Source organism: Aliiglaciecola sp. CAU 1673 (genome assembly GCF_029223185.1).
Lineage (GTDB): Bacteria > Pseudomonadota > Gammaproteobacteria > Enterobacterales > Alteromonadaceae > Bowmanella.
On sequence record NZ_JARHUG010000010.1, the window covers coordinates 1 to 115,343 of the forward strand.

Genomic DNA, 115,343 nt, shown 5'->3' on the forward strand with positions numbered 1-115,343 from the left:
CGCAGGGCTTCTGCTTTAAACTCTTCGCCGTGGCGTTTACGGGATCTGGATTCTTTTGTCATGCTTCACCTCGATTGCGATTCTATCGCTTAACGAGGTGTCCAGTCTTGTTGGTATGGATCAAACTCTAACTGTTAGGTTGGTCAATTTGTTTTCTTAAGCCGGGACTCTTGGCTTAGCAGCCAGATTAACCGCTAAACAAAATTGATTCGTTTGATAAGAACATTTCGAAGAGAGCGTCATATACTTCATACCCCCCATGTATGTGACTATTGGCTTCATCAAGGTATCTAGAACTTTGGAAGTCACTGCTTAGGCTATCCAAAACATCTCGAAGTGAATTTGATGCGTACCTATCCAACCAGTAAAGCTCTAAAACCCTCTTGTGGTTATCATTCACAGAATCAAAGATTGTTGCTAGTTCATGCCCCTTACCTTGTAATTTTGGCCTACAGACATGCTGACTTGATCTACAAGATTGTATTCGCTTCCCATCAACAATTTCTTCCTCGATATCAAAATCACGAATCTTATAGCTCCCAGCGAGAGCTTTTAGAGCCAGTTCTAATGCCAATGAAGCATTTGTAATACTCACTGCAAATGAAGCTCTATTTAGTTTCAATAACTTATATCCTTCCATAAAGTTTTTTGCATGCTGAAATGTAGGGTATGAAAATGGTATTTCAGACTCTCTCGTTGATCCTGTCATTCAACACCTTTAATCTCTTCAAAATGATCTGTCACAGGATAAGCCCATATTCTTCAAAGTCCACCGACTGAATAATCCGGTTAAGATCTTCAATAGCAAAGGATGAATCTTAGACCCCTGAGGTGATTTCACTGTCTGAATGTCCCAGAAGAGCTTTAACCAAAGGGTTTCCTTGCAACTTCAGCTTGTTATACAGATAGTCAACAAAAGTGTGTCTGAACGAGTGAAATGACTTCTTGTCACTGTCAGCAAGTACCCTGTTCTTGATGTTGCTGAACCAACGTGAAGGCGTATGCGAGTATCTTTCATTTAATAGCTTGAGGTTAGGAAAAACCATACTGTTTGGCGCTGGTGCTGTTCTGTTTACATACTCAATGAAACCCAAGGACAAAAGCTTTTCATGTATCGGACAATATGTTTCAACAACTAGGTGGTTCACTTAAACTGGATGACAACGGCAGCAAAAGTACCGCTAGAGGCGCATAGGTTTTGCGATGTTTCGCTAGTTCAGTCCGGAAAGCCGATTTAGAGCAAGATCGCAATAATCAATAAAATTGATAACTCAGAAAGTTGGATTGTCGTCGCCCGGGGCTGGGTGAAAGCGGCATCTTTAGCAGCGAGAGCTGCGCGCCGATTGAACGGGGAAAATCTGCGATTTTTCCCTGGAATAGTCCGGCGAGCTAAGTCATAGCAAAAACCACCAGCTTCCAACAAGAGATAAGCTGTGAAGGTTGGATATTCGCCGCCCGGGGCTGGGTGAAGGCGACATCATTAGCAGCGCTAGCTGCGCGTCGGCTGAACGGTGAAAATCTGCGATTTTCGCCTGGAATAGTCCGGCGAGCATCACTTAGCACTTAAATGACAGAAAAGCTGTTTGCTTAATGAAGATATTCGAACAAATGGTGCCCGGGGCCGGACTTGAACCGGCACGGCGTTACCGCCGAGGGATTTTAAATCCCTTGTGTCTACCAATTTCACCACCCGGGCATCGGGGGCTTGTTACTGACATGGTCAGCAACTGACTCGAAAATCTCAGTCAGCTCAACGATGGAAAGTAAGAACGACCGAATAACGAGACAAGAAAAGTGGAGGCGGGTCCCGGAGTCGAACCGAGGTCCACGGATTTGCAATCCGCTGCATAGCCAGTCTGCCAACCCGCCTGGGAAAAATTTGGAGCGGGAAACGAGACTCGAACTCGCGACCCCAACCTTGGCAAGGTTGTGCTCTACCAACTGAGCTATTCCCGCTTAAAACAAGGTTTCCCTTGAATACATTCCCCTATTCTTTTTGCCCTGAGGCATATTTTTTTGGGGTCTAACCTGGCTTTATCGCCTCGGCTAAATGTGAGGCTGAATTCTACCGACACCGCCTTTGCTGTCAACCACAAAAATGGTATTTGCCGCGCGATTGCTGGATTTTTGACACAACCGCCTTATTTTTGAACGCCAATCGTTCCCGTCGAGATGATCAGCCCTTCAAAAAACGCCAGGCTGCCTTGAGATAAATCACCATGGACCACACCGACAACACCGTCGCAATCAGCAGCAGTATCTTACCCAGACTCACCCAATACAGGGGAAAGCCCATAAATTCTTCCAACCCTGACAGCAGACCAATTAACGCCAGCATTTGCGCCGTGGTTTTGGCTTTACCAATAAAAGACACATTGACCGTATCCCGATGACCTGAACTTGCCATCCATTCACGTAGCGCCGAGACAAAGATTTCCCGCCCCAGCAAAATGATAGACGGCAAAGTGATCCATAGATCATTGTAGGTGTGGGTGATCATCAATAACGCTGCCCCCACAATCAACTTATCAGCAACAGGATCTAAGAACGCACCAAAAGGCGTAGTCTGTCCCAGCCTTCTGGCCAGGTAGCCGTCAAACCAATCGGTAATGGCCGCTAACCAAAAAACGAAGGCGGCCGCTTCATGGGCCCAGCGCCAGTTAAGAAAATAAATCACCACAAACACCGGGATGGCGAGTACACGCACCAAAGTCAGGATATTGGGAATAGTCCACATAGTACTTCTCGTTGATTGGACGACGGGTCGCGTAGTCATATTTTTCGCCAGTTAGACATGCCGCAAGTGATCATAAATACTTTGCGCCAATTCCTGGCTGATGCCGGGCACCTTTGCCAATTCGTCAACACTGGCATTAAGCACCTCTTGCAAACCACCCAGATATTTCAGCAAGCTTTGCCTGCGCTTGGCCCCGACACCCGGGATAGATTCCAATCGGGACTTGGTTTTGGCCTTTTGGCGCTGACTGCGATGACCGGTAATGGCAAATCGGTGAGCTTCATCGCGGATATGCTGAATAAGATGCAAGGCAGCGCTGTCTGCATCCAGCGGAATAGTAGCATGATTACCGGCCAAAATAAGGGTTTCTAATCCGGGTTTACGGCTAGTCCCCTTAGCCACACCGATCAGCATGGGTATTTTAGCGTGCTCCCAGTTTTCAAAGCAGGCTTCGGCCTGTGCAAGCTGTCCCTTGCCACCATCGATAAACAGAATATCAGGGATTTTGCTTTCATCGGAGACCTGCCGATAGCGGCGCTTGAGCGCCTGGGCCATGGCGGCATAGTCATCCCCAGGGGTAATGCCTTCGATGTTGTAACGCCGATAGTCACTCTTAAAAGGCCCTTCGCGGTTAAATACTACGCAAGACGCTACTGTCTGCTGGCCAGAAGTATGGCTGATATCGAAGCACTCCATACGCTGGATCGGATTATCCAATTCCAACACCTGCTCCAGTTCCAAAAAGCGATTGAAAATGGATTTCTGGTTACTTTGCATAGATTCCAACGCATTTTCCGCATTGGTATTGGCCAGATGCAGATACCGGCGTTTTTCTTCGCGGCTACCCTGGAAAAACTTAATCTTGTTGCCGGCCTGCTTAGACAATAGCGCTTCAATGGCGCCGCCCTCTTCCAATGCCATGGGCAATACGATTTGTTTGGGGATAGAGCGTTCGCCCGAGAGATAGAACTGCAGCAGGAAAGATTGAAACACTTCCTGATGACTGGCATCAGCCGGTACTTTGGGGAAATAACTTTTGCTTCCTAACAGCTTACCATCGCGGATAAAAAAGCCCTGAATACTGGCAATCCCGTTACGATAAGCAAAACCAAATACATCCATTTCCTGCTCATCACCACTGACCCATTGCTGCTCCTGCACTTTACGCAAGGTCGCGATTTGGTCTCGATAGCGTGCCGCTGCCTCAAAGCGAAGATCCTGACTGGCGGCTTCCATTTTCTGCACCAGAGCTTCAATCACTTCCGCATTTTTGCCCTTAAGGAACAGTCGTGCCAGCTGCACTTGCTGTTGGTACTCTTCATCGCTGACTAAACCGCTTACGCAGGGACCAGCACAACGCTTTAACTGATATTGCAAGCAAGGTCGGGTACGCGCCCGGTAATAGCTGTCTTCACATTGGCGTATAGGAAAGAGCTTTTGCATGCTGCGCAGACTTTCACGCACTGCCCAGGCGCTGGGATACGGCCCAAAATATTCGCCTTTGAGCTTGCGTCCACCGCGATGGATAGTCAGTCTCGGATGTTTATGATCGGTCAGCAGAATATAGGGATAGGACTTATCGTCACGCAACAGCACGTTATAACGGGGCCGGTACTTCTTGATGTAGTTATTTTCAAGAATAAAGGCCTCGGTTTCTGTATGCGTCAGGGTGACATCCATGTTGGCTATTTGCCGCACCAATGATTGGGTTTTAATGCTATCCACCTGAGAGCGAAAATAGCTGGATACCCGCTTTTTCAGGTTTTTGGCTTTGCCAACATAGATTACCTCTCCTTCGGCGTTATACATGCGATATACGCCGGGAGAGTCACTCAAGTTCTTAAGAAACGCCCTGTGGTCAAAGTCGGGCGTGGATCCCTGATTCATCAAAGCTGGTCTGGACTGATTATCTTATGGCGAAGTGCCAGATGGGTGAGTTCAACATCGCCGGTTACCCCCAGTTTTTCAAACATCCGGTAGCGATAGGTGTTCACGGTTTTGGCGCTGATATTCAGCTGAATGGCAATGTCTGGCACTTTGGAACCACGGGTCAGCATCATCATGATTTGCATTTCCCGCTCAGACAAATGCTTAAAGGGATCGACACCGCCGGCATCCAATTTACCCAAGGCTATCTGTTGGGCCACATCGGGGGCAATATACTTCTGACCAGCATGCACCTGCAAAATGGCTTTGACCATTTCTTTAGGTTCAGCATCTTTGGTCACAAAACCCCAGGCGCCCACTTGCATGACCTTGGCAGGGATGGGGTTCTCTTTATACATGGATAGAAAGATGACTTTCGCATCGGGATCATGGCGCAAAATCTTACGGGTGGCTTCCAGGCCGCCCATTCCCGGCATGTTCATATCCATTAAAACAATATCGAGATCATGACTGCGGCATATTTTTATCGCTTGCTCGCCACTATTCGCTTCCGCGACCACGTCAAACGCCTTCTCGCTATCGAGAATAAGGCGAATTCCGGTGCGTACCAGATCATGGTCATCGACCAACAATATTTTTATCAAAGGGTAGCTCCCATGTACTTCTTATATTTTTGTGAGCTTGTTCATGGCAACACGCCAGTGTAATTGGCAACAGTTACCATCTATCTACCAACGCCACTTGTTCAACGTTAGCGAAAAAGATGTGAACTTAAGCGATTCCAGCCTTTGATCACATCTTGCCGTCCCTGACCGGCAATTCTGGCCTGACATCCACTGACAGTACAGTGGATCAGCCAACGATCTTCACAACCTTCTACAGCCAATGGCTGTGATGGCAGCCCACCACAGCGGCATTTTTGCAGTGCAGGTGGACTCGAGTTCTTTTGTACTGACATCAGCCACCTTCTACCTGCAGATTAATAGCATAAAAGGCCGTCCACACGCCATGCCTGGCATTGCGAAAAAGGGTTTCCATTTCAGCGTCATATACAAGTTGTTTATCTCACCCTTGCTGCTTGGCCCAGCGCACCAGTTTACTCTCAAGCACAGGCATCGGCATGGCACCGTCTATCAGTACTTGTGTATGGAACTGGCGAATATCAAACCTTTCACCCTGCATGGCTTTTAGTTTCTCACGCATTTGACGAATAGCCCGCTCCCCCACTTTGTAGGCCAGAGCCTGGCCAGGAATGGCAATATAACGCTCCACCTCAGCTTCAATATCTGATGCGGCCATAGAAGAGTTCTCTGCCATAAAAGTCATGGCCTGCTCTCTGGTCCAGCCCTTAGCATGAATACCGGTGTCCACCACCAGGCGCATGGCGCGCAATTGCTCATCGGAGAGACGCCCGTACCACATCATGGGGTCAGTAAACAGGCCAAGATCTTTGCCCAGGCTTTCCGCATACAGCGCCCAACCTTCGGCAAACACGGTGTAGCCGTTAAACTTGCGATACTGTGGTAATCCCTCAACCTCCTGCTGAATGGCAATCTGGAAATGATGACCTGGCGCGGCTTCATGAATACTTAGTGTCTCTAAAAGATACTTTGGCTGGGCCTTAAGATCATAGGTATTGATATAAAAGATCCCCGGGCGTGAACCGTCTGGCGCAGGTGCCTGATAGCTGGCACCGGCAGACGAAGCGGCACGGAATGGTTCAACGGCACGCACTTCATAGTCTGCTTTGGGCCTTATTTCAAACAAGGTGTCCAAGCGCGCATTGATCTTCTCCTTTACCGCCTGATAAGCATCGATAACCGCTTCCTCTGACTGGAAAAAATAGGCGTCATCGGTGCGAAGATGCTCAAAGAAGGCTGGCAAATCCCCCTGGAAGCCTACTTTTTCTTTTACCGCTTCCATCTCTTTACGGATCCGCGCTACTTCTTGCAAACCATATTGATGGATTTCTTCTGCACTCAGGGGCAAGGTGGTATGGGTGGCAATCATATGCTCATACCAGGCCGTGCCGTCCGGCAGTGCTGACAGGCCCACGCTGTCTCTTGCAGCGGTAAGGTAACGGCTTTGTACGAAATCCAACAGCCGCTGATAACAAGGGACGATCTGCTCCATGATCATCTTTTCATAATCTTGTTCTAGCCTGGCTTTTTGTTCTGCAGTCAGGCTGTCATTATCCTGAAGCATTCTGACCGGGCCGTAGAATACACTCTTTTCCGCCGTATCGACGATATGCGCCTGCAATTGCGGGATCACTTTAAGCACAATGCTTTTAGGCAACACCACACCTTTCTCCATACCCTCTTGCATGGCGGTAATAGTGCTGTCCATATATTCCACAAAGCCTTTGGTTCGGCTGATGAAATTCAGATAATCCTGCTCTGTCTGAAAAGGTTGTGCACTGCCGCCAGAGCCCAACATAGGGTAAAAATTGTGCACACCCCACATCTGATTGTAGGGCTGTAAGTGTCCCGGGAAGCGATGACCGGCAATGGCTAGCTCTCTGTCCCGCTTGAAGATGTCATAGGTGAGCCGGTCCTGCCCTTGCAACGAATTGGCATCGATCTCCCCGATTCTGGCCAGATAACCTTGATGAAAGGCCAGATCTTCTTTCAGGCTCTTGTCGCTGATGGGATCATCAAATTTATCATCAAAGCTGTGTACCCCCACAAAGGTCGCATAAACTGGGCTTCTGGACAGGCTTTCCTGAAAAAATGCATTGACCAGGCTCTGCAAGCGTTGCGATTCATTTTGCCCACTGTCTTGCGTCGGCGCAGTAACGGATGCCCCGGCACCTTGTCCGGCTTCTGTCGTTACCTGCTCACTCTCCTGACATGCACTTAATACAAGAGCAATGGTCGTCGCCAGCACCAGTCTTTTCATTTCAGTATCCTGTTTATGACATCAATCGAGCCACATTCAAGCATATTTGCCCCCTTCTCCACCAGAGAAGGCGCAAAATTTCCAACGCGCTATGATGCTGGTTGCCGACAGCACTTGTGCGCTAGAATGGGAGCATCAGATTGCTATGTATAAGTCCATGAAAAAGCACATTTATATCGCTTACACCGGTGGCACCATCGGTATGCGCCCATCCAGCAAAGGCTATGTTTGTGTACCCGGCTTCTTATCGAAAACCCTGGCCGGTATGCCTGAGTTCCACCGCGACGAAATGCCCCAGTTCACCATCCATGAGTATGATCAGTTAATGGATTCTTCCGATATGTCGCCTTTGGACTGGCAACAAATTGCGGACGACATTCAGGCCAACTATGAAAACTACGATGGCTTTATTATTCTGCATGGCACCGACACCATGGCCTATACCGCTTCAGCACTGTCTTTTATGCTGGAGAACCTGTCAAAGCCAGTGATTGTTACCGGCTCGCAGATCCCGCTCGCAGAAATTCGCAGCGACGGCCAGATCAACCTGCTAAATGCCCTCTATCTGGCCGCCAATTACCCGGTGCACGAAGTCTGTTTATTTTTTAATAATCAGCTTCTGCGAGGTAACCGTAGCCGTAAGATCCATGCCGATGGTTTCAATGCCTTTGCCTCCCCCAATTTTCCGCCGCTGATGGAAGCGGGGATCAATATCGATGTTATCGAAGGACAGGTAAAACCCATTGTGCAACAGCCATTGAAGGTAAGCCCGGTCACTGCCCAACCGATTGGAGTGGTCACCTTGTATCCTGGGATCAGCGCCGAAGTGATTCGAAACACCCTGCAACAACCGGTAAAAGCGTTGATTTTGCTAAGTTATGGGGTCGGCAATGCCCCCCAGGATCCGGCCTTACTGAGTCAACTTGAGCAAGCCAACAAACAGGGCATTGTGGTTTTAAACTGCACCCAATGCTTACGTGGTAAGGTCAATATGGCCGGCTATGCCACCGGCAATGCATTGGCACAGGTCGGCGTGGTATCGGGGGGAGATATGACGCTGGAAGCCGCTTTGGCCAAGCTACACTACTTGTTGAGTAAAGCCAGCGGCATTGAAGCGATAAGACAGGAACTGACACAAAACCTGCGAGGAGAGCTAAGCGATTAACCAACGCCGTGCTATGGCGCTCTCCCCTCGCTAAGTTGCCATTGCTGTAAGATGGCGTCATAGGTGCCGTCTTGCTTGGTTTTATTCAAACAGTCAGATAGCTGCTGCACCCGTTCAGAAGAGGTCTTAAGACCGGTGGCAAAGAATAACTCCGTTGGAATATCTTTGGCCTCAAAAACGGGCTCAAGCGCTTCTGGTGGATATCCATCTGCCACCACTTCTTTACGCATGGCCATGGTATTGGTCAACACCAGTTCCGCTCGCTCTTTGAAAAGCATGCCCCATAATTGAGTTGAGTTAAGACTCAAGGCCAGGTTGCCAAGACGCTCATCGAATCCCTGTGTCCGCAGCCATTTTTCTGAGCCATATCCACGAATGGTGGCCACTACATACTTTTTCGCCTGTTCGATATTATTTGCCTGAATATCGCGACGACTTTTAAGCTTGACGAAATAAGCCTCGGTCTTAAATACCCGCCCTATCCAGTGAAACTCCGGTTCGCGTTCCGGAGTCCTTAACAAGGACACCATCACCACATCGACGTCATCTTTGCTGTGCAAAAACGCACGGCTCCAGGGCAATAGTTCGAACCGAGCACGAATTTCACAGACCTTTGCCACGGCTTTCGCCAGGGCAAACATTGCGCCATCCTCAGACTGTTGGGCATTTAAGAAGTGATAAGGGGCCAAGTCTTCGGCCACAAATACAACATCTGCCTCAGACGTTGTCGGCTGTGCCTGGACGGGTACGAGAAAAAGGGCAGCCAACAGCAACAGCCCCTTTTTCATCATTACCTCTATCGTCTGCACAGCCTACACCTCAAATGCTAAGCGCTTTGTCGCTTGTCTTGTGGTAAGAACAAAGCACTTAACCTTGGCAATAAAGCCCGATCAGACTCTGTCACAGGTCCCTGCTCTAGCCAGCGCACTAACAGCTCATCCAGCGTTGGCATCTTGCCCTCTTGTAACTTGGTCGCCATCAGTTGCAACTGCACGTCCTTTCGCTTTTTGTCTTCGGCTTTAGGCGAATCTGTACCGGCAATCAGTTCCATTTTCAGGATTAGGGTGCTGCGCTCTTCGCTGCCGGTTGCATTAAGGAGCGCCTGACGCCAAATCGGTGGCAAGGCTGACAGATTGTCTTCCTCCATGCTCGGCTTTGCCAACAGCGCAAATAGCGCCGCCAGTTGTTGTTGATGCTGACTGGCTTCTGCTTTTTGCTGCTGTTGTTTTACCCGCTCCTGCAACTTGTCCCAGCGTTTTTTAGCATATTCGACTTCTTTACCCTGGCCGTGCTCGAGTAAGGCTGTCAGCTTGGCATCGGTGTCCGACAGCCCTTGGCTGTCCGGCACCTGTCCTTGACCAAGTTGGCTCTCAAACCCGTCCAACAAAGCATCGATGGCCTGCTTTCTTTCTTGGGTTTGTGTCTGCTGCTGTTGCTGTTGCTGCTGGCGCTTGGCAAAAATCGCATCGTTAGCCTCACGAAACGCCTGCCACAGCCCCGCCTCCTGCTTGCGTCCGGCGTGACCTACCGTTTTCCATTCCTCCTGCAAGGCTTTGGCCTGATAGGCAGCGTCGAACGCATCCTCGAGCTCAATCAGTTTCTGTGCCCTGTGCAATAAGCGCTCTTTGTGCGCCTTATTCTCTGCATAATGGGACTCTAACTTGCTTCGAATGTCTTGAGACAGGGCTCGGTAGCGCTGATTTAGAGATTCAATATGCTGAAAGTCGACTTCTCCTGCATGTCGCCAGGCTTTTTGCAGCGCATTATAGGCCTTTGAAAGTTCCGCCATATTGATGGTATCGCCGGACAACGATTCCATCTGCGTTAACAGGGCTTGTCGCTCTTCAAGATGTTGCGCACGTTTTTGCTCCTGCGCCTGATAGAACTCCCTGACAGGTGCAAAGGCTGTTTCGCAGGCTTCATCAAACGCCTTATTCAGCACATTGTCCTCTTCGGTATCCAGCTTACCCAAACTGTTCCACTGGCCGCGTAAGTGCTTTACCTGTTCAGCTTGTTGTTGCGGTGCTAGTGGCTTGTCGATAAGCTCTTGAACAGACTCCAGTAAGGCGGGCTTTCTCGGCGCAGCAATGTAGGCCTGCCAATCTTTCAACTTCTCTACGCGCTCTTTAACGACGCTTAGCTGACGCTTGAGTTTGTCCTGTTCACCCACAGGTAAAGCCTGGTACCAATCTTCCACTTTCTGATACAAAGACATGGCAGGACGAAACTTACCTTTGTCGACCATATCGTTGATGGCACGCAGTTTTTGCCGAACCTTGTTGCTGTCTTCCTGCAGTTCAAGACTTAAGTCTTTAAGTCCTCCCTGCCACTGATTTGCTAATTCATTCCATTTATCGTCAAGCGCCTTTGGCCAGCTTTGCTTGAAAGGCTCTCTCAGTGACCGCCATTGCTGACGACACTCTTTCCAAAACATGGCACCCTGATCCAAATCTTCTTTGCTCTTTGGCGTGTCAAATCCGCATAGCACTGCAATCAAATCTTCGGCTTCTTTTACCGCCGCCTTTAATGCTGGCAGATCAGACAGTAATGACTCCAACGCCTGCAGCTGGTTAAAAAGCGTTTGTGGCACAGCCGCCACCGGCAACGAAGCGAATAACGTCTTTGCCTGCTCGAGAGCTTGCTGCAATGTAGGTACCCTGTCGGCGTCCAGAGTTGCGGGGTGTTGCAACTGTTCCCTTAACTGTTCAACCGCAAGTTGTGCATGTTGCTGTTGCTGTTGCAATAGCTGACGCTTGGTTTCTTCCGCTTGTTGTGCTTCCCAGGCAGGCAACAGCTGATTCTTTTTATCCGTTAATTTGGCGCTAAGCTCTTGATGTTTTTCACTAAACTCTTGCTGCACTGCAGATGGCAGCTTTGCCAGCATCGACACCATTTGCTGATATTCAGACTCAATGGCCTGCCATTGTGATTCCAACTTGGGTAAATGCTGTTCATCGCGAAGTGCCAGCATTTTGGATAGCTGCAAACGGATATCTTTTTCCAGCTGAACGCGTTTGGCGTCTTCCTCCTGGATTTTTTGCAATTTTTCCTGGGCCAGGGCGACCATATCTTGGTCGGTGTGTTTCTTGACAATACGGCTCAGGCTATCCGTATCATCGATATCGTGCAGCAGACGCTGTTTTAACTTGGCATTCTTGCTTTCGAACAGTATCTGTAGCGTAAGTGGTGCTTTGTTAAGCTTTTTCAGTACCAATAAACTGAGGCTGTCATCATTGCCATGCTGCCAATGGCTGCGCAGCAACCTCTCCAGCAAGCTGTGATTGCTGCATTCTTTAATGAAGCTCAGCCGTTGATTGTGCTCCAGCGCTTCAGTTCCCTCGCCTACCAACATGCTTTCAACCCGCTGCTGAGCACGTTTTTTTATACGATCTTGCTTTTCTGTCTGCGCCAGTTTCCACCATAGGGCGAAGCTATCGAGGCGCTCAAGCGCCTCCAATCGCACGCTGGTGTCTTCATCGTTAAAGGCCAGTTCATGCAGGATCCCTTTGCCCTCAGAACTACTGGGATTTAAGTCCGCAATGGCGAGCCGACGTACTTTTGGATCTGCGTGGCGATACTTAGGCCGGAAAAAACTACTAAAAATCATCGGAACTAAACCTGGCGATAGAGGGTTGGAAATCCTGTTTCAGTTGTTGCTTGGACTTGTGCACGATGTCACCGTTGGCACCGATAGTCATATGCTCTTCGGATTGAAGCACTCTCGCCTGATAGAGCATCACTGCCTGCAGGCAATTCTCTTTTTGCTCAACAGTTAAGGCATTGCCATCGGGCCACTTTCCTGTTTCAACGGCTTGGACAAGACGCTCATAAAGTTGCGGCGTCATGGCGTTTAGAAGGCTTTGAATATCCATTAGTCTGATTTCTTCACAAATATCAAGCGGATCCGGTTGATGATGTACCAAATGAAACCGATCACCGAACAACCAATCGCAATATTGTACTGCAGGTCACCCGGTGAAGTATCGCCCCAATACATAAATCCGAATCCTGAGATAAACATCAGCATCGCTATCATTGACTGAGTTTGAATAGATTGAGAACGCTTAAACTTCTGCATCTGCCGTTTGCGCAGCATGTCATCATCAGTAGCCGCGCCAATACCAAAGCCACAATGGCTGCATTGGGCCGCTTTATCTGAAATTTTTTTATTGCAAGAAGGACAGTCGATCAGGGCCATGGGCACCCCCTACTTCAGCTTTAACAAGAAAAGCGCGGTCTGTGCCGCGCTATAAAAAGAAAACAAGCTCTCGGTTATTCCTTACCCGATTGCTCACGGGCATTAAAATCCTGCCAGTAATCTTTCACCGTTTGCTTCATCTCTTTGTGCAACATCAAAATGCCGAACAAGTTGGGCAATGTCATCACTACGATTGCCACAGCCGCCAGGTTCCATACCAAAGTGGTGTCTGAGAACGACGCCCAGAAGAAACCGGCCACATAAAATACCCGATAAGGCATCACCGAGCGTGGACCTAACAAGTAGGTCATTGCCCGGTCACCGTAGTAAGACCAGGCAATGGTTGTGGAGAACGCAAATAACAGCAGACCAATAGAGACAATATACTGTCCGTAATCACCAAAGAAACCGCGAGTAAAAGCCTGAGTGGTTAGCTGCGCTGAGTGGATCAGCGACTTGCCGGACACCAGGATATTCTCCTTCACCAGCTTACCATCCTGAACCTTCAGACTCCCGGTAAAGGGATCGTCCACGGCCCCCACGCTAAAGACCACGTCTTCGGCAATAGAGCGGGCATTAATAACGGTAAAGTCTTTGTTCAGGGCTTTGCCCGAAACCACTTCGATACTGCCGCTATACAGCTCCACCTGGTGATTCTTTTCATTGTTGAGGTACAAGAACAATTTGTGACGGTCTTCTTGTGAATCGTCCGAATACTGCCCTTGTACAATCACCATATCGCTGCGCTCAAACTTGTTCTGGAACTTCTCTTGCCACACACCAGAGGAGAGGATCACTAAACCGGTCAGGGTACAGATAATGATGGTATCGATAAACGGCTCAAGGATAGACACCATGCCTTCAGAAACCGGCTCATCAGCCTTGGCCGAGGCGTGAGCAATGGGTGCAGAACCCTGTCCCGCTTCGTTAGAAAACAAACCACGGTTAACACCACGATTAAAGGCGTATGCGATAGTCGCCCCCAGGAAGCCGCCGGCAGCAGCCGAGCCGGTAAAGGCATCGGAAATCACCGACATAAAGGCTGGGCCGATATTCTCAAGGTTGTAAAAGATCACACCCAGTGCACCGATGACATACAGTACAGACATCATGGGCACTACCCTTGAGGTCACTTTGGCGATACGACGAATACCGCCGAGGATCACCAGGGCCAATACCACCGCAAGCACCGCACCGGTTAACATTGGTTCAATACCAAAGGTGGCTTCCATCCCCTGTGCGATATTGTTGATTTGCGGCAGGTTGCCGGTACCAAAAGAGCTGATTACCGTGGCAATGGCGAAAGCAATAGCCAACCATTTCATGTTAAGACGTCTGTCCATGTAATACATGGGACCACCAGCCATGGTGCCGTCTTCGGTTTTCACCCGGTACTTGTGGGATAAGGTCACTTCTACAAATTTGGTGGTCATCCCCAAAAACGCGGTCGCCCACATCCAAAACAGCGCAGCCGGGCCGCCCAAGAAGATAGCAAAGGCCACACCACCGATGTTACCCGTACCTACAGTGCCTGAGAGGGCTGTACTTAATGCCTGAAAGTGAGTGGTGTCACCCGGCGCACCTTTCTTGTCCAGTTTGCCGCTAACCACCAGCCAGGCATGGCGAAAGTAGCGCACCTGAGGAAAACCCAAATACAGGGTAAAAAACAGACCGACACCCAGAAGGACGAAGGGAAACCAGGCTGAGCTTCCCAGCAAGGCGTCCATCGACAGTAGAAAATTATTAAAGGCTTCCAAACAAATTCCCCTATTTCGTTCTTATTATTCCGTCAGCATTTACCGTGCATGTACAAAGTATCTTCTGCACAGGCGATTGCCGCTTACTATCTCATAGTTGATTGAGTACCGCGTGGATCGCCACCAGCACATCTTCACCCAAACGTTTGCTGCGCGCCGGTGACCAGCCATACGCCGCATCGGGCAAATCGGCATTGTCTTTAAACGGCATTTCCAGGGTATACGCCAGACAATGATAGGTGTTACCCACCGCATTGGAGCCGACCGTCAGGTTGGCTTCTCCGGGCTTATCTTTGGGATAGCCGTAGGTATCCTGGAATTCAGGTGTCACGGCCATCAGTGTCTGCTTGAAGGTCTGTTCAAGATGAGCAATTTTGTCGTTGTAATTGGGAGTGCCTTCCCCGCCGGCAACGAAGTTGTAAGGCAAGGCTTCATCACCGTGAACATCGAGAAACATATCAACGCCGGTTTCCTGCATCTTTTTACTAACCAGGAATACTTCCGGGCTGTTTTCCATGGACGGATGGGCCCACTCGCGATTGAGGTTAATCCCCTTGGCGTTAGTGCGCAGATGCCCTCTTGCTGCTCCATCCGGATTCATATTCGGCACCACATAGAACACGGCTTGCTCAAACAAAGCGCGGGCCAGGCCATCATCTTCATCGAGCAGTCGCTCTAACAGGCCTTCGATCAGCCACTCGGCCATGGTCTCACCGGGATGCTGACGGGCAATAATCCAGACTTTTTTCTTGTTAGGCTCTTCATGGCCGATAGTCAACAGCGACATATCGCGTCCATCCAGGGTTTCGCCAAGATGGGTCAGTTTGCAGTCAAATGAGGTCTGCGCCCAGGCGAGCAAATCAAGGTGGCGCTCGTAGGAGTAAGGCGCAAAGTACGCGTAATAGGTAGTGTCAAATTCTGGGGTGTGATCGATGGTAAGTCGATCACCGTCAAATTCACAATCCACCCGGAACCATTCCTGACGATCATAGGACGCTACCGCCTGATAGCCTTTCCAACCCTCTGGGTAAGCCGATTTGGCCAGGTCGACAATGTGCAGGCGATGGTTGACCATAGGGGTGGATTCCAGACGAAAATGGAACCACTGATAAAAATCAGACTGATGGTCTTTTTTAATGCGAAGTTGGATATTTTCAGGCGCTTCTGCGCTGATAACCTGGATGTTACCGCTATCGAAATTGCAGCTTATTCTCATTGTGGACACTGGTGTGGCTAAAAGACGAGGTAATCTACCATAAATTAAATTCTCCTGGCTAACCCGTCATCACAGATTCAAGGTCAATGGCCGCTAGCGGGATTTAAAATAAAAAGAGGCGCCGAAGCACCTCTTTAAGCTGTAATGGTTGTTTCCCCTAGTTTAGTCAGCGCTTATGGTCGCTGGCAATGTGGGAACCTTTAATCCGGCCATCTGCTGAACCACGCGCATCACCTGACAGCTATAACCAAATTCATTGTCATACCACACATACAAAGTGGCACGATTCTCTGACACGATAGTGGCTTGAGAGTCCACTACAGAGGCGAAGCGGGAACCAACCAGGTCAGACGACACCAGTTCTGTAGAGGCGGTGTAGTCGATCTGATGCTGCAACTCGGTAAACAAGGCCGTTTTGCGCAAAAACTCGTTGATCTCTTCTTTGTCAGTGCTCTTACCCAAGTTCAGGTTCAAAATTGCCAGCGACACATTCGGTGTGGGCACGCGAATGGCGTTACCGGTCAAACGACCCGCCAGTTTCGGATATGCCTTGGCCACGGCTTTGGCAGCACCGGTTTCGGTGATCACCATGTTCAGCGGCGCAGCGCGACCACGACGCTCGGCCTTATGGAAATTATCGATCAGGTTTTGATCATTGGTGTAGGAATGCACGGTTTCCACATGGCCATTGTCGATACCATAATGCTCATCGATGGCCTTCAAAACCGGGGTAATCGCATTAGTCGTGCAGCTGGCGGCAGACAGAATAGTGTCTTCATCGAGAATATCTTTATGGTTTACACCATATACGATGTTCTTGATGTCACCCTTACCTGGCGCAGTCAGCAATACTTTGGCCGCTCCTTTGGAGCTCAAGTGCTGTCCCAGGCCATCGCGATCACGCCACATACCGGTGTTGTCGATAACAATTGCGTTATTAATGCCGTACTGGGTGTAATCCACCTCTTGCGGACCGTTGGCATAGATAATCTGAATGTAGGAGCCATTGGCCTTAATGGCATTACGCTCACTATCGATGGTGATGCTGCCATTGAATGGACCATGAACAGAATCCCGGCGCAACAAGCTGGCACGCTTTTCCAAATCACCGGCCTTACCGCCACGCACTACAATAGCGCGAAGACGTAATTTGTTGTTCTTACCCTGGCGCTCAATCAGCAGGCGGGCCAGCAAGCGCCCGATACGGCCAAAACCGTAAAGCACGACATCCACAGGCGCATGGTTGTCTTCTTTATCAACAATCGCTGCCAACTCATCTTTTAAGTAAGTTTCAACATCCCTTCCCATAGCCTTGTCGCCATAGTGGTAGTTGTAAGCCAACTTACCCAAATCTACCTGAGCAGGCGCCAGTTTCATGCGGCTAATGGCATCGAGCAGCGGCCAACTCTCACGCAGACGCAGTTTATCACCTGTGTGCAGACGAACCATACGGTGCGCTTTGACGATATCAATGCTGTTGGCGCCCAGCAAGGTGCGACCATACAGTGTGATCTCAACGGCTTTATCACGATAGAGCTGCCCCAATATGGGTTGCATTCTCTCTGCATATTCCTGACGCTCCTGCCAACTATTGAGCAGCGCTTCTTCATGTTGATGATTCATTAATTCCGCCTTCTACGCATTGGGAAAATGAAGGCCTGGCCACAAGTTGCCAAACCATCTGAGTATCCACAGACATTGCCATGGGCAAAAACGGCCGCTATTTTAATGAAACGGTGCTGGGACGCAAAATTGTACAAAAGTTTCAGAATCGTTAAATTTTAAGGGTTTGCAGCCAAATTCTTGGTAAAATTCCTTCAGTTTTATGTCTGCATAGGTTCCGCCATGAACCTTTTAAGACCGGCTTAGTCACTCGAGGTATTACATGCACAGGTTTATGGGAATGGTGGTTTTGGCTGCACTGACGGGTTGCGACTCCTTCAGCAGTGTCAGCGTCAAAGATATCTGCGAGCAGCAACCGCAGCTTTGTAGCGACCTAAATCCCGACAGCTGGTGCCGGGCAGAGAAATCCCGAATTATTAAAGACCGTTACGAGCAGCTGAAAAGCCCGTCTGATTTGCTCAACTACGACCTCCTATTGGGTTTTGAAAATTACAAAAAGTGCATCAGCAAAGCCTCAGACATCGAGCATATTAAGCTCAAAGAAAAGCAGTCTGAACGGGTGCGCGGTTTGATGACAGCGGAGCGTGAACTCAAGCGCCTGGCCAGGGAAACACAAGGCGTGGATGTACCGCACTTACTCTATTACCACTGGTCACGCTTTGATGATCAGGATGCACTGAAGGCGTTCTTGCAGTACGAAAAACGCGGCGAATTAGAATACCCGGAGATGCAGGTTGCACTGGCCACTTACTACAGTAAGTTCGACCGGCCTAAAACCATCAGCCTGCTCTACCATGCTCTGGAATTGTATGGCGAGGATGCCGAGGTCGATCCAGAAATATTTCTGAGCCTGAGCACCATTAATATGAAAGAAGAGCGCTTCGAACAAGCCTATATATGGGGCTATGTTGGCCAGAAGTTCGGCGTGGAAGATCTGAATTTGACCAGCATCGAAAGTATTCTGGTTCAGCAAAATATACAGACAAAGGCCTTGAAAAAGACCGCAGAACATTACATCGAGCAAATCGAGGATGGGCGGTTTATTGCCCCGCTGTAACCTAAAAACTGAAATCTAGTTACAGAAAAATATTTTAGTGAAGTGACAATAAAAGCTGACACAAAAAACGCCGGTGACATGACCGGCGTTTTTTTAACTGCATTGGCCTACTTGCGAATAGCCACAATGGGCTGGCCAGGTTGGCTCCACTCAACGTGATATTTTTTACCTTGCGGCTTATCCAAGCGCTCAAAGGTATGAGCGCCAAAATAGTCTCTTTGTCCCTGCAACAAGTTGGCAGGCAAAACAGCACTGCGATAGGAATCATAATAATTCAGCGCCGATGACATGGCCGCGCAGGGGATCCCCATCAGACAGGCATCGGCTACGGCACGACGCCAATTGCTTTGATAGGAACGGATCTGATCGGCAAAGAAGGGATCCAGCAGCAAATTATCCAACTGTTCGTTTTGCTCATAGGCTTGGGTAATCGACTGTAAGAATACCGCACGGATAATACAGCCTGCGCGCCAGATCTTGGCAATCTGGGCAAAATCCAGCTTCCAGCCATGCTCCAATGACGCCATCGCCATCAATTGAAAGCCTTGCGCGTAAACACATATTTTGGAGCAATACAGCGCATCATGCAGCGCTTTTACCGCGGCATCCCGTTTAGCGGCATCCACCTTTACCGGCTCAGGTCCGGGCAGAATATCGGCAGCCTTCAAACGTTCATTCTTAAGACTGGAAATGGCTCTGGCAAAGACCGCTTGGGCGATGGTCTGTGCCGGACTGCCTACTTCCAAAGCGCTGACCGCAGTCCACAGGCCGGTACCTTTTTGACCAGCCTTATCCATGATCACGTCAACCAAAGGCTGACCACTCTCATCGTCATGCTTGTCCAATACCTCGGCACTGATTTCCATCAGATAGCTGTTTAGCTCACCTTGGTTCCACTGGCGGAAAATGGCAGCAATTTCGGCGGGTGTCATCCCCAGACCACTGCGCATAATGTGATAGGTTTCACAAATCATCTGCATGTCGGCGTATTCGATACCGTTATGCACCATTTTCACATAATGACCAGCCCCCACAGGGCCGATATAGGCGGCACAAGGTTCCCCTTCTTTAACCGGCTTGCCTGGTGTATGAGATTCCAGCGGTTTACCACTTGCCGGATCGACCTTTGCAGCAATCGCCTTCAGCACAGGCTCGATACGCGTCCAGGCATAGGGATCGCCTGATGGCATCAGTGAGGGACCAAAACGCGCCCCCACTTCACCGCCAGACACCGCAGTAGAGAAGAAAATCAGCTTGCCCTTGTATTGACGCTCACGGTCGACGGAGTCTGTCCACAAGCTGTTGCCTGTATCCACCACAATATCATCGGCGCCGATGCCGGCATCAATCAAGTGATGACAAACATGATCTACCGGCTCACCCGCAGGTACAGAAAGGATAATCAGATGAGGAGATTTCAGCTTACCAAGTAGCTCAGTATACGAGCGGCAGCCCATCACCCTGGGAGGCTGGCTCCCACGCTCTGCCGCATCCTGGGCAAGAATGGCGTCCACCTTGGACTGGTCGAGATCGAAACAGGCGATCTTGTAGCCATTGTCGGCCAGATTCAGGGTCAGGTTTTTACCCATCACCCCTAAACCGATAAAACCAATATCGCACAGCTGAGTTTCAAGCGTCATGTTTGCCCCGTCAGTGTTTTTTACGTTAGGCCCCAGAAGTGGCGGCGATTATACACATTGAACATGGCCTTGTAACTTTAAGGCGTTGCTGTGTGGCATCGCAGCAGGCTTAAACTTTTGTAGGCCTGCACGTACAAGCCGGTGATCTGCCGAACAGGATAATCATCATCACTGCTGTAACGGGTATCCAACTCCAACTGCCAGTCCTTCGGCTCAGACGGCAGTACAAACGCCACGTCATTGTCGCCGGCATTAAACAGGATTAGCCAGTGTTCGGTAATCTCGCCCTCACCTTTAAACTGCAAGGCAAAGGCCTGATTGTTGGCGTCTTGCCAATCGTCCACAACCTTGCCTGCCCCGTCGGGCCGATACCAACCAACCTTTTCGACATTGACCTTGTTGATGTAATTGTCATCCTGAAGGCTTAAGTTACTGAGCAATTCGCTGCCTTTACGTATGGCAATCACTTTCTGGCAGAAATCAAAAAAATCCTGTTTGCGCTGGGTTAACTCCCAGTCCAGCCAGCTAATCTCGTTATCCTGGCAATAGGCATTATTATTGCCTTTCTGTGTGCGGCACAGCTCATCACCACCCAATACATGGGGGATCCCTTGTGATAACAACAAGGTGGCAAACATATTTCGCTTCTGGCGGTCACGTAAGGCCAGAATCTGCGGATTATGGGTAGCGCCCTCAACACCGTAATTAGCGGATATATTATGTCCATGACCGTCACGGTTTTGTTCGCCGTTGGCTTCATTGTGACGTTCCTGATAGCTGACCAGATCTTCCAGCGTAAAACCATCGTGGTAGGTCACCATATTGACTGAGGTATGGATGGCACGCTGACCTTTTGGAAAGATATCCCGGGAGCCAAGTAAGCGGGTGGCAAAATCACTGGTGGAGCCTTTATCACCGCGCCAGAAGGCGCGCAGTGTATCCCGGTACTTGTCATTGCATTCGTGCCAGTGAGAAGGGAAGTGACCCAAACGATAGCCACCGGCCCCAATATCCCAGGGCTCTGCAATGAGTTTTACCCGCTCAAGGACAGGATCTTGGCGCAAGGCTCTGAAAAAACCGGCATGGGCAGAAAACTCATAAGGATCACGACCTAAACTGGCAGCTAAATCAAAGCGAAAGCCATCCACGCCCATGATCTCTACCCAATAGCGCAGCGCGTCCATGACCATTTTCATCACATAGGGATGGGCCACATTAACGCTGTTGCCACAACCAGAATTATTCAGGTAGTGACGATAGTTCATTGCCCCGTATTCGTTGTGATCAAACAAATAGAAGGCGGTATTATCCAGGCCTTTGAAGGAAAGCATCGGGCCATCCACGCCCCCTTCTGCAGTGTGGTTAAACACCACATCCAGGATCACTTCAATACCAGCACCGTGCAAGGCATTAACCATGGCACGGAACTCCCCTACAGGATCATCGATAGCATAACGGGGATCGGGACTAAAAAAATTAATGGGGTTATATCCCCAGTAATTACTGTAGCCGCGCTCGGTCAGCCAGGGCTCTGACATAAAAGCCGTCACTGGCATCAGTTGCACTGCCGTTACTCCCAACTGCTTCAGATGTTCGAGGATAACAGGCTGACAAAAGCCCAAAAACTTACCGCGTTTTTCCGTGGGCACTTGGGGATGCAGCTGAGTCATCCCCTTGATATGGGCTTCATACAGGATAAATTCGTCAAAACCCAGGTGGGGTTTGCTACCGGGTTCTATGGGTGGTGGCGTGTTACAGATCACCGCCTTGGGGATCATGAATTGGCTGTCCCCTTTATACTGACGTGCATTCCATACCGCCGGGCGATTTATGCGCTTGGCATAGGGATCGATCAACAACTTTTGCGAGTTAAAGAGCAATCCCAGTTCCAACATATCTTTACCATGGGCGCGATACCCATAAAGCTGACCTTCTTTAATGCCTTGCACGCATCCATGCCAGACTTTTCCCGTTTTTGCAGGCAGGCGAAGGGTGATCAACTCCTCTTCCGTGTCGGCATGAAATAAACACAGTTCCACGGCACTGGCATTAGGTGCGTGCACCGCAAAGTTGCAGCCATGGGCTGTCAGTGTCGCACCTAGCGGCGCCGGCACGCCGTCACTGAGTTTAAAGTCAGGGTTACTCATCGGCCTCATGCAATATAAAAAGTGTCGCCAAGGGTGGCAGTCGTAAAACAATGGACCAGGGCTGTTCGTTCCAACTAACCTGCTCTGCTTTGACGTTTTCCGTTACCTGATAACCACTTCCCCAGTAGGCTGTGTCATCGGTATTGAGTAACAGGCGGTAATTTCCGGGCTCTGCAACACCGAGACGGAAGAGTTCCTGAGGAACGGGCGTAAAATTGCATACTACATAGACTTTCTGGCGGTTTCCCTCGGACAGCCGGATAAAAGACAACACACTTTGCTCTGCATTGTGATGATCCAACCATCTGAAACCTTCCGGCATATGGTCACATTGGTGCAAGGCGGGTTGGCTTTGATACAGATGATTAAGATCCCGATACAAGCGCTGAATGCCAGCATGCTTGTCAAAATCGAGCAAATGCCACTGCACGCTACTGTCGTGATTCCATTCGCCGCTTTGTCCTATCTCATTGCCCATAAAGTTGAGTTTCTTGCCAGGATGGCCGTACATAAAGGCCGCATAGCAGCGATGATTGGCTGCCTGCTGCCACTCGTCTCCAGGCATTTTGCGCAGCAATGAACCTTTGCCATGCACCACTTCGTCATGGGAGATGGGCAGGATAAAGTTTTCATCATAGGCATACACCATACTGAAGGTCATTTCGTTATGGTGATAACGTCGGTAGGCCGGATCTTTACTGATGTAATGCAACGAGTCGTGCATCCAGCCCATGTTCCACTTAAAGCCGAATCCCAGTCCATTTTCATACACCGGGCGTGACACCTTGGCAAAAGCTGTCGATTCTTCGGCAATGGTCATGGCATGCGGGAACTTGGCGTAGACTTCCTGATTCATCCAGCGCAACAGGCTGATGGCTTCATAATTATGATTGCCGCCATCTACGTTAGGGATCCACTCCCCTTCATCCCTTGAGTAATCCAGGTACAACATAGAGGCAACAGCATCAACTCTGAGCCCGTCTATATGGAACTTATCTAACCAAAACAGCGCATTGGCCACCAAGAATTGACGAACCGTGTCCTTGCCAAAGTCATAGATGCAGGAATCCCAGTCGGGATGCCAGCCCTTACGCGGATCTTCATATTCATAAACATGGGTACCATCGAAACGCGCCAAGCCATGCCCATCTTCAGGGAAATGTGCTGGCACCCAGTCGATAATCACACCGATACCAGCCTGATGGCATTGATCGACGAAATATTTGAAATCATCGGGATTTCCAAAGCGACTGGTCGGCGAAAATAGTCCTACCGGCTGGTAGCCCCAGGAGCCATCGAAAGGATATTCAGAGATGGGAAGCAGCTCAACATGGGTATAGCCCATGTCTTTGACATAGGGGATCAACTGCTCGGCCAATTCGTGATAGCTGAGATACTGATTGTCCTGTTTGCGCCGCCAAGAACCCAAGTGCACCTCATAGATACTCATGGGGCTGTTGTATTTGTTGGCCATGGCCTTATCGCGCCAGGCGTTGTCCTGCCATTGATAGGCTTGATGGTCGTAAACAATAGACGCATGAGACGGATACTGCTCGGCGTAAAAACCAACGGGGTCAGCTTTATGAGGCAAGCTGTGACCATGTCTGTCTTTGATTTGATACTTGTACTTGCAGCCAGGCTCAACCCCCGGCACAAACAATACCCAATAGCCAAGACTGGTTTTTTGCATCGGATGAGCACTGCCATCCCACCAATTGAAATCGCCGACCAGGGATACCGCGCTGGCGTTAGGTGCAAACACCGCAAAGCGGGTACCGCGCACCTGTTTATCCAATCCTATATCCAAGGCAAGTACCTGTGCGCCAAGTTGTCGATACAAATTTTCCGGCGCATGGTCAACATAATGTACGGCGTGAAAAGCCTCTTCCTGGAACTGATAGGGGTCAATTCGTTGATACTGATGCCCCTGATTGGAAGTCACTTCCAGCGCATAGGGACCCACCGCTTTTTTACCTTTTAGGTACAACACAAACAAAGCACTGTCGTCATGCGGCTGCATGGTACCCAGCACTTTGCCAGTGCCTAAACTTATCGCCTGAACCTTACCCGCACCCGGTAACCAAGCACGTATTCCCTGCCCCTGCTCATCACTGAAAGGCCCTAGCAGGGTAAAGGGCTCAGCACACTGGGCGTTTCTTAGTGATGTAGTGTCCATCTGTACTCCTTGTTATTGCGCAGAGGCTTGTTTGCGTGCTTCGGTCAACCGTTTGGACAGATCCTGAATGACCGGATCACTGAAGGTCTCTTCTAAACTGCGGTTGAGTTTGCGGCGCCAGTTTGGATATTCGCTACTGGTGCCCGGAATATTGACCGGCTTATCCATCTCCAACCAGTCTTCCAATTGCAGGCTCAGCAGCGCACTGCTGCCTTTTGCCATATGTACCTGCATGCCATGATTTAATTCGCGGCTCATGCCCACCTCATCCACATAGCGACCTATCCACTGCGGAATAGAGCCATGTCCGTGCAGCGTGTCCAACAACTGCTGTTTATTTTCATGACGGGTGCGGTATAACTCTGCCAAAACCTCATCGGAAGGATACAGATTCAGAGACTTACCCAGTTCCAAATCCAGGCAATGCCAAAATCCGGTCAGGGTTGGCATATCATGGGTGGTCAGGGTTGCCATCGACTGTTCGGGATAATGAGCGGGCGAGAAAAAACCGCCGTCTTTGGCTTGCTCGAAGAAGAACACCCGGTAAGAATGCACGCCGTTATCTGCCAGCTTCTCACGGATTTCTTCAGGAACGGTACCCAAGTCCTCACCGATTACCAACGCCTGATGACGATGACTTTCCAGGGCCAGGATCCCCAACAAATCATCGACCGGGTAATACACATACCCCCCCTGCTTGGCATTATCCCCTTTATAAACCCACCACAGACGCAACAGCGCCATGACATGATCAATGCGCAGGGCCCCGCAAGACTGCATATTGGACGAAAAGAGATCGATAATGGGCTGATAGCGCTGACGATAAAGGACCAGCGGATCCATTGGCGGCAAGCCCCAGTTCTGTCCTAGTGGGCCTAAGATATCCGGCGGAGCGCCTACACTGGCATCGGTCGCATAAAGCTCTCGATTACCCCAAATCTCAGCACTTCCCTCACTGACCCCGACGGCCAAATCACGATAGATCCCAATGGACATGCCATTGTCATCGGCTTGTTTATCAGCCAAAGCTAATTGCTGCGCCGCCTGCCACTGAAGGAAAAGATAAAACTTAATGTTGTCGGCGTGAGACTTTTTAAATTTCTTTACCGCGTCCAGATGATATTCAGCATATTCAGCGGGAAAGACAGGCCAACCCCAGAAGTCCTTACCTTCGGCCTTCAGCATTTCCTGCAGCGCTTCATAGGTGGCCAGCATTTCCAGACTTTCCCCCCCTTCTTTGACAAAGGCTTTAAAGGCACGGTTCTGTTTGCTGTTATGCTTTAGGTATTGCTGATTGTAATGTTCAAAGACCAGCCGCAGTGCTTCCAGCTTCAAACTGCTGACGGTAGCGTAATCCACATGATCTTTTGCTCTTGCCTCTGCCAATCGCTGTTTAAAGCTTTCACTCGTTACCAGCGCTTGTATGTCTTTTGATTCAAAGCCTTCAATGGCCGTCACATCAAGATAAATGGTATTCAACCAACGTCTGGATGAGGGACTGTAGGGGCTGCAGGCATCAGGATTGGAAGGATACAATGCATGAATTGGATTAAGCCCGACAAATTGCGCACCTTGTTTTGCTGATTCACGGATCAGATAGCTAAGATCGCTGAAATCACCTATACCCCAATTGCGCTCACTTCTTAAGCAGTACAACTGCACGCTCAGACCCCACATCTTTTCGCCTTTGGCAATATTGTCAGGCTTATAACATGCCTTGGGGGCGATAATCAGACGCATAGTGGAGAGTTCTTCACCATCTCCTGCTTTTAGACTTACCTGGTGATAGCCAATGGGCGGCTCGGCGCTCAGCGCTAGGATATATTCCTGAAACTCACCATCTTGAATATGCGCCACATTAATCAGCTCGCCAGAGGAGGGCTCGATACCTTGGGTGATGACCTCCCCTTCTTCAGTGGTCAATTCGATATCGTAACTGTCATTTACCAGTTCAATTGGCAGACGCAAAGCAATCAATAAAGGTTCACCGATGCGGTTTACCTGCACGGGATCTAAGGGATTTAACCAGGCTTTAGCCGCATCTTCGTCTAACTTTTGATGAAGCGCTTGTTCGTCTTCAACAGGATAGCCCATGGCTTTAAGCAACTTAGCCTTGCTGGCCGGCTCCACTTGGGCTGGCTTGCCCCAGGCATCGATAAAGTTCGATTCGATTCCTCTTAATTCGACCAGCTTTTCAATCATTGAATCGTTCATGAATGACTAACACCTTGTATTCTGTGGGGAAAAGGCTAAACCTGTGGCTTTAGGAGCATTTACCATAGCCGAACTCAGGGGCCATTGCACTATCCCGCATTGTAATTTAGCAACATTATTTTGACATATTTTTGCCTTGTTTGGCATAGTGATCCATAATTTCTGTAATTTAGTTACATCTCATCATCTGACGAGGACAAACCATGACCATCAAGGTAGCAATCAACGGCTTTGGACGCATCGGCCGCAACATCATGCGCGCACTATATGAAGCCGAAAAACAATATGACATCAGCATAGTGGCGATTAATGATTTAGGCGATGCCGCCATTAATGCCCATTTACTCAAATACGACACCGCCCACGGCCGCTTTGCCGCCAAAGTAAACCACGACAGCGAAGCCATTTACGTTAATGACGATAAAATCCTGACGTTCAGTGAGCGTAATCCTGCGGATTTACCCTGGGGCAAGCTGGGTGTGGATGTGGTATTTGAATGTACCGGCCTGTTTACCAAGAAAAGTCAGGCACAGATGCACATTGATGCAGGAGCCAGGAAAGTCATTATTTCTGCCCCCGGTACCGAAGTGGATGCCACTGTGGTCTACGGTGTGAACCACGATGTGTTAACCGCGGATATGACGGTGATCTCTAATGCCTCCTGCACCACTAACTGCCTGGCTCCTATTGCTAAGCCTCTGCATGAAGCACTGGGTATTCAAAGCGGTCTGATGACCACCATCCACGCTTACACCAACGATCAGCGCCTAAGTGATGTGTATCATACCGATGTGCGTCGTGCGCGAGCTGCCGCCATGTCAATGATCCCGACCAAAACGGGTGCTGCCGCGGCAGTGGGTCTGGTGATCCCTGAGTTACAAGGCAAAGTAGATGGCATGGCGGTTAGGATCCCAACGATTAACGTCTCTTTGGTGGATCTCAACTTTGTCGCCAGCCGGGAAACTTCGGTAAAAGAAGTGAACGACATTATTGCCAAGGCTGCAGCCCAATCACCGATGAACCAAGTGCTAGCGGTAAATGAACTGCCGTTGGTATCCGTCGATTTCAACCATATCCCCTTCTCATCCATCTTTGATGCAACCCAGACCAAAGTCCAGGGCAACCTGGTCAAAGTGATGTCGTGGTATGACAACGAGTGGGGCTTTAGTAACCGTATGCTGGATAATGCCCAGTATTGGCTGAGTCTGTAGTTTGCCAAAAACAAAAAATTAACCGGGGCGCTCTGCCCCGGTTTCGATCTATGGTATCAAGTTTGACCTAAATTATATTAATGATCTAAGCGCAATAAACGGGATGTGCCAGTGAAACTCTCCACCCATGTTTTTCAGAAACAAACCGATGCAGGGATAAACATTCTTACCATCGATAACCAGACTGCTAGTGTGGAAATCAGTCTGTTTGGTGGCCAGGTATTGAGTTATTTGCCCAAGCACGACAGCCGACAGCGGCTTTGGTTAAGCCCCAAGGCCGTGTTAGATGGCAGCAAAGCAATCCGGGGCGGCGTGCCGATTTGCTGGCCTTGGTTTGGTCAGGCAAAAACTACAGGGTTACCAGCCCATGGTTACCTGCGTAGTCAACCCTGGCATGTTGTGCGCATCGACGATGAACTCGAAAAGACCACCCTGCAATTGCAGCCTCATGATACGCATGGCGCAGGCTTTGATGGCATCGCATCGGTACTCTTAGAGGTAGAGGTCAGCGAAAGACTGAGTATTCGACTTATTACCAGCAATCAAGGGGATAAGCCTTTTACCTACTGTGCTGCTCTGCACAGCTACTTTGCAGTGAGCCATATTGAGAATGTCAGACTTAACGGCCTGAAAGGCCAATACCTGGACAAAACGCAGGGATTCAGTGCCTTCCCCACCCCGACTTCCTATGCAATCGAAGGTGAAGTGGACCGAGTGCATCTCTTTGCCTCTCCCGAGGTTGAATTAAAAGACGGTAAGAATACCACCCGGATAGGATCACTAGGTCATGATTCGGTAGTGGTGTGGAATCCCGGCATCGACAAAACCAAGGACATCACTGATATGGAGCCGATGGGCTTTCAGCAGATGCTGTGTGTAGAAACCGCCATTACCCAGGGCAAAACCCTGGAAGTGGGCGAAGAGCATCAGCTTATTCAAATCATTGGCTGATAAGGGCAATATAAAAAAAGCCAGGCATGTGCCTGGCTTTTTTAATAGTCAAGCGCTCAGGCCTCTACGGTCTGCGCTCCTTTCACCGCCTCTTTGGCCAGTTCAGTGATCTTGTCCCACTGCCCTGTTGCCACCAGCTCATCAGGCGCTAACCAGGAGCCGCCCACACAGCGCACGTTAGGCAAGGCCAGATAATCGAGGTAATTATTCAGACCGATGCCCCCCGTCGGACAAAACACCACTTCCGGGAAAGGCCCACCAATAGACTTCAGCGTCTTTGTGCCGCCTGACGCTTCAGCCGGGAAGAATTTGAAGTGGGTGTAGCCCAGATCTTTGCCTTCCATCAATTCAGAAATAGAAGAAATGCCGGGAATGAGCGCAATCTTGCTGCGATTGCCCGCTTCCAATAATTCACGGGTTAAGCCAGGGCTGATCGCAAACTTGGCTCCCGCCTCTTCCACTTGTTTTAATTGCGCCGCGTTGGTCACTGTACCGGCACCCACTAGGGCATCAGGCACCTTATCGGCAATCTCTCGAATCACTTCCAACGCCGCAGGCGTGCGCAGTGTCACTTCCAATACCCGGATCCCACCGTCTATTAATGCTTTGGCCAATGGCACGGCATGGGCCACATCCTTGATCACCAGTACGGGTACCACGGGTCCTTGGGAGAAAAGTTGTTCGGAAGAAATCATCCAGTCTTTAGTCATGGCATTACCCTTTGAAATGCTGTTCAAGATAGGCTGCCGTGCCTATCAGGCCGTGTTCCGGCTCGGTTATTACATAAGTGGGAATGGCGGCCACATAGTCTTTGAAGCGGCCCTTGTATTCAAAACGCTCTCGAAACTCACTGGCCTTGAGAAAATCGACAAAGCGAGGCGCGATACCACCGGCAATGTACACACCACCAAAAGTACCAAGGTTGAGTGCTAAATTACCGCCGAAGCTCCCCATCACTTTACAAAACTGATTCAGGGTGGCCACACAAAGGTCACAGCGATTGAGCAGCGCGCGCTCGGTTATATCAGCTGGATCGGTTAAATCGGCAAAGCGACCTGAATGTTCGGCTATGGCTTGATAGATTTGCACAATACCACGACCGGATAACACTTCTTCGGCGGAAGCATGACCATACTTTTTGGTCAGAAAACGCCAGATCACCACGTCAGTTTCATCCACTGGGGCAAAGTCCACATGGCCGCCTTCGCCATCCAAACATTGCCAACCACTGCTGGCGGGGATCAAATGCCCCACTCCCAGGCCTGTTCCGGGCCCAAAGACAGCAATACTTTTATTAGGCTCGGCTTTGCCACCGCCAATCTGCTCTTTCTGATCATCGGCCAACACCGGCAGCGACATGGCAATGGCGGTATAGTCGTTAATCACATCCAGCCAATCCAGCTTCAGCGCTTCTTTAAGCGCAGCCTTGGAAAACTGCCAATGGTGATTGGTCATCTTGATCAGATCTTTATCTACCGGGCAGGCAATAGCGATACAGCCAGCACGAAAATCCAGATCGGGATAAGAGGCCGTATAGGCAGTGATAGCATCGTTGATAGTGGCATAGTCGTTACACAGGTATTTCTGGATAGCAGTAAGCTGACCATTGACCACCTGAGCCAAACGAATGTTAGTGCCGCCCACATCGGCTACGAATTTCGCGTTCATAGGTTTTGTACCTGTCTGACAAACAAGGAACAAGCGCCTTCTTCGGCGCCGGTCAGGCAAGAACGCATACCGGCAAACATCTCCCGTCCCATGCCTTGCAAATGATGTTCAATATTGGCCGCCTTGATAGGTCGTTTGGCCAATTCTTCATCGGACACATGCAGCTTAAGCTGGCCCGTTTCGGCATTCAGTTCAATAATGTCGCCGTTCATTACCTTGGCCAACAGTCCACCTTCGTAGGCCTCTGGCGTAACGTGAATAGCGGCGGGCACCTTACCGGAGGCACCGGACATACGACCGTCAGTCACCAGCGCCACCTGATATCCACGGTCCTGCAATACACCCAAAGGCGGCGTCAGACGGTGCAATTCGGGCATACCGATGGCTTTTGGCCCCTGGAATCGCACGACCACAATACAATCACGGTCCAACTCACCGGCTTTAAAGGCTTTATCCAGTTCAAACTGATCCTCAAAAACCACAGCCGGACCTCTGAGGTGGGTTTTCCCTTCACGAAGCGCTGAAGTCTTTATTACAGCGCGCCCCAGATTGCCTTTCAGCACAGCCAAACCACCATCCGGTTTAAACGGGGCTTTCACTGAAGCAAAGACCGAGGTGTCGATGGAGGTTTTAGGCCCATCACGCCATTGCAGCTTACCCTCTGCCAGCACCGGCTCCTGGGTATAGCGCTCCAGGCCATGGCCGCAAATGGTGTTGACATCGTTATGCAGTAAACCTGCTTCCAGCAATTCTTTAAACAGCAGCGCCATACCGCCAGCCGCGCTGAAATGGTTAATATCGGCCGAGCCGTTGGGATAAATACGGGTCAGAAGCGGTACGGCATTAGACAGATCGGAGAAGTCATCCCAGTTGATCAGATAGCCGGCCGCTCTTGCCACTGCCACCAAATGCATAGTGTGGTTGGTTGAGCCGCCGGTAGCGATCAGCGCCACCAAACCATTAACAATGGACTTGGCATCGACTATATGGCCGATGGGCATATAGCTATCGCCTAAGTCCGTTAAGCGGGTGGCTTGTATCGCTGCCGCCTTGGTCAGTTCATCGCGAAGGGCCGTACCGGGATTAACGAATGAAGAGCCCGGCAGATGCAGTCCCATTACCTCTACCACCAACTGGTTGCTATTAGCGGTCCCGTAGAAGGTGCAGGTACCAGCAGAATGATAAGACTTGGCTTCGGCTTCAAGCAGCTCCTCGCGCGTCGCCTTACCTTCAGCATAGGCCTGACGTACCCGCGCTTTTTCTTTATTTGGAATGCCAGAAGGCATAGGGCCGGCAGGCACGAAAACAGTGGGTAAGTGACCGAAACTCAGAGCGCCCAGCAAAAGTCCGGGCACGATCTTGTCGCAGATGCCCAACATTAAGGCGCCATCAAACATGTTGTGCGACAGTGCAACAGCGGTGGACATGGCAATCACATCCCGGCTCATCAGGCTCAGGTCCATACCCGGATTACCTTGGGTAACCCCATCACACATGGCCGGCACACCACCGGCAAACTGCGCCACGCTGCCCACTTCATGTACCGCCTGTTTAATAATGGCCGGATAGCTTTCATAGGGTTGATGAGCTGACAACATATCGTTGTAGGAAGAGACGATAGCGATATTGGCTTTGGTCATGCTGCGCAGGCTGGCCTTATCATCGGCATTACAGGCCGCAAAGCCATGGGCCAGGTTTCCGCATGACAACACCCCACGATGCGGGCCCTGCCCTCTGGCTGTGTCTATTTTGGCCAGATATTGCGCTCTCGTTGCCTTACTGCGCTCAATAATGCGCTCAGTGACTTCCAAAATAACTGAATTCATGGGTTCTCCTATGGCGCCCAAATCAATTCCACATCGGCTCTTGAGAGCACGGCACGAATGGGCATTTCAAGTTCATCATCCCCTGCCAGGGCTTTTTCCAGCACCGCTTTCTTGCTGTCGCCGGTCAGATGTAAAAAGTGATGATTGGCATCCAATAGTTTGGCCAGACTCAGGGACATTCGCCAATGAGGCGCCGTGGTGGGCTGCACAGCCAGACATGACTTCGGATATTTGAGATCCAAACCAGCCGTTATCTGCGCCGAGCAAGGAAACAAGGACGCCGTATGGCCATCTTCACCCATCCCCAGGATCACCACATCAAAGGGGGCCGGGATGCTATTGACCGCCTGACAACAGGCGTCAACACCCTGCTCTGCACTTTGCTGCGCATTTTTCAAGCCAACAAAACGCGCAGATGCCGCCTTATTGACTAACAAATGCTCGCGTACCATTTTTTCGTTGCTGGCTGCATCGTCCACGTCAACCCATCGTTCATCGGCCAGGCTGATGGTCACTTTTGGCCAGTCCAGGTCGCGTTGTGACAATTGGGCGAAAAACTCCTGGGGCGTGCGACCACCTGAGACGATGAGGCTGGCCACACCGCGGGATTGAATGGCGTTTTCAAGGATTGAGGCAATACGCGCAGCAAATTGCTGATTCAGCTCTTTTGTACTGGCATAAATACTCTGTTTCATCAGCCACCTACTTTTTGGTCAACTTGCTTTCATACCAGGCGCGCTCGTCACGAGCCATTAGGGCTATAGAGGCTACTGGTCCCCAGGTGCCTGCCTGATAAGGCTCTGGCGGTTCATTGCTGTTTTCCCAGGCTTCAATAATGCTGTCCACCCAGCGCCATGCTTGTTCGATTTCATCCCGACGCACAAAGAGCGCCTGATTGCCCAGCATCACTTCCAACAGCAATTTCTCGTAGGCATCGGCAATTCGCTCATCCTTGAAGGTTTCGGAGAAACTCAGGTTAAGCTTGGTCTTTTGCAGATCCATGGAGCTGGAGCCGGTCAGACCCGGAACCTTGTTCATCACAGTGATTTCAACCCCTTCATCGGGCTGCAGGCGTATGGTCAGTTTGTTAGGTGGTAGCTTGTTAAAACTGTCTTTAAACAAGTTATGCGGTTGCGGCTTAAAGTAGATCACAATTTCACTGACTTTAGTGGGCATACGCTTTCCGGTGCGAATGTAGAAAGGCACACCGGCCCAGCGCCAGTTATCCAACTCTACTTTGATCGCCACAAAGGTTTCTGTTTCGCTACGTTGGTTAGCATCAGGCTCTTCCAGATAGCCAGGCACCTCTTTGCCTTTCACGAAACCACTGCCGTATTGGCCACGAACGGTTTTCTCGCCGATATTGCTGCTGTTGATGGGACGCAGTGCCTTCAACACTTTCAGCTTCTCATCACGAATACTGTCAGCATCGAGGTTTGTCGGCGGCTCCATGGCAATCAAGGTGAGAATTTGCAGCAGGTGATTTTGCACCATATCACGCATTTGACCGGCCTGATCGAAGTAGCCCCAACGTCCCTCAATCCCCACAGACTCGGCTACGCTAATCTGCACATGATCGATGCAATTGTGATCCCAGTTAGTGGCAAAAATTGAATTGGCAAAACGCAGCGCTATCAGGTTTAAGACCGTTTCTTTACCCAGATAGTGGTCGATTCGGTAAATCTGGTTTTCATCAAAGAATTCAGCCACCTGATTGTTAATCACTTTCGAAGTCGCCAAATCATGACCAATGGGTTTTTCCAGCACCACGCGCACGCTGGGGTCGATGATGCCAGCCGCGTTCAGACCTTTGCAGATGTCGCCATAAATGGAAGGCGGGGTGGCGAGATAGCAGACCATGGTGCGCTCGGCATCCACATGCTCAAGAAGTGACGCATAGGCATTGATGTCCTGCATGTCCACGCATACATAGTCTAACTTGGCACTAAAACGGCCCCATGATTCTTCGCAAAGGGATTCGCCAGTGAATTTTTCAATGTTTTCTTTGACCAGCGCCACATACTCTTGGTCACTGATATCGTTGCGGGCAACACCGATAATCTTGGTGTCCGCATGCACAAGGCCAGCCTTGTCCAGCTGATATAAAGAAGGCAGGAGTTTGCGCCGAGCCAAATCCCCTTTGGTCCCAAAGAGTACGAAATCACAAGGCTTGACAGAATTTTGCAACACCATAGTTTCAACCTGAATAAATAGAAGTCAAAATAGTCTATAAACTTTTGTAAGTTTACTAGATTACTCAAGGCTAAATTGTTAACACCAGGTTATATTAGCCCCAAATGTAGTAATATTACAACTTATACAACAGCAATTTGTCGTTGAATTCCCATATGTTTCCGTTTTTAGCGGCTTCATGACGAAAAAAGCTGGTCAAGCTGTCAAAAAATTACAAGAATAGACACATCATTATAAGTAATAAAATGTTGTGCGTATGAACATTCTTGAAAAAATCAGTCAAAATCAGGCGGTCTTTAGCAAGTCTGAGCGTAAGGTAGCTGAAGCGATTCTGGCTAACCCACAGACCGCTATTCATTCCAGCATCGCCACCCTGGCCAAGATGTCTAACGTCAGCGAACCAACGGTAAACCGTTTCTGCCGTCGGTTAGACACCAAAGGGTTTCCCGACTTCAAACTGCATTTGGCTCAAAGTCTGGCTAACGGTACGCCCTATGTAAACCGCCATGTGGAAGAGACTGACGGGCCTGACGAGTACACTAATAAAATATTTGAATCGACCATGGCCTCATTGGAAGTAGCGCGCCAATCGCTTGATATCAGCGTGATCAACCGGGCAGTGGATTTGTTAACCCAAGCGCAAAAAATTTCTTTTTTCGGCCTTGGCGCATCTGCGTCGGTTGCTCATGATGCGCTCAATAAATTCTTCCGTTTCAACGTGCCCGTGGTCTACTTTGACGACATACTGATGCAGCGTATGAGCTGTATGAACTGCACGGAAGAGGATGTGGTGGTATTGATTTCCCACACCGGTCGCACCAAAAGCTTGGTGGATGTGGCGCAGATTGCCAGGGGCAATGATGCAACGGTTATCGGTATTACCTCTAAAGACAGTCCACTGGCCCGTGAATGCAGTTTGGTGATCTCTCTTGATGTGCCGGAAGATACCGATATGTATATGCCAATGGCATCGCGTATCGCCCAGTTAACCCTGATTGACGTGCTTGCCACCGGCTTTACCCTGCGCCGTGGTACCAAATTCCGTGAAAACCTTAAACGTGTAAAAGATACCCTCAGGGAGTCCCGCTACGACAAGCGGTAGCCATGACGTCCCTGACAGATAGTCCCTGGAAGGAACACCCTTAAGAGGATTTCCTGGTCGGGCCTGTTACCGATGCCGCAGGCTGGCGGGCCTGGCGGCATCCCCTCTGAATAACTTGTTAAATAATTTCACAAACTCTTTCTTACTCCGCGTTATTTTGTAATAAAATTACAGCTATACTTTCGTCCACCGTACAAAGGGCGGCATAACGCCCAATGACAACAGAGTGACACCTCATATGCTCAGAAGAACAAAAATCGTCGCCACCTTAGGCCCTGCCACAAATACTCCCGAAATGATCGAAGCCATTATTTCTGCAGGCGCCAATGTAGTACGTATGAACTTTTCTCATGGCAGCGCCGAAGATCATATTCATCGGGCCAACCTGGTGAGGGCTGCGGCAGCCAAATTGGGTAAGTACGTCGCTATATTAGGGGATTTGCAAGGCCCTAAAATCCGCGTGGCCAAATTTGTAGACGGCTCAGTTAACCTGGCCATTGGCGACCATTTTATTCTGGATGCCGATCTTGCCCGTGATGCCGGAACCAAAGAGCGCGTCGGCATTGACTACAAAGCCCTGCCCCAGGATGTGTCTTCCGGCGATATCCTGCTGTTGGATGATGGCCGTATCCAGTTACAGGTAGATTCGGTCAACGGCAATGAAGTGCATACCAAGGTTACCGTTGGCGGTAAATTATCCAATAACAAGGGCATTAACCGCTTGGGTGGAGGCCTTTCGGCCGAAGCGCTGACCGACAAAGACAAGGAAGACATAAAAACCGCTGCCCTGATGAATGTGGATTACTTGGCCGTGTCTTTTCCCCGTAACGGTGATGATCTGCGCTACGCCCGCCAATTAGCCGAAGCGGCCGGCTGCAAAGCCAAAATCTGCGCCAAGGTAGAGCGTGCCGAAGCAGTTGCCAGCGAAGCGGCCATGGACGATGTGATCAGCGCCAGCGACGCCGTGATGGTAGCCCGCGGGGATTTAGGGGTGGAAATCGGCGACGCCGAACTGGTTGGCGTACAGAAAAAGTTAATCTCCCGCTCCAGGCAATTGAATAAAGTGGTGATCACCGCCACACAGATGATGGAGTCAATGATCAGCAGCCCCATGCCGACCCGTGCCGAAGTCATGGACGTGGCCAATGCCGTGTTGGATGGCACCGATGCGGTGATGCTGTCAGCAGAAACCGCTGCAGGCGACTACCCCGTGGAAACGGTCAAAGCCATGGCTCGTGTCTGTGAAGGCGCTGAAACCCATCCCAGCGTTAAAATTTCCAAGCACCGTATCGATGAAAGCTTCAGCTCTATTAGCGAAACCACAGCTTTATCGGCAGTCTATGCGGCCAATCATTTGCCCAGTATTAAGGCCATAGTAGCGCTGACAGAAAGCGGCGGCACTGCCAGGCTGATGTCTCGTATTACCAGTTCGTTGCCTATCTACGGCCTGTCCAGACATGAGCCTTCACTGAATCAAATGGCGCTTTACCGCGGCGTAAAACCGGTCTATTTCGACTCCACCCATAGCGTGCCTGGTCAGCTGAAACTGGATGTTATCGCCTGTCTGCGCGAACGTAACCTGGTCGATAGCGGCGATCATTTTGTCATGACCTATGGCGACGAAATGGAAACCGAAGGAGCAACCAACGGCTGTAAGATAGTGGTTGTGCCGTAATCCGAATCAGCAAGAGAAAAGGGAGCCGAGGCTCCCTTTTTCATTTCAGAATCCACCGTACGCAGAAGATTATTTTGCCTTCCCTGCTGCAGCCAGCATCGATCCCATCATCACCAGTCCTGCGCCAATATAAGCCCACTGATCCAAGTCACTGGGGACAAAATGACTAGGCCAAATACGCACTGCGGCTTCCATACTTAAAAACGTAAAAAGGGGCGCCAAAGCAATCACGGCACTCACTTTAGAGGCATGCCAAACATGCAACGCTTCGGTAAAGGCGCCATAGGCCACTACGGTATTAGCACAACAGAATATCAATGCGGCCAATTGCAACGTATTCATGTTCAGCACAGTGTTTAAATTTGAAAATGGCAGCAACACGATACAACCAGCACAATACAGCAACAGGGTCAGCTGTTTCGCCGTCAGCGCTTTAAGCAGATGTTTTTGTGATAAGGCATAAGCGGCCCAGGTGATCGCCGCCACAATCACCATCAACACGCCAAGGGTGTACTGCCCCAAAGAGCTGAATAACAATGCCAGGCGATCATTAAAAAACAACAACAAGCCTGCCAGCAACACCAAGGCACCGAAGGTTTCATAGCGATTAAAGCGTTCCTTGTAGATGATAATACCGCCAACCATCAGTAAAAACGGCGCCAGTTGAATCAGCACCTGTGCCGTTTCCGGATTGAGGTAGTGCAGGCCCTGTAGGTAGAGCACATAGTTGGCGATCAGGCCGATGGCAGCCATCGCAATCAGCATATTGTTACTGCGGCTAATGGCCCTAAGCGGCGGGAGAGCCTTGGTGCGATGCAGCAACCATCCCACAAAAAGGGCAGCCAGAGTAAAGCGATACCAGGTAATAGTAATGGCATCCATCACCTCCAGGCATAACTTTAAGAAAACCGGTAACATGCCCCACAGCACGGCTGTCAGCAGTGACAAGCCGAAACCATACCAATGCCTGACTTGAACGGTCTGCACAATGTCTCCTTGCACAAGATGAGGTGCCGTTTGAGGCAAACGGCAATGAAGTTAGGAACTTTTGTCTTGTTTTTGGTTGATCTGATGCTTACGCACGGCCCGGCGCATACGTGAAATCTGCACGTGATCAGGACGGGCTTCCTTGGTTTCATCCAAAATGGTGCGATTTTCAGGTGGTAGTTTCACCAGTTTGCGCAGACCGTTAATGGTGGCCAGCGGCAACTCCATCCAAGCGCCCTGAGGTAAGCGTTTCTCCAGCTCAATCTGACCGTAGCGCACACGAATCAGGCGGCTGACCTTCACTTCCTGTGATTCCCACATCCGGCGCACTTCACGATTTTTGCCTTCGCTGAGGGTGACATTAAACCAGTGGTTCATGCTTTTATCATCACCCTGATGGCGTTTTATACTGTTAAATTTGGCCTCACCGTCTTCTAACTTCACACCCTCTTTAAGGCGTTTGATCATCGGCTCGGTCACTTCACCAAACACACGAACAGCATATTCGCGCTCTACTTCATGGCTGGGGTGCATCAGTCGATTGGCCAACTCACCGTCATTGGTAAACAGTAGTAGACCACTGGTATTGATATCCAGACGGCCCACAGCAATCCAGCGGCCATTCTTGATATGCGGCAGCCGGTCAAACACGGTGGCTCTGCCCTTTTCATCCTTACGGGTACAGAGTTCACCTTCCGGCTTGTTATACATGATGACACGGCAGAAAGGTTGCTCGGCCTGGTTTTCCAGTTGCTTGCCATCGACCCGGATTTTATCGCTGGATTCGACCCGTTGGCCTAATGTTGCCACCTGACCGTTAACGGATACCCGGCCCTGGGTGATCCAGGTTTCCATTTCCCGGCGGGATCCAAAACCGGCATTGGCCAGTACCTTCTGCAGTTTTTCGCTCACGTTCGCCTCTCGGTGATCTGCTCCAAAAAAGGAGACAATAGCTTCTAAAGGCCGCTATTCTACTCCCAGGCCTGGATCACCGCCAGAAAATGCTTCTGGTAAGAGACTTCTACAATCAATAAACAACGCTGTCACGGGTAATATCCGAATACTATACAGAGCAGAATCAAATATTTGTATTATACAATCACGAAGACTGAAATGCATATATAGCAAAGAATCTATCTATTTGATCCCACTAATGAAGTTCATTGTCCTGTTGCAACAACTTATCCTGCTCAGGTGCAATAAATTCCTGCATATCCGGCAGTTCTTCTAAACTGGACAACGAAAAATAGTCCAGGAAGGCTTTCGTAGTGGCATACAGTGCGGGTCTGCCAGGCACTTCTTTATGCCCCACGGTTTTTATCCAACCACGCTCGCTGAGCGTTTTGATGATATGACTGCTGACCGACACCCCGCGCACATCTTCAATCTCACCGCGGGTAATGGGCTGGCGGTAGGCAATTAGCGCCAAGGTTTCCAGCATCGCCCGCGAATAGCGTGGCGCTTGTTCCTGCCACAGTTTACTTAACCAAGGGGCCAGACTGTCCATGGATTGAAAACGATAGCCAGATGCCACCTTGACCAATTGAATTCCCCGGGCGCGGTAATCCAGCTCCAATTCCTTGAGGATAGCGCTTAAGCGTTTGCCACTAACGCCGAGATCCAGCAATACCGTTTCCTGTAGCTTCTCTTCGCTGAGCGGTCCCTCTGCTACGAAAATAGCGGCTTCCACCAGTTGTTTTAGCTGGGCATCCGATATCTTGGCCATCAGTCGCGCTCCGCCAGTTTGGCTTTTACATGGATATCAGCGTAGGGCTCTGCTTGCACCAAATCGATTAGAGATTCTTTCACCAGCTCCAGCACCGCCAAAAAGGTGACCACCACACCCGCCCGCCCTTCCTCAACACTGAATAACTGTGCAAAGGGCACAAACTCGCGGCCACGGATAACATCTAAAATGCGGCTCATGCGCTCTCGGGTGGACAGGGCCTCTTTTTTGATATGGTGATGCTCAAAGGCAGCGGCGCGCTTAAGTACATCTTGAAAACTTAAGGCAAGCTCATGCAAGGTGACCGTAGGCAGGATGCGAATAGGGGCAACGCTGTCGCTTGTCTGAGCGCTCGCAGCAAAAAGATCCCGCTCCAGGCGCGGCAATGCATCCATCTCGCCAGCAGCCTTTTTAATCAGTTCATATTCTTGCAGCCGACGGATTAATTCTGCGCGAGGATCTTCTTCATCTTGATCAGCATCCGGTCGTTTGGGCAACAACAACCTTGACTTGATCTCCGCCAAAATAGCAGCCATCAGCAGGTATTCTGCGGCCAACTCCAATTTAAGCTCTAACATCAGTTCAACGTATTCCATGTACTGACGAGTGATTTGCAGGACCGGCAAGGTGAGGATATCGAACTTCTGTTTACGGATGAGGTAAAGCAGCAAATCCAGCGGCCCTTCAAAGCTTTCCAGGATAACTTCCAGGGCGTCGGGAGGAATGTATAAATCTTCGGGCTTTTCAATCAACGCCTCGCCATGTACAAAAGCCAGCGGTAGCGGTTGTTGAACCCCCGATGACGGCGGTAGTCCATGCGCATCAGACAAAGGCGGACACATCCCCTTCACCCTCGCGTAACACCACACATTCCCCTTCGGACAAATCCAATACAGTGGTGGGGTGCTCCCCCAAACATCCACCATCGATGATTAAGTCCACCAGCTTTTCCAGATGGTCGCGGATCACTCCAGGATCTGACTCGGCCATATCATTACCGGGAAGAATAAGCGAAGCAGACATCATCGGTTCACCTAAGGCTTCGAGTAACGCCAGTGCAATAACGTTGTCAGGCACGCGAATGCCGATGGTTTTGCGCTTTGGATTTTGCAGGCGCTTGGGCACTTCCTTGGTGGCTTTCAGGATAAAGGTATACGCCCCAGGGGTATTGTTTTTAATCTGCCTGAAAGCCTGGTTATCAACCCGCGCATACACGGATAGTTCAGACATATCTTTGCACATCAGGGTAAAGTGATGATCTTTACCCAGGCCACGAATACGGCAGATACGCTCAATAGCGTCTTTATCGTCAATATGGCAGCCGATGGCATAACCAGAATCTGTGGGATACACCACCACGGCACCTTTGTGGATCATGTCACAGGCTTGCTTGATCAGCCTGGTTTGTGGATTGTCCGGATGAATCTGAAAAAATTGGCTCATATTGTTGTTCTTTTATGCGTTTGCCGTTTGGCAGTGAACGTCCAGTTGCGGCCAGTCCCGCCATATTGGCACAAGGCCGTCTGGAAGCGAAAGGTTTTTACCCAACTCTGTCCAGCGGTTGGGAAAATGAAAATCTGAGCCACAGGAGGCAGCCAAGCCATATTCCATAGCATAACTTGCCAGTTGGCGCTTCATATCGGGTGCCAACTGCGGATGGATCACTTCCATGCCATGCCCCCCCGCTTGGGCAAATTCAATCAATAATCGCCGCAACCACTTAGCAGACAGATCGTATCTTGCCGGGTGGGCAAGTACAGCGTTGCCGCCAGCGTCTTTTATCCAGCTTACCGCTTCGCCAATTTCCGGCCACTTGGGTTTAACAAAGGCCCGTTTGTCTTTACCCAAATAGTGCTGAAAAGCCCCGTCGAAATCTTTCACCTGGTTACGCGAGACCAATACCCTGGCAAAATGAGCCCGGGTCAGTTGTCCTGGTCCCGCCAGTTTCTGGGCATCTTCATAAACCCCTTCTATGCCTGCTTTTGCGAGCTTATCTGCTATTTCTCTGGCCCTCTCCTCCCGACGTTCAGCCTGCTCTTTGAGGCGAACACAAAACTCCGGATGCCGATGATCGATGTTAAGACCCAATATATGAATATCGAAACCATGCCAGCGTGTGGATATTTCGATACCGGGAATAATAGTGAGCTTGCGTTTTTGCCCGGCTTGGTAAGCTAACGCCTCATCGATGGCTGCCACCGTGTCATGATCGGTAATTGCAAGCACATCCACTTGCATATTATGAGCCCGATCAATCAACTCTTGTGGCGACAACAAACCATCGGAATAATGGCTGTGGCAGTGCAGATCTATTTTCATCATCCATCCGATCAAGAACCCATAACCACTCGTTCTAGCTTAGAAGCAGCAATACCTTAAAAGGCTATTGACAGGGAAAGGGATTTGTTTTCTTCTATAGGCAGATTATAACGATTTCCCTGACAAAGGTCTTGCATGCAAGTTTTTCAACACGTTGCAACTAACTGGTGGTGGCATCTCCCGACATAGCGGGCGTGTTGTTATTTGTATTTGAACAAATTTCTCCAAAAAGCCCGCGATTCGCGGGTTTTTTCGTTTAAAGGACTGGAAAATCATGAGCTTAGCAAAACTAAGTGAGAGCACCGGTAAAGTGGAAACGCTGATAAGGCCCGCCGCCTATCAAGCTGATCCGCTCAGGCTTTACCGTCAACTGTGCCAGGACAAAGCCAATAGTTTGTTGCTGGAGTCGGCTGAGATAGACAGCAAAGACAACCTCAAAAGCCTGATCCTGATAGATGCCGCCCTGCGCTTAGAGTGCAATGGCCACGTTGTCAAAGTGCAGGCCTTATCTGCAAACGGCCAAGTGTTGCTTCCGTTACTAGCCGAGCACTGCCCGGCAAAGGATGTTAGTCATCTCAACCAGCGTGAACTGCTATTGCATTTCCACACACCAAGCCAGGAACAAGATGAAGACAGCCGCTTAAAAACGCAGTCCGTCTTTGACAGCCTGCGTACGTTGTTGCAGCACATCACGCCACTTCGAGACCATCCGGATGCGCTGTTTTTAGGGGGGGTGTTCGCTTACGACTTGCTGGCCGGTTTTGAAGATTTACCGGCGGTTTCAGAGGGTGACAACGATTGTCCTGATTTTGTCTTCTACCTGGCAGAAACCTTATTGCTTATTGATCATCAGGCCAGGCAAACCCAGCTGATTGGCAGTGTGTTTAGTGGTCCCTCGGTTGCCACCAATTACTTTACCATTAGTCAGCGTCTGGAAGCCTTAGAGCAAATTATGCAGGCCCCCATCAGTTTGCCATTGAATAAGACACCGTCTGTCAGTGCGGACGATCTGACAGTGAGCAAATCCGATGACCAATACTGTGAAGATGTGCGCTTTTTAAAAGAACATATCCTGGCTGGCGATATCTTCCAGGTGGTGCCATCGCGCACTTTTAGCTTGCCCTGCCCCGATCCGCATCTGGCCTACGCCAAGTTAAAAGAGCAGAACCCCAGTCCCTACATGTTCTATATGCATGATGAGGCTTTTTGTATTTTTGGCGCCTCTCCCGAATCGGCACTTAAGTACAGCGCCCACAGCAATGAAGTGGAGGTCTACCCCATCGCCGGCACGCGTCCTCGGGGTGTTAACGTTGATGGCAGCCTGAACCGGGATTTGGACAGCCGGATTGAACTGGACTTGCGAGAAGACAGCAAGGAAAAAGCCGAACATCTGATGCTGGTGGATCTGGCCCGAAATGATATTGCCCGGGTATCCAAACCCGGCACTCGCTACGTTAAAGATCTACTCAAAGTAGACCGCTACTCACAGGTGATGCATTTGGTCTCAAGAGTCGTCGGTGAGTTAAGAGAAGATCTGGATCCGCTTCACGCCTATCAAGCCTGTATGAATATGGGTACCTTAGTCGGTGCCCCCAAAGTCAGTGCCGCTTGTTTGATTCGCCAAGTGGAAAAAACCAGGCGCGGCAGTTACGGCGGTGCAGTGGGTTATCTCAACAGCCAGGGTGATATGGACACCTGTATTGTTATTCGCTCCGCCTTCGTCAAAGGCGGCACTGCTTATGTCCAGGCCGGTGCAGGGGTGGTCTATGACTCTTCTCCGCAATCGGAAGCCAACGAAACACGCAGTAAAGCAAAGGCAGTGCTGCGCGCAATTATGGATGCACACCATGAGGCTAGGTTATGAAGAAAGCCCATATTCTGCTTTTAGATAACATTGACTCCTTTACCTACAACCTGGTGGATGAAATGCGTTGCCTGGGGTATGAAATGAGTGTTTATCGCAACCATCTCAGCGCCGAGTTTATTCTTGAACGTATGCAACAAATCAGCGGCCCGGTGTTGCTGATGCTTTCACCTGGCCCTGGAGCCCCATCAGAAGCCGGTTGTATGCCAAAATTGTTGTCCCTGATACAAGGCCGTTATCCAGTGCTCGGCATTTGCCTGGGCCATCAGGCCATGGTTGAACACTATGGTGGTAAAGTGGGCCGAGCAGACAAGGTGATGCATGGTAAGTCCTCTTTGGTCTCTCACAGTGGCGACATGATATTTAAAGACCTGCCCAATCCCCTGCCTGTGGCTCGTTACCATTCCTTGATGGCCACCGCATTGCCCGAAGGTTTATCGGTGCTGGCACAAAGCCAGGAAGATGCCGTGCCCATGGCGGTTTATCATCAACGTGATGCCATGCTTGGTTTTCAGTTTCATCCGGAGTCCATTTTAACGGCCCATGGCAGCCAACTGCTGGCGCAAAGCATTGAGTTCCTGTTGCAACAAGGAGTCGCTTTATGATCCACACTCTGCTGGAACAGCTTTACCAGGGACAGCCCCTGCAAACCGACCAGGTTAAACAGCTTTTTGATGATGTTGTCACCGGTAACATGGAGCCTATCCTGCTTTCCTCTTTGCTGACAGCGCTTAAGATGAAAGGCGAAACTCCGCAGGAGATAGCCGGTGCTGCCTTGGCGCTTGCCGGTCATGCCGCCCCTTTCCCCAGACCGGATTATGCCTTTGCCGACATCGTTGGCACTGGCGGGGACGGCCATAACACTCTGAATGTTTCGTCTGCCAGTGCGGTTGTTGCCGCTGCCTGCGGCGTAAAAGTAGCCAAACATGGTAACCGCAGCGTTTCCAGCCGCTCAGGCTCAGCAGACTTATTTCGGGAATTTGGCCTGAACTTGGAGATGAGCGCAGAGGTAGCAAGGCGTTGCCTGGATAAAAGCGGCTTTAGTTTTCTGTTTGCGCCGAACTACCATGGCGGTATTCGTCATGCCATGCCGGTGCGCACGGCCCTGAAAACCCGCACCTTATTTAATTTGCTCGGCCCACTAGTTAACCCTGCCAGACCCAGTCATCTGGTTATTGGTGTATACCTGCCACAGTTACTGAAGCCGTTTGCCGAAACCCTGAAGCTGCTGGGCTATCGAAACGCCTTAGTGGTACACGGCAGCGGCTTGGATGAACTTGCATTGCATGGCCCATCTTCGGTAGCAGAGCTTAAGGACGATGACATCAGCTACTATCAGCTGACTCCGGCCGATTTTGGCCTGGACACTCTTCCCCTGGAAGCCATTAAAGGGGGCGAACCAGCGCACAATAAACAGCTTATCGAGCAATTGCTGGCAGGTCGCGGCGAGATTGCCCATCAACATGCCGTCGCCATCAATGCTGGCGCCCTGTTAAAGGTGTGTGGCGCAGCCACAACCTGGCAGGATGGCGCCGACAAAGTATTGCAAGTCTTAAAAACGGACAACGCCCTGACCTTACTGCAGACATGCGCAAAGACCAGCCGGGAGGAATACTGATGGCCAATGTGCTGGATAACATCATTGCCCATAAACGCCAGGAAGTAGAGGCAAGAAAAGCAGCGCTGCCATTGGAGGAGTTTATCGGCGGACTTACACCATCGACTAAGAGTCTTGAAGCTGCCTTAGCCAAACCTGTGGCCGGTTTTATTTTCGAATGTAAAAAGGCATCCCCTTCCAAGAGCCTTATTCGCGATCCTTTCCTTCTCGATGAGATCCTTGATGCTTATAAGCCTTATGCCGCAGCGATTTCGGTACTGACCGACGAGCGTTACTTTCAGGGCAGTTACGAGAACCTGGCCTATGTAACGGCCAGAGTCGACCAACCCGTGCTCAACAAAGACTTTTTTATCGACCCTTATCAGGTCTATCTGGCCCGCCACGCCAACGCCGATGCGATTTTGCTGATGCTTTCAGTACTGGACGATAAAACCTACCTTGAGCTGTCGACGCTGGCCGAAAAATACCAGTTGGATGTGCTCACCGAAGTCAGTAACGAAGAAGAGACCCATCGTGCGGTGGCCCTTGGCGCACGCATTATCGGTATCAACAACCGCAATTTGCGTGACCTGAGTACAGATTTGGCCACCACCGAGCGCCTCGCCGCATTGATCCCAGAGGATCGCCTGATCGTTTCAGAATCAGGCATCTACACCCATAGCGATGTGCTACGGCTGGCCCCTGTCGCAGACGGCTTTTTGGTAGGGAGCTCTCTGATGGCGCAGGCAAACCTCTGCCAAGCAGTGCGCAAGCTGCTGTTTGGTGAAGTAAAAGTGTGCGGCCTGACCCGTCCTGCTGACGCTGCCTTGATAAAGTCGCTGGGGGCGAGCTACGGGGGCTTGATCTTCGCCCCCTCTTCGAAGCGTTGTATCTCCATAGAGAAGGCCGTTGAACTGGTAGCAGCGGTACCTTTTGATTATGTGGGAGTGTTTGTGGATGCTCCTATTGAAGAGATAGTAGGGACAGCTCAAAAGCTGCAGTTGGCAGCAGTTCAACTACATGGACAGGAAGACCAGGCCTATATAGAAAGCCTCAGAACAAAGCTACCTGCCAAGTGCCAAATTTGGAAAGCCTGCGGGGTTCAGGGACAACTTCCGGCGCTTAATCTTGAGGGTGTGGACAAATACCTTCTGGATTGTCAGATCGGCCAGCAGATGGGGGGAACCGGTCGACGGTTTAATTGGTCACTGCTGGAAGATCTGTCGGATAAATCGGTGGTGGGTCTTGCCGGTGGCTTGAGCCCCGACAATATTGTTGCCGCTCGTAACACAGAAGTCGGTCTACTGGATATCAATTCCGGGGTAGAAATCGCCCCTGGCATCAAAGATGCCGAAAAACTAGCACAGCTTTTTACAACATTGAGAGAGTACTGATGAGCAATAAACTTGCGAGTAAGTTCGGTGATTTTGGCGGTATGTATGTGCCGGAATTGCTGATCCCCGCCTTGGATCAGTTGGAGCAGGCCTTTATCGATGCCCAGCAGGATCCAGACTTTCAGTCAGAATTTATGGCGCTATTGAAAGACTACGCTGGGCGGCCCACAGCACTGACCAAAGTGCGTAATCTGGTCAGCAATCCCAAGGTTACGCTGTATTTAAAGCGTGAGGATTTGCTCCATGGTGGTGCCCATAAAACCAATCAGGTACTGGGACAAGCCTTGTTAACCAAACGCATGGGTAAAACCGAAGTCATTGCCGAAACCGGTGCCGGACAACATGGTGTGGCGACGGCCCTGGCCTGCGCATTGTTGGGGTTAAAAGCGCGGATTTACATGGGCGCCAAAGATGTGGAGCGCCAGGCGCCCAATGTCTTTCGTATGCGCCTGATGGGTGCAGAGGTGATCCCTGTGCACGCTGGTTCAGGTACGTTAAAGGACGCGGTCAACGAAGCCATGCGTGATTGGTCTGCCTCCTACGACAGAGCTCACTATCTGCTGGGCACTGCTGCCGGTCCCCATCCCTTCCCCACCATCGTACGTGAATTCCATCGCATGATTGGCGAAGAAGTGCGCAGTCAAATAATGGAAAAAGAAGGTCGTCTACCCGATGCAATAGTGGCCTGTGTGGGCGGTGGCTCCAATGCCATTGGCATTTTTGCCGATTTTATCGACGAGCCTGGTGTGAAGTTGATTGGCGTTGAACCTGCCGGCAAAGGCCTGCATACCCATGAACACGGTGCGGCGATTGCCAATGGCACCAAGGGCATTTTGCACGGTGCTTACAGCTACATTATGCAAACCCCGGAAGGTCAGATTGAAGAGTCCTATTCGGTTTCTGCAGGATTAGACTACCCCGCCGTGGGCCCACAACACGCCTATCTACATGATATTGGACGGGCTCAGTACGCCGCCATCAGCGATGAGGAAGCACTCAACGCCTTTCAGTTACTGGCGCGAAAAGAAGGCATTATTCCCGCCCTTGAGTCCTCTCACGCCTTGGCCCATGCCCTGAACATGGCGGATGAAGCCGAAGAAGAGACCCTGATTGTGGTTAACCTGTCGGGGCGTGGTGACAAAGACCTGACCCATGTTCATCAAATCCTGCAAGGAGCCACACAAAATGGATAGATATCAGCAGCTATTTGCTACTTTACACGAACGCGGTGAAGGCGCCTTTGTCCCCTTTGTGATGCTAGGCGACCCCAGTCTTGAAGACAGCTTTGATATTATTGAAGCCTTGATTTCGGGTGGTGCTGATGCACTGGAACTGGGGATCCCCTTTTCCGATCCGATTGCCGATGGTCCCACTATTCAGCAAGCAGCAATCCGAGCATTGGATAAAGGCGTGACGCCCAAAGATTGCTTTAACCTGATGGCCAAAGTCAGGGCTGCTCACCCCAACATCCCAATTGGTCTGCTGCTGTACAGTAATTTAGTGTTAGCCCCCGGTATCGACCAGTTTTATGCCATGGCCGCGAAGGCGGGCGTAGACTCCATCCTGATCGCCGATGTCCCGGTCAGAGAATCAGCCCCCTTCCACCAAGCAGCCAAAAACAACAGTATTCAGCAAATACTGATAGCGCCTCCCAATGCCAGTGAAGAAACCTTTGCCGATATCGGCCATCAGTCTGGTGGTTACACTTATCTGCTTGGCCGTGCCGGCGTGACAGGAGCCGAGACTGCAGCAGTGATGCCCCCGATTGCAATGATCCAAAAGCTGAAGTCGGTTAATGCTGCACCGCCGTTATTAGGGTTTGGTATTTCCACCCCATCGCAGGTAAAAGCAGCTATCGAAGCCGGTGCCGCCGGGGCGATTTCCGGCTCCGCCGTGGTGAAATTGATTACCGAGAATCTGGGCAACAAGTCTGAAATGCTTAAAAAACTGCAAGAATTTGTTTACGGCATGAAGCAAGCCACGAAGGCAAGCAGTTGATTTAACAAAGCATTCCACGCTCCGGCGGGTGGGCAACCCGCCGCTTTCGATTACCATGGAGCTGTTCCCTTGGCGTGAAAATGGATAGACTGCTCTTGTCTGTTTATAGAGGTATCATTAATGCAGTTTTTGCTGGAATTCTTTCCACTACTGGTTTTCTTCCTGGTCTATAAATTTCAGGATATTTTTTGGGCCACCGGCGCCTTGATGCTGGCGTCCATTGTGCAGCTGGCAGTGACCTATCTGCAAAGCAAGCATATTCCCAAAAAACAATGGATATTCTTTGCCATGATCCTGGTTTTTGGCGGGCTGACCATTGGTCTGCATGACGAAACCTTCATCATGTGGAAACCGACTATCGTCTATGTGTTGTTTGCCGTGATCCTTCTTGGCAGCCAGGTGATGAAACGTCCCGCCCTCAAAGCGCTTTTGGATTCAGCCATGGAATTACCAGAGCGGGTATGGGTCAAAGTAAACCTCGGATGGGCGCTGTTCTTCTTGGCCAGTGCCGCCGCTAATCTTTATGTAGCATACGGCTTTGAGCAGGAAGTCTGGGTCAACTTTAAAGTGTTCGGCATGACCGGCGCGACCTTGGTGTTCACCTTCCTGACCATTGTGTATGTATACCGCTATCTTCCACAGGAAGAAAAAGCTCCCGCACCTTCCAAGGACGAACAGTAGTCCTTCTTTTTGCCCCAAGCGTAAGCAAGCGCTTGGGGTGATTCCCCAACAAACATTGTTAACACTTTGTTATTTTTCTTTTCGCAAGCCTTAACAAAAGGGTTGACCAGCGTTCACATTTCCCCTAGCCTTATAAATGTAAGCGCTTTCATTGGTGTTTTTAAGGCGTCTCTAGCAGACGCCTAACATTGGACTAGAATTGTAAGCGCTATCATTAAAATTAACGTGTGGTTAACACACAGGGCGCAACACAGGATCCAGGGGACACCATGAAATCCAGACGCTATTCAAAAACCAAGATCGCTACCAGCTTGTCATTGATTTTGGGCAGCGCCGCTATGATGCCGGCATATGCACAAGATCAGGACCAACCTAACGCCAACAATGACGGGCCTGTTGAAATTATCGCCATCAAAGGTATTCGCGGCAGCTTAATCCGGGCCATGGATATGAAACGTGAAGGCGAAGGTGTGGTTGACGGGATATCCGCAGAGGATATTGGGAAATTCCCGGATACCAACCTGGCTGAGTCATTACAACGTATTACCGGCGTATCTATTGACCGCCAAAATGGTGAGGGTAGTAAAGTCACGGTACGTGGTATGGGACCAGATTATAACCTGGTAACTTTGAATGGCCGTCAAATGCCCACATCGTCTTTAGAAGCCACCAGTGCTTCTTCATCACGCTCCTTTGATTTTGCCAATCTCGCCTCAGAAGGTGTGGCCGGCGTTGAGGTGTTTAAAACCAGTCGTGCTGACAACCCTACAGGCGGTATCGGTTCAACTATCAATATTCTGACCACTCGCCCCCTAAACGCTCCCGGTATGAATGCCACTTTTGGCGTAAAAGGCGTAGTGGATACTTCTTCTGAAGAAAATAGCGGTGTCACACCGGAAATCTCTGGTCTGTATAGCAATACATTTGCCGATGACACATTCGGTGTGGCCATCTCCGGCAGCTATCAGGAGCGGGACAGTGGTAATCAGCAAGCCAACGTCGGCACTGGCTGGCGCAGCTTTAGCGGCGTAACCGATCAGGACTGGGGTGCCGGCACTGCAGATTGGGGTGGTATTCCCGATGGTCCGAATTCCGGCCATGTAAACAGACCTGGTCCCGACTCCATCTATTCCGTACCACAAAGCCTCGGGTACAGCTTTAATGAGATTCAGCGAAAGCGTACTAATGGCCAGGTAGTATTCCAATACCGCCCTGTTGACGATGTCACTGCCACTTTGGATTACACATACTCCAAAAACGAGGTGGCCCAGCAGTTTAATGATTTGTCGGCATGGTTTAACTTTGGTCCGTCCACCGGTGAGTGGACCGATGGACCTATTGCTTCACCACTTATCTATGCAGAGCAAACACCAGCCAACCCGAATGATCCCAACAGCAGACCTGCGGATTTTTCAATGGGCGCCGGCGACTATGCCACGACCAATGAAAATAAATCTTTGGGCTTTAATGTAGAATGGCAGGTCAACGATAAACTGGAGTTGGAGTTTGATGTACATGACTCTTCCGCCGAATCAGGTCCTGATAGCCCTTGGGGAAGCAACAACGTACTAAGTGCAGCGACTTGGGTCAGAGAGGAAACCACCGCCTATTTCGATCAGGATTTTCCTGTGCTGGAACTTACCTATCCTCAAGGCCTAAACAGTATTCGTCCGCAAGATATGCGCATTACCGGAAGTTCCTTTAGAAATAGCTTAATGCGTAGCGATATTAAGCAATACCAGGTTAAGGGTGAATACGCATTTGATGATGGCATCATCAGTAGCATTAATTTTGGCGTGGGCATGACGGATGTCGACAACCGCTCGGCCTTCTCCAATGTGCAGCGTGATACCTGGGGTGGCGTAGGTCAGGCTGGTGATTTTGATGATAGTTTCTGGCCTTTAGATACTGTCGCCAACTATTTTGATATCCCAGGAAGCAGCAATCCACTCCTGCAAAACGAATTTTTCCGCTGGGACTTCAACAAAGTGCGCGCCCGTGCCGCTGAGCTCTATGCTGTATCCGGCGCCGGCGATTGTGGTAATGGTTTTTGTGCCTCGTCTGATTACACCACAGACAGACGTACTCAAGAAGAATCTGCTTTTGCTTATGTTCAATCGCATCTGATATTTGATATTGGTGATATGCCGGCCAATCTCTATCTTGGTTTGCGTTATGAGGAGACAGAAGTCGCCTCCCAAGCCCTCGTACCGACTTACAGCAATATCGCGTGGGTTGGCGCAAACGAATTCAATTTGGTGCCAACAGGTGACCGTGAATTTACTAGCCTAACGGGCGACTACGACTATTGGCTGCCCAATGTCAACTTCGATGTTGAGCTGGTTGAAGACGTTGTGTTAAGAGCATCAGTAGGCAAGACTATCGGTCGTCCAGGCTATGCAGATATTCAAGGCGGACAAACCATTGATTCATTGGTGCGTATTGATGGCGGTACGGGCGCAAGAGGTAATCCCAACCTGTTACCTTTGGAGTCAACAAACTTCGACTTTTCCGCGGAATGGTATTACGACGAAGGTAGTTATGCGTCCATTGGATATTACCGCAAGGACGTTAAAAACTTTATCGGCAATACGCAAGTCGTTGAGCAAGTCTTCGACCTGCCTCACCCGGCTCAAGGTTCTCGTTATGCGCAAGCTGTCGCTGCTGTGGGACTCGATAATGTAGCTATTCGTAATTACATTATCGAAAACTTCCCTGACAGCGTGAATGCTGCTGATGAAATAATTTTCGGTGTTGCTGGCGATGATGCACCAGCCACATTCAGGATTACCGTCCCCATTAACGACAAAGACGCCAAACTAACTGGTTGGGAATTGGCTGTTCAACATCTCTTTGGTGAATCCGGTTTTGGTGTCATTGCCAACCTGACTTTAGCCGATGCGGATGTTAGCTATGACAACTTCACCTTCGGAGAGCAGTTTGCCATTATTGGCTTAAGTGACTCAGCTAACTTTGTCGGCTTCTACGATAAGGACGGCATCCAGGTAAGACTGGCCTACAACTGGCGGGATGAATTCCTGAGTGGCGTAGTGACAGGCACAGGCCTCCACCCGACATACACGGAAGCCTATGGCCAATGGGACCTGAATCTTAGCTATGATGTCAATGACAACCTGACGTTATTTGCCGAAGGACTCAATATCACAGATGAGTACACCCGTACTCATGGCAGAGCCAATGAACAGGTGTTGAATGTGACTCAAACCGGTCCGCGTTATAACCTGGGTTTACGCTATAAGTTCTAATGTGGTTGTGAGAAGGCGCGCTTAGGCGCGCCTTTTTTAATCTCTGAAGTATTGTTATTGACCTCTTTGTCCCGACGGGTAATGTAGTACCCATGCAGCAACATAAATTTCACATCGTCGTGTTAGGTGGTGGCAGTGCGGGTTGGCTGACCGCGTCATTGCTGGCTGCCGATCATGGTGCCACTGAAAAAGGGCCCCTTAGGGTTACCCTTATTGAATCACCTGACATTGCCACTATTGGAGTGGGTGAAGGCACATGGCCATCCATGCGCGGTACCCTCTCTCGCATTGGGATTTCAGAAAGCGACCTGTTTCGTTATTGCGACGCCAGTTTTAAACAAGGCTCCTTGTTTCGCCAATGGGTGACAGGCCAAAACATCGATCAGTATTATCATCCATTTACCGCCCCAATGGGCCAACAAGACTTCGACCTCACGCCCCATTGGCAACCTTTTGCCAATGCACATGCCTTTGCTCCCAGTCTTTGTGCGCAACCGGCAGTTTGTGACAAGTATCTGGCGCCCAAACAGATCGCCACCCCGGAATATGCGTTTGTATTGAATTACGGCTATCACCTGGATGCCAAAAAGTTTGCTGATTTATTGCAGCAGCACGCGACCAAGAATCTGGGCGTAAAACATATAAGAGATCATGTTGAAGCGATTAAAGGCGAGCAAAATAGTCCGGTAGAGGCGCTCTACACCAAGGGTCATGGGGCCATCGAAGCGGACCTGTTTATCGATTGCAGCGGTTTTAACTCGGTGCTTATTGGCAAGCACTACCAAGTACCCATGGTACCGATGCAGCAGTTTTTATTTAATGATCGGGCGCTGGCCGCCCAATTGCCCCATAAAGACGAAAATGCACCTTTAGCATCATGCACAGTTTCTACGGCCCACGAAGCTGGCTGGGTGTGGGATATTGCCCTGCCTACCCGCCGTGGTATTGGCTTAGTGTATTCATCTAACCACCAATCAGCAGACCAAGCTGAAACCTGTCTTAGACAATATTTGGCTAAGGCCAGTGACAAGGAAACTGCTGATAACCTGAATATTCGACAAATTCCGATCAACAGCGGCTATCGCCAAATATTTTGGCAGCATAACGCAGTGGCAGTCGGGTTATCCGGCGGCTTTATTGAGCCTTTGGAAGCATCGGCATTGGTGCTGATTGAAATGTCCGCCCGCTTTATCAGTGATAACCTGCCAAGTCATCCCAGCCTGATGGCGCCCGTAGCCAAAGCATTTAATGCGCGCTTTACCCATCATTGGCAGCAGATCACCGATTTTTTGAAGCTGCATTACGTTCTATCCAAACGTGATGAGCCTTATTGGCAGGACAACAGAGTAATCTCTGGCATGCCAGAGAGCCTTAAAGATCGCCTGACTTTTTGGCAGCACCAGGTGCCCTCCCCCTATCATATTTCATTGGCAGAGGAGCTTTTTCCTGCCGCCAGCTATCAATATGTTTATTACGGTATGGGTGGACACACGCAGCATCTAGCAAGCAGCAAGTTTCATCGCCAACAAGAACGGGCCAGACAATTACTGAATGAAAATGCACGGCGCACAGCACAGCTAGTTCAGGCCTTGCCTACCAACCGAGCGCTAATTCAACAAATTCAGAAGCAGGGCCTGCCCCGCCTGTGAATGGCTAACATGGAGTCTTTATGACCAGACACGCCTTACTAAATAACCAGCAACATCAGCATTTGAGAGTGCGTACAGAGCGTAGCGCTGCCCTTGGTGACAATCACATGTTTGTGCCTACCTTTGTGGCAGAGCTTCGTAGTGTGCAGGCCCATTACCCGGTGTTTTTCCAAAAACATCCTCAAACAGGCGACTTCCAACCGGTTGCGCTATTTGGCTTTCAAAGCGGCGAAAATTTGTTTTTAACTGAATCCGGATGGGATGCAGACTACTTACCTATGCTGATTGAACGCCAACCTTTTTTGATTGGTTACCAAGCCAATCCAGAGGTTCCCGGCGGCCAGGACAGAGTCATTCATATTGATTTGGACAGCCCAAGGGTGAATGAACAGGAAGGTCAGGCATTGTTTTTGGAGTTTGGTGGTACCACCGAGTATTTACAACGTATCGGCGCCATGCTGGAAGCCATCCATCATGGCATGCAGGACAACCAAGCATTTGTACAGTCTCTGCTAACACTAGGGCTTCTTGAAACTTTTAGTCTGGATATTCAGTTAGATAACGGTGCCCGTAATCAAATGCTGGGTTTCTACACCATTAATGAAGACAAGCTGGCGACGCTGGATGGTAATGCCTTGACTGCCTTGCATGAGAAGGGCTTTTTAATGGCGATTTATATGATCCTGGCCTCTCATTCCAAGCTTAGGGATCTTATTCATCGCAAAAACCTGCAGCTAGAAGGCGACAAGTAATATGAGTGTGGGCTTTGGCACAGCAGTAACGTCGATAACCATGGCAGACGCCGAGGCGCTTATGCCCCTGCTGCCAGATGCCGACAAGCCCATGCTGTTAAAAGGATTAGTCAAAGATTGGCCGCTAGTGCAGGCGGCCAAGCAGAGTGATGACGCCGCCCTTTCCTATCTGGCCAGTTTTGACAGTAACGTGCCTATTACCGCCTATCTGGGTGGCCCGGACATTGACGGGCGGATCTTCTACAACGACGATTTCAGTGGCTTTAACTTTGAGCGCGCGCAACTGCCTCTTAAACAGTTACTTTCGCAATTGTTGGCTGCAAAGAATGCCCCAAAACCGCCCACCATCTATATGGGTTCGACATTGGTGGATCATTGGTTACCGGGCTTCAGACAAGAAAACGACTTACCCATTAACTTAACGGCGTCGGAACAAGGCAACACACTGGTCAGCGTGTGGATTGGTAACCAAAGTCGCATTGCCGCCCATTACGATTTTCCCCAAAACATTGCCTGCTGCGCAGTGGGTAAAAGGCGCTTTATCCTGTTTCCGCCGGAACAAATAGAAAATCTGTATGTGGGGCCGCTGGAGATAACGCCATCAGGTCAACCCATCAGTCTGGTGGATATGCAGAATCCTGATTTAACGCGCTTTCCGCGTTTTGCCAAGGCCATGGAAAGTGCCCTGGTGGCCGAACTTGAGCCGGGTGATGCGCTTTTTATTCCCAGTATGTGGTGGCACCAGGTGCAAAGCCTGTCTGCCTGCAATGTGCTGGTCAATTACTGGTGGCGCAACAGCCCGGCCATTTTGGGAGCGCCCATTAATGTGCTTACCCACGCCCTGTTAAGCCTGAAATCGTTGCCAAAAGCGCAACGTGACTCCTGGCGAAACCTGCTGGACTATTATGTTTTTGAACATGAACAGCAAGATTTTGCACATATCCCTAAGGACAAACAAGGTGCGTTAGGTCCCATCAACGAACAAATGGCCCGTCAGTTACGGGCGCAATTATTAAATAAATTGAATCGATAGCGAATTCCCTATCAGAGGTGGTTATGAAAAGTGCTGGTATAAAAAAAGTAGTGATTGCCGGTGGCGGCACGGCGGGATGGATGGCGGCAGCGTCACTGGCTAAGTTACTGGGCAAAGTACTGGATATTACCCTGGTGGAATCCGACCAAATAGGCACCGTGGGGGTCGGCGAAGCGACCATCCCTCCCCTGTTAACCCTACACAAACTGCTCGACATTAATGAGCGCGAATTTATGGCCCATACCCAGGCCACCTTTAAACTGGGCATTTCCTTTGAAAACTGGAAAAACGTTAACCAAGACTATATCCACAGCTTTGGTACAACCGGCAAAGATTGCTGGGCTGCCGGCTTTCAGCATTTCTGGCTTAAGGGCATGGAACGAGGCATCGCAAGTGATTATGGTGACTACTGCCCCGAGCTTATCGCGGCCAAGCAAAACCGCTTTGCAGTGCTGCCTAATCAGGGCCTGAACTATGCCTATCACCTTGACGCCAGCCTGTATGCGGTATTTTTGCGTAATATGGCAGAGCAACACGGCGCCAAGCGTATCGAGGGCAAAATCAACAGGGTGCAAACCTGCGAAAAAACAGGTTTTATCCAGGCTCTTTTACTTGAAAGTGGTCAACGCATTGAAGGCGATTTGTTTATTGACTGCAGCGGTTTTCGTGGTCTTCTGATTGAACAAACACTGCATACCGGCTTTGATGACTGGACCCACTGGCTACCCTGCGACAGTGCCTGGGCAGTGCAGACCGAATCCGTGGCACCGCCAATTCCCTACACCCGCTCTATTGCCCGCGAATCCGGGTGGCAGTGGCGTATTCCACTGCAAAGCCGTGTAGGTAACGGCCTGGTCTATTGCAGTCGCTATTTGGATGATGATGCTGCTCGCCAGTGTTTGCTGGATAATGTTGAAGGTAAAACCCTGGTAGAGCCAAGATTAATTAAGTTTCGCACCGGCACCCGCCGTAAGCACTGGAATAAGAACTGTATCGCCTTGGGATTGGCCAGTGGATTTATCGAGCCGTTGGAGTCTACCAGTATCCACCTGATTCAACGTGGCATCGTGCGTCTGATGCAGATGTTCCCCCTTAATGGCATAGAACAATCTGACATTGATGAATTTAACCAACAAACCCGCCACGAAACCGAGAATATCCGTGATTTTATCATCCTTCACTATAACGTAACGGATCGTCGTGACACCGCCTTCTGGCGTCACTGTGCCGGCATGTCTATCCCGGATAGTTTGCAACACCGCATAGAACTGTTCAGGGAGACCGGACGGGTATTTAAGGTTCCCAATGAGCTCTTTGGTGAAAACTCCTGGACTCAGGTCATGATGGGCCAGGGCATTATCCCCAGGCAATATCATCCGATAGTCAATGCCATGGAAGATCAGGAGCTTGAGCATTTCCTTGGTCAGATAAAAATGCAGGTAAAGCGCCGTGTTGAGCAACTGCCCAGCCACCAGGACTTTATCCGTCACTACTGCCCGGCGGCCATGTAGACCATGCAGGAAAGTCCGCTGGTTACGCTGAATCCCGATGCCAAGGTCAGCATCTTAACCCCGGGACAGGAGAGCACCCCGGTTGTGGTGATGGATAACTTTGTGCGTGAGATTGGCCCGGCCTTTGATGATGCACAGTCCCTGGCTTTTTCAGCACCACAGCAGGCTATCTACCCGGGGGTACGGGCTCCGCTGCCCAGGGCGTATGCCTTGCCGGTGCTGCAGGGTTTGGTCAAACTTATTGCCGAACTTTACCAGGTACCCGCGCACCTGAGGCCAAGGCCGGAGAACCTGTTTTACTCCCTGGTCAGCACATCTCCAGAGAGTTTATCCAGCGCGCAGCGCATTCCCCATTTTGACAGCCTTTACCCCTACCAGTTTGCCATCATGCATTACCTGGCGTCAGGCCCCCATGGTGGCACCGCTTTTTACCGTCACAAAGCCAGTGGCTTTGAAAGTGTGACGCAGCCACGCTACGCAGAGTATCGGCAACAACTTGATGTGGAGTTACAAGAATCGCCCCCAAAAAGTGGCTATTTCAAGGAAAGCGATGGGTATTTTGAACGTATCGAAGCACTGGAATATCGCCCCAACCGTTTGCTTATCTATCCTGGCACACTGCTGCATTCGGGGCTGATTGATAGCGCCACCGATATTGATGAAAACCCGGCGACCGGACGCCTGACAGCCAACCTGTTCTTGATATTCAGTTAGCTATGTTTAGCTGGGCGACAGGCACATATGAAATTCATGCCGATCTTCACCGCAAAACTCAAATCCAGATTTTACATAGAATTTTGCTGCTGGATTGGCCTTCAGCACAGTTAAAAACAAGCGAACGCCGTTGTTTTTGGCCATGCTAATTAGCCGGTTCAGTATTAAAGCGCCAATGCCCTGCCCTTGAAAATCAGGATGAATTTGTAGCTGCAGAATATCCCACTGATGAGCTTGCTCTTTAAGCTTCAGGGTACCAATGGGCACATCATCAAGGAGCAGGATATTTGAACAATCATAATCCGAAGCCAGACGCTCAGCATGCTGTTCGTCAGTAAGGAATATACCCGCAATTTCGAGGTGTTCAACCATGGTGCTTTTGCGAAGCGCCATCAAATAGTGCCAATCCCCCGGGCCGGCCTTTACACAGCGTAATTCCATCAACAAGCTCCAATCAAGATTTACAAGCAAGGTAACAGCCTCGTCGGTCCAACTCAACGCACCAGGTCCGGGATCATGGCTTTAAATTAACAACAATACGGATTACCATGCCGCCGGTTGTTTTCGATAAGGAATGGCATGCAAGTACAGATTGCCTACAGTTTCGCGCTGGAGCAGGAAGCTTACCGCTTTCTCAATGCGCTCAAACACTGGCCCGTTGCCGATGTGGACGCAAGATTCCACAAGGCTGCAAACAGTGTAAAAGTGACATACCAATATCAGGATACGGGCTTTGATCGCACCAGCAGTGAATTGGATGATCTCGCGAGTCAATATGGCGGCCATGAAGTGGCACTTTAACCAGGAAAAAACATGAGTACACCTATTCGCAGCCAAATCAAACCTGGGATCCGCGTTGCCATAGTACAAAAGCAGGATCAAAGTAGTGGTCAACTAACCGAAGGGATTGTGCAAAGCCTGCTGACCAAGTCCCCTACTCACCCTCACGGTATAAAAGTCCGGCTTGTAACGGGCGAGGTCGGCAGGGTTAAGACGATATTGGATTAAGACAGGCTAACGAGAAGATTGTTGAAGCCTTGCCTTGTCTCGTAGCAGTCTGAACAGACGAAAAGAACTCACCAGAATAATCGCGCCCCCCGACGCCAAAAGCAATTCGATGACCAATGAGTTGCTCAGCAAGGGATGCAAAAAGTCCTCGCCACTGAATTTGGCAAACAAACCCAATGCCAGCAACAATACTCCAGGAAAATCCATTAACGCCGTCCATCTAATTTGACGATGGATTTCCCGCATTCGTTGTGATTTAGCTTTTTCCAACACTATCCCCAAAACCTGTCAAACCGATCTCTGATATCCGCCAAAAGCAGATTACGCTTTAAGGCAGTTGCTTAAATTTAAAGCAAGTCTTTTGCCAAACTGATCTCTTATATTCGTTAAAGGCAGAATTACTCGGCTATTCAATCCCATACCCATATCTACCAAAAAATGAAATTCTTTATACACAGCAAAGATTTAGTAAGACCTGCCATGCCATGTAAATTTTTTTGACAACTGATATCCCAATTTGGCTTGCAATCAACCCCCAGTGTTCAGTACTGCATATCCTGATGCCTGGCTCCCTTCACCGAAACGCTTATCCTTAGCCACTGAATTGGAAGGAAAAACTCTTGAGCGTTATAGTGAAATCAAGCCCTCATACATGACCAAAGCGGCTTAGAAAGTAAACCAGGTGCACAAGCAGCATATTTTCAGGTAGGAGCAACAGATGGATAGCGCCACCAGCATAGTGATCCCAGCTACCACACTAGTTGGCGTTGTCGCCTTTTTATGGTTGATGCAATGGCTGCTGTTGGGCAGGAATCCTGAAATAGGTAATGAGCGTAAGTTTCCCCGGCAAATCATTCTGCTGGCGTTAACCATTACCGGTTTGCTGGCGATTGTATTTGCCCTGCCCATCGGGGAGAGTTCCCGCAATCAACTCATTGGCCTGATTGGTCTGCTGATCTCCGGCATTATTGCTTTTTCCTCGACCAACATGGTGTCAAATCTAATGGCCGGGATCCTGCTCAGAATGACACAACCCTTTAAAACCGGTGATTTTATTCGCGTTGGCGAGCATTTCGGCCGGGTCTCGGAACGTGGTCGGTTTGATACGGAGATCCAAACGGAGACACGTGAACTGATCGCCCTACCCAATACCCTGCTTACGACCCAGGCGCTGGCGGCAATACGTAGCTCAGGTACCATCATCTCGGTAAACATTTCATTGGGTTACGATGTCCATCATGCTCGAGTGGAAAAATTACTTCTTGAGGCCGCTGAGAAGGCCAATCTGAAGGATGCCTTTGTACACATTTTAAGTCTCGATGATTTTACCGTTTCCTATCGCCTATCCGGCTTTCTTGAAGAAGTGAAAAAGCTGATTTCCAGCCGCTCTGAGCTATATCGCCACATCCTCGATTGTTTGCATGGCGCCGACATCGAAATCATGTCACCCAGTGTAATGAACCAGCGTCGGATCGCCGAAGATCAAAAAGTAATTCCCAAAACAGTCAGTCATACATTGGATGCGTCCACTAACCAGGCGAATGACAAGGCAGAAAAACTGGCTGAAAAGATCGCTTTTGACAAGGCTGACGAAGCGGAAATTGCAGAGAAAACCATGCAGACATTGAAGGATAAGATCGTCAGTCTCGAAAGCAAACTGGAGCAGTCCAGCGATGAAGAAAGGAGCAAAATTAAAGAGAAGATTGAAGCGCTGCGTCACTCTTTAAAAAAATTAGAAGATAAGCCCGTTAAACAGGATGGATAAGGTAGAATGCCGGCTTTTCGCATAGCCGCATAAGTACCATGATGATTCCTCAGAAATATACGCAGTATGTCTTCTCCTTCTTTATGGCGTTGATTATGTCCTGCATCATGTCTTTTGTGATCACCCTGTTTAATATGGGATTGGTAGAGGGCATCCTTATGATATGGCTTAAAGCCTGGGTCTTTGCCTTCGCTGTGGCCTTACCCACCATTGTTGTGATTACCCCTTTGGTCCGGTTGTCTGTTTCCTTCGTTGTGAAGTCTTAAATAACTCAAAGACTTGAGGAATAGAGGTCGACAACGCTAGGATGGCATGACAAACAAACTAGCAAAGAGAATATGGCAATGACTGCCACTGAGCACCTTATAATGGCCTGCGTGGCCATGGCTTTCTTGACATTCGCGGTGGGGATACGGCTTTTTATTCATCGTATCGGCGAAATGAAACGCCAGCATATTCATCCCCAAGCGGTTGCTACCTCTGCCCAGCGAGCCGAACGCCTCACAGACTCCCGCGCCTCTGACAATTACAACCATCTGTTCGAGTTGCCGGTACTGTTTTATCTACTTTGCATCTTGGCGATTATCACAAACCAGATCCCAGGTTGGTTAACCCTTTGTGCTTGGGTCTTTGTGGTACTTAGGGTGATCCACAGTGTTATCCAATGTACTTATAACAAAGTGGTGCACCGGTTTATGGCATTCCTGGCCGGCTTCTTATTACTATTCGGTATGTGGCTGGGCTTTGCACTCCAATTCATCGGCAGCTGAACAATACAGGGCTTTGACAGGCCTTCTGTCTCAAGTAGCATGGGCCCTTAGTTTCATAAGAGAGAAATTACTATGGCAAGAGTCGCTGCCGCCCTGCATATCCTGGTAAAAACAGAGAATGAGTGCCAGGAACTGAAGAAAAAGCTGGAAAAAGGCGCTAACTTTCAGCAACTGGCCAAACAATTCTCTACCTGCCCTTCTGGCAAAAAAGGCGGTGATTTAGGCGAATTTAAACAGGGACAGATGGTGAAAGCCTTCGATAAAGCCGTTTTTAGTGGCCCAGAATTGGTTGTGCAGGGTCCTGTCAAAACCCAGTTTGGTTATCATCTGATTAAGGTCTTATATAAGCGCTGACATTGAGTTTTTGCGCGACGACGTAACGCACTTTGCCTGCGGCCCGACTATTTAATGCTGGTTATTCTGAGGTCGAGAAAATTACTCCCAGAAGTCTCTGTTTACGCCAAGATTCTATAGGGGGAGGCAGTTTTCACTGCTAAGATTTGAAGCGATATAAGCAATGGATGGTATACATCATCATGGCGTCTTCGATTAAGCGATGTAACTCCGAAAACGTTGCCAATTTTCGGGATAATCAAGCGTGAAGTTGATTAGGCATTTCGCGACATTAACCTATTTGCTCCTGAGTATTCTGACCATCATCCTGCTGGTCTGGCAGCATCTGGGGATGAATATTACTTACCGGGTGTTCCCCAACCCGGATATTGGCATCAGCATCTTTAATGACGATGTCAATGGAGGCCTTTCTGAGTCAGATTTGCATCTGCAAAACGGTACCATTTTGCTGGATTGTGAGGTGATTGCGAACGGCCTGACACATCCGTTTTGTGGCATCAATCTGTCGTTGGGCGAACCCGGCAATGAATGGGATCTGAGCGACTTCACGCAGATGAAAATCAGGTTATCGATGACCTCCTCCCCCCCCGACACCTTGATGATCTACCTGGTCAATCAGGAACAAAACGACGATGGCACATCGCGCGAACGTGCCAATCTTCGGACCTTGTCACCCAGTACAAAGCTTATCGATGTACTTATTCCGATGAACAGCTTTCATGTACCATCCTGGTGGATCTTATTGCATCCCGACGGCAAACAAAGCAGCCACGTTCAGTTGGACAAGGTGTCAGATCTTCGGGTTACCACAGGTGACGCTACGGTTAGCCGTCAGGCCAAAATACAGATTGAGAACATCCAGATTAGCGGCAAATGGGTGTCTTCCGGCACGTTGTATCTGGCCCTGTTAAGCCTGTGGGTACTGACCAGCCTGAGCTATAGCGCGATTGGCATATATCAGTTGTATACCAACGCCAAGCGTTCCCAATCCCGGGCCGCTGAGTTACAAGAAATTAATCAATTCCTCAGTATTGAGAAAAATAAATACGAATCCATGGCAAAGACCGATCCCTTAACCGGCGCACTAAACCGGGCCGGTCTCAGAGATGTGCTGGACAAGGCAGTTCAGCGCTTGCTGGAGAGAAAACGTAGAAGCAGTTTGCTAATGCTAGACATCGACCACTTCAAGCAACTAAACGATAGCTATGGCCATGATGTGGGCGACAAGGCATTGATGGAATTGGTGAGACTGATTCAACTACATACCCGGGATGGTGATTTTCTGGCACGATGGGGCGGCGAAGAGTTTGCCTTGATCTGCCTTAATACCAATATCGCTTCAGCGTTAAAACTGGCCGAGAAAATACGTAGCACTATTATGCAAACCCCTTTGGCCGGGCATTATCTAACCTGTAGTATTGGAGTCTGTGAGCTTAAATCCGCGGATATACAACAGTGGTTTAAGCTCGCTGACCAGGCGCTGTATCAAGCAAAGGCCCAAGGACGGAATCAGGTAATAGTGGCGTAAAAGAGGCACTTCATCGGCATTTTTGCTGTTACACCTGGCTACTTGCCAGGTGCGGTTGGACTGTCTAATCGGACTCAGCCTCTCACTTCTTCCATTTTGCCCATGGGTCATCCCCTCCTTCTGAAGAGCGTGCCGCTTGGTTTCGTGATGGGCTTGGGGCCCAACTCCCAGCAGATTTATTTCCCCTTGGCTTGTCACCACGCCCAAAGGCGGCGGCTTTGGCCGCACGCTTTTCACGCAAACGTTCTGCATCTTCCAAACTCAGTTCTGCCGGCTCGCCTGGGACTTGATCATCGGGAATAACCCGATCCCTGGGGGGCAACTCGAACTGGCTGGCCGAGGCCCGGGGCAGGCTTTTAAATTGATACAGATAGAAGGCTTCGACCTTCTCTCGCGCCCAGTCGGTTTTCTTTAAAAACTTGACACTGGAATCGATACTGGGATTGGTCTTAAAACAGTTGATATTCAAATAAGCAAACAGGATCTCAAAGCCGTAGTGATCGACGATTTCAGTCAGCAGTTGCTTAAGGCTAAGACCATGCAGGGGATTGTTTTTGTAATTAATGTCGTCGTTCATATCAGCAGAAAAGTATGGGCAATTGATGCGTCTATTGTACCTGTTTAAGCGCATCAACATACAGCCAATAACACAACACTTCTTATTACAATTTTAGGCTTTCTGGCAGCGCCTTAATTAGGGAATACTCAGACCTTGTGTTAGCAAAGCAGGATAAATGGATGATAAAAGCACGATGGACAATGGCACTACTGGCCCTTTTTGTTTGTAATCACCCTGCCCTTTCGCAGCCAATGTCGGGCGCCAAATGGCGGGAAGATTTGCAAGCATTGCAACAAGGCATTAGAAGCAACCATGTGGCCCCTTTTACCCATCTTAAGCCGCAACAACTGCAGGACGCTATCGACAGCCTGTCTCAGCGTGTAGACACTCTCAACCAAGAGCAAATGCTATTGGAAATAGGCGCCATCGTGGCGCTGATGCAAGACGGCCATTCATTTGTCGCGGGTATGCATCCATTAATTGAAGATCTCACCGGTAAGCCCATGCGCTTTGCCAGCTTACCCATACGTCTGTATCAATTCAGTGACGGCGTTTTTATTACCCATGCCCATCAATCGCAGCAACAATATGTAGGCGCCAAGGTGCTAACTGTTGAAGGCATGGCAATAAAGACATGCATGGACAAGGTGGTCCAGAGTTTTCCAAGCGAAAATGCCCTGTCCAGGCAATTATTGGCCGCCAGAGCTTTAACCCTTCCCGCGGCGGTGCAACATTATTGTCAGGGACAACCCCAGCAAGTCACTTTCGAATTACAAACAGTACGCGGTAAAGAGCGCGTCAGCTTCCCGGCAACCGACGCATTTCCCCATCAGGTACAGGGCATTATTGACGACCCGGCGTGGCGAGCCGCCATTAAAGAAGGCATAAAGCCTGATTATCTGCGCCATGCCAATCAATTGTTCTGGCATCGTCAAATCGGAAAAAAGCTGTATGTGCAGATTAACCAAATCAAAGATGATAAGAACAAGGCGCTGCTGGACTACATCGACGACGTTGCCGCATTGGTGCACCAGCAGAACATCAGCCATCTGATATTGGACTTACGTCTTAATCCTGGCGGTGAAACCGACTATGTAGCCGAAATCGTTAAAAGACTGGCGGTGCTTCCCACTAATCAAACAGAGCATTTCTTTGTGCTGATTGGCCGGCGCACCTTCTCTGCTGCGCAATTACTGAGCACGGCATTAGAACAATATACCCATGCCCTGTTTATTGGTGAGCCCACCGGCAGCAAAGTGCACTTTTTTGCCAATAGCCGTCAGAACCTGGTGTTGCCCAACAGTCAATTGCCCCTGTATCTGTCCACCAGCCGCTGGCAACTGACCAATATGCGTGATTCCCGTCAATATCTGGCACCGCAGTATTATGCGCCTTTGAGTTTCACGCAGTTTCAAGCCAACCAGGACCCGGTCTTGGAAGCGGCCCTAAATTTCCCCGGCCTGGTGGATTTTGATGCAGAGATATTGGCGATTCTCGACGGCAAAGCTTATCAGCATCAGGATTTTGTCGCGCAATTCCGCCAGTTTAAAGCGCAGTTATCCAACCGCTACCGCGATACAGAAACGAACATAAACGACTTAGGCTATTTTCTGATTGAACAAGGCAAATTGAAGGAGGCAAATGCTCTTTTTGCCTATAACGTTGAGGATTATCCCGATTCAGCCAATGCCCTGGACAGCCTGGCCGAGAGCTTTTTACTTCTGGGCGATAAGCAGCAGGCTATTCACTACTACCAGGTAGCATTAGAAAAAGATCCCCACTTTGACAATGCTGCGAAGATGCTGAAAACGCTATCGCTGTAGCAGCAGCTGACGATATTTTCGCTAAGGTCTTGCTGCGGATTGGGCTAACGCTTTGGTATGCAGCAGCAAGGCCTGGTCCCCCGATGCGCCATGACCTGGAACAACTAATTGAATTTGTGGGTATTTGTCCATCACCCTGGCCAACGAGCCCGGCCAGCTTTCTATCACCGCTTCTCCTGTGTAGCCTAGGTTTTTGGCTTCCAAACTTTTAACCAGGCAGCCACCGAATAAAATCTTAGACTCGGGTACCCAAACCACAATGTTATCCAGGCTATGACCGGCGCCTGGATAAAAGACCTGGATTCTTCCGTCTGCCAGAGTCATCTCCTCTGTGCTGAACGTCTGAGTCGCCAATGCTTTACCTTTTGCTTTGAGTTGCGCATTGGTAAGGGCCGATGCATAGGTTGGGATAGCGCGGGCATTCAGCCAGGCGATCCCTGCGGATCTGTCTTCATGGGAATGGGTAGAGAGGCTGGCGACCAGCTCAAAGCCTTGCGCCTGGATCCAATCAACAATCTCCTCAGTGACGCTTTCAGACCAAGGGGTGTCAATAAGATAGGCGTTATTGTCATCGACAATGATCAGGCCGTTAGCATCCACCAGGCCAAAACCCTTTACCTCTTGATAGGAAATATGTTGGTAGACACCTTCGGCAATCTGTTTAACTTGTAGCGCCGGGATGGCTTCTTGGGCATATAGACTAGAGGTGGCTACTAAAAGCAAAAGGTTAAATAACCAACGCATACTTCTTCCTTTTTCTAATGCAGAAAACTAAAAAAAGACTGCCGAGGCAGTCTTTTAATTCGTTAAATACGCTCCTAAATCACATCACCGGGTACCCGTACCTGACCTTCCATCAGCACCCTGGCGCTTCTGCTCATTATGGCTTTGGTGACTGTCCAGTCGCCATTAACCTGTTTGGCCTCTGCGCCAACCCGCAAAGTGCCTGACGGGTGACCGAAGACCACCGCTTCGCGCTCACCGCCGCCGGCAGCCAGGTTCACCAAAGTACCGGGAATGGCCGCGGCGGTACCGATAGCTACCGCTGCCGTGCCCATCATGGCATGGTGCAATTTACCCATGGATAAAGCCCGCACCAACAAATCGATCTCCTGCGCTTTTACCTGTTTTCCGCTGGAAGCCAGATAGTCCTTGGGCGACGCCACAAAAGCAATCTTAGGCGTATGAGCACGGGCGGCAGCTTCTTCCACTTTGCCGATCAAGCCCATTTTAATCGCCCCATAGGCGCGCAGGGTTTCAAATTTGGCCAGCGCCTGGGCATCGCCGTTAATGGCTTCCTGCAACTCGGAGCCGGTATAGCCGATATCTGCCGCATTGACAAAAATGGTCGGGATTCCCGCATTAATCAGGGTGGCTTTAAGGGTACCGAATCCGGGCACCTCCAACTCGTCCACCAAATTGCCGGTGGGGAACATGGCACCACCGCCGTCTTCATCATCGGCAGCCGGATCCAGGAACTCGATTTGCACTTCGGCGGCTGGAAAGGTCACCCCATCCAGCTCAAAATCGCCGGTTTCCTGCACGTCGCCGTTGGTTATGGGCACATGGGCGATAATGGTTTTTTGAATATTGGCCTGCCAGATCCGCACGGTACAAATACCGTTTTCCGGGATCTTGCCCTTATCCACCAGGCCGTTACTAATAGCAAAAGCCCCGACTGCGGCGGTTAAATTACCGCAGTTACCACTCCAATCGATAAAGGGCTTATCAATGGCCACCTGGCCAAACAGATAATCCACATCGTGGTCGGCTTTGTTGCTTTTACTTAAAATCACCGTCTTGGAGGTACTGGAGGTGGCCCCGCCCATGCCATCGGTATGCTTGGCATATGGATCCGGGCTGCCAATCACGCGCAGTAATAGTGCGTCTCGCGCCTTACCCGGCACCTGCGCCGCCTCTGGCAGATCCAGCAGATTGAAGAAAACACCTTTAGACGTACCGCCTCGCATATAGGTGGCAGGTATACGAATTTGTGGTTTGTGGCTCATTGTCTATTCCAAATTTATTTACCACAGAGACACGGAGGTCACAGAGATTTTCTAATGGGCTTCTCTGTGCTCTCTGTGTCTCCGTGGTTCAATCAGGCCTTTTCCGCTTCTAGGAAATCCTGGGCAAAACGCTGCAACACCCCACCGGCCTCGTAGATGGACACCTCTTCGGCGGTATCTAAGCGGCAAGTCACCGGCACTTCCAGGCTTTCGCCGTTTTGACGTTGAATGACCAATGTCAGCGTGGTGCCAGGCTTACGCTCTCCCACCACATCGAAGGTTTCGGTGCCGTCGATATTCAGGGTATTGCGATTAGTGCCGGGCTTAAATTCAAGCGGCAACACGCCCATACCTATCAGATTGGTGCGGTGAATACGCTCAAAGCCTTCGGCGACAATGGCTTCTACACCGGCCAGGCGCACACCTTTGGCGGCCCAGTCACGGGACGAGCCCTGACCGTAATCGGCGCCGGCGATAATGCACAGGGGCTGCTTACGCTGCATATAGGTTTCGATGGCTTCCCACATACGCATCACTTTGCCTTCGGGCTCTACCCGGGCCAATGAGCCCTGTTTTACCTTACCGTCTTCAACCACCATCTCGTTAAAGAGTTTGGGGTTGGCAAAGGTGGCGCGCTGGGCGGTTAAATGATCGCCGCGGTGAGTGGCGTAGGAGTTAAAATCTTCCTCCGGCAGGCCCATCTTGGCCAGGTATTCACCGGCGGCGCTATCCAGCAAAATAGCGTTAGAAGGCGACAGGTGATCGGTGGTGATATTATCCCCCAGCACTGCCAGTGGGCGCATGCCTTTTAGAGTACGCTCGGCCGCCAGTGCCCCTTCCCAGTAGGGCGGGCGACGGATATAGGTACTTTGCGGCCGCCAGTCATAGAGCGGGCTAATGTTTTGTCCGTAATCGACCTGGATATCGAACATGGGGTCGTAGACCTTACGGAAATGCTCTGGCTTGACCGACTCTTTGATCACCGCATCGATTTCTTCATCCGTTGGCCAGATATCTTTTAAGGTCACCGGTTGGCCGTCTGCGTCATAACCCAGCGCGTCTTTTTCAATATCAAAACGCACGGTACCGGCAATGGCATAGGCCACCACCAGCGGCGGAGAGGCCAAAAATGCCTGCTTGGCATAGGGGTGAATACGACCGTCAAAGTTACGGTTACCGGAAAGTACCGCGGTGGCGTACAGGTCACGCTCAATCACTTCCTGCTGGATTTTCGGATCCAGTGCGCCGCTCATACCGTTACAGGTGGTACAGGCAAAAGCGACAATGCCAAAGCCGAGTTTTTCAAGCTCAGTCAACAGCTTAGCTTCTTCCAGATAGAGCTGAACCGCTTTGGAGCCTGGGGCTAAGGAGGTCTTTACCCAGGGTTTGCGGGTCAGTCCCTTGGCATTGGCGTTACGGGCCAGCAAGCCGGCGGCAATCACGTTTCTGGGGTTACTGGTGTTAGTACAGCTGGTAATGGCGGCGATAATACAAGCACCGTCCGGCATTTGTCCGGGCACTTCTTCCCACTTAGCAGCAATGCCACGACTGGCCAGATCCTTAGTGGGCAGCTTGGCGTGAGGGTTGGACGGCCCGGCCATGGTGCGCTCCACGGATGACAAGTCAAAGTGCAATACGCGCTCATACTGGGCGTTTGCCATACCATCGGCCCACAGGCCGGATTGCTTGGCATAGGTTTCCACCAGTTTCACCTGCTTTTCTTCACGGCCGGTCAGGCGCAGATAGTCCAGGGTTTGCTGGTCGATATAAAACATGGCCGCGGTGGCACCATATTCGGGGGTCATATTGGAAATAGTGGCGCGATCGCCGAGGGTCAGGGCCGATGCCCCTTCGCCAAAGAATTCCAGATAAGCCCCCACGACCCGCTCTTTACGTAAAAACTCGGTAATCGCCAGTACGATATCGGTGGCGGTAATGCCGGGTTTTGGCTTGCCGGTCAGCTCCACGCCGACAATATCGGGCAGGCGCATCCAGCAGGCGCGTCCCAACATCACACTTTCCGCTTCCAAACCGCCCACACCCACGGCAATAACACCAAGGGCATCCACATGAGGGGTATGGCTGTCGGTACCGACTAAGGTATCGGGGAAGGCCACGCCGTCTTTGGTGAAGATAACCGGCGACATCTTCTCAAGGTTAATCTGGTGCATAATGCCGTTACCGGGAGGGATCACATCGACGTTTTTAAAGGCGGTCTTGGTCCAGTTGATAAAGTGGAATCTGTCTTCGTTGCGACGCTCTTCCACCACACGGTTTTTCTCAAAGGCGTCTTTTTCAAACCCGGCGTGCTCCACCGCCAAGCTGTGATCCACAATCAACTGTGTGGGCACCACGGGATTAACCTTAGCCGGATCGCCACCTTTTTCGGCGATGGCGTCACGCAGGCCGGCCAAATCCACCAAGGCTGTCTGACCAAGAATATCGTGGCACACCACACGGGCCGGAAACCAGGGGAAATCCAGATCCCGTTTACGCTCTATCAACTGGCGTAGGTAATCATTGAGTTTTTCAGGCTCTGCCCGGCGCACCAGGTTTTCTGCATGGACCTTGGAGGTATAAGGCAGCCTGTCATAGGCACCGGGGGCAATGGCTTCTACCGCCGCACGGGTGTCGAAATAATCGAGATCCGATCCCGGCAGTTTTTTTCTAAATTCTGTGTTCATTTTTGACTCCGTGATTGGAGAAATTCACCACAGAGACACGGAGGTCACAGAGATTTTGAAATCTGAATACTCTGTGTTCTCTGTGCCTCTGTGGTTAGTAAAAAAATTAACGTTTATCCATGGCCGGTACGGAGCGCGGCGCTTCGCCGGTGTATTCGGCGCTTGGGCGGATAATACGGTTGTCGGCGCGCTGTTCCATCACATGGGCGGCCCAGCCTGTTAGACGGGACATCACAAAAATCGGCGTAAACAGCTTGGTGGGAATGCCCATAAAGTGATAAGCCGAGGCATGGAAGAAATCGGCGTTACAGAACAGCTTCTTCTCGCGCCACATCACCTCTTCACAGCGTACCGATACGGGATAAAGCACGGTGTCACCCACATCGTCGGCCAGTTTGGCGGCCCATTGTTTTATGATTTCATTGCGTGGGTCGGATTCAGAATAGATGGCATGGCCAAAGCCCATGATTTTTTCTTTTCGGGCCAGCTTACCCATCATCTCCTCTTCGGCATGCTCTGGACTGGTGAAGCCTTCGATCATCTCCATGGCCGCTTCGTTGGCACCGCCATGCAGGGGACCACGCAACGAGCCGATGGCGCCGGTGACGCAGGAATGCATATCGGACAACGTAGAGGCGCAAACACGGGCGGTAAAAGTTGAGGCGTTAAACTCATGTTCTGCGTAGAGGATAAGAGAAACATGCATCACCTGCTCGTGCAGTGCGTTTGGCGCTTTGCCGTGCAGCATATGCAGGAAATGCGCACCGATGGAGTCATCGCTGGTTTCTACATCAATACGCACGCCGTCGTGGCTGAAGCGATACCAGTAACAGATAATACTGGGGAAACAGGCCAGCATGCGATCGGTCACATCCTGCTGCTCGTCAAAGCTTTTTTCCATTTCCAGGTTACCCAGCATGGAGCAGCCGGTACGCAGTACATCCATGGGATGAGCGTCAGCGGGAATACGCTCGAGCACATCTTTAAGGGCCTGAGGTAAACCACGCATCGCCTTCAGCTTGGCTTTATAAGCGTCCAGTTGCGCCTGATTGGGCAGTTCACCCTTAAGGATCAAATAAGCCACTTCCTCAAACTGGCAGTGGGCGGCCAAGTCTTTGATATCGTAACCGCGATAAGTCAGGCCGGAGCCGGATTTACCTACGGTAGAAAGAGCCGTTTTACCTGCGACCTGGCCGCGCAGGCCGGCGCCGCTTAATACTTTACCTTGTGCCATTAGATGTTCTCCTGTTATTCAAAATATTCACCACAGAGACACAGAGGTTACTGAAATTGTAGGGCTCGCTCTGTGGCGTTATCTATCTAATCTTTATGTTCCGGCATCGAATACCGAATCGAACTTTTTCTTTCAAAAAATCAATTTCAAACCACAGAGACACGGAGATCACAGAGATTTATTAAAGGTGAATTCTCCATGCCCTCTGCGACTCTGTGGTTCAATTCATTTACTTGTTCTTGCCCTGGGCAAAGAGTTCGTCCAATTTTTTCTCGTAGTCGTGGTAACCCAGATAATCGTAAAGCTCCATACGGGTTTGCATGGTATCCACCACGGCCTTTTGGTCGCCGTCGGCAAGGATATGGCGATAGACATTTTCCGCCGCCTTGTTCATGGCCCTGAAGGCCGATAGCGGATAAAGCACCATATCCACGCCCCAGCTGCCCAGCTGTTCTTTGTTCCAAAGTTCGGTTTGACCGAATTCGGTGATATTGGCCAGGATGGGCACATTCAACGCCTCGGCAAAGGCACGATAATGCGCTTCGGTTTTAACTGCCTCGGCGAAGATGCCATCGGCACCGGCAGCCACATAGGCCTTGGCGCGCTCAATGGCTTTTTCCAGGCCTTCCTGAGCAAAAGCATCGGTACGGGCCATGATAAAAAAGTCCGGGTCGGTGCGGGCATCTACCGCGGCCTTGATCCTGTCCACCATCTCCTCAACAGAGACAATTTCCTTGTTCGGCCGATGACCGCAGCGCTTTTGCGCGACCTGATCTTCAATATGCACCGCAGCAGCACCGGCTTTTTGCATATCACGAATGGTCTTAGCGATATTAAAGGCACCGCCCCAGCCGGTATCGATATCCACCATCAGCGGCAGATCGCAGGCGGCAGTAATACGCTGCACATCCACCAGCACGTCGTTTAAGGACGTCATACCCAGATCCGGCAGGCCGTAAGAGGCGTTGGCCACACCACCACCGGAGAGGTAAATGGCCTGATGGCCAATTTGCTTGGCCATCATCGCCGCATAGGCATTGATGGTGCCGACGATTTGTAGGGGCTTATTGTCGGCCAGGGCCTGACGGAATTTCTTTCCTGCACTCATGCTTTGTCTCGCTCTTTGGAAAGTGAAAGGAGTTTATGTTCGATATTGTTTTTGGAGTAAAGAATATGGCGGCGCATTAGCATCTCCGCCAGTTCGCCATCGCGGTTAGCGATAGCATTAACGATTTGTCGGTGTTCATCGAAGGCAGTGGTGACTCTTGGCCCCGCCATACCTAACTGTACCCGGTACATGCGCACTAAGTGGTATAGGCCGTTAATCAACATCGCAATTAAATGCTGGTTTTTACTGCCCTGAATAATGCGGTAATGAAAATCCAGGTCGCCGGCTTCCTGGTAGTAGGACTGACCGTCCTGCACTTTCTCAAAATGCTGATTGAGGAGTGCTCGCAGATCGCTAATCTCGGCATCAGACATATGCTTGGCGGCCAAGCGAGCTGCCATGCCTTCCAGGGCTTCACGGACCTGATAAAGCTCAATCAATCCGGCCGGACTCAATGACACCACCCGGGCACCGATATTGGCTTTACGCTCCACCAGATGGCAGGTTTCCAGACGGTTGATAGCCTCACGGATAACCGCCCGGCTAACCCCATACTTTGTCGACAACTCGGTTTCACTCAGCTTAGTGCCAGGAGCAATCTCACCTTCCACTATGGCTTTTCTCAGCTGGAAGAAGGTTTTATCTGAGGAAGTAACGGCTTGCTCGGCAAAAAGCATGGACAGTGGACACCGCGTTCAAACAAACTTTGTCGACAATATAGTGAGCTTTCATTCTCCAGTCAAACCAAAACCGTCATATTGTCGACAAAAGTCATATCTCTCTTCAAAGGCCGAGTAATACTCTTTGAGGTTATTCCAGCTTAGTCAGCCCCTGAAGATGCTTGTCACTGATTTTCTCACCAAGGATGCTATCTGTGTCACGATCCTGACTGATACGCCATTTCCCATCCTGCTTTTTCAACACCACATGGAATTGTCCGAATCGCACTTTATCTTCTTGATTAGGGCGTTGAAATAAAGTGCGATAGAACCCCACTTCGTAAGCTACATCCTCTGATTGAGTGCGACTCTCAAAGAAAAAATCAATGTTTACCTTGGGCTTGTTGGGATTGGCAAAAATTCTGCGATTAGTTTCCAGGTATTCGTCGCCTTGAAGGATTTTTCCTGGCCAGCTTCTGAGCACATCCTGGGTGTGCAGATCATTAAATTTTTCTGCATCGCCCGCTTCATAAGCGGCCTTAAACGGCTTCCAAACCTGATTGTTGATCTCTTGTTCCACAGAGGATGGGGCTGCCGAAGTAAAGGCACTGAACAGGCAGGCTGACAATATCCAGATTGCTTTCACTATTTGTTATCTCCTTGGTATCTATTGACTGATTTACTGTAGTGAGAATGCTCCTTTGCACAACTTCGATTCGTTAAATCCAGGATATTAGCCGATGAAATCTCTATCATCCGTCCATCCATGGACATCGCCGAGCCCGGTTGCCTGGAGCAACCAGCAACAGCGTTAGCTGGCTTGCGCAGCAAGTGAGCCACAGGGATGTGGTGAATAAACAACGTTCCAGACAGTTTCGGCATACCGTCCATCCATGGACATCGCCGAAACAACGTTCCAGACAGTTTCGGCATACCGTCCATCCATGGACATAAAAAAAGGGATGGCAATGCCATCCCCAAGGAAGTGCTCAGACACAGAGCAACAAGTAAAAAAGTTTATGGCGCTTGCTTAGGGCAGGCCAACGCAGAGTCAACAGTGCTTAGCCACTGCACATTGCTAAGGTCAAACTGCCATGCCCCCCTACTTTGCAAAGCAAAGGGACTGAATACCTTGGCAAAATCCATATTTTTGAAGCAATGCAAAGGCAAGGTCTGGGTTTGCCAATCCTGGTTCTCGCTTAATTGCAATGGCAGGCGGGATTCACAGTTATCTCCACATTCAAGCCTGACTTCAAGGGCTTTCTCGGCAGACTGCACAATGCGCAGGTCGAACTGCAGGGCACCACCGGCTTCTGGATAAGCACGTAAATCTTGTGGGAAGGGCGCGCCAATGGCGATACTGGCAGTATCGCTGCCATCAAAGCTAATGCTTCTGGCATCTTCCTGCACCACTCTGTCCATGGTACGCAGACTGACTGCTCCCTGCTGCTGTACACTGCTGGTCACTGCTGCCATATCACCTACAGTGCCAATTTGCAGCATTAAAGGCGCTTTAACATTACCCATCAGAATATCGAGATTCTCGAGGCCTGCATGAGAGGGTTGTACATCCTCAGGTAACAGGCTATCAAGCGGCCCCGTTTCGCCGTAGTTGAGACCAAATCCATAGGCTAACAAGGGCGTCAGTCCTGCATCGCCCATGTTCACAGTGGCTTGATCAGGCGTAGCCGGCCAAGAGAAGGATAACTTGCCCTTAAAGTCGTGGCGAGCTTTACCCTCCTTATCGGCGATGATCACATCGGCAACACCCTGCCCTTCGCTACCCGGTAACCAGGCAGCCACAAAAGCGTCAGACGCGTTAATCTCAGGATTAACCCACAGGGGGCGGCCACTTAGAAAGACCGATACCACTTTAATGCCATCGGCTTTAAGTTTTTTAAGTAGTGCAAGGTCTTGCTTATTTCCACGTTGGTATTCGAGATTAGCTAGGTCACCATTGCCTTCTGCGTATGGTTCTTCACCAAAGACCACAATGGCTACCTGAGGCTTTTGCTGGTACTGGCCATCTACAGCCAACTCCACCGAACCACCGGCGCCTTGCACTGCATCACGAATACCCTGATATATAGAAGTACCGCCGGGGAAATCGGCGTTTTCATTACCGGTGCCCTGCCAGGTGATGCTCCAACCGCCGGATTGCTTACCTATATTGTCGGCCCCATCGCCGGCCACCAAAATATGTTGGGCAGGGTTAAGCGGCAGAAGTTGCTCGCTGTTTTTCAATAACACCAACGACTCACGCACGGCCTGTCGAGCAATATCACGATGGGCCTGAGCGCCAATCAGGGATTTATCCGCAGACAGCGCACGATTAGCCGGAGAGGCTTGCTCAAACAAACCGGCGCGGATTTTTACCCGTAGGATCCTGGTCACCGCATCATCCAGGCGCGCTTGTGGAATTTCGCCCGATTGCACCTGGGCAATAATGTTTTCCATAAGCGGTTTCCAGGCATCGGTGGGCACCATATAGATATCCAAACCGGCATTCATGGCTTGCGGACAACTGCTGTTGCTACAACCTGCCACCTGACCATGGCCATTCCAGTCACCCACCACAAAGCCATCGAAGCCCATGCGCTCTTTCAAGACCTCTGTCAGCAGGTAGCGGTTGCCATGAATTTTGTCACCCTGCCAACTGTTGAAAGACGCCATCACCGACTGAGAGCCTGCCGATAAACCACTGACATAACCCTGAGCATGTATTGCAAAGAGATCCTTCTCGCTGGCGAGATTATTGCCCTGATCGTCGCCCCCTTCGGTCCCCCCGTCACCGACAAAGTGTTTAACGGTGGAGATAACCTTATCTTCTGCAAACAGATTCTTGCCAGGCCTGCCCTGCAAACCACGCACAATGGCCTCCGCATACTCTTTGACCAAGGCAGGATCTTCTGAGTAGCTTTCATAAGTGCGGCCCCAACGATCGTCCCGTGCTACGGCAACGGTAGGTGCAAAAATCCAATCTATGCCGGTGGCGCGAACTTCTTTGGCGGTGGCGGCAGCGATTTGCTCCAACAAATCCGCATTACGCATGGCACCCAAACCGATATTGTGAGGAAAGAGCGTGGCGCCAATTACGTTATTATGGCCGTGGACGGCATCAGTACCCCACATGGTAGGAATAGCAATACCATCAAGGGAATCGTCCATAGAAGCCTGATAAAGAGATTCAGCCAAGGAAACCCAATCATCAACGGTGGCGTGCTTATCGTTGTTGGGAAATGCCCCGCCGCCATTTAAATAAGAGCCGAAGCCATAGCGGCGCATATCTTCAACAGTGATATCGCGGATTTCCGGTTGGATCACCTGCGCCACCTTTTGCTCCAACGTCATCTTGGCGAGGAGGTCTTTTACCCGTGCTTCCACAGCTGCATCTGGCTTAATGGCAATATCCAACTTTGGCCAATAGTCAGGCACGCTGGCACTGGCGCCTTCTGGCGCTGCCGCTACAGACTTATTATCGGCTTGTTGTCCAGGCTGACAGGCGCTTAGCAGCAGCGTGGCGAGCAATAGAGATATCTTATTTTTGTTCATGATCATTCTCCGTGTTGCCTGAGTTATGCCTCTGCTTTATTGGTGGATTTAGGCACTGCACCCGACAGGCCATAAAACGCGATATAGAAGTAGCAGAGCATTGGCAGCAAGAATGACCATTGCAGGCCAATACTATCTGCCAGCATGCCCTGCAATACAGGAACAATCGCGCCACCGACAATGGCCAGACACAACAGGCCAGAGCCACCACTGGTGTGATGACCGAGATCTTTTATGGCCAGACTGAAGATGGTCGGGAACATAATGGAGTTGAACAATCCCACCGCCAGGATCGCCCACATAGACGTGATGCCAGTGCTCATTACCGCCGTGAAGATCAATACCACGGCCATCAGACTAAAGAAGGCCAAAAGGAATCTCGGTTGGAAACGCCCCATCAGCACCACACCGGCAAAGCGTCCGACCATGGCGCCCCCCCAATAGTAAGCAATATAGTTGGCCGCTTGGGCTTCAGTCATACCGCTGATATGGGCTTCGCCCAGGAAGTTAACAAGGAAGCTGCCGATGGATACCTCAGCACCTACGTATAAAAAGATAGCGATTACACCAAGCATCAGGTGACGATGAGAAGACAACCCGCGGGGATCCGCATCCAGCACCACTCCACCTTTAGCATGTTTAGGCACTCCATGCAGCGTTACTTTCCAAAACACTAATGCCAGCACCAGTAGAATCATCGCCAGGCCAAAATAGGGCATGATCACCTGATGAGCCGGGTTACTCTCACTGCTTTCTGTAACCAAAGAAAACAGCAGAAAACCGCCAACAATGGGTGCAACGGTAGTACCCAAAGAGTTAAAAGCCTGGGTTAAGGTTAAGCGTCTTGGCGCAGTAGCAGGTTCCCCAAGCAAGGTGACCAGTGGATTGGCCGCAACCTGCAGTATGGTTATACCACTTGCCAAAACAAATAAGGCCGCCAGAAACATCCAATACTGTCCCATCAGAGCTGATGGGATAAACAGCAGACAGCCCAAGGACGCCGTCAGTAACCCAGCCCCGATGCCGCTTTGGTAACCGATAGATTTAACCAAACGTCCGGCGGGCACCGATATCAGGAAATAGGCACCAAAAAAGCAAAATTGCACCAGCATGGCTTGGGTGTAACTTAATGAAAAGGTGCTTTTTAAATGCGGGATCAATATGTCATTCAGGGCGGTGATAAATCCCCACATAAAAAACAGACTAGTCAGGGCAACCAGGGAAAATTGCCTTCCTGCCCCATTTGAAGATTGAGACTGACTGTGTTCTAAGGTACTGGTTTGCATGATATCTCCGATGTTAAGCGGGCTTACTGCAGCCAGCCCTCCCATGTTATTGACCCAAGCTTAACAAAGTTATAACATAAATGAAAGCGCTTACATTTCATTAATACAAGGAAGCCGATGCCCTATTCTGAAGACGCGAGCAGCGCCGCTAAATCGGCACTTAGCAGCACACAAATTCAGTTGCCAACAAACTCCCCGTTATTGGCAGATAATTTTATCTTCGGGGCGGCCACGGCTTCTTTTCAAATCGAAGGGGCGGCAGATAAGCGTTTTCCCTGCATTTGGGATACCTTTTGCGCTACCCCCGGTAAAATCCGTGATGGCTCAGATGGAAAAGTGGCTTGTGATCACTATCACCGCTTCGAACAGGATCTGGATATCCTCACCGAGATGGGCGTCGACGCATACCGCTTCTCTATCTCCTGGCCCAGAGTGATGAATCCCAAAGGACAGCTTGTACAAGAAGGGGTGGACTTTTATCTTGGCCTGTTGGCTGGGTTGAAAAGGCGCAATATCAAAGCCTTTGTCACCCTTTATCACTGGGATCTACCTCAGTATCTAGAAGATCAAGGTGGTTGGTTAAATCGTGAAACGGCTTATGCCTTTGCTCACTATGTTGACGCAATCACCCGGGCGCTGGGACCCGATGTACATTCTTATGCCACCCTGAATGAACCTTTTTGCAGTGCCTACCTGGGCTATGAAATCGGCATTCATGCACCGGGTAAAACCGGCAAGAACCAGGGCAAAAAAGCGGCCCACCACCTCCTTCTTGCCCATGGCATGGCCATGCAAATACTGCGCAAAAACTGTCCCAACAGCCTTAACGGCATCGTACTTAACTTCAGTCCCTGTCATAGCGCGACGGATAGTGAGTCTGATAAAAAAGCGGCAAGACTGGCGGATGACCATTTTAATCAGTGGTATATCCAACCGTTAATGGAAGGGTGCTATCCGAAGTTGATCGATAGTTTGCCCAGCAATGAGCGTCCGGATATCGAGCCGGAAGATATGGCCATTATTGCTGAACCACTGGACTTTCTTGGTATCAACTATTACACCCGGGAGACCTATCGGGCATCACCGGGGGAAGAATTTGTCCGAGTGGAAGAAAAGCCATTACCATTGACGCAAATGGGCTGGGAAATTTATCCTCAGGGCCTCACCGAACTCTTACTTTCCATGCATCAACGCTACAGTTTGCCGCCACTTTATATCACCGAAAATGGTGCCGCCATGGATGACAAGCTTGTCGATGGCAGGGTGAATGATGCGGATCGCCTCGCTTATTACCAATCTCATTTATTGGCTGTGCACGATGCCTGTTTGCAGGGTGTGAATGTCCAAGGCTATTTTGCCTGGAGTCTGCTGGATAATTTTGAGTGGGCCGAAGGCTATCTGAAGCGCTTTGGTTTGGTTTATGTCAATTACCTCACTCAAGAACGTATTGTTAAGGACAGTGGGCTAGCCTATGGCAAGATGTTAAAGAGTCGTCAGCAGGCGCGAACAACATGTTAAGCATTAAAGAAAAAGTGGCCTATGGCCTGGGCGATACTGCCAGCAATCTGGTCTTTCAGACGGTCATGCTGTTTTTGTCTTATTTCTACACTGACATTTTCGGCCTCTCCCCTGCCCTGGTCGGCATTCTGTTTCTGTCCGTCCGCGTTTTTGATGCCGTTACCGACCCCATGATGGGCGCGTTGACAGACCGTACCCAAAGCCGCCATGGCAAATTCAGACCCTATATTCTGTGGCTGGCAGTGCCCTTCGCAGTGTGCACTGTATTGGCCTTCACCACACCGGATCTGCCGCCTACAGGCAAGGCCATATATGCCTTTGCCACCTATGGTTTGCTGATGCTGGCCTACACCGCCATCAACATTCCCTATTCCGCCCTCGGTGGTGTGTTAACGGCCGATCCCACAGAGCGGGTATCAGTACAATCCTATCGTTTTGTGTTTGGCATGCTTGGCGGGTTAATTGTTACAGCCGGTACCCTACCACTGGTGAATTGGCTGGGGGGCGGTGATCAGGCCAAGGGATACCAATTAACTATCGTGCTGATGAGTGCTCTTGGCGTCGTTTTATTTTTACTGTGTTTCGCAGGGACCAAAGAGCGGGTTTTTCCACCGGCTTCGCAACAATCCAGTATCAAAGAGGACCTGGGCCATCTTTGGCATAACGATCAATGGCGTGTGCTCTGTGCTGCAGCCTTCTTTTTACTGGTGGGAATGGTGCTTAAAACCACTCTCGCCATTTACTATGTGAAATATTATCTTGGCCGCGAAGATTTGATCACTGCCTTTGTGACCTTGGGAATGATCGGCAATATTGTCGGCTGTGCATTGGCGCAGGGTGTTGCCAAGCGTGTCTGTAAAGTCAAAGCCTACATTGGCCTGCAATTAATCTCCGCGTCGTTATGTATATTGGCCTTTTTTATCGCGCCACAGCAGTTAGAGTTAGCCTTTGTTTTGTACGCGCTGTGGTGCGTATTTATGCAGATGGCCACACCGCTTCTGTGGGCAAAAATGGCCGATGTGGTGGATTATGGACATGACAAAACCGGTATCCGTATTACCGGAATGCTCTACTCTTCCATTGTATTTTTTATCAAGCTTGGCCTGGCGTTGGGTGGTGCCATGGGCGGTTGGCTGCTGGCCTACTACGGCTATGAGGCAGGACAGGCACAATCGGCAACAAGTCTTGATGGGATTCGCTTATCTTTCACCCTGTTCCCGGCCATGTTCTTTATTCTGGTGGCCATTATCATGGGCCGTTACCGGTTAAATAATCAGCGTTTGGCAGAAATTCAGCAGCGACTTTCCCTCAAGTCACTTAACACACCAGCCAACTGTGATAGCCTTTCGGCGGCCAATATTTTGCAGAAGGGTTAAAATGGCGACGATTTATGAAGTTTCAGCACTAGCCGGCGTATCTCTGGCCACGGTTTCCAGGGTAATGAATGGCAATGCCAATGTGCGTGAAAGCACCAAGCAAAAAGTGCTGGAAGCCATGGCAACTCTTGATTACCGGCCGAGCTCAGTGGCCCAATCCCTGGCTTCAAACTGTACCAACAGTGTTGGCTTGTTGGTGTCTGAGTTACATGGTCCCTTTTACGGCACTATGATGGCTTCCATTGAATCAGAGCTTCGTAGGGCAGGAAAACACTGCATTATCACCGCCGGACACAGTGAAGAAAAAAGTGAAAAGGCAGGCATCGAGTTTTTGCTGAGCAGAAACTGTGATGCGCTGATTTTGCATGTGGAAAAACTCAGCGATGAGTATTTATTGGCCCTCAAAGAAAAGGACATCTCTTTTGTCCTGATTAACCGACAAATTGATGCCATAGCAGAGCAGTGTGTCACCTTGGATAACCACTTGGGTGGTTATCAAATGGGTCAAGCCATTTTGGAAGCGGGTCATCAGAAGATTGCTTATCTTGCTGGTCCCAGCTGGAAAGATGACGCAAAGGAGCGTTTTGCAGGTTTTAAGCAAGCCCTCGAGGAAAAAGGCGTTGAATTGGATCCAGCGCTGATATTTGAAGGTAATTTTCAGGAAGCCAGCGGCTACAAAGGTGCGCGGGAGCTGCTGTTAAGTGGCCATGAATTTACTGCGCTGTGCTGCGCCAACGATGAAATGGCCGCCGGTGCCATGAATGCAATTCGCGACAATGGCCTGGATATCCCCAACGATGTGTCAGTAGTGGGTTTCGACAACGTGTCTTTTACCCAATATTTATTCCCGCGCCTGACCACCATTGATTATCCGGTTGGCGATATGGGACAGATGGCGGCAAGGCTGATCCTGAAAAATACCTACAAAACCACTACCAGCACCATACAAACCCTGTTTAAGCCCCATTTAGTAAAGCGTCAATCACTGCAACCACAGGAATAGGCTCTTCAGACCAGCATACACTTTATGCTAAATTGCCGATTTGCCTGACAAAATGGATAGCCTCCATGTGGTACATGATCTACTCACAAGACGTCGACAATAGCCTGCCTCTGCGTAAGCAGGCCCGCCCGGCCCATATCGAACGATTACAGCAGCTAAAAGAGCAAGGACGGCTTTTCGCCGCCGGCCCCTTGCCCGCTATTGATGCCGAGGATCCTGGCGAAGCAGGTTTTACCGGCTCTTTGGTAATTGCCGAATTTGCCAGCCTGGAAGAGGCGCAGGCTTGGGCCAATGCCGATCCCTATGTCGCCGCCGGGGTTTATGCCAATAGCACGGTAAAACCCTTTAAGAAGGTGCTGCCCTAGTGCTGGAGATCTCCCGCACTGTAGAGCTGGCCGATGAAGAGATTGAATTATCGGCCATTCGCGCCCAAGGCAGTGGTGGTCAAAACGTCAACAAAGTGTCCAGCGCCATCCACCTGCGCTTCGATATCCGCGCTTCCAGCCTGCCGGACTTTTATAAAGAGCGCTTGTTGTCGCTTTCCGACAGCCGTATTACCAACGACGGCATTGTCGTTATAAAAGCGCAAAGCTATCGCACCCAGGAACAAAACAAGGCAGACGCCCTGCTACGTCTGACAGAACTGATCCAGTCGGTGGCCAAAGTGCAGAAAGTCAGACGCGCCACCAAACCCACCAAGGCATCTCAAAAACGCAGGATGGACAGTAAAAAGAAGGCGGGCCAGAAAAAACAACTGCGCGGAAAAGTGGATGTCTAAACCTGGCCGAAGGTTAAGGCTAGTTTGGCTTAACTAGCCTTTTTCTTATATTCCAGAATGAAAGCCGGCTGCCAGCTTTTACCCATATCATCAGTTTTGTCTATCCAGGTGGTACGCGAATCCGGTGACACCTGCATGGTCAGACGAAAGCCACGCCAGGTATCTTCGCCGACCGGAAACAGGGTTCCTGCCTTTAAATTGGTAAACACCAATTTGTCCTCTTGCCACTGCCCCTCGTACAGATCCATGATCCCCCAGACATCATCAATTGCAGCCTTGCGGTAGACCTGACGGTATTGATCATAGGTAATCAGCGTATGCATATTGAAACCTTGCTCGACGATCTGCAGTGGAATTTCTTCAAGCATTAACCCCCTTTGTTTAAACACCAGTTGCACTGACACCGGCTCTGACTGTTGCCAGGTTTTACCATCATCGAAACTGGCTTTTACCTGCAATTGCCAATCGCCCGATAGTGAACTGAGTTTATTCATCGCTTCGGCAGGCGCCTTCGACGGATGTTCCGCTTCTGCCGCGACGCCACAAGTCAGGCAGATGAATAACAAAATAGGAGAAAGGTTACGCACGCTGAAAATCTCTTTGATATTTTTTAGCAGGATAATAAGGCCTGTCAGGTAGCAGAAGCTATTTGTGGTGAACAAGGGTGTTGTTGGGATAAACGGTGCTTGGCACACATTCTTTCAAGCGCCGGTTCATATCAGCAACCACCTTATCTTTAAAACTTTCACCTGCAAGGTTATGCAGATAGGCTTTGTACTGCGCAATTTCCACGATTTCCAGATTGGCCTTTAAGGTTTTAAACAAACGCGGCAAGCGCTCTCCTGGCGCTTGGACATGATGCAAACCGCCACTGTAGACGAACAACATTTTGCCATGCTTGAGGCGCTGCAGAATCTCAGCCACACCACCTCTTACCGTCATTGGCTTGCCGTGCTTATCGAGGCCATCACGGCGCATCATCCGCCCTTCAGGCAAAATAGCGGTGATCACATCATGACTCACATGACTTAAAAAATGCTGCCAGGATTCATCGGGTTTGCGGGTAATGGGAATGCATCCTGGCAACAGGGTTTTCAGCACTTTGCCTGCCATGGGTCTTTTCAACGTCACATCGGCACCGGGCACCACCACTTTGTGAGCAATATCCCAGACAAAATTCCAAGGGGCAAAGCGGATAAATAAGGGTTCGAACAGACTGGTATGATTAAGAAACACCAAGAGACGCACATCTTTGAGCGCTTCTTCTTTCTCTTCGCTCATCCAGTTAGGACGCCCCCGGTAAAACAGGTGAGACACCAACTTAACCTTGGCCATCATCAAAAAGCTCAGCAGTTTGTTTATCTTCGAACTCATCTCAATTTTCCAGCCAACGCTCACTCTTCTCTGACAAGGGATCTCCGCATTTTCTTCCCGGCTTAAAGGATTTTTTGACCTTGCCGATACATTAGGGGAGAGAAAAGAGGTACTCAGTATGACTTCCATAACATCACATTATCTTCGTAACATCGCTTTCGGTTTGGCCACCCTTGCCCTTGCCGCCACACAAATGGGCTGTATGCAGAGTAGTCGTGCCTCGGCATCGGATCTTCAAATAAAGAACAATCAAGATGTTAGCGAAAATACCCTAGCCATGGTTAACCGCAGTTTCAAGAAAGATTTTATCATGGGTGAATGGCGCTACAGGGGGGCCCAGGCTGTCAACGGCGGTATCAACGCTTACTTCCAGGTTCCTTCCAAACTGGATATGTCACAGGAATATCAGGAGAACTACCTGCGCCAGGCCATCTGTCCTTCGGCACAGGAAAAGCTGCTGTGGCAGGAAATGCAGGGATTGTCTCTGTCCGTGCATATCTACACCTTCAATAAGCGCTTTAGTGTTCACGCTGAATGCCCTAATCCTTTGTTAAGTTAAGTTCAGGAATAATTCATTAACGCTCGCCTAATCTGATCTCATTAGCCGCCAGAAGTCACGGCAGGAAGTTCAGGAGCGTCGAATGAAAGCCATCATTGTTGCCACCGCGTTATTCAGTGCCGCCAGCTTAGCTGACGGCAATGCCTACTATGACTATGCCAAAGTTGAATCTGTTGAGGCGGTCTATGAGACCGTGCAGATACAGGGTTCACCCAACACAGTGTGCTACAGCAAACCCTATACTCAAGTCACCTATGAGCAGCATCAATCGGCAACCCCGACCATTCTTGGTGCCATTATTGGTGGCGCAATAGGTAACGCCGTGGGTCATAACAAAACCAACAAGAAAGTGGGTATGGTAGCCGGTGCAGCATTAGGTGGGGCCATTGGTCATGATATTGGAAAAACCTCCAGCGGCTATGGTACGCGAGAAGTGTGTGAATCCCGTCCACAAACGGTGTCCTATCAACAGGTACTCAAGGGATATCATGTTGGATATCGTTTTAAAGGCGAACGTTTCTACACCTTTTTAAAACGCCATCCTGGCGACAAGATAAAAGTCAGGGTCAATGTGTCACCGGTGATTTATTGAGAAGGCCCTTTTGGATAGACTTGTCTCTGTCATTCAGACTGGGGAGACATACATGAGGCAAAATGCCGTCAAAGGGTTACTGGTGTTGTGGCTGTTCGCCCTGCCCCTTCACGCCCAGGAGCGCGATCAGGTAGACATGGGCGAGGCTGCCCAACGCGCTGCGCAGCAAGTAGATGGCCGGGTGTTGAAAGTGGACGACGCCAGGGATAAATATCGGGTAAAGGTACTGCAAAAAACCGGCCGCGTGGTGACGGTGGATGTAGATAAAAAATCCGGCAAAGTAAGCAAGCCCAAGCAGGGATAACGCATTTCTCTGCACAGTTTGTCGGTCATATAAAATAAAAGGAGTCTCGGTGTGCGCATATTGATTGTTGAAGACGACAGCCGTTTATTGACCCAATTAGATGCATTAATGCAGCAAAACGGTTACAGCGTGGATCTCGCCGACGACGGCCAAAAGGCCCTGTTTTTGTTTAAGGAATACCCCTACGATTTGGCCATTATTGATATTGGTTTACCGGTGATGGACGGTCTGGCCCTGATAAAAGAAGTCAGGCGCAATAAGATTGTCAGCCCAATTTTGATTTTGACTGCCCGCGATCGCTGGCAGGAAAAGGTTGAAGGCCTGGAGGCCGGTGCCGATGACTACCTGACCAAACCTTTTCATAACGAAGAACTGCTGGCCCGGGTCAAAGCCCTGATCCGCCGAGCTGCTGGTCAACCCAACCCCACCATTGAATTGGGCCCCATTTGCCTCGACACCCTGACCGAAGAGGTGCGTATTGCCGGAGCGCCTGTGGATCTGACGGCGTACGAATACAAGGTGCTGGAATACATGCTGATGAATCCCAGCAAGATCATCTCCAAGACCGAGCTCACTGAACATATTTATGATCAGGATTTCGATTTGGACAGCAATGTGATTGAGGTCTTCATCGGGCGCTTGCGCAAGAAGCTCGATCCTGACGGAAGCATAAAGCCCATAGAAACCTTGCGTGGCCGCGGCTATCGCATCAACCGGCAGCTCTGATACGCGTGCAACACTGGTCATTAAAACGTCGCAGTTTTGCTGCCGCCTTATTAGTACTGGTGGTCTTTGTGCCACTAACGGCATTGATTCTGGAACAGGCCTTTACCAACAGCCTAAGCCATTCAATGAAAGCGCAACTGCGCTTGCAAAACCTTGGCCTGATTTCGGAGTTCGAAGTCAAAAACGGCGAAATTCATATGCCGGAACAGTTGTTTAATGACCGCTTGAACATTCCGGAATCCGGTACCTATGCCTTCATCAGCATGCATTTGCTGCCACTTTGGCAATCGGTTTCCGCTTTACACTGGCAACCACCGGGTTTAGCGCTGCCCGCGGTGGGAGAGGAACATTTCGATAGGGTCCGGATCAACAGCAAACCCTATTTTGTGTTCAGTTATACCGCACAGTTTGAAGATAAAGGCCTGATGTTTCCGGTCAGCTTCCATGTGCTGGAAAGTGCCGAGATCTTCAATCGAGAAGTACAGGATTTTCGCTACACCCTGTGGTATTGGCTGGGCATAATCGCTTTGCTGTTGATTGCCTTGTTGATTTTAAGTCTCAATGGCGCCCTCAAGCCCATCGGCAAGTTGGAAACCCAGGTAGCCGAAGTGCAACAAGGCAGCCAAGGCAGGCTCAGCGGCCATTATCCGCCTGAACTGGAAAAACTCAAAGACAGCCTGAATCATCTGCTGGATTCTGAACAGCATCAGCGGCAGCGCTATCACAACAGTCTGGGCGATCTGGCCCATAACCTGAAGACACCGCTGGCGGTGCTGAAAAGCCTCGAAGAATTGCCCTCGTCCGCCAATGAACCCATTGCTCAAATCGAGCATATCATCGGCCGTCAGCTTAAACGTGCAGTGGCCGGCGCTGGCAGTGGCTGGCAGCAGGCTGTGGCGCTTTCTCCGCTGCTGGAGAAGCTTATTCGTGCAATGACCAAGGTCCATGGTGCAAAACACCTTAAGATTGATCTCACCGATGCACAGGCACTCTCGCTGCATGCCGATGAAACCGATTTAATGGAGCTTTTTGGCAACTTGCTGGATAACGCCTGTAAAGCCGCCAAAGGCCGGGTGCGTGTAACCCTCAGCCAGCAACAAGATCAAAGTCGTATCGAAATTGAAGATGACGGCCCGGGGATCCCGCCCCAAGAGCGACAGCAGATCCTCGCCCGCGGCAAGCGCCTGGACAGCTACGAAAGTGGCCAGGGCCTGGGCATGGCCATCGTTTGGGATTTAATTGGCGCCTATCAGGGACAGTTGGATATCCAGGATTCTGATCTGGGCGGCGCACGCATTATTGTGCGTTTTTACTCTCGGTAGCATCCGCTTTGCTGGCGGTCAGCGCACTGAGGCTTTGTTCATCGGACAGCAGCAAAGCAAACCAGCGACCGCCTTCAGTGGTTTCCAGAGCAATCTTGACGATCATGGTCAAAGGCACAGATAACAACATACCTATCGAACCCAACAGCCACCCCCAGAAAATCAATGACAAGAACACCACCAGCGTGGACAAGCCCAAGCCTTTACCCATATAACGGGGCTCAACCATGTTACCCATCACGGTATTGATAAGGATATAACTCAACGCCACTAAGCCGGCGCTACCGGGCCCTAGCTGAACCAGCGCCAGCAAGGTGGGCGGCACGGCCGCAATGATAGAGCCGATATTCGGGACATAATTAAGCAAAAATGCCAATGTCGCCCACAGCAGGAAATGTTTTACGCCAATGAAGTAAAGCAATACGCCGGCAAGAATACCTGTGGCCAGGCTCACCACCGTTTTAATCACCAGATAGTTTTTTACCGAGCTTAAAAACTTATCAATTTGCTTTATCTTCATCGCCGGATCATCCAAGGCGATATGCACTTTGCGTGGCACCGAGTCGGCTTCAAACAACATAAACACCACAGTCAGCAAAATCAGCAGGAAATTGGTCATCACCCCGCCCAGGCTGGACAGCAAATTACTGGCAAGATTCATGGCCAGGCCTGGGTCCAGATAAGACACCAACTGCTTTCTGTCTATATGAATATTCAGATTGGCCAATTGGCCGGCTAACCAGCTGAATTCCTCGGTCAGTTGCTGTTTGTATTTGGGCAAATCGCGGGAAAATTCATTCATGGATTGGCCCACAAGCCCGGCCAGCATAAATCCAAAAATCACGATTAGCAGTATTACTAACATCACGGCCAGCCAACGGGGCACTTTGTAACGTCCGGCCCAATTCACCAGCGGGTTACAGGCCATGGCAATAAAGATGGACAACAGAAAGGGGACGACAACACTGCTGGCCGCTTTGACGCCGGCCAGAATAACGACCAGAGAGGCCATGATCAGCAACACTTTGGCCGAGGAGGAAGATTTAATTTCCATGTATTGAATATATCCGTCACGTTGTTGTGGCAAAATTAACAGAAAACCGTAATCCATAAAATCAGAGACTTAGGATCTTTTTTTGATGAAACTTAATCCCGCCACCATCAGAGTTAAAAATTTGCGCCTGCGCACTTACATCGGTATCAAACAAGAAGAAATCGATAACAAGCAGGATGTAGTGATCAACGTCACTATCCGCTACCTGGCTGAACAAGCAACCAATTCTGACGAAATGCAGGATGCCCTCAACTATCGCACTATCACCAAGCGCATCATTCAATTGGTGGAAAACAACCGATTTTCACTGTTGGAAAAACTCACCTCCGATGTGCTGGCTATAGCCTCAGAGCACCCCTGGGTGATCTTTGCCGAGGCAGAAGTCGATAAGCCTCATGCCTTACGCTTTGCTGATTCCGTTTCCCTGTGCTTATCTTGTACTAAAGAATAACAAGGTATTACGGGCACTTATGCGCATATTCATGACAGGTGGTACCGGGCTTATCGGCACCAAATTGCTGACCCGCTTTCCGGAGAATCACCGCGTCACCGTGCTGACCCGCAATCTGGCCGAAGCTGAGATGGCCATGGGCAGAAGAGCCCACTGGATATCCTCGCTCAAGGGCCTGGAAAACCTCAATGGTTTTGACGCGGTTATCAATCTGGCGGGCGAACCCATTGCCGATAAACGCTGGACAGCGGCCCAAAAGCAAGAGATATGCGAAAGCCGCTGGAATATTACTCAACGATTGGTTGATCTTATCCAGGCCAGTGAGCAGCCACCCAAAGTCTTTTTGAGCGGTTCCGCCATCGGTTATTATGGCCGTCAGGGAGAGGACTTTATTACCGAATACCATGAGCGTTGTCATAATGAATTCAGTCATAGTCTGTGTGCAAAGTGGGAAGATATCGCCATGCGTGCGAGCAGCGACAAAACCAGGGTATGTACATTACGCACCGGTATTGTGCTGTCCAGAAAGGGCGGTGCGCTACAGAAGATGATCCCACCTTTCAAACTGGGGTTGGGTGGTCCAATTGGTGATGGTCAGCAATATATGTCGTGGATCCATATTAATGACATGGTCTCGGCCATCAGCTTTCTGCTCGATAACCCGGAAACCCAGGGGCCTTACAACCTGACCGCGCCCAATCCGGTGACCAACAACGAATTCAGTCAAACCCTGGCAAAAACCCTGCACCGCCCCTGTATATTCAGAGTACCGGCAGCGGCCATGAAGCTGATGCTTGGTGAGCTGTCAGATTTGTTGTTGTACGGACAACGGGTGCTACCAAAGCGCCTGGAAGATGCCGGTTTTCATTTTCAATTTCAGCAACTTCCAGACGCCCTGCACAATCTTCTAAGGGAATAGCCGAGCAGCGTCAGGCCAGTCGACGCAATAGCTGCCCCGTATTCAAGGATAACAACCGCCAGCAACTGAGTGCGCCCAACACGCCCACCAGCAGCGCGCCGCAGACTGGCGCCAGCCACCAGTATTGCAGATGCCAATTGGCTTCCATGTTAAAAACTTGGGTTTGCAAGCCATACAAGGCCAGTTCATTGGTCATCGCCGCCATCACACCTGACACCGAACCAATGATAATGAACTCGAGGATCACGCTAAGCCGGATAAGCCGTCCTTTGGCGCCAAGAGTACGCAGGATGGCCAATTCCTGTTGACGCTCTTCCATGCTTGATTGCACTTGCGCGACCAGCACCAAGGCACCTGCGCACAGCACCAGCACCAAAATAAACTCCACCGCCATGGAAACCTGACTAACGATACTGCGAAGCTGATTGATACGGGCATCCACATCAAACAGGCTGACCGTTGGAAACGGCGCCATCAGCTCAGCCAACGCCGACTTCCTTTCGCTGTCTAAATGGAAACTGGTGATATAGGTCGGCGAAAAGGCTTGCATCGCCTCTGGCTCCAGCACAAAGAAGAAATTGGGCTGCATGGTTTGCCAGTTGACCTCGCGCAGACTGGTCACCACAGCCTCCACCACTTCACTGCCAATATTAAAACTGAGCTTGTCACCGAGCTTTATGCCAAGCCTCTCAGCAACCCTGGCCTCGACCGACACCCGCCAAAACTCGGCTTTATCTTCCTCACCATGCCATTTGCCTGCCACTACATGGTTTTCATGCTGCAGACTATTGCTCCAGGTTAAATTGGCTTCCCGGCCCAAGCCCTGGCGTCCACGATCCTGCCGTTCTTCCTGCTCCGACTCTTTGCTCATAGCGGTGCGAACCGTTTCATCGTTAATGGCCGCGAAGCGCCCTCTGATCACCGGATAGAAAGTTTCGACCTCTACCCCCTGCTCTTCAAAGTGCTTGGCTAAAACCGGCAATTGGGTCTCGGTGATATTGATCATAAAGTAATTAGGGGTGCCCACTGGCAACTGCTCCTGCCATTGTTTGACCATGTCGTTACGCATGACCAGCACAATCAACAGCAGTAAGATGGTCACCGCAAAGCTGATCAGTTGCACCGAATTGTCCATGGCACGCCGTTTAATTCGGGCCCAGGCCAACTGCCATGCACCCATGCGCCCTTCCCCCAAGCGCTTACCTAAGGCAATTAAACCCATGGTCACCAGCATCAGCACGGTGACCAGCACCAAACCGGTGCCTAATAAAATCAGGCTTATTAACAAATCGCCGCTATAGGCCCACATCAGGGCAAAAATGGCGCTACCGGCAGCCAAAAATTGGATCAGCCTGGATTGCACACTGGCGTCCAGGTCGCGACGTAACACCCTAAGTGGCGGCACAGAGAACAGCTTTATCAACGGATAAAGTGAAAACAACATGGCACAGATCACACCGGTAAATACCGCTACGGCAAAAGGTCGCCAATGCCAGGCATCCAGGGCAATAGGCACTTTTGCAGCAATAGCCAGCCCAATCAGATGCTGAATAACGAAGCCCGCCAACGAACCCAGCACAATGCCAAGCACCGTAATAAACAGCACTTGCAATAGGTAAATCCGCCTCACCAAGGTGCCACTGGCCCCCAGGGTTTTCATAATGGCAACGGGATCGTAGTGACGTTTGCTGTAGCGCTGCGCGGCCACCGCAATGGATACGGATGCCAGTACTATGGCTAATAAGCTGGCCAGCAAGAAGTAGCGCTCTGCACGGTTGACGGCACGACCTAACGGCGACTCGTCGTCTTTTACCGAGCGCCAGTAATGCAACTCTCTATCAAGCCGTGGCTCAAGCCACTGATAATATTGGTCTAGTGCGCTATCGTCACCACTTAACATCAGATCATAATCGGTACGGCTGCCTGGCCCGGTGATACCAGTTTGGGCCAGTTCAGAAAGTGGCATCAATACCTGGGGCTCACCGCCAAACACATTAAAACCACCGTCAGGCAGTTCGATAATCACGCCACTGGCCACAAAAATGCTATCGCCGATTTCAACCTTATCGCCAAGGCTAACCCCTAGCACCTGATAAAGCCGTGAGGCCATCCACACCTGCCCGGCTTGTGGCGAATCAGAGGTGGCAAAGGCCTCACCAAAGGGGGTATCCGAGAGCTTGATCTTGCCTTTTAGCGGATAGGCATTATCCACCGCTCGGACATCGGCGAGCATCATCTTGTCGCCAGCGAACACCATGGAGCGCATCTGCACCCGCATAGCTGTCTGCAGGCCCATCTCATTGGCTTTTGCTCGCCACTCCTGAGGTACCGGACTGTCGCTACCCAATAACCGATCTGCTGCCAAAAACTCAGAAGAGCGCTCGGTCAGCGCTGACTGCAATCTTTCGCTAAACAGCGACAATGACAACACCGACGCTACCGACAACACGATCGCAAGCAGGATAATAGTCAGCTCACCGCGCCGGGCTTCATGGCGAAACAGCCGCCATGCCAAGTTCATTCCCCACCCTTGTGATGGCTTGGCATTAGACGACATGACGTTGCTCCACAGCGGATTCTTGCACCGCACTCAATCGGCCACCGCTCATATTCAGCTGACGATCACAATGGGCAGCCAACTGGCGATCGTGGGTTACCAGTATCAAGGTGGTGCCGGCTTCTTTGTTGAGGTTAAACAGCAACTTTTCTACTTTTTCACCATTGGCAGCATCCAGATTGCCGGTGGGCTCGTCGGCAAAGAGGATCTTGGGACGGGTGATAAAGGCTCTGGCAATGGCCACACGCTGCTGCTCTCCCCCGCTGAGTTGATTTGGGTAGTGTTTGGCACGGTGACTCAGTCCCACTTGCTCAAGAGCTTCCTGTGCACGGGCTTTGGCATCCGATAGCCCCGCAATTTCGGCTGGCAGCATAATATTTTCCAGAGCGGTCAGGCTCTGCACCAACATAAAGCTCTGGAAAATAAAACCGACTTTCTCACCGCGCAATCCTGCACGCTCTTCTTCATCCAACTCATGCAAGGGCTGGCCATCGAGAAAGATCTCACCACTGCTAACCTGGTCAAGTCCTGCTAACAAACCCAGCAGGGTTGATTTTCCGGAGCCTGACGCACCGACGATGGCAACAGACTCACCCTGCTTGACATCAAAACTGATAGACTCAAGGATCTGAAGCTTACCTTCAGAGGTATTTACTACTTTAGTGATGTCTCGGGTTTTAATCATAGTGTTAGAGGTCAATTTCATAGTGTTCAGAATGCTAAAGGTTATCTTTGTTCTTTTCTTATGTTTACCCTTTTCGGATCAACTTCGTGCAGAACAAATCAAATTATTGGTGCTGGGTGACAGCCTAAGCGCAGCCTATGGCCTTAAGCAAGAGGAGGGCTGGGTGAACTTGTTACAAGATGCTTTACAAGACAAAGGAGTCAGTATTATCAATGCTGCCGTGAGTGGTGAGACCACCGATGGCGGCCTGGCCCGCCTGCCGCGGTTACTGGAGCAACATCAACCCACTCACCTGTTAATTGAACTTGGCGGTAACGACGGATTGCGGGGCTATCCCATCGACAAGCTTAAAGCCAATATTGGCAAAATGATTGAGTTAGCAAAGGCGCAAGAGGTGTCTGTTATCTTACAAAAGATGCAGATCCCCACCAATTTCGGCAAACGGTACACCAGTATGTTCACATACAGTTACGAGGAATTGGCAGAGCAATATGAGGTTGCACTGATCCCTTTCTTACTCAAAGAAGTGGCACTGGACCCCTCTTTGATGATGAGGGATGGCATCCATCCCAGCATAGAGGCACAACCTCAGATCGCCGAATTTATGCAGCGCCAGTTGGAGCCACTGTTACTGGCCCCTTAATTCAATTTTTGTGAAAGGATGGCCCTGGCTTTGTGGTCTACACTATACATCCCAGGGTCAACGACTTATCGTACTGAGGTATCACCATGGCAATTGAGTCAGTTTCGGGCGGATTTCAACCCCCAGTCCCCTCACCCACAGGCCAACAGCGCCCAGAGCCCCAGCAGCAGGTGCAGGCCCAGGAGCAGCAACCTCAGCAAAGGGTGGAAGCCGCACCCCGTCCAGAGGTCAATCAGGCGGAGCAGCGCCAGCTAGAAAACGAAGCCAGGCGTGAGCAGCCCGACCCAAACCAGCGCACCGGCACCATTATTAATACCCAAGCCTGAAAAACATTACTCCTGCAAAAAACAAAGGCAGCCTGAGCTGCCTTTATTGTTTTTGGTTTGCACCTCAGGGCCTGACGTAACCCATGGGTTTATCCTGTTTCAAGCTCAGGTAGCGATCACGTAGCTTGGTTTGACGAGAATCCATATTGACTTGCTCGCCGTTAATAATAACCACCAAAGGGGCTTCCATGACTTCCAGCGGATCGCCAGACCATATCACCACATCCGCCACCTTACCCTGCTCCAAACTGCCATAATCGGCGTCGATGCCATAGATCTTGGCCACATTCAGACTAAGAGCGGAGAGACCGTCCAACCAGGACATGCCATTGGCTACCGCATTACCTGCATGCTGGGTCGCCAAGCGGATATTGTGGGTATTGATACCGATGGCCACCAATACCCCAGCGTTGTCGAGCCTGCCGGCATTGGCTTGGGTCGCGCCCAATTGGTCAAAGCTGTAAGGCAGATTGGATTCAGGATCGAGGATCACCGGAATATTGGCCTCTGCCAATTCCGAGGCGACCCGCCAGCCTTCTATCGCGCCAAGCAAGACCATTTTCAGGGCCGGATGGCGCTGCTTTAAGGCAATCAATTGCCGGATATCGGCAGCGCGGTTAGCACGCACCACCAGCGGCATTTGTCCGGCCACAACAGGTATCAGGGCATTCACGTCAGCTCTGGATAAGGTGCCATAAAACTCATCGGAAACACCCAGCGGTTTACCTTTTAAAGAGGCCGCTTCTTCAAAGGCTGCCTCCAGTTCTGGCCAAATGACAGCACGGCTGCCCCCCAGGGCTTCTACGCTACTGTTATCAAGTGCCAGACTCATGAAGGCCTTAGCTTTGACTACAGGCTGCTCGCCGGCCAAACGAATAATCGCGCCGCGGCCCTGAAACAAGGTACCGGTATCGAGCATCGCACTGGCGGCCAGGGTAAAGCCTTCGATGCGACTGATGGCAAAAAGACTGCTATCCGGATTGATCGCATAGGAAACATCGAATGCGGCCCCTAATCCTTCATAGTCTTCACGCTCAAACTCTGCATCAACAGGACCAGCTGAGGATTCCACTTCAACCAGGCCCAACGCGGTATAGGCACCAATCAGACCAGGGGTTACAATCTTACCCTTGGCATCAATAACGCGGTAACCGCTTGGTACTTCGTTACCGCTCTTCACCGATTCAATGCGGCCGTCTTTGATCAAAATGGTGGCTTCCTGCAGACTGCCCTGAGCAGACAAGGTATGGGTATAGCCCCCCACCACCGCCAGGTTCTCGGCTTGCACAGCGAAGGAAAACAGACCGGCCAATAACATCAGCTTTTTCATTTCATATCTCCTTCACCAGGTTGGCCTAACTCGAAGTCCTGTACCGGCCAGCTATTGGAATTTTGTCGGTTATAAGCCAGACCGCCGTCGATATAAACCTGTTCGGCTTGGGCATAGGTTGAGAACGGATCGGCGCTCCACAGTACCAAGTCAGCCTGTTTACCCACTTCCACTGAACCGGTCTTATCGAAAATCCCCAAAGATTTCGCAGGGTTGGCAGATAACCACTGCCAGGCCTCGGCTTTGCTGATGTCGATACCCACCCGACGGCCATCGGCCAGGGCTTTGGCCGCTTCCTGATTCAGGCGCTGTATACCGCGATCGCTGTCTGAGTGCACGATGGCACAGGCCCCTGCCTTATGAACCATGGGGATGTTTTCACGGATGCCGTCATAGGCTTCCATCTTAAAGCCCCACCAGTCGGCCCACATGGCTGAGCACACCTTGTTTTCGGCCAGCTTGTCAGCAATTTTGTAGGACTCTACCGCATGCTGGAATGACGCGATCTGGTAGTTAAATTCCTTCATCACATCCATCATCACCACCATTTCATCGGCGCGATAACAGTGCATATGCACCAGGATGTCACCTTCAAGCACGCCAGCCAGGGTTTCCAGCTTTAAATCGCGCTTGGGCGGTGTCGGATCTTTGCCTTCCTCATACTCTTTACGGTACTTATCCCATTTGCCGATGTATTCCTGCGCATCAGCCCAGGACTGGCGATATCCCGCCACATTACCCATGCGCGTCGCCGGGCCGCCTTTATCGCCGTACACCCTTTTCGGGTTTTCGCCGCACGCCATCTTCATGCCATAGGGCGCGCCAGGAAATTTCATATCCTGCATGGTTCTGTTGGGCAGGTTTTTGATGGTCACGGAACGGCCGCCCACCAAGTTGGCAGAGCCAGGCAGTATTTGCATGGTGGTCACGCCTCCCGCCAAGGCGCGGCTAAAACCGGGATCCTGGGGCCAAATGCTGTGCTCGGCCCAGACTTCGGCGGTCACCGGTTTGGTTGCTTCATTGCCATCTGAATGGGAATTGGTATCCGGGGTCGGATACACGCCTAAGTGACTGTGCACATCGATAATACCGGGCGTCAGCCATTTACCTTCAGCATCAAAGACAACGGTGCCCTCTGGTATCTGCATATCCTGGCCAACAGCGACTATTTTACCGTTATCAAACAGCACATCGGCATTATCCAACTGCCCACCTACGCCATCGTAAAGGGTGACGTTGGTGATCATGGTTTTCTGCTGTGGCAAGGGTTGATAGGTACTGGGATAGGGATCTTTATCGATCTCCACCAGCGGATTCTGACTGGCTTTTTGCTCCGAGCCACAGGCGCTTAACAGCAGCGCTGCGGACAGAGTAAGGGTAATAGGTTTTAGTTTTATGTTCATGTGTTCCCTGTGGTGCTATCGCCTGTTCGGCTTTTATAGTGCCAAGGTAATAGAACAGAGCCGCGACTTGGGATCAAGTCTGTTAGACTCTACAAATATGTGGCTAGTCTCATTCCAGACACTTGACGATGGATTGGCTGTCACGCAGGGTGCGAATTTGCTCGAACAGGGCGTCGGCCTGCACATATTGCCGGCGCAAGTATCCCAGCCACTGCTTGATGCGATTGGGGTAATATTTGCCCTTGTCGCCATAGATTTCATAGCCGGAATATTTTGCCAACAGCACCTTGACCGCTTCCCAATCCATCGGCGCTTGCTGACCTTTAATCACGCTGGCCAGATTAGGCAACGCCAAGGCGCCCCTGCCCAGCATAATATCGTCGCACTGCGATTGTGCCTGACAGGCTTTGGCATCCTCTGCGCACCATATTTCACCGTTGGCAGTGATCGGCACTTTGACCTTTTCCCTTATTTTTGCAATCCAATGCCAATGAGCCGGCGGCTGATAGCCTTCCACTTTGGTACGGGCATGAATGCTGATAAGGCTGGCACCTGCGGCTTCCAGGGCCAGGGCATTGTCAACGGCCAAGGATTTATCTTCAAAGCCCAGGCGCATTTTGGCAGTGACCATGTGTTCTTTGGGCACGGCGTCGCGCACGGCTTTGACGATACGATACAGGGTGTCGGTTTCTTTTAGCAGGATTGCCCCGCCTTTATTCTTATTGACGGTTTTGGCCGGACAACCAAAATTCAGATCCACCCCATGGGAGCCGAGTGCCACTGCCCGCACCGCATTTTCGGCCAGCCAATCGGGATCCTGACCCAACAATTGGATACGCACCGGGGTACCGGCGGGGGTGTTGCCTTGATGATGCAATTCAGGACAAAGACGGTAGAATACGCGCGGTGGCAACAGTTGGTCGACCACACGCACAAACTCGGTAATACAAAGATCGAAACCTCCCAACCGGGTCAACATGTCCCGCATCAGGTGATCGACTACCCCTTCCATGGGTGCCAGGGTGATGGTGTTGGCCATGTAAAAATTTGCCTGCAAAAAGGGGGCGCTATTAGCGCATAAGCAGTTTGCAGATGCAATCTCCCCCAAGAGCCTGTTTCACTGTGCAGAGAGTGTGAAGATGACGATATTGGATAGTATTGCGCTGGTATGGTTTCTCAGTATTTGGGTCGGATATACCCTGTTTGCCAAGCGCCGAGCCAAGGTCTGCCATTGCCTGGCCAGTGAACTTCGTGCCAAGCGCACCCGCTGGATGACGCAAATGCTACTGCGCGAAAACCGAATTCCCGATGTCTCCATTATCTCGACCCTGGAGCGCAATATTTCCTTCTTCGCCTCCAGCGCCCTGTTGATCATGGCTGGTCTGCTGACTGCCATGGCCTCGGTGGAGAAACTGGCAGTCATGCTGCATCAGTTTTCCCTCTCAGACACCCAAACCCACGAGCAGATCCAAATCAAACTGTTGCTGTTGGTGCTTGTCTTCGTGTTTGCCTTCTTCCAATTTACCTGGTCACTTCGCCAGTATGGCTTTGGCGGAGTGCTCATTGGCGCCGCTCCCAACGGCAACAAGCTCACCGAGGATGAACTGGCGTTGTACGCCAACCGCGCCGCCAAAGTCATCGATCAGGCCGGCCACTCCTTTAACTATGGCCTGCGTGCAATCTACTTCTCCTTGGCCACCCTCTCCTGGTTTATCGATGCCGCGCTGTTTATGGCAGCCAGTGTGGTGGTTATGCTGGTGATGTATCAGCGCGAGTTTCATTCCAAGGTGTTAAAGGCGTTGATAGAGGTGGATAAAGTCGGCAGTTGATTGGGATAAGGCGCAAGCATAATCTGCTAATGGTGCATACCAGCTACTCAGACTTCGGCTTAGCCTGCCTGCAGTGGCAGACCAAATCCTGCGCACTTTGCCACAAATGTAGCGCCTTGCTACAATATACTCATCAGTACCCGGAGAAATACCATGGCAACGGCAAGCGTAAGACTGGATCAGGATTTGGTGGAAAAAGCGACCATTATGGGCAAAGCGCTTAACCGTACTATGCCTAAACAAATAGAGCACTGGGCGAAAATCGGCGAAATGATGGAAGACAATCCTGACTTGCCTTATGAGTTCGTAAAACAAGCCATTATTTCCAAAGCCGAGAAAGAAGCCGGAAAATTGGAACCATACGATTTTGGCTAACATCATCGTTTTACAAACGTCCAACTTTAAGAAAGCAGTTAAAAAGCTGCATCAGAATCAGAAGAAAGATTTAGATAAAGCGGTAAAAGCACTGATGGAAGATCCGCTTCTAGGGGAGCAAAAGAAAGGAGATTTGTCCTTCCTACGTGTATATAAATTCAAAATGACAAAACAGCTGACCTTGCTCGGGTTCAGCTATGAGGATGGAAGGGTAGTACTGGAACTGTTAGCGCTGGGCTCTCATGAGAATTTTTATCGCGATATCAAAAAGATATTCTGAGACATCCCTCTTAGAGCCAAACTAAACCTACATAGGGATTGTTTTTCAACGAATTCAACCGAGATTGCAAATCCCCGCAGTGGGCTTCAAGTTTATTTCCATCTGGATCGAAAAAGTACATTGAATGGCCTTCACTTGAATTGTTTTTCCACTCTACAACACCTGCATTTCTTAGTTTTTCCGTAAACAAAGCAAAATCATCTTCAGAAATGTCTAGAGCGATATGTGAGTAATCCTGACTCGGACAAACTTTGTCACATGAGAGACAAAACCATATACCGCCTAAGCTAAGATAAGCACCGTTATTCCAGCGTACGTGAGCTAACATACCTAACACATCCGTATAAAATGCAAGAGAACGCTCTAAATCACTGACAGCAATAGTGATATGATTCAGTCCTCTAAGCACAGATCTTCCTCAGCTAATCTAACGGATAATATGGTCAGCTTTATTAGGGTTGTTTCAACATAATTCGCAGTTTAACACCGCACTAATTATCGCCTCACCTCCCTGTCGGTGCCTTTGCCTCAATGCCTGTTCCTCAGTGCCCCAACACCTTAGCAGGCTCAATACGTGCGGCTTTAAAAGCGGGATAGAGGGTGGCCAGCAGGCTTAGCAGCAAGGCAATACCGGCAACCAGCAGCACTTCGCTGCTATGCAGCTCGGAAGGGAGAAAATCGATAAAGTAGATATCACCGGAGAGCAGCTTAAAACCGGATTTTTCTTCCAGCCAGCCAATCCAGGAGGATAAGCGCCAGCTTAGCAATACGCCCAGAATACAGCCTACCAGGGTACCGATAACGCCGTTAAGCAAGCCTTGTAGCATAAAAATCTTAATAATCAGGCCATCGCCGGCGCCCATGGTTTTGAGCATGGCGATTTCGGCTCGTTTCTCGTTCACCGCCATCACCAATGACGAGACAATATTAAAGCAAGCCACCGCTATTAGCAGGGTCAGGGCCAGATACACTACCATGCGCACCAGTTGGATGTCCTGGTACAGATGGCCGTGGGTGCGGGTCCAATCGGAAATATACACATGCTGTTCGAAGGCAAAACCAAACTCGCGCATAAGCATGGGCGCTTGATAGGGGTCAGCATAGCTAAACTCTAATCCCTGGGCGCCAGTAACCACCCCTAGAATCTCGGATGCGCGCGCAAGATGGACCATGGCCACATGATTGTCCAACTCCCCACCAATGCCAATTTGCCCGACCACGGTAAACCATACCGATTTAGGCGCTTTAAAACGCTCGCCTTCGCTTAGCTGTGGTAACAAAAGCTGTACCTGCTGTCCGACTTCTACGCCTAATTGCCGCATCACACCCTTACCGAGCAAAATGCCCTGGTCGTTGTCAGCAAAACCGGCAGCCGAATCGCTACTTAACATGGTCTGCAACCGTCCCTGCTTCGCACTACCGGCATCGATGCCGGTGACTTCCACGGCTTTCATCTTGGCGCCCACTTTAACCATACCGGTCATTTTGGTGATGGGATGCACAGATTGAATGCGTGCATCGGCAGAAAGGCGATCAATTTGCTGCTGCCAATCGACGATACCGGTGGGCTCTACGGCAATCAGTTCGCCATGGGGCAATACCGCCAGTAAGCGATCTTTAAGCTCCCGTTCGAAGCCATTCATCACCGATAGCAGCAGGATCATCACCAAACAGCCCAAGGCAATGCCCCAGGTGGATGAGGCTGAGATAAAGGACTGGAAGCCGGTTTGCCGTTTGCTGCGCCGAAAGCGCCAGGCCAATTGCAGACTCAGGGAGTTCATGCTTGCTCCAAACGTCCATTGTGCAGCACCAGGGTGCGATCCAGGCGCTGGGCAAGGTGCATATCATGGGTCACCACCACAAAACTGGTGCTTAAGGCGTCGGTTAATTCTTTAAGCAGCGCGTAAATGGATTCAGCGGTTTTATTATCGAGGTTACCGGTAGGCTCATCAGCCAGTACCAGTTTAGGATTGTTAACCAGCGCCCGTGCAATCGCCACCCGCTGACGTTCACCGCCAGACAGCTGCCCGGGCTTATGGGCAGCCCGGGGACCCAGACCCACCCGTTGTAGCATTTGTTCTGCCTGATGAGCTGCTTGTTCGGCTTTCATTTTGCCAATCAGCAGTGGCATAGCCACATTTTCCAGGGCGCTGAATTCCGGCAACAAATGGTGAAACTGATAGACAAAACCCAGGCACTGATTACGAAACTCGGCTTGTTGACGGGCATTAAAGGCAAAAATATCCTGGCCGTCGAAAATTACTTTTCCGCTGCTTGGTGTATCCAACGCTCCAAGCAGATGCAATAAGGTGCTTTTGCCAGAGCCGGAACTGCCAACGATGGCTAATTGCTCGGCGCGCTTGACCATAAAACTGACACGGTCCAACACCTGAACGCGCTGGGGCCCTTCTTCATAAAATTTGCTTAGCTCACTGCAGGCCAACAACTCGTTCATCTATCCGCTACCTTTTGCGTTGCATTTAGCATTATTCGATTACTCATATCGCAGCACCGCCGCTGGTGCCACGCGCATCGCGCGCCTTGCCGGATAAAGGGTGGCCAGCAGGCAAAGCAGTAAAGACAGCCCCACCATGGTCGCAACTTGTGACCACTCAATCAGCACCGGCACTTCCATTCCCGGCAGCAGGTGCATGCCCAGCAGCCCCATTAAACGGTTAAGTTGGGTCGCCAGCAGTACACCACCGACTAAGCCAATCAGGGTACCTTTAATACCGTTATACAAACCGCTGGTTAAGAAAATGCCCATTAATGGTGATGTTTGAATGCCTTGGGTACGCAAAATGGCGATATCACCCTGCTTTTCACTGACCACCATCACCAGCGCCGACACAATGTTAAAGGCAGCCACCGCCACAATCAGCAGCAACATCAGCGACATCATGTTTTTTTCCATTTTGACTGCATCGAACAACGGGCCCTGGCGGGCGCGCCAACTATGACTTTGCAGTTCCATGGTCTGTAATGCTTGTTCAACTTTCTCATAGGCAAAGGCATCGTCCAAAAACAACCGGGTAGTGGCTTCGGTGGTCACATCGCTGCGCAGCAAACGGGCTGCATCTTCGATGTTCAGCAGCACCACCTTGTCGTCCATTTCCGAGCCGATATCAAATACACCAGTCACTCTAAACTGGCGCTGGCTTGGCATTTGCCCAAAGGGGGTATAAACACTGGCTGCTGCGCTTAGCAGGCGAATACTGTCGCCGGGGCGAACATCCAAGGCAATCGCCAAGGCGCGACCTAACATCAGGCCATACTCGCCGGGGCGAAGATCCTCAAAGCTGCCATACAGCATATTCCGGGCAATCAAAGAGTGCTCGGCCATGGCTTGGGGCTCTACCCCTTGGATCTGAACCCCGCGCAAGGCGGTATGCGATTGCACCAAGCCTTCGCTTTCAATATGCATCGACACCGCTTGCACATGGGGTACAGCCGCTAATTGTTCTGGTGAGGTATCGGTACCCGCCGTATGCACCAACAAATGTGGGGTAATACCCAAAATACGTTGTTTAAGCTGGGCTTCGAAACCGTTCATCACCGACGACACGCAGATAAGCGCCGCCAGCCCCAAGGCAATACCTGCCACAGAGAAGCCATTGATAAAACTGATAAAGGGGTTGCCCTGCCCGGCCCTGGCGTAACGTAACCCGATAAATGCAAAGAGGGGGTGAAACATAGAATGATCCCTATACGGACTTCAGAGGTATTTTACGCCCCTGGCACTTTCCTGCTGCAATGCCGTATAGAATGAGGTAATCCGCTGATTTTCTTAATGAACGGCGATAATAGGTGTAAGCTAGCGGACAATCAAGGGCTGTCCTGGGCGGCAGTGCACAAAAGGCAAACAATCAAGCGTGACCGCAAAGACCCCGGCGCGAAAACTGGAGAGGCGATGGATAATCTGACACTGGAACAGAAAAAACAGCAGTTTGATGAATATTTCCGTATTAAGCATCCCATTAAGGTAAACCTGCTCCCGTTGCCAGAGCAGTTTGTGCTGCCGGAGACAGAGAATATCGAAATGCATATGCCCTATGCCTTTCGTATCGCTGCGGAAATGTCAGCTCTGGAAGTCTCGGCCCTGCGCCCCTTGCGTAACTTAAGCGAACATGCCGCCGATCTGGTGGCGTACCTTAATCATCAGTCACGTAAAATCGATTTGATGATGTCCTATATTCTGCAGTCCCAAAGTAGCCCGGAACACCAATACCAGGCCTTATCCTTTGGTGGTGGCGGTGTGGTGCTCGAATCCGCAACGCCTCTGGATCTTGAGCAGTTGGTTGAATTAAGGCTGTTTCTGGAAGAAGAAGCCTCCGCGGTATTTTGCTTCGGCGAAGTTATCGCTTGCGAGAAACAGGATGAGCAGTACCATATTTCCCTGATATTCAATCGAATACGTGAACAGGATCAGGAACTGCTGGTACGTGCCAGCTTGCACCTGCAAACTCAGCAATTAAGAAAGCGCGCCAAACAACGTAGTCCGGAATAAACGATTTCAGCACCCATGAGTACCAGTATTTTTTCTCCACCTTTGCCCAAAAAGCCCGGTGATAACCTGCAATGGGGCAATCTGCATGGCAGCAGCCTGGCTCTGCTGCTGGCCAATACCCTTAAGCAACAGCAGGGCTCGGTATTACTGATCACCGCCGACACGCCTTCAGCACTGAAACTGGCGCGGGAAATAGATAGCTTTTTATTGAATGAATCTGGAGCGTCTGACAAACCTTCGGGAAAACCGTTGGTTAAAGTCTTCCCGGACTGGGAGACCCTTCCCTACGACACCTTTTCACCGCACCAGGACATCATCTCGCAGCGTTTGGAAACCCTGTTCCATCTAACCCAACCACAGCCTTGTCTGTATGTGGTACCGGTTAATACCCTGTTGCAGCGGATAGCGCCGGTGGATTATCTGGGCAGGTATCTGCTTATTCTCAAACAAGGCCAAAAGCTGGAACTGGACAGTTTCCGTCAAGGTTTGGAAAGGGCCGGCTACCAGGCGGTCAATCAGGTCATTAGTCATGGCGAATACAGCATTCGTGGGGGGATCATGGATCTCTACCCCATGGGCAGCAAGCAGCCTTATCGTATCGACCTGTTTGACGATGAAATTGACAGCATCCGACTGTTCGATCCTGATACCCAGCGCTCCGGCGATAAAGTGGCCGAAATAAAATTGCTTCCGGCCCATGAATTTCCCACAGACAAAGCGGCCATAGATCTGTTCCGCCGCCAGTTTTTAGAACGTTTCGACGCCAGTAATGCCAAAGACTCGTTTTACTACCAGGTAGGCAAAGGCATTATGCCGGCAGGGATTGAATACTATCTGCCGCTGTTTTTCGAAAAAACCGCCACATTATTGGATTACCTGCATCCAGACAGTCTGGTGCTGATGCACGGTGATCTGGTCAATGCCGCCGAGTTTTATTGGGCCGATTTAAACGAGCGCTACGAGCAATATCGTTATAACCCGCTTCGCCCGTTATTGGCACCGGCAGAGATCTACCTCAAAGTCGATGAACTCTTTGGCGCGTTGAAACATCGCGCCCGGGTGCAGGTGCAGCATGGTGCGGTGGAAGACAAGGCCGGGCGCAGCAATTTCCCCACCGCCGCTATTCGCGATATTGCGATTAAGCCACAAAACAAAGTGCCCATGGCCAGTCTCAATCAAGCCATCCGCGAATGGCGAGAAGAAGGCGCCAAGGTGCTGTTTAGCGTGGAAAGCCAGGGCCGCCGTGAAAGCCTGCTCGGCATGCTCAAGAAAATTGACTGTAAGCCTAAGGCTTTTGAGCATTTGGATGCCTTCCTCGCCAGTCATGAAAGCCTGGGCGTGATCATCGGTGATGCCGAGCACAGTTTTGAGCTCAATGAGCCTGATGCCAAGCTGGCCTTGGTGACCGAAACCGAATTGCTTGGTCATAAAATCAGCCAGCGCCGACTGCGCGACAAACGCCAGGCCACCGATGAAGCGGCCGTTATTCGCAACCTGGCTGAGCTCACTCAGGGCCAGCCCGTGGTGCATCTTGAACATGGCGTTGGCCGCTATCAGGGCCTGCAAACTCTGGATGCCGGCGGGCTGGTTACCGAATACCTGACCATTGAATACGCCAACGCCGCCAAGCTGTATGTGCCGGTGTCTTCTTTGCACCTGATCAGCCGCTACAGCGGTGGCGATCTTGACCATGCGCCGTTACATCACCTCGGCACCGATGCCTGGTCCAAGGCCCGTAAGAAAGCGGCCGAGAAAGTGCGCGATGTGGCTGCGCAGCTTTTGGATATTTATGCCCGGCGAGCGGCCAAGCCTGGCTTTGCTATCGATATCGATTGGCAGGAATACCAGCGTTTTGCCGACAGTTTCCCTTTTGAAGAAACCGCCGATCAGGAGCAGGCCATCAATGCCGTGATCCGTGATATGGGCAGTCCGATGGCCATGGACAGACTGGTGTGCGGCGATGTGGGCTTTGGCAAAACCGAAGTGGCCATGCGTGCAGCTTTTTTGGCTGCCAACGCCGGTAAGCAGGTGGCAATTTTGGTGCCCACCACCTTGCTGGCTCAGCAGCACTATGAAAATTTCAAAGACCGCTTTGCCGACTGGCCGTTTCGCATCGAAGTGATGTCCCGTTTCAGCAGTGCCAAAGAGCACAAACAGATTCAGGAAGCACTGGCAGAAGGTAAGGTGGATATCGTCGTCGGCACCCACAAGTTGTTGCAAGATGACGTCAAGTTCAAAGATCTTGGCCTGGTCATCATCGACGAAGAGCACCGTTTCGGCGTTCGTCAAAAAGATAAGTTCAAGGCCCTGCGCGCCGATGTGGATATTCTGACGCTGACTGCCACCCCAATCCCAAGGACATTAAATATGGCTTTGTCCGGCATGCGCGATCTGTCCATCATTGCCACCGCCCCCGCCAAGCGTTTAGCCATCAAGACCTTTGTGCGCGAGCGCGAAAAGATGCTGATCCGCGAAGCCATTATGCGTGAGATCCTGCGTGGTGGTCAGGTTTACTTCCTGCACAACGAAGTGGAAACCATCGACAAAACCGCCGCAGAAATCGCCGAAATTGTGCCTGAAGCCAGGGTCGCCATTGGTCATGGACAGATGCGCGAGCGAGACCTGGAACGGGTAATGTCGGATTTCTATCATCAGCGCTTCAACGTGCTGGTATGTACCACCATTATCGAAACCGGTATCGATGTGCCGTCGGCCAATACTATTATTATGGACAGGGCCGATCACCTGGGCCTGGCGCAATTGCACCAACTGCGTGGCCGCGTGGGCCGTTCGCACCATCAGGCCTATGCCTATCTGCTGACGCCCAATCCCAAGCGCATGACCAAAGACGCCAAGAAGCGTCTTGAAGCTATCGAATCCCTGGAAGATTTGGGTGCAGGCTTTGCCCTTGCCACCCATGACTTGGAAATACGTGGTGCCGGTGAACTGCTTGGTGAAGATCAATCGGGGCAAATCGCCAGCGTCGGCTTTACCTTGTATATGGAGATGCTGGAGCGCGCGGTGGAAGCCTTGAAACAAGGCAAAGAGCCTTCGTTGGATGAGGCCCTGTCCAGTCATACTGAGATCGAGCTGCGCATTCCGGCACTATTACCCGATGACTATATCGGTGATGTAAATACCCGCTTGTCCTTGTACAAGAAAGTCGCCAACTGTAAGAATGATGAAGAGTTGGATGATCTGCAGGTTGAGTTGATTGACCGCTTTGGATTGTTGCCGGAGCCGGCCAAAAACCTGTTGAAACTGGCGCAGATGAAACTCATAGCCCGTGGTATTGGCATTCGTAAAATTGAAGCCAGCCAACAAGGGGGATTTGTGGAATTCGAACAGGACACCCGCATCGATCCCGGCTTTATCATAAAGCTGATCCAAAGCCAGCCGCGCATTTATCGCCTGGAAGGCCCACAAAAACTGAAATTTAGCATTGCTACCCAACAAGCCCAGGAACGCGTCAACTTGATTGCCGATATGCTGGACAGCTTTAAACAAAAAACGCAGGCCGCCTGATGATCAAAAAATCCCTAATACTGCTCTCGTTGTTCGGTGCTGGCGTTCAGGCCCAGGAAGACTGGTGGTTTGAAGTGGAAGTACTGCTTTATAAACGTGACCAGGCAGTACAAACACTGGATGAGCAGTTCCCACAGCCGGCTGAGCTGCCCTCAATGCAACGGGCCGTGGATCTGATCACGCCGTTACTGCTCCCCAATATCGATAGTTTGATAGCGGCCCTGCCCGCTTGCGAAATCAAGCAAGAAGAAAGCGAAGAGATCCCTTTCCTGGAACCAGGTTTGCTGGATGCCGTGAACAAGCGCCTGGATGAGTTGGCACAGTATCGCCAGCCAACCGAGATGATGCCGCAAAGTACCGGTGCGCAAATTGTCGGGGCATTACCTGTCGACCAAGCCAGTCAGACACAGGCAGATTCGTTTGCGTTTCGCATACCGCGAGTAGGTTGCGTACAGCCTTATGAGCGCGATTGGTTCCCTGCGCCTATCATCGAATACCCTGAGCCTGAAGAATTTATAGCCCAGGTGCCAACACCGCTGTCAGGCCGTGTCAGTCATCAGGATGCCGGTGCCTACATTATTCCCAGCAGCGCTTTAGAGCTTCGCCAGTTAGCACGGGACTTGTACAGACAACGTGGCAACAGTCCTCTGCTGCACTTAGCCTGGCGTCAGCAGGTTACAGTAGGTAAAAGCAAAGCGGCGCCATTTAGACTCTATGGCGGGACAAACTTTGCCAAGGCTTTTGACTTACATGGCTTGCCGCTTCCGTTAAATCCACAAAGCCCGATGCAGTTGGCGCCACAACAGCCAAGCAAATCGCTGATTGAGCAAGTGGAAGAGGCCCTTAATCAACCCTTGCGCCTGACCCAAGAAGAAAACCAGGAACAAGAAGGGGTCACCACCGATCAGCTATGGGAATTGGACGGCCTGTTTAAGGTATACCTGCAATATATTAACCGGGTACCTTATCTGCATGTTGATACTAACCTCGTGTATCGCAAGGAAGGCCCCGCTGGCCTAATGGGCACCCCACTGCCCTTAAACCGCCCCTCCAGCGTGGCAGGGCTGGTGCCCAACGATACGCGCGCCAATACCAGGCTGTATGACTTTTCCTTTGACCAACTGAGAAGGGTAATTAGTAAGCAGATTCACTATTTCGACCATCCTATGTTCGGCATGGTGGTACAAATTCGCCGTTATGAGGGAGACGATGAGTGAAGATTTACACTAAAGGCGGCGATGCCGGACAAACCCAGGTCTATGTGGACAAAGCCATTCGCCTGAGCAAAGACGATGCCCTGCTGGAATGCTATGGCAGCCTGGATGAACTGAATGCCCATATGGGCCTGCTGAGAAGCATGCTGCCGGAAAGTGATTCAAACGCAGAGGCTGACGGCATCACTCAGGTACAACGCAAACTCTTTGTTATCGGCTTTGTGATTTCTGCCCACGGCAAGGTGGTGGAAGAGGATTTAACTGCCCTGGAAGCACAAATTGATACCTGGCAGGAAGAGCTAGTACCCCAGCGCCATTTTATTCTGCCCGGTGGCTGCCCACCCGCAGCCCAGGCCCATGTATGTCGCACTGTGGCCCGGCGCGCCGAGCGAGTGATGGTGGCCCTTAGTCACCAACACGATGTGCCGCCACTTTGTCTTAAGTACCTAAACCGCCTGTCCGACTGGCTGTTTGTGTTGGCCAGACGCTTGAACCAGATGGCCAAAGTGGCCGATCAAGTGCTTTAAAACACCGACAGGCCCAACTCTTCGGCCATGCGCGTGATCATATGCATGGCCTGCACCGAGTTACCAAAATCATTAAGCCTGGGACTGTAAGCGGCAATCACGCCATAGCCCGGCACAATGGCCACAATGCCGCCCCCCACCCCGCTTTTGGCCGGCAACCCCACGGTAAAGGCAAATTCGCCCGACTGGTTATACATGCCGCTGGTAGAGAGGATGGCGTTGATGCGATGGGCGTCACGGCGGCTGCATACCTGCTGGCCGCTAAAAGGATGCACCCCACGATTTGCTAAAAAGCTCAGAGCCTTGGCCATTTCCTTACAACTTAAGGCCAGTGCACACTGGTAGAAGTAGTGATCCAGCGCTGCCGTTACATCAGACTCAATATTGCCAAAACTTTTCATCAAATAGGCTAATGCCGCATTGCGGTTGCCGGTCTGCTTTTCAGACCGATAGACCTTGTCATCAGCATAGATGCTCTCGCACAGGGCAAGCTGGCGTACAAAGCGCAACAGTGCCTGTTTGCTGGAGGAATAGTGACTGTTGAGCACATCGGCGACCAAAATAGCCCCGGCATTAATAAAGGGATTACGGGGAATACCATGCTCCCATTCGAGCTGCACAATAGAGTTAAAGGACTGCCCGGAGGGCTCCATGTTGACCCGTTTCCACAGACTGTCACCAACCCGGTTCATGGCCATGGTCAAACCGAATATTTTCGACAGACTTTGAATGGAAAAACGATGATCAGCTTCTCCTGCCCCTACCACCTGCCCATCAATAGTGGCCATCGCCAGCGCCACGCGATTGGGATCCACTTCGGCAAGAGCCGGTATATAGTTAGCCACCTTACCACTGACCGGCAGCGCGCGGGCTTCTGCAACCAAGTCACTAACCAGCGTAGTTAAGGACGGCGTATCCTGCTGGCGGGAAGCATCGCCGTGCAAAGTGCGCTGGAAACTGGGAGTGATCCCTGGCTCGGACATAATCTGTTGTTCTCTTTGGGAATTTGAGCATAGGATAGCAAAAATCCCTGTCGCTTCGCTGTTGATAACGCGCACGAACGTCGGAAAGACTCATGCATACGGATAAAGCTCATCCCATTAAGGTCGCCGTGGTTGGCTATGGTCTCTCGGCCAAGGTATTTCATCTGCCTTTTATCCGCTGCTCACCACAGTTCTCTTTAGTGGCGCTCAGTACCTCGCAGGCAGTCACCGCCATTGAGCTTGGCGATGCCATGCGCTTTCAAAGCGCCACTGAGATGATTAAAGGATGCCAAGCCGATTTGGTGGTGATCACCGCCCCTAATGATCAACATTTCCCCCTGGCTAAGCTGGCATTGGAAAGTGGCAAAGACGTGGTCGTGGAAAAGCCCCTGGTGGTCAGCCTGGAACAAGGACTGGCATTAAAAGCGCTGGCCGAGCGTACTGGAAAAAAGGTGTTTTCCTACCACAACCGGCGCTGGGATGGGGATTTTATGACCCTGCAAAAACTGATAAAGGACGGAAAACTTGGGCAGGTGCGCCTGCTGGAATCGCGCTTCGATCGTTTTCGCCCCGAGGTGCAAGAGCGCTGGCGTGAAAGCGCTGGCCTGGGTACCGGACTGTTATGGGATTTGGGCCCTCATCTTATCGATCAGGCCCTGGTACTGTTTGGCTTGCCGGATGCCCTTAGCGCTCGCTGCCTGCTGACACGTGAACAGGCACAGGCGGTGGACTATTTTCACTTGCAGCTTCACTATGCAGATAAGGAAGTGATTCTGCATGCCGGCTCTCACAGCGCGGCGCCGGTTTGCCGTTTTCGTGCCCAGGGCAGCCTCGGAGAATACGTAAAGTATGGATTAGATCCCCAGGAAGCCTGTCTTCGTGCGGGTATCCTCCCGCAGCAAGCAGATTGGGCACGAGAAGCACCCGACAACGACGGTTGCCTTTACAATGGCGAAACTAAGCAAAGCATCCCGAGCCTACCTGGCAGCTACCAACATTTTTACCAAGGCGTGGCCGATGCCATGCTGCATAGTGCGCCTTCACCGGTGCACATCAATGACGCCATAGTGGGCATCCGGTTAATTGAGTTAGCGATAAAAAGCAGTGAAACCGGAACACGCCTGGTTGTTCCGACCGACATTGTCTAGATGGGGTGTACTTGTGCCTGCCACTGTCCGTGGCGGAAACGGGCAACAACTATCGCCTCATCTTGTCCTGCCCTTGCCAGGCATTGCCCATCCACCCAGACGGCACTTTGTCCCACCGCATGCCAACCGCCGGTAGGTGCGCAGTGATTGGCAATCATCACCAACATGTTGTAAGCGCGGGAGTAGTCGGCCAGCTTTTGGGTATCGACAGCGTAGCCACCTTCGGTGATCAGTGAGCCGGCACTGTAAATTTGGGCACCTAAGTCGGCACAATCGGCCGCATGTTGCTGAAAACCCGTATCAGCACAAATGGCTGTTGCAACCTGCCAGCCATTAATATCCAACAACAGTTGTTGGCTCCCGGCAGATACATAACGCTCCTCACCTGCGTGCAAGAAGCGTTTGCCATAGATCTGGATTTTACCATCGGGACACAGGACAAAAGTGGCGATGCGGGGTTTCTCAGTAGTTTCTCCATTAGCCTTGAGGGGAGCGCCAACCAGGATATACATCTGTAACCTTCGGGCTGCATCGCACAATGTCAAAAGGCGCACATCATCTGTGCAAAAGGCCAAATCGGCAGCTCGTTCCAGTTCATAGCCGCAAAGCGACAGCTCAGGAAATTGCACGAGCTGTACGCCCTGCTGTGCCGCTTGTTCGACCATCGCCAAATGCGCAGCAATATTGCCTTTTATATCGCCGGCCAGGCTGCGGGTTTGGGCAATAGCAATACAAATATCCTGCATGATCTTTCCTTGAAACTGTCAGTCTGGCAGTAATGCCAGGGATACCGCTTTACCCCAAAGCTGGCAAAGCAGTGGCTGCAACAGATCTGGATGGCCGCTGGTGAAAAATCGAACGGAAGCATCCGTCGTCGATGACAGGCTACCTTTTTCCGTCAGGCGTCGCTGAAGCTCCTTACTAACGGCAAGTGCAGAGTCCAAAATCTGTACATGGGGTCCAACGATAGCGGCAATTTGCTTACGCAGCAGTGGATAATGCGTGCAGCCCAACACCAGGGTATCGGCACCGGCATCGATCAGTGGCGTCAAGTAACCTTTTAGCAAAGCTTGAGTTTCAGCACTGTCCATCGCCCCTTGTTCCACTTGTTCCACCAGACCGGGGCAAGGCTGCAAACGGATATCCAGGCCGTTGCCAAAACGCTCACATAAGGTCGCCACAGAGGGACTTTCCAAGGTGCGACGGGTGGCCAATACACCGATCACCTTGCTTGTTGTAAGCTGGGTAGCGGGCTTGATAGCCGGCTCCAGGGCAACAATGGGCACAGGACAATATTGACGTAAAGTACTGGCGGCTACCACCGTGGCAGTGTTACAGGCCATGACAATGGCCTTTGCCCCTTGAGAGAGCAGAAAATCGGTAATGGATTTAGCGCGCTTAATAATGTCTTGCGCGGGCTTGTCACCATAAGGGGCAAAGCCACTGTCGGCAACATAGATTAAGGATTCATTCGGCAGGCGCTGATGTATGGCCGACAACACGGTCAGGCCGCCAACACCAGAATCAAAAACGCCGATTGGCGCATCAGAATGTTCTTGCATGGGATGAATCAAGCCGCCGGACCAAAGGCACGGCGGCTAAGGGCACTTAGATAATGTTGTTGGCGTCAACCAGGTCGCCTACCTTGGCTTCTTTGACCTTGGCATTGGCGGACAACCAGGCTTCCATAGCCTTGCGATCGTCTTCAGAGGCAGAGCCATAACGCTCCTGTGAGCTAACAAAAGCATCGAAGGTATCTTCAGAGCCACCACCGAATACCATCAGGTTGCGGCCTTCTACGAACTCAACCAGTTCATCGATAAAGCCTTCGTAAGTGGCTTCTTCTTTGTCAGCCAATTGGCAGTTGAACTCAAAGCCCATTACGGCGAATTCGCCGAGGTACAGTTTTTTACGCAGACGGCGGTTTTTGTTGTCAATCTTATCCAGTTTCATGGGAATTCCTCATAGGAGCTAGGGCGAATGCCAATTGGGCGCGCATTCTACCCTGTGTTGTGCCTGACACCAACCATTGAGGATAAAAGGAATATCAGAAATTACAGGATGCTTCGCTCAGAAAGATGATTGCCGGCAAAAACGACGGGCCCCAATGAGTATACCTAACGCCAGCAAAGCCAAACCCGCCGGCTCAGGGACCGATGCAGTTGCACCATTCAACAAAAAACGGATCTGATTTTGATAAAGGCGGATCTCATCTTCAAGATCCAGGGTTTCGCCCATAAAACCGTTTAAAATAGTGCGACTGTTATTCCCCACCACAATAGCGGCATTGCCGTCTTCAAAGGTAGCCGCTATTTGCGCGTTATCGACTGAAAAACTGCGCGAGAAAATAGCGTATCCCAGGTTGTTCAATGACAGTTCACTGCTAGTTAGCCCAGAAGAAAACAAAGGGCCCATGGATAAACTGGATTGATTCCAACCTTGCACAGTCGCTCCGAAACTTGTATCGGCGCCGTTTTGCCAATGATTGTGAATGGCCCGCCCACCGGTTTGCACAAAAGATTGCAAAATCCCGGAAGCAGTGGTGTGCCATTGGTCATCAAACTGGGCAATCACCAAATCCCAATTGCCCGTACTAAGCGCAGAGGAAAATCCATCGTCACTGTTAACGCTGGTGAGATCATGACCCAAGCCATTCACCGCCATAGTCCAGCTTGAATTGGACCACTGGAAATCATCATAAAGCAGGATCATTGCGGCTTGCGTATAGCCTGAGATGAGCAATGTGCAGGTAGCGAAAATACCTAAGAGTAAAGAACGAACAGAATTTTGCATGGTTTACTTCCAAACTGCTATGCCGCCGCTTGGGCTGACACAGCATGGTGAGCTTTGAATTTAAAAGA

The 115,343-nt window shown here is 50.6% G+C and carries 106 protein-coding genes and 3 tRNA genes; 49 read left to right on the forward strand and 60 right to left on the reverse strand.

The genetic code is table 11. The annotated features are described in order from the left end of the window. Nucleotides 1–187: 187 nt before the first annotated feature. From P2G88_RS10835 to P2G88_RS10875, 9 genes are all read right to left on the reverse strand, one after another. On the reverse strand, nucleotides 188–709 hold the full coding sequence (locus P2G88_RS10835) for a hypothetical protein (RefSeq protein ID WP_275795888.1): 522 nt from the start codon (nucleotides 707–709) through the stop codon (nucleotides 188–190). Nucleotides 710–1,609: 900 nt separating this feature from the next. After that, nucleotides 1,610–1,696, reverse strand: a tRNA-Leu gene (locus P2G88_RS10840). Nucleotides 1,697–1,795: 99 nt separating this feature from the next. Continuing rightward, nucleotides 1,796–1,869 (reverse strand) — tRNA-Cys (locus tag P2G88_RS10845). 11 nt (nucleotides 1,870–1,880) lie between these two features. Then, nucleotides 1,881–1,956 (reverse strand) — tRNA-Gly (locus tag P2G88_RS10850). A 220-nt stretch (nucleotides 1,957–2,176) separates the two neighbouring features. Beyond that, nucleotides 2,177–2,737 carry a CDP-diacylglycerol--glycerol-3-phosphate 3-phosphatidyltransferase gene (gene pgsA / locus P2G88_RS10855; RefSeq protein ID WP_275795889.1) on the reverse strand — a complete coding sequence of 187 codons (561 nt, stop codon included), beginning with the start codon at nucleotides 2,735–2,737 and terminating at the stop codon, nucleotides 2,177–2,179. 51 nt (nucleotides 2,738–2,788) lie between these two features. Beyond that, nucleotides 2,789–4,624, reverse strand: coding sequence for an excinuclease ABC subunit UvrC (gene uvrC / locus P2G88_RS10860; protein ID WP_275795890.1), 1,836 nt, complete (start codon nucleotides 4,622–4,624; stop codon nucleotides 2,789–2,791). After that, nucleotides 4,624–5,268 (reverse strand): UvrY/SirA/GacA family response regulator transcription factor, encoded by a 645-nt coding sequence (uvrY, locus tag P2G88_RS10865; RefSeq protein ID WP_275795891.1) that lies wholly within the window; start codon nucleotides 5,266–5,268, stop codon nucleotides 4,624–4,626. The genes uvrC and uvrY overlap by 1 nt, the downstream gene beginning before the upstream one ends. A gap of 107 nt (nucleotides 5,269–5,375) precedes the next feature. Beyond that, nucleotides 5,376–5,582: a hypothetical protein gene (locus P2G88_RS10870; protein WP_275795892.1), complete on the reverse strand. Its 207-nt coding sequence runs from the start codon at nucleotides 5,580–5,582 to the stop codon at nucleotides 5,376–5,378. Between the two features lie 107 nt (nucleotides 5,583–5,689). Further along, nucleotides 5,690–7,525, reverse strand: coding sequence for a DUF885 domain-containing protein (locus P2G88_RS10875; protein WP_275795893.1), 1,836 nt, complete (start codon nucleotides 7,523–7,525; stop codon nucleotides 5,690–5,692). Between the two features lie 157 nt (nucleotides 7,526–7,682). Here P2G88_RS10875 and ansA point away from each other — a divergent pair, with 157 nt between their 5' ends. Further along, complete coding sequence (ansA, locus tag P2G88_RS10880; RefSeq protein ID WP_275795894.1) at nucleotides 7,683–8,690, forward strand: asparaginase; 1,008 nt, start codon at nucleotides 7,683–7,685, stop codon at nucleotides 8,688–8,690. Between the two features lie 11 nt (nucleotides 8,691–8,701). Here ansA and P2G88_RS10885 read toward each other — a convergent pair whose 3' ends face one another. From P2G88_RS10885 to P2G88_RS10915, 7 genes are all read right to left on the reverse strand, one after another. Further along, nucleotides 8,702–9,499: a transporter substrate-binding domain-containing protein gene (locus P2G88_RS10885; RefSeq protein ID WP_275795895.1), complete on the reverse strand. Its 798-nt coding sequence runs from the start codon at nucleotides 9,497–9,499 to the stop codon at nucleotides 8,702–8,704. Nucleotides 9,500–9,516: 17 nt separating this feature from the next. After that, on the reverse strand, nucleotides 9,517–12,297 hold the full coding sequence (locus tag P2G88_RS10890; RefSeq protein WP_275795896.1) for a DUF349 domain-containing protein: 2,781 nt from the start codon (nucleotides 12,295–12,297) through the stop codon (nucleotides 9,517–9,519). Continuing rightward, nucleotides 12,287–12,562: a DUF1315 family protein gene (locus P2G88_RS10895; RefSeq protein WP_275795897.1), complete on the reverse strand. Its 276-nt coding sequence runs from the start codon at nucleotides 12,560–12,562 to the stop codon at nucleotides 12,287–12,289. Before P2G88_RS10895 ends, P2G88_RS10890 begins: the two co-directional genes overlap by 11 nt. Continuing rightward, nucleotides 12,562–12,888 carry a hypothetical protein gene (locus P2G88_RS10900; RefSeq protein WP_275795898.1) on the reverse strand — a complete coding sequence of 109 codons (327 nt, stop codon included), beginning with the start codon at nucleotides 12,886–12,888 and terminating at the stop codon, nucleotides 12,562–12,564. The genes P2G88_RS10895 and P2G88_RS10900 overlap by 1 nt, the downstream gene beginning before the upstream one ends. Nucleotides 12,889–12,962: 74 nt before the next feature. Then, complete coding sequence (locus tag P2G88_RS10905) at nucleotides 12,963–14,645, reverse strand: AGCS family amino acid carrier protein (protein WP_275795899.1); 1,683 nt, start codon at nucleotides 14,643–14,645, stop codon at nucleotides 12,963–12,965. A gap of 91 nt (nucleotides 14,646–14,736) precedes the next feature. Next, nucleotides 14,737–15,861: a M14-type cytosolic carboxypeptidase gene (locus tag P2G88_RS10910; protein WP_275795900.1), complete on the reverse strand. Its 1,125-nt coding sequence runs from the start codon at nucleotides 15,859–15,861 to the stop codon at nucleotides 14,737–14,739. A 162-nt stretch (nucleotides 15,862–16,023) separates the two neighbouring features. After that, on the reverse strand, nucleotides 16,024–17,484 hold the full coding sequence (locus tag P2G88_RS10915) for a glyceraldehyde-3-phosphate dehydrogenase (protein WP_275795901.1): 1,461 nt from the start codon (nucleotides 17,482–17,484) through the stop codon (nucleotides 16,024–16,026). 262 nt (nucleotides 17,485–17,746) lie between these two features. Between P2G88_RS10915 and P2G88_RS10920 the strand changes: the two genes are divergently transcribed. Beyond that, nucleotides 17,747–18,541 (forward strand): DUF2989 domain-containing protein, encoded by a 795-nt coding sequence (locus P2G88_RS10920; protein WP_275795902.1) that lies wholly within the window; start codon nucleotides 17,747–17,749, stop codon nucleotides 18,539–18,541. 107 nt (nucleotides 18,542–18,648) lie between these two features. Here the strand turns inward: P2G88_RS10920 and gndA are convergent, their stop codons facing one another. From gndA to malQ, 4 genes are all read right to left on the reverse strand, one after another. Beyond that, nucleotides 18,649–20,181, reverse strand: a complete 1,533-nt coding sequence (gene gndA, locus P2G88_RS10925; RefSeq protein ID WP_275795903.1) for an NADP-dependent phosphogluconate dehydrogenase — start codon at nucleotides 20,179–20,181, stop codon at nucleotides 18,649–18,651. 77 nt (nucleotides 20,182–20,258) lie between these two features. Next, nucleotides 20,259–22,328: a glycogen debranching protein GlgX gene (glgX, locus tag P2G88_RS10930; RefSeq protein ID WP_275795904.1), complete on the reverse strand. Its 2,070-nt coding sequence runs from the start codon at nucleotides 22,326–22,328 to the stop codon at nucleotides 20,259–20,261. Beyond that, nucleotides 22,321–24,504, reverse strand: coding sequence for a 1,4-alpha-glucan branching protein GlgB (gene glgB / locus P2G88_RS10935; RefSeq protein WP_275795905.1), 2,184 nt, complete (start codon nucleotides 24,502–24,504; stop codon nucleotides 22,321–22,323). The genes glgX and glgB overlap by 8 nt, the downstream gene beginning before the upstream one ends. Before the next feature lie 12 nt (nucleotides 24,505–24,516). Then, nucleotides 24,517–26,718: a 4-alpha-glucanotransferase gene (gene malQ, locus P2G88_RS10940; RefSeq protein WP_275795906.1), complete on the reverse strand. Its 2,202-nt coding sequence runs from the start codon at nucleotides 26,716–26,718 to the stop codon at nucleotides 24,517–24,519. A 203-nt stretch (nucleotides 26,719–26,921) separates the two neighbouring features. On the opposite strand from malQ, the gene gap reads away from it, so the two are divergent. Beyond that, complete coding sequence (gene gap / locus P2G88_RS10945) at nucleotides 26,922–27,929, forward strand: type I glyceraldehyde-3-phosphate dehydrogenase (protein ID WP_275795907.1); 1,008 nt, start codon at nucleotides 26,922–26,924, stop codon at nucleotides 27,927–27,929. A gap of 111 nt (nucleotides 27,930–28,040) precedes the next feature. Continuing rightward, nucleotides 28,041–28,880 (forward strand): D-hexose-6-phosphate mutarotase, encoded by an 840-nt coding sequence (locus P2G88_RS10950; RefSeq protein ID WP_275795908.1) that lies wholly within the window; start codon nucleotides 28,041–28,043, stop codon nucleotides 28,878–28,880. Between the two features lie 56 nt (nucleotides 28,881–28,936). Here the strand turns inward: P2G88_RS10950 and P2G88_RS10955 are convergent, their stop codons facing one another. The 5 genes from P2G88_RS10955 to zwf are packed head-to-tail and all read right to left on the reverse strand — an operon-like array spanning nucleotide 28,937 to nucleotide 34,567. Next, nucleotides 28,937–29,590, reverse strand: a complete 654-nt coding sequence (locus P2G88_RS10955) for a bifunctional 4-hydroxy-2-oxoglutarate aldolase/2-dehydro-3-deoxy-phosphogluconate aldolase (RefSeq protein WP_275795909.1) — start codon at nucleotides 29,588–29,590, stop codon at nucleotides 28,937–28,939. 4 nt (nucleotides 29,591–29,594) lie between these two features. Continuing rightward, complete coding sequence (locus P2G88_RS10960) at nucleotides 29,595–30,548, reverse strand: glucokinase (RefSeq protein ID WP_275795910.1); 954 nt, start codon at nucleotides 30,546–30,548, stop codon at nucleotides 29,595–29,597. Beyond that, nucleotides 30,545–32,374, reverse strand: a complete 1,830-nt coding sequence (gene edd / locus P2G88_RS10965; RefSeq protein ID WP_275795911.1) for a phosphogluconate dehydratase — start codon at nucleotides 32,372–32,374, stop codon at nucleotides 30,545–30,547. The genes P2G88_RS10960 and edd overlap by 4 nt, the downstream gene beginning before the upstream one ends. An 8-nt stretch (nucleotides 32,375–32,382) precedes the next feature. Further along, nucleotides 32,383–33,069: a 6-phosphogluconolactonase gene (gene pgl / locus P2G88_RS10970; protein WP_275795912.1), complete on the reverse strand. Its 687-nt coding sequence runs from the start codon at nucleotides 33,067–33,069 to the stop codon at nucleotides 32,383–32,385. Between the two features lie 7 nt (nucleotides 33,070–33,076). After that, the gene (gene zwf, locus P2G88_RS10975; RefSeq protein WP_275795913.1) at nucleotides 33,077–34,567 is read right to left on the reverse strand and encodes a glucose-6-phosphate dehydrogenase; all 1,491 of its coding nucleotides are present in this window, start codon (nucleotides 34,565–34,567) and stop codon (nucleotides 33,077–33,079) included. A gap of 256 nt (nucleotides 34,568–34,823) precedes the next feature. Between zwf and P2G88_RS10980 the strand changes: the two genes are divergently transcribed. Both P2G88_RS10980 and pyk read left to right on the forward strand, forming a co-directional pair. Then, nucleotides 34,824–35,669, forward strand: coding sequence for a MurR/RpiR family transcriptional regulator (locus P2G88_RS10980; protein ID WP_275795914.1), 846 nt, complete (start codon nucleotides 34,824–34,826; stop codon nucleotides 35,667–35,669). Between the two features lie 238 nt (nucleotides 35,670–35,907). Continuing rightward, a complete protein-coding gene (gene pyk, locus P2G88_RS10985; protein WP_275795915.1) occupies nucleotides 35,908–37,344 on the forward strand; it encodes a pyruvate kinase in 1,437 nt (478 codons plus the stop codon). A gap of 69 nt (nucleotides 37,345–37,413) precedes the next feature. Here pyk and P2G88_RS10990 read toward each other — a convergent pair whose 3' ends face one another. The 6 genes from P2G88_RS10990 to P2G88_RS11015 form a co-directional block, all read right to left on the reverse strand. Further along, nucleotides 37,414–38,331, reverse strand: a complete 918-nt coding sequence (locus tag P2G88_RS10990; RefSeq protein WP_275795916.1) for a DMT family transporter — start codon at nucleotides 38,329–38,331, stop codon at nucleotides 37,414–37,416. 51 nt (nucleotides 38,332–38,382) lie between these two features. Continuing rightward, nucleotides 38,383–39,243 (reverse strand): 23S rRNA pseudouridine(2605) synthase RluB, encoded by an 861-nt coding sequence (rluB, locus tag P2G88_RS10995; RefSeq protein WP_275795917.1) that lies wholly within the window; start codon nucleotides 39,241–39,243, stop codon nucleotides 38,383–38,385. A 238-nt stretch (nucleotides 39,244–39,481) separates the two neighbouring features. After that, the gene (gene scpB, locus P2G88_RS11000) at nucleotides 39,482–40,057 is read right to left on the reverse strand and encodes an SMC-Scp complex subunit ScpB (protein WP_275795918.1); all 576 of its coding nucleotides are present in this window, start codon (nucleotides 40,055–40,057) and stop codon (nucleotides 39,482–39,484) included. After that, the gene (locus P2G88_RS11005; RefSeq protein ID WP_275795919.1) at nucleotides 40,057–40,887 is read right to left on the reverse strand and encodes a ScpA family protein; all 831 of its coding nucleotides are present in this window, start codon (nucleotides 40,885–40,887) and stop codon (nucleotides 40,057–40,059) included. Before P2G88_RS11005 ends, scpB begins: the two co-directional genes overlap by 1 nt. Then, nucleotides 40,880–41,500 (reverse strand): L-threonylcarbamoyladenylate synthase, encoded by a 621-nt coding sequence (locus P2G88_RS11010; protein WP_275795920.1) that lies wholly within the window; start codon nucleotides 41,498–41,500, stop codon nucleotides 40,880–40,882. The genes P2G88_RS11005 and P2G88_RS11010 overlap by 8 nt, the downstream gene beginning before the upstream one ends. Nucleotides 41,501–41,512: 12 nt before the next feature. Beyond that, nucleotides 41,513–42,376, reverse strand: coding sequence for a PHP domain-containing protein (locus P2G88_RS11015; protein WP_275795921.1), 864 nt, complete (start codon nucleotides 42,374–42,376; stop codon nucleotides 41,513–41,515). Between the two features lie 274 nt (nucleotides 42,377–42,650). On the opposite strand from P2G88_RS11015, the gene P2G88_RS11020 reads away from it, so the two are divergent. From P2G88_RS11020 to P2G88_RS11080, 13 genes are all read left to right on the forward strand, one after another. Continuing rightward, complete coding sequence (locus P2G88_RS11020) at nucleotides 42,651–44,240, forward strand: anthranilate synthase component 1 (protein ID WP_275795922.1); 1,590 nt, start codon at nucleotides 42,651–42,653, stop codon at nucleotides 44,238–44,240. Continuing rightward, nucleotides 44,237–44,845 carry an aminodeoxychorismate/anthranilate synthase component II gene (locus P2G88_RS11025; RefSeq protein ID WP_275795923.1) on the forward strand — a complete coding sequence of 203 codons (609 nt, stop codon included), beginning with the start codon at nucleotides 44,237–44,239 and terminating at the stop codon, nucleotides 44,843–44,845. The genes P2G88_RS11020 and P2G88_RS11025 overlap by 4 nt, the downstream gene beginning before the upstream one ends. Further along, on the forward strand, nucleotides 44,842–45,858 hold the full coding sequence (gene trpD / locus P2G88_RS11030) for an anthranilate phosphoribosyltransferase (RefSeq protein WP_275795924.1): 1,017 nt from the start codon (nucleotides 44,842–44,844) through the stop codon (nucleotides 45,856–45,858). Before P2G88_RS11025 ends, trpD begins: the two co-directional genes overlap by 4 nt. Next, complete coding sequence (gene trpCF, locus P2G88_RS11035; RefSeq protein WP_275795925.1) at nucleotides 45,858–47,231, forward strand: bifunctional indole-3-glycerol-phosphate synthase TrpC/phosphoribosylanthranilate isomerase TrpF; 1,374 nt, start codon at nucleotides 45,858–45,860, stop codon at nucleotides 47,229–47,231. The genes trpD and trpCF overlap by 1 nt, the downstream gene beginning before the upstream one ends. Further along, nucleotides 47,231–48,424, forward strand: a complete 1,194-nt coding sequence (trpB, locus tag P2G88_RS11040) for a tryptophan synthase subunit beta (RefSeq protein ID WP_275795926.1) — start codon at nucleotides 47,231–47,233, stop codon at nucleotides 48,422–48,424. The genes trpCF and trpB overlap by 1 nt, the downstream gene beginning before the upstream one ends. Next, nucleotides 48,417–49,229 (forward strand): tryptophan synthase subunit alpha, encoded by an 813-nt coding sequence (gene trpA / locus P2G88_RS11045; RefSeq protein WP_275795927.1) that lies wholly within the window; start codon nucleotides 48,417–48,419, stop codon nucleotides 49,227–49,229. Before trpB ends, trpA begins: the two co-directional genes overlap by 8 nt. A gap of 120 nt (nucleotides 49,230–49,349) precedes the next feature. Then, complete coding sequence (locus tag P2G88_RS11050; RefSeq protein ID WP_275795928.1) at nucleotides 49,350–49,910, forward strand: septation protein A; 561 nt, start codon at nucleotides 49,350–49,352, stop codon at nucleotides 49,908–49,910. Between the two features lie 269 nt (nucleotides 49,911–50,179). Beyond that, nucleotides 50,180–53,176 (forward strand): TonB-dependent receptor, encoded by a 2,997-nt coding sequence (locus P2G88_RS11055; protein WP_275795929.1) that lies wholly within the window; start codon nucleotides 50,180–50,182, stop codon nucleotides 53,174–53,176. A gap of 92 nt (nucleotides 53,177–53,268) precedes the next feature. Then, a complete protein-coding gene (locus tag P2G88_RS11060) occupies nucleotides 53,269–54,825 on the forward strand; it encodes a tryptophan halogenase family protein (protein WP_275795930.1) in 1,557 nt (518 codons plus the stop codon). A gap of 20 nt (nucleotides 54,826–54,845) precedes the next feature. Continuing rightward, nucleotides 54,846–55,577 carry a SapC family protein gene (locus P2G88_RS11065; protein WP_275795931.1) on the forward strand — a complete coding sequence of 244 codons (732 nt, stop codon included), beginning with the start codon at nucleotides 54,846–54,848 and terminating at the stop codon, nucleotides 55,575–55,577. Between the two features lies 1 nt (nucleotide 55,578). Beyond that, nucleotides 55,579–56,610, forward strand: a complete 1,032-nt coding sequence (locus P2G88_RS11070) for a cupin-like domain-containing protein (RefSeq protein ID WP_275795932.1) — start codon at nucleotides 55,579–55,581, stop codon at nucleotides 56,608–56,610. 23 nt (nucleotides 56,611–56,633) lie between these two features. Beyond that, nucleotides 56,634–58,121 (forward strand): tryptophan halogenase family protein, encoded by a 1,488-nt coding sequence (locus tag P2G88_RS11075; protein ID WP_275795933.1) that lies wholly within the window; start codon nucleotides 56,634–56,636, stop codon nucleotides 58,119–58,121. Between the two features lie 3 nt (nucleotides 58,122–58,124). After that, nucleotides 58,125–58,835 carry a DUF6445 family protein gene (locus tag P2G88_RS11080; protein WP_275795934.1) on the forward strand — a complete coding sequence of 237 codons (711 nt, stop codon included), beginning with the start codon at nucleotides 58,125–58,127 and terminating at the stop codon, nucleotides 58,833–58,835. 6 nt (nucleotides 58,836–58,841) lie between these two features. Here P2G88_RS11080 and P2G88_RS11085 read toward each other — a convergent pair whose 3' ends face one another. Further along, nucleotides 58,842–59,276 carry a GNAT family N-acetyltransferase gene (locus P2G88_RS11085; protein WP_275795935.1) on the reverse strand — a complete coding sequence of 145 codons (435 nt, stop codon included), beginning with the start codon at nucleotides 59,274–59,276 and terminating at the stop codon, nucleotides 58,842–58,844. Nucleotides 59,277–59,414: 138 nt separating this feature from the next. Between P2G88_RS11085 and P2G88_RS11090 the strand changes: the two genes are divergently transcribed. Both P2G88_RS11090 and P2G88_RS11095 read left to right on the forward strand, forming a co-directional pair. Beyond that, the gene (locus P2G88_RS11090) at nucleotides 59,415–59,636 is read left to right on the forward strand and encodes a hypothetical protein (RefSeq protein ID WP_275795936.1); all 222 of its coding nucleotides are present in this window, start codon (nucleotides 59,415–59,417) and stop codon (nucleotides 59,634–59,636) included. Nucleotides 59,637–59,648: 12 nt separating this feature from the next. Next, nucleotides 59,649–59,843, forward strand: a complete 195-nt coding sequence (locus P2G88_RS11095; protein ID WP_275795937.1) for a YwbE family protein — start codon at nucleotides 59,649–59,651, stop codon at nucleotides 59,841–59,843. 6 nt (nucleotides 59,844–59,849) lie between these two features. Here P2G88_RS11095 and P2G88_RS11100 read toward each other — a convergent pair whose 3' ends face one another. Beyond that, on the reverse strand, nucleotides 59,850–60,050 hold the full coding sequence (locus tag P2G88_RS11100) for a hypothetical protein (protein ID WP_275795938.1): 201 nt from the start codon (nucleotides 60,048–60,050) through the stop codon (nucleotides 59,850–59,852). 511 nt (nucleotides 60,051–60,561) lie between these two features. On the opposite strand from P2G88_RS11100, the gene P2G88_RS11105 reads away from it, so the two are divergent. From P2G88_RS11105 to P2G88_RS11125, 5 genes are all read left to right on the forward strand, one after another. Then, nucleotides 60,562–61,608 (forward strand): mechanosensitive ion channel domain-containing protein, encoded by a 1,047-nt coding sequence (locus P2G88_RS11105; RefSeq protein ID WP_275795939.1) that lies wholly within the window; start codon nucleotides 60,562–60,564, stop codon nucleotides 61,606–61,608. A 38-nt stretch (nucleotides 61,609–61,646) separates the two neighbouring features. Next, a complete protein-coding gene (locus P2G88_RS11110) occupies nucleotides 61,647–61,874 on the forward strand; it encodes a DUF2798 domain-containing protein (protein ID WP_275795940.1) in 228 nt (75 codons plus the stop codon). 78 nt (nucleotides 61,875–61,952) lie between these two features. Then, nucleotides 61,953–62,378 carry an MAPEG family protein gene (locus P2G88_RS11115; protein ID WP_275795941.1) on the forward strand — a complete coding sequence of 142 codons (426 nt, stop codon included), beginning with the start codon at nucleotides 61,953–61,955 and terminating at the stop codon, nucleotides 62,376–62,378. Between the two features lie 72 nt (nucleotides 62,379–62,450). After that, nucleotides 62,451–62,732 (forward strand): peptidylprolyl isomerase PpiC, encoded by a 282-nt coding sequence (gene ppiC / locus P2G88_RS11120; RefSeq protein WP_275795942.1) that lies wholly within the window; start codon nucleotides 62,451–62,453, stop codon nucleotides 62,730–62,732. Nucleotides 62,733–62,976: 244 nt separating this feature from the next. After that, nucleotides 62,977–64,260, forward strand: a complete 1,284-nt coding sequence (locus P2G88_RS11125) for a GGDEF domain-containing protein (RefSeq protein WP_275795943.1) — start codon at nucleotides 62,977–62,979, stop codon at nucleotides 64,258–64,260. 82 nt (nucleotides 64,261–64,342) lie between these two features. Here the strand turns inward: P2G88_RS11125 and P2G88_RS11130 are convergent, their stop codons facing one another. Beyond that, on the reverse strand, nucleotides 64,343–64,837 hold the full coding sequence (locus P2G88_RS11130) for a VF530 family DNA-binding protein (RefSeq protein ID WP_275795944.1): 495 nt from the start codon (nucleotides 64,835–64,837) through the stop codon (nucleotides 64,343–64,345). A 161-nt stretch (nucleotides 64,838–64,998) separates the two neighbouring features. Here P2G88_RS11130 and P2G88_RS11135 point away from each other — a divergent pair, with 161 nt between their 5' ends. Further along, nucleotides 64,999–66,642, forward strand: a complete 1,644-nt coding sequence (locus tag P2G88_RS11135) for a S41 family peptidase (protein WP_275795945.1) — start codon at nucleotides 64,999–65,001, stop codon at nucleotides 66,640–66,642. Between the two features lie 21 nt (nucleotides 66,643–66,663). Here P2G88_RS11135 and blaDIM read toward each other — a convergent pair whose 3' ends face one another. The 9 genes from blaDIM to P2G88_RS11180 all read right to left on the reverse strand — a co-directional run bounded on the left by blaDIM (nucleotide 66,664) and on the right by P2G88_RS11180 (nucleotide 79,174). After that, entirely contained in the window at nucleotides 66,664–67,386 is a 723-nt protein-coding gene (gene blaDIM / locus P2G88_RS11140; protein WP_275795946.1) for a DIM/SIM/IMP family subclass B1 metallo-beta-lactamase, read from the reverse strand. A gap of 74 nt (nucleotides 67,387–67,460) precedes the next feature. Then, nucleotides 67,461–68,651 carry a 2-methylaconitate cis-trans isomerase PrpF gene (gene prpF, locus P2G88_RS11145; protein WP_275795947.1) on the reverse strand — a complete coding sequence of 397 codons (1,191 nt, stop codon included), beginning with the start codon at nucleotides 68,649–68,651 and terminating at the stop codon, nucleotides 67,461–67,463. Nucleotides 68,652–68,743: 92 nt separating this feature from the next. Then, nucleotides 68,744–71,335: a Fe/S-dependent 2-methylisocitrate dehydratase AcnD gene (acnD, locus tag P2G88_RS11150; RefSeq protein WP_275795948.1), complete on the reverse strand. Its 2,592-nt coding sequence runs from the start codon at nucleotides 71,333–71,335 to the stop codon at nucleotides 68,744–68,746. A gap of 106 nt (nucleotides 71,336–71,441) precedes the next feature. Then, entirely contained in the window at nucleotides 71,442–72,569 is a 1,128-nt protein-coding gene (gene prpC, locus P2G88_RS11155) for a 2-methylcitrate synthase (RefSeq protein WP_275795949.1), read from the reverse strand. A gap of 229 nt (nucleotides 72,570–72,798) precedes the next feature. Beyond that, nucleotides 72,799–73,677: a methylisocitrate lyase gene (gene prpB / locus P2G88_RS11160; RefSeq protein WP_275795950.1), complete on the reverse strand. Its 879-nt coding sequence runs from the start codon at nucleotides 73,675–73,677 to the stop codon at nucleotides 72,799–72,801. Continuing rightward, nucleotides 73,674–74,354 carry a GntR family transcriptional regulator gene (locus tag P2G88_RS11165; RefSeq protein ID WP_275795951.1) on the reverse strand — a complete coding sequence of 227 codons (681 nt, stop codon included), beginning with the start codon at nucleotides 74,352–74,354 and terminating at the stop codon, nucleotides 73,674–73,676. The genes prpB and P2G88_RS11165 overlap by 4 nt, the downstream gene beginning before the upstream one ends. A 133-nt stretch (nucleotides 74,355–74,487) precedes the next feature. Further along, nucleotides 74,488–74,982, reverse strand: coding sequence for a nuclear transport factor 2 family protein (locus tag P2G88_RS11170; RefSeq protein ID WP_275795952.1), 495 nt, complete (start codon nucleotides 74,980–74,982; stop codon nucleotides 74,488–74,490). A 371-nt stretch (nucleotides 74,983–75,353) separates the two neighbouring features. After that, complete coding sequence (locus tag P2G88_RS11175) at nucleotides 75,354–77,888, reverse strand: glycoside hydrolase family 3 N-terminal domain-containing protein (protein WP_275795953.1); 2,535 nt, start codon at nucleotides 77,886–77,888, stop codon at nucleotides 75,354–75,356. A 23-nt stretch (nucleotides 77,889–77,911) separates the two neighbouring features. Next, nucleotides 77,912–79,174 (reverse strand): sugar MFS transporter, encoded by a 1,263-nt coding sequence (locus tag P2G88_RS11180; protein ID WP_275795954.1) that lies wholly within the window; start codon nucleotides 79,172–79,174, stop codon nucleotides 77,912–77,914. Between the two features lie 117 nt (nucleotides 79,175–79,291). Here P2G88_RS11180 and P2G88_RS11185 point away from each other — a divergent pair, with 117 nt between their 5' ends. The 5 genes from P2G88_RS11185 to arfB all read left to right on the forward strand — a co-directional run bounded on the left by P2G88_RS11185 (nucleotide 79,292) and on the right by arfB (nucleotide 83,849). Beyond that, nucleotides 79,292–80,692, forward strand: coding sequence for a GH1 family beta-glucosidase (locus P2G88_RS11185; protein WP_275795955.1), 1,401 nt, complete (start codon nucleotides 79,292–79,294; stop codon nucleotides 80,690–80,692). Beyond that, entirely contained in the window at nucleotides 80,686–82,068 is a 1,383-nt protein-coding gene (locus P2G88_RS11190) for a glycoside-pentoside-hexuronide (GPH):cation symporter (protein ID WP_275795956.1), read from the forward strand. The genes P2G88_RS11185 and P2G88_RS11190 overlap by 7 nt, the downstream gene beginning before the upstream one ends. 1 nt (nucleotide 82,069) lies before the next feature. Continuing rightward, nucleotides 82,070–83,071: a LacI family DNA-binding transcriptional regulator gene (locus tag P2G88_RS11195; protein ID WP_275795957.1), complete on the forward strand. Its 1,002-nt coding sequence runs from the start codon at nucleotides 82,070–82,072 to the stop codon at nucleotides 83,069–83,071. A 65-nt stretch (nucleotides 83,072–83,136) separates the two neighbouring features. Then, the gene (locus P2G88_RS11200; protein WP_275795958.1) at nucleotides 83,137–83,436 is read left to right on the forward strand and encodes a YciI family protein; all 300 of its coding nucleotides are present in this window, start codon (nucleotides 83,137–83,139) and stop codon (nucleotides 83,434–83,436) included. Further along, nucleotides 83,436–83,849: an alternative ribosome rescue aminoacyl-tRNA hydrolase ArfB gene (arfB, locus tag P2G88_RS11205; RefSeq protein ID WP_275795959.1), complete on the forward strand. Its 414-nt coding sequence runs from the start codon at nucleotides 83,436–83,438 to the stop codon at nucleotides 83,847–83,849. Before P2G88_RS11200 ends, arfB begins: the two co-directional genes overlap by 1 nt. A 29-nt stretch (nucleotides 83,850–83,878) precedes the next feature. Here the strand turns inward: arfB and P2G88_RS11210 are convergent, their stop codons facing one another. Both P2G88_RS11210 and P2G88_RS11215 read right to left on the reverse strand, forming a co-directional pair. Further along, complete coding sequence (locus tag P2G88_RS11210) at nucleotides 83,879–84,436, reverse strand: DUF1579 family protein (RefSeq protein WP_275795960.1); 558 nt, start codon at nucleotides 84,434–84,436, stop codon at nucleotides 83,879–83,881. Between the two features lie 58 nt (nucleotides 84,437–84,494). Continuing rightward, on the reverse strand, nucleotides 84,495–85,223 hold the full coding sequence (locus tag P2G88_RS11215; protein WP_275795961.1) for a 1-acyl-sn-glycerol-3-phosphate acyltransferase: 729 nt from the start codon (nucleotides 85,221–85,223) through the stop codon (nucleotides 84,495–84,497). A 118-nt stretch (nucleotides 85,224–85,341) separates the two neighbouring features. Here P2G88_RS11215 and P2G88_RS11220 point away from each other — a divergent pair, with 118 nt between their 5' ends. The 5 genes from P2G88_RS11220 to P2G88_RS11240 all read left to right on the forward strand — a co-directional run bounded on the left by P2G88_RS11220 (nucleotide 85,342) and on the right by P2G88_RS11240 (nucleotide 88,726). Beyond that, nucleotides 85,342–85,782 carry a hypothetical protein gene (locus P2G88_RS11220; protein ID WP_275795962.1) on the forward strand — a complete coding sequence of 147 codons (441 nt, stop codon included), beginning with the start codon at nucleotides 85,342–85,344 and terminating at the stop codon, nucleotides 85,780–85,782. Nucleotides 85,783–85,864: 82 nt separating this feature from the next. Continuing rightward, a complete protein-coding gene (locus tag P2G88_RS11225) occupies nucleotides 85,865–86,374 on the forward strand; it encodes a glycine zipper 2TM domain-containing protein (RefSeq protein WP_275795963.1) in 510 nt (169 codons plus the stop codon). A gap of 52 nt (nucleotides 86,375–86,426) precedes the next feature. Next, nucleotides 86,427–86,678: a peptidase gene (locus P2G88_RS11230; protein WP_275795964.1), complete on the forward strand. Its 252-nt coding sequence runs from the start codon at nucleotides 86,427–86,429 to the stop codon at nucleotides 86,676–86,678. A gap of 51 nt (nucleotides 86,679–86,729) precedes the next feature. Continuing rightward, nucleotides 86,730–87,404, forward strand: coding sequence for a response regulator transcription factor (locus tag P2G88_RS11235; RefSeq protein ID WP_275795965.1), 675 nt, complete (start codon nucleotides 86,730–86,732; stop codon nucleotides 87,402–87,404). Nucleotides 87,405–87,409: 5 nt separating this feature from the next. Then, on the forward strand, nucleotides 87,410–88,726 hold the full coding sequence (locus tag P2G88_RS11240; protein ID WP_275795966.1) for an ATP-binding protein: 1,317 nt from the start codon (nucleotides 87,410–87,412) through the stop codon (nucleotides 88,724–88,726). Here P2G88_RS11240 and P2G88_RS11245 read toward each other — a convergent pair. Continuing rightward, entirely contained in the window at nucleotides 88,701–89,780 is a 1,080-nt protein-coding gene (locus P2G88_RS11245) for an AI-2E family transporter (protein WP_275795967.1), read from the reverse strand. The two genes, P2G88_RS11240 and P2G88_RS11245, sit on opposite strands and share 26 nt — an antisense overlap. A gap of 85 nt (nucleotides 89,781–89,865) precedes the next feature. Between P2G88_RS11245 and folX the strand changes: the two genes are divergently transcribed. Further along, the gene (folX, locus tag P2G88_RS11250; RefSeq protein ID WP_275795968.1) at nucleotides 89,866–90,231 is read left to right on the forward strand and encodes a dihydroneopterin triphosphate 2'-epimerase; all 366 of its coding nucleotides are present in this window, start codon (nucleotides 89,866–89,868) and stop codon (nucleotides 90,229–90,231) included. A 19-nt stretch (nucleotides 90,232–90,250) separates the two neighbouring features. Then, complete coding sequence (locus P2G88_RS11255) at nucleotides 90,251–91,150, forward strand: TIGR01777 family oxidoreductase (RefSeq protein WP_275795969.1); 900 nt, start codon at nucleotides 90,251–90,253, stop codon at nucleotides 91,148–91,150. Between the two features lie 10 nt (nucleotides 91,151–91,160). Here the strand turns inward: P2G88_RS11255 and P2G88_RS11260 are convergent, their stop codons facing one another. After that, nucleotides 91,161–93,707 carry an FtsX-like permease family protein gene (locus tag P2G88_RS11260; protein ID WP_275795970.1) on the reverse strand — a complete coding sequence of 849 codons (2,547 nt, stop codon included), beginning with the start codon at nucleotides 93,705–93,707 and terminating at the stop codon, nucleotides 91,161–91,163. Continuing rightward, nucleotides 93,697–94,392 (reverse strand): ABC transporter ATP-binding protein, encoded by a 696-nt coding sequence (locus tag P2G88_RS11265; protein WP_275796108.1) that lies wholly within the window; start codon nucleotides 94,390–94,392, stop codon nucleotides 93,697–93,699. The genes P2G88_RS11260 and P2G88_RS11265 overlap by 11 nt, the downstream gene beginning before the upstream one ends. Before the next feature lie 31 nt (nucleotides 94,393–94,423). Here P2G88_RS11265 and P2G88_RS11270 point away from each other — a divergent pair, with 31 nt between their 5' ends. After that, entirely contained in the window at nucleotides 94,424–95,035 is a 612-nt protein-coding gene (locus P2G88_RS11270; RefSeq protein ID WP_275795971.1) for an arylesterase, read from the forward strand. 86 nt (nucleotides 95,036–95,121) lie between these two features. Then, complete coding sequence (locus P2G88_RS11275; protein ID WP_275795972.1) at nucleotides 95,122–95,361, forward strand: hypothetical protein; 240 nt, start codon at nucleotides 95,122–95,124, stop codon at nucleotides 95,359–95,361. A gap of 64 nt (nucleotides 95,362–95,425) precedes the next feature. On the opposite strand, the gene P2G88_RS11280 is transcribed toward P2G88_RS11275, so the two are convergent. The 3 genes from P2G88_RS11280 to P2G88_RS11290 all read right to left on the reverse strand — a co-directional run bounded on the left by P2G88_RS11280 (nucleotide 95,426) and on the right by P2G88_RS11290 (nucleotide 99,133). Beyond that, nucleotides 95,426–96,691, reverse strand: a complete 1,266-nt coding sequence (locus tag P2G88_RS11280; RefSeq protein WP_275795973.1) for an amidohydrolase family protein — start codon at nucleotides 96,689–96,691, stop codon at nucleotides 95,426–95,428. Beyond that, a complete protein-coding gene (locus P2G88_RS11285) occupies nucleotides 96,688–98,094 on the reverse strand; it encodes an amidohydrolase (RefSeq protein WP_275795974.1) in 1,407 nt (468 codons plus the stop codon). The genes P2G88_RS11280 and P2G88_RS11285 overlap by 4 nt, the downstream gene beginning before the upstream one ends. A gap of 109 nt (nucleotides 98,095–98,203) precedes the next feature. Next, nucleotides 98,204–99,133, reverse strand: a complete 930-nt coding sequence (locus P2G88_RS11290) for a tRNA-dihydrouridine synthase (protein WP_275795975.1) — start codon at nucleotides 99,131–99,133, stop codon at nucleotides 98,204–98,206. Between the two features lie 100 nt (nucleotides 99,134–99,233). Here P2G88_RS11290 and P2G88_RS11295 point away from each other — a divergent pair, with 100 nt between their 5' ends. The 3 genes from P2G88_RS11295 to P2G88_RS11305 all read left to right on the forward strand — a co-directional run bounded on the left by P2G88_RS11295 (nucleotide 99,234) and on the right by P2G88_RS11305 (nucleotide 100,578). Further along, on the forward strand, nucleotides 99,234–99,923 hold the full coding sequence (locus P2G88_RS11295; protein WP_275795976.1) for a DUF599 domain-containing protein: 690 nt from the start codon (nucleotides 99,234–99,236) through the stop codon (nucleotides 99,921–99,923). A gap of 153 nt (nucleotides 99,924–100,076) precedes the next feature. Further along, nucleotides 100,077–100,298 carry a hypothetical protein gene (locus tag P2G88_RS11300; RefSeq protein WP_012518669.1) on the forward strand — a complete coding sequence of 74 codons (222 nt, stop codon included), beginning with the start codon at nucleotides 100,077–100,079 and terminating at the stop codon, nucleotides 100,296–100,298. After that, on the forward strand, nucleotides 100,291–100,578 hold the full coding sequence (locus P2G88_RS11305; RefSeq protein ID WP_275795996.1) for a type II toxin-antitoxin system RelE/ParE family toxin: 288 nt from the start codon (nucleotides 100,291–100,293) through the stop codon (nucleotides 100,576–100,578). Before P2G88_RS11300 ends, P2G88_RS11305 begins: the two co-directional genes overlap by 8 nt. Before the next feature lie 10 nt (nucleotides 100,579–100,588). Here P2G88_RS11305 and P2G88_RS11310 read toward each other — a convergent pair whose 3' ends face one another. The 4 genes from P2G88_RS11310 to P2G88_RS11325 all read right to left on the reverse strand — a co-directional run bounded on the left by P2G88_RS11310 (nucleotide 100,589) and on the right by P2G88_RS11325 (nucleotide 104,272). Beyond that, nucleotides 100,589–100,987 carry a FosG family fosfomycin resistance glutathione transferase gene (locus P2G88_RS11310; RefSeq protein ID WP_275795997.1) on the reverse strand — a complete coding sequence of 133 codons (399 nt, stop codon included), beginning with the start codon at nucleotides 100,985–100,987 and terminating at the stop codon, nucleotides 100,589–100,591. A 133-nt stretch (nucleotides 100,988–101,120) separates the two neighbouring features. Then, nucleotides 101,121–102,359 carry a lipoprotein-releasing ABC transporter permease subunit LolE gene (gene lolE / locus P2G88_RS11315; protein WP_275795999.1) on the reverse strand — a complete coding sequence of 413 codons (1,239 nt, stop codon included), beginning with the start codon at nucleotides 102,357–102,359 and terminating at the stop codon, nucleotides 101,121–101,123. Continuing rightward, a complete protein-coding gene (gene lolD / locus P2G88_RS11320; RefSeq protein WP_275796001.1) occupies nucleotides 102,356–103,033 on the reverse strand; it encodes a lipoprotein-releasing ABC transporter ATP-binding protein LolD in 678 nt (225 codons plus the stop codon). Before lolD ends, lolE begins: the two co-directional genes overlap by 4 nt. Before the next feature lie 39 nt (nucleotides 103,034–103,072). Further along, nucleotides 103,073–104,272, reverse strand: a complete 1,200-nt coding sequence (locus P2G88_RS11325) for a lipoprotein-releasing ABC transporter permease subunit (RefSeq protein WP_275796003.1) — start codon at nucleotides 104,270–104,272, stop codon at nucleotides 103,073–103,075. A 216-nt stretch (nucleotides 104,273–104,488) separates the two neighbouring features. Between P2G88_RS11325 and P2G88_RS11330 the strand changes: the two genes are divergently transcribed. From P2G88_RS11330 to P2G88_RS11345, 4 genes are read left to right on the forward strand one after another with little or no spacing between them, the layout of a single operon-like run. After that, nucleotides 104,489–105,085, forward strand: a complete 597-nt coding sequence (locus tag P2G88_RS11330; RefSeq protein WP_275796005.1) for a PilZ domain-containing protein — start codon at nucleotides 104,489–104,491, stop codon at nucleotides 105,083–105,085. A 15-nt stretch (nucleotides 105,086–105,100) separates the two neighbouring features. Further along, nucleotides 105,101–108,610, forward strand: coding sequence for a transcription-repair coupling factor (gene mfd / locus P2G88_RS11335; protein ID WP_275796007.1), 3,510 nt, complete (start codon nucleotides 105,101–105,103; stop codon nucleotides 108,608–108,610). Next, entirely contained in the window at nucleotides 108,610–109,827 is a 1,218-nt protein-coding gene (locus P2G88_RS11340) for a CsiV family protein (RefSeq protein WP_275796009.1), read from the forward strand. The genes mfd and P2G88_RS11340 overlap by 1 nt, the downstream gene beginning before the upstream one ends. Then, nucleotides 109,824–110,351 carry a cob(I)yrinic acid a,c-diamide adenosyltransferase gene (locus P2G88_RS11345; RefSeq protein WP_275796011.1) on the forward strand — a complete coding sequence of 176 codons (528 nt, stop codon included), beginning with the start codon at nucleotides 109,824–109,826 and terminating at the stop codon, nucleotides 110,349–110,351. Before P2G88_RS11340 ends, P2G88_RS11345 begins: the two co-directional genes overlap by 4 nt. On the opposite strand, the gene glsA is transcribed toward P2G88_RS11345, so the two are convergent. Beyond that, nucleotides 110,348–111,334: a glutaminase A gene (gene glsA / locus P2G88_RS11350; protein WP_275796012.1), complete on the reverse strand. Its 987-nt coding sequence runs from the start codon at nucleotides 111,332–111,334 to the stop codon at nucleotides 110,348–110,350. The two genes, P2G88_RS11345 and glsA, sit on opposite strands and share 4 nt — an antisense overlap. 92 nt (nucleotides 111,335–111,426) lie before the next feature. Between glsA and P2G88_RS11355 the strand changes: the two genes are divergently transcribed. Beyond that, complete coding sequence (locus tag P2G88_RS11355; RefSeq protein WP_275796013.1) at nucleotides 111,427–112,482, forward strand: oxidoreductase; 1,056 nt, start codon at nucleotides 111,427–111,429, stop codon at nucleotides 112,480–112,482. Here the strand turns inward: P2G88_RS11355 and P2G88_RS11360 are convergent. The 4 genes from P2G88_RS11360 to P2G88_RS11375 all read right to left on the reverse strand — a co-directional run bounded on the left by P2G88_RS11360 (nucleotide 112,479) and on the right by P2G88_RS11375 (nucleotide 115,275). Next, nucleotides 112,479–113,228 (reverse strand): carbon-nitrogen hydrolase family protein, encoded by a 750-nt coding sequence (locus P2G88_RS11360; protein WP_275796014.1) that lies wholly within the window; start codon nucleotides 113,226–113,228, stop codon nucleotides 112,479–112,481. The genes P2G88_RS11355 and P2G88_RS11360 overlap by 4 nt on opposite strands. Nucleotides 113,229–113,246: 18 nt before the next feature. Next, nucleotides 113,247–114,044 carry a glutamate racemase gene (gene murI / locus P2G88_RS11365; RefSeq protein ID WP_275796015.1) on the reverse strand — a complete coding sequence of 266 codons (798 nt, stop codon included), beginning with the start codon at nucleotides 114,042–114,044 and terminating at the stop codon, nucleotides 113,247–113,249. Nucleotides 114,045–114,090: 46 nt separating this feature from the next. Further along, a complete protein-coding gene (locus P2G88_RS11370) occupies nucleotides 114,091–114,435 on the reverse strand; it encodes a YggL family protein (RefSeq protein ID WP_275796017.1) in 345 nt (114 codons plus the stop codon). Between the two features lie 117 nt (nucleotides 114,436–114,552). After that, nucleotides 114,553–115,275: a PEP-CTERM sorting domain-containing protein gene (locus P2G88_RS11375; protein ID WP_275796019.1), complete on the reverse strand. Its 723-nt coding sequence runs from the start codon at nucleotides 115,273–115,275 to the stop codon at nucleotides 114,553–114,555. Nucleotides 115,276–115,343: the final 68 nt, after the last annotated feature.

Coding starts and splice junctions, on each gene's coding strand:
- P2G88_RS11105 (WP_275795939.1), top strand. CDS start 60,562: ATGGATAGCGCCACCAGCATAGTGATCCCAGCTACCACACTAGTTGGC.
- P2G88_RS10960 (WP_275795910.1), bottom strand. CDS start 30,548: ATGAACGCGAAATTCGTAGCCGATGTGGGCGGCACTAACATTCGTTTG.
- P2G88_RS11225 (WP_275795963.1), top strand. CDS start 85,865: ATGAAAGCCATCATTGTTGCCACCGCGTTATTCAGTGCCGCCAGCTTA.
- P2G88_RS11300 (WP_012518669.1), top strand. CDS start 100,077: ATGGCAACGGCAAGCGTAAGACTGGATCAGGATTTGGTGGAAAAAGCG.
- P2G88_RS10920 (WP_275795902.1), top strand. CDS start 17,747: ATGCACAGGTTTATGGGAATGGTGGTTTTGGCTGCACTGACGGGTTGC.
- P2G88_RS11275 (WP_275795972.1), top strand. CDS start 95,122: ATGGCAATTGAGTCAGTTTCGGGCGGATTTCAACCCCCAGTCCCCTCA.
- prpB (WP_275795950.1), bottom strand. CDS start 73,677: ATGAGTGCAGGAAAGAAATTCCGTCAGGCCCTGGCCGACAATAAGCCC.
- P2G88_RS11270 (WP_275795971.1), top strand. CDS start 94,424: ATGCTAAAGGTTATCTTTGTTCTTTTCTTATGTTTACCCTTTTCGGAT.
- P2G88_RS11090 (WP_275795936.1), top strand. CDS start 59,415: ATGCAAGTACAGATTGCCTACAGTTTCGCGCTGGAGCAGGAAGCTTAC.
- trpD (WP_275795924.1), top strand. CDS start 44,842: ATGATCCACACTCTGCTGGAACAGCTTTACCAGGGACAGCCCCTGCAA.
- P2G88_RS11330 (WP_275796005.1), top strand. CDS start 104,489: ATGGATAATCTGACACTGGAACAGAAAAAACAGCAGTTTGATGAATAT.
- P2G88_RS11015 (WP_275795921.1), bottom strand. CDS start 42,376: ATGAAAATAGATCTGCACTGCCACAGCCATTATTCCGATGGTTTGTTG.
- P2G88_RS11375 (WP_275796019.1), bottom strand. CDS start 115,275: ATGCAAAATTCTGTTCGTTCTTTACTCTTAGGTATTTTCGCTACCTGC.
- P2G88_RS11180 (WP_275795954.1), bottom strand. CDS start 79,174: ATGCAAACCAGTACCTTAGAACACAGTCAGTCTCAATCTTCAAATGGG.
- P2G88_RS11215 (WP_275795961.1), bottom strand. CDS start 85,223: ATGAGTTCGAAGATAAACAAACTGCTGAGCTTTTTGATGATGGCCAAG.
- scpB (WP_275795918.1), bottom strand. CDS start 40,057: ATGGCCAAGATATCGGATGCCCAGCTAAAACAACTGGTGGAAGCCGCT.
- zwf (WP_275795913.1), bottom strand. CDS start 34,567: ATGGTGTTGCAAAATTCTGTCAAGCCTTGTGATTTCGTACTCTTTGGG.
- P2G88_RS11025 (WP_275795923.1), top strand. CDS start 44,237: ATGAAGAAAGCCCATATTCTGCTTTTAGATAACATTGACTCCTTTACC.
- glgX (WP_275795904.1), bottom strand. CDS start 22,328: ATGAGTAACCCTGACTTTAAACTCAGTGACGGCGTGCCGGCGCCGCTA.
- P2G88_RS10910 (WP_275795900.1), bottom strand. CDS start 15,861: ATGAGAATAAGCTGCAATTTCGATAGCGGTAACATCCAGGTTATCAGC.
- P2G88_RS11295 (WP_275795976.1), top strand. CDS start 99,234: ATGACGATATTGGATAGTATTGCGCTGGTATGGTTTCTCAGTATTTGG.
- glsA (WP_275796012.1), bottom strand. CDS start 111,334: ATGTCCGAGCCAGGGATCACTCCCAGTTTCCAGCGCACTTTGCACGGC.
- P2G88_RS11280 (WP_275795973.1), bottom strand. CDS start 96,691: ATGAAAAAGCTGATGTTATTGGCCGGTCTGTTTTCCTTCGCTGTGCAA.
- P2G88_RS10915 (WP_275795901.1), bottom strand. CDS start 17,484: ATGAATCATCAACATGAAGAAGCGCTGCTCAATAGTTGGCAGGAGCGT.
- malQ (WP_275795906.1), bottom strand. CDS start 26,718: ATGAACGATTCAATGATTGAAAAGCTGGTCGAATTAAGAGGAATCGAA.
- P2G88_RS11115 (WP_275795941.1), top strand. CDS start 61,953: ATGACTGCCACTGAGCACCTTATAATGGCCTGCGTGGCCATGGCTTTC.
- P2G88_RS11355 (WP_275796013.1), top strand. CDS start 111,427: ATGCATACGGATAAAGCTCATCCCATTAAGGTCGCCGTGGTTGGCTAT.
- gndA (WP_275795903.1), bottom strand. CDS start 20,181: ATGACGCTTGAAACTCAGCTGTGCGATATTGGTTTTATCGGTTTAGGG.
- P2G88_RS11010 (WP_275795920.1), bottom strand. CDS start 41,500: ATGAGCCAATTTTTTCAGATTCATCCGGACAATCCACAAACCAGGCTG.
- P2G88_RS10895 (WP_275795897.1), bottom strand. CDS start 12,562: ATGGATATTCAAAGCCTTCTAAACGCCATGACGCCGCAACTTTATGAG.
- P2G88_RS10955 (WP_275795909.1), bottom strand. CDS start 29,590: ATGACTAAAGACTGGATGATTTCTTCCGAACAACTTTTCTCCCAAGGA.
- P2G88_RS11370 (WP_275796017.1), bottom strand. CDS start 114,435: ATGAAACTGGATAAGATTGACAACAAAAACCGCCGTCTGCGTAAAAAA.
- P2G88_RS11230 (WP_275795964.1), top strand. CDS start 86,427: ATGAGGCAAAATGCCGTCAAAGGGTTACTGGTGTTGTGGCTGTTCGCC.
- pgsA (WP_275795889.1), bottom strand. CDS start 2,737: ATGTGGACTATTCCCAATATCCTGACTTTGGTGCGTGTACTCGCCATC.
- P2G88_RS11060 (WP_275795930.1), top strand. CDS start 53,269: ATGCAGCAACATAAATTTCACATCGTCGTGTTAGGTGGTGGCAGTGCG.
- P2G88_RS10980 (WP_275795914.1), top strand. CDS start 34,824: ATGAACATTCTTGAAAAAATCAGTCAAAATCAGGCGGTCTTTAGCAAG.
- ppiC (WP_275795942.1), top strand. CDS start 62,451: ATGGCAAGAGTCGCTGCCGCCCTGCATATCCTGGTAAAAACAGAGAAT.
- edd (WP_275795911.1), bottom strand. CDS start 32,374: ATGAATTCAGTTATTTTGGAAGTCACTGAGCGCATTATTGAGCGCAGT.
- acnD (WP_275795948.1), bottom strand. CDS start 71,335: ATGAACACAGAATTTAGAAAAAAACTGCCGGGATCGGATCTCGATTAT.
- P2G88_RS11360 (WP_275796014.1), bottom strand. CDS start 113,228: ATGCAGGATATTTGTATTGCTATTGCCCAAACCCGCAGCCTGGCCGGC.
- P2G88_RS11290 (WP_275795975.1), bottom strand. CDS start 99,133: ATGGCCAACACCATCACCCTGGCACCCATGGAAGGGGTAGTCGATCAC.
- P2G88_RS11130 (WP_275795944.1), bottom strand. CDS start 64,837: ATGAACGACGACATTAATTACAAAAACAATCCCCTGCATGGTCTTAGC.
- P2G88_RS11185 (WP_275795955.1), top strand. CDS start 79,292: ATGCCCTATTCTGAAGACGCGAGCAGCGCCGCTAAATCGGCACTTAGC.
- glgB (WP_275795905.1), bottom strand. CDS start 24,504: ATGGACACTACATCACTAAGAAACGCCCAGTGTGCTGAGCCCTTTACC.
- P2G88_RS10875 (WP_275795893.1), bottom strand. CDS start 7,525: ATGAAAAGACTGGTGCTGGCGACGACCATTGCTCTTGTATTAAGTGCA.
- P2G88_RS11260 (WP_275795970.1), bottom strand. CDS start 93,707: ATGTCGTCTAATGCCAAGCCATCACAAGGGTGGGGAATGAACTTGGCA.
- P2G88_RS11085 (WP_275795935.1), bottom strand. CDS start 59,276: ATGGAATTACGCTGTGTAAAGGCCGGCCCGGGGGATTGGCACTATTTG.
- P2G88_RS11220 (WP_275795962.1), top strand. CDS start 85,342: ATGACTTCCATAACATCACATTATCTTCGTAACATCGCTTTCGGTTTG.
- ansA (WP_275795894.1), top strand. CDS start 7,683: ATGAAAAAGCACATTTATATCGCTTACACCGGTGGCACCATCGGTATG.
- P2G88_RS11265 (WP_275796108.1), bottom strand. CDS start 94,392: ATGATTAAAACCCGAGACATCACTAAAGTAGTAAATACCTCTGAAGGT.
- P2G88_RS10890 (WP_275795896.1), bottom strand. CDS start 12,297: ATGATTTTTAGTAGTTTTTTCCGGCCTAAGTATCGCCACGCAGATCCA.
- trpCF (WP_275795925.1), top strand. CDS start 45,858: ATGGCCAATGTGCTGGATAACATCATTGCCCATAAACGCCAGGAAGTA.
- P2G88_RS11070 (WP_275795932.1), top strand. CDS start 55,579: ATGAGTGTGGGCTTTGGCACAGCAGTAACGTCGATAACCATGGCAGAC.
- mfd (WP_275796007.1), top strand. CDS start 105,101: ATGAGTACCAGTATTTTTTCTCCACCTTTGCCCAAAAAGCCCGGTGAT.
- P2G88_RS11245 (WP_275795967.1), bottom strand. CDS start 89,780: ATGGAAATTAAATCTTCCTCCTCGGCCAAAGTGTTGCTGATCATGGCC.
- murI (WP_275796015.1), bottom strand. CDS start 114,044: ATGCAAGAACATTCTGATGCGCCAATCGGCGTTTTTGATTCTGGTGTT.
- P2G88_RS11100 (WP_275795938.1), bottom strand. CDS start 60,050: ATGGATTTTCCTGGAGTATTGTTGCTGGCATTGGGTTTGTTTGCCAAA.
- P2G88_RS11325 (WP_275796003.1), bottom strand. CDS start 104,272: ATGTTTCACCCCCTCTTTGCATTTATCGGGTTACGTTACGCCAGGGCC.
- P2G88_RS11175 (WP_275795953.1), bottom strand. CDS start 77,888: ATGAACAAAAATAAGATATCTCTATTGCTCGCCACGCTGCTGCTAAGC.
- P2G88_RS11135 (WP_275795945.1), top strand. CDS start 64,999: ATGATAAAAGCACGATGGACAATGGCACTACTGGCCCTTTTTGTTTGT.
- P2G88_RS11195 (WP_275795957.1), top strand. CDS start 82,070: ATGGCGACGATTTATGAAGTTTCAGCACTAGCCGGCGTATCTCTGGCC.
- gap (WP_275795907.1), top strand. CDS start 26,922: ATGACCATCAAGGTAGCAATCAACGGCTTTGGACGCATCGGCCGCAAC.
- P2G88_RS10870 (WP_275795892.1), bottom strand. CDS start 5,582: ATGTCAGTACAAAAGAACTCGAGTCCACCTGCACTGCAAAAATGCCGC.
- P2G88_RS11065 (WP_275795931.1), top strand. CDS start 54,846: ATGACCAGACACGCCTTACTAAATAACCAGCAACATCAGCATTTGAGA.
- P2G88_RS11095 (WP_275795937.1), top strand. CDS start 59,649: ATGAGTACACCTATTCGCAGCCAAATCAAACCTGGGATCCGCGTTGCC.
- trpA (WP_275795927.1), top strand. CDS start 48,417: ATGGATAGATATCAGCAGCTATTTGCTACTTTACACGAACGCGGTGAA.
- P2G88_RS10835 (WP_275795888.1), bottom strand. CDS start 709: ATGACAGGATCAACGAGAGAGTCTGAAATACCATTTTCATACCCTACA.
- P2G88_RS11340 (WP_275796009.1), top strand. CDS start 108,610: ATGATCAAAAAATCCCTAATACTGCTCTCGTTGTTCGGTGCTGGCGTT.
- trpB (WP_275795926.1), top strand. CDS start 47,231: ATGAGCAATAAACTTGCGAGTAAGTTCGGTGATTTTGGCGGTATGTAT.
- lolE (WP_275795999.1), bottom strand. CDS start 102,359: ATGAACTCCCTGAGTCTGCAATTGGCCTGGCGCTTTCGGCGCAGCAAA.
- pyk (WP_275795915.1), top strand. CDS start 35,908: ATGCTCAGAAGAACAAAAATCGTCGCCACCTTAGGCCCTGCCACAAAT.
- folX (WP_275795968.1), top strand. CDS start 89,866: ATGAAACTTAATCCCGCCACCATCAGAGTTAAAAATTTGCGCCTGCGC.
- P2G88_RS10900 (WP_275795898.1), bottom strand. CDS start 12,888: ATGGCCCTGATCGACTGTCCTTCTTGCAATAAAAAAATTTCAGATAAA.
- uvrC (WP_275795890.1), bottom strand. CDS start 4,624: ATGAATCAGGGATCCACGCCCGACTTTGACCACAGGGCGTTTCTTAAG.
- P2G88_RS11285 (WP_275795974.1), bottom strand. CDS start 98,094: ATGAACATAAAACTAAAACCTATTACCCTTACTCTGTCCGCAGCGCTG.
- P2G88_RS11020 (WP_275795922.1), top strand. CDS start 42,651: ATGAGCTTAGCAAAACTAAGTGAGAGCACCGGTAAAGTGGAAACGCTG.
- prpC (WP_275795949.1), bottom strand. CDS start 72,569: ATGGCACAAGGTAAAGTATTAAGCGGCGCCGGCCTGCGCGGCCAGGTC.
- P2G88_RS11200 (WP_275795958.1), top strand. CDS start 83,137: ATGTGGTACATGATCTACTCACAAGACGTCGACAATAGCCTGCCTCTG.
- P2G88_RS11110 (WP_275795940.1), top strand. CDS start 61,647: ATGATGATTCCTCAGAAATATACGCAGTATGTCTTCTCCTTCTTTATG.
- P2G88_RS11075 (WP_275795933.1), top strand. CDS start 56,634: ATGAAAAGTGCTGGTATAAAAAAAGTAGTGATTGCCGGTGGCGGCACG.
- prpF (WP_275795947.1), bottom strand. CDS start 68,651: ATGAGCCACAAACCACAAATTCGTATACCTGCCACCTATATGCGAGGC.
- blaDIM (WP_275795946.1), bottom strand. CDS start 67,386: ATGCGTTGGTTATTTAACCTTTTGCTTTTAGTAGCCACCTCTAGTCTA.
- pgl (WP_275795912.1), bottom strand. CDS start 33,069: ATGAAACAGAGTATTTATGCCAGTACAAAAGAGCTGAATCAGCAATTT.
- lolD (WP_275796001.1), bottom strand. CDS start 103,033: ATGAACGAGTTGTTGGCCTGCAGTGAGCTAAGCAAATTTTATGAAGAA.
- P2G88_RS11055 (WP_275795929.1), top strand. CDS start 50,180: ATGAAATCCAGACGCTATTCAAAAACCAAGATCGCTACCAGCTTGTCA.
- P2G88_RS11080 (WP_275795934.1), top strand. CDS start 58,125: ATGCAGGAAAGTCCGCTGGTTACGCTGAATCCCGATGCCAAGGTCAGC.
- P2G88_RS11190 (WP_275795956.1), top strand. CDS start 80,686: ATGTTAAGCATTAAAGAAAAAGTGGCCTATGGCCTGGGCGATACTGCC.
- P2G88_RS11050 (WP_275795928.1), top strand. CDS start 49,350: ATGCAGTTTTTGCTGGAATTCTTTCCACTACTGGTTTTCTTCCTGGTC.
- P2G88_RS11255 (WP_275795969.1), top strand. CDS start 90,251: ATGCGCATATTCATGACAGGTGGTACCGGGCTTATCGGCACCAAATTG.
- P2G88_RS11165 (WP_275795951.1), bottom strand. CDS start 74,354: ATGCTTTTTGCCGAGCAAGCCGTTACTTCCTCAGATAAAACCTTCTTC.